Here is a 114,102-nt window from a genome sequence, read left to right as displayed (position 1 = left end):
CAGGCCATAGCCTTCCCAGCCATCCAACGACGGGTCGGAGAAGGTGGCCTCGATGATGTCCAGCGATAGTTCCAGCCGGTCGGCTTCCTCGGCATCGACGGTGTAGCCGATGCCGTACGACTTGGCCAACTGCGCAAGTTCCAGCACGCCCGGCACCAGCTCTGCCATCACGCGGGCGCGCTTGGCATGCTCGTAACGCGGATACAGCGCCGACAACTTGATCGAGATGCTGGGCGCGGCAAAGACATCGGTACCGACGAAGCTGCCGCTGCGGCCGATCGCATGAATCGCATCCCGATACGCCTGCAGATAGCGCTGCGCATCCTTCATGGTGAGCGCGCCTTCGCCAAGCATGTCGAACGAATAACGGTAGTCGGCGTTGTCGCCCTTGCGCGAACGCGACAGCGCCTCGCCGATGGTGCGGCCCATGACGAACTGATGGCCCATGATCTTCATGGCCTGGCGCACGGCCAGGCGAATGACCGGCTCGCCGACGCGGCCGATCAGGCGCTTGAAGGCGCCCGGCACATCGGCGCGGGTGAGGTCATTGAGCTGCACCAACCGACCGGTCAGCATCAGGCCCCAGGTGGAAGCGTTGACCAGCACCGAATCGCTGCCGCCCATATGCTTCTTCCAATCCGCATCGCCAAGCTTGTCGCGGATCAGCTTGTCGGCAGTGTCCTGGTCGGGAATGCGCAGCAGCGCCTCGGCCACGCACATCAGCAGCACGCCCTCTTCGCTGCCCAGGTCGTATTGGCGCATGAAGGCTTCGATGGCGCCCTGGTCCTGCGCACGCGCCCGCACATGGGTAACCAGATCGGCAGCGATCGCCTGCACCTTGGCTTGCTCAGCGGCAGGCAGGCGTGCCTGGTCGAGCAATTCACGCACGTGCTCGGTTTCGTCCTTGAGCCAGGCCGCGGTGATGGCGGCACGCAATGCGCCAGGTGCGGCGGGCAGTTCGGGCCCCAGCAGCGGGCGCGCAACTGAGGTGGAGGCAAGCGGGTCGAGCTGAGCGTTCATGCGAAAGGTGCCTTGGATTCCGTGCTCATTCTAGTGAGCCAAACGGCTTGCGCACTTGTGTGGAAGCGGCGGCTTTCCCGCCGTTTTGTGCATGCCGCCGGCGCAGGTGCGCGGCGCGGGATGTCTGCACGACGATCGTCGTGCGACTTGGAAGTGATTGATTTATGCGCACTTTTAGCTGCACTGCAGCAAATTTTTGATCGCCGGAAATGCTTGCCGCATGCGTCGGCGCGGGTCTACCATCGGGCTATTCCCGCAGTGCGCTGCGTGCTGTTTATGATCGAAGTGCTGCCGTTGATGTCCGAAGGGGTTGGGACGCAGCTGCGGTTGCGGCCTCCGCGGGCCCTGTCGGCCAGGCAATTCGTGCAGCTGTTCGCAGTGTTGGCGGGAACGATGTGGTTATTTGCAGGCCTGGGGTGGTGGACCGGCAATGCGTTCGCGCCGGTTTTTGCCCTGGTGCACAGTGGTGTGGTGGCGCTGGCGCTACGGCAATTGTGGCGAAGTGGCGAGCGCGAAGAAGCGATCCGGGTGGGGGAGGCCGTTGTCGAGGTGTTTCCGTCCGGGCATGCGCCACCAGCGTTTCAGGCACATCCGCATTGGGTGCGGCTTTGTATAGAACGCGATGACAGGGTGTTGCTGGTCAGCAGCGGCAAGCAGATCGAGATCGGAAGTTTTCTCGGGCCGGCCGAACGTGTGGAACTGGCAACGACGCTCAAACGCTTGCTCGCGGCCGCCAATGGCCGTCACCGATGACGTAAGGGTCTAGGCAATGACGCAACGCAGCAGCTGGAAGTCGATCAACACCTGCACACAAGTAGGCCTGGCGATGGCGGCGCTGCTGAGCGCGCCCGTGGCCTGGGCGCAATCGGCCGATCCAAAGGAATGGCAGCTCAACATGGGGCGCGGGGTGACCCAGACCGCGCGCATGGCCTACGAGGCGCACATGGTGGCGCTGTGGGTGTGCGTGGTGATTGGCGCGCTGGTGTTCTCGGCGATGGGCTATGCGATGTTCAAGTTCCGCAAGTCCAAGGGCGCGGTGGCCGCGCAATTCAGTCACAACACCACCGCAGAAGCGCTGTGGACGGTGATCCCGGTCCTGGTGCTGATCGCGATGGCGTGGCCGGCGACGGCAAAACTGATCGCGATGTACGACACCCGAGAATCGGAAATGACGGTCAAGGTGACCGGCTATCAGTGGATGTGGAAATACGAATATCTGGGCCAGGGCGTGGAATTCACCAGTCGCCTGGCACGCGAATCCGATCGCATCCGCCAAAGCGGCGAGCGCCCCACCGCGGCCTCGCAGCCGCATTATCTGCTGGATGTCGACAACCGCCTGGTGTTGCCGGTCAATACCAAGATCCGCTTCGTGATTACTGCCGACGATGTGATCCATGCCTGGTGGGTGCCAGCGCTGGGATGGAAGCAAGACGCGATTCCCGGCATCGTCAACGAAGCCTGGACCAACATCGAGCAACCGGGCGTGTATCGCGGGCAGTGCGCCGAGTTGTGCGGCAAGGATCATGGCTTCATGCCGATCGTGGTGGAGGCGCTGCCCAAGGCTGACTTCCAGCGCTGGCTGGCGTCGCGTCGTCGTGCGTCGGGCACAGCGCCGGGAGCGGCGCCTGCGGTGCCAGCCGCCGCGCCGACGCCGGCCAGTGCACCGGCCGCTCCGGCAGGTGACGCCGCGCCTGCCGCAGTACCGGCCCAGGCCGCAACACCGACCGCCGCTCTCTAATCGCCCGCAACCGCTCGCTTCGCAGAGGTCGTTCCGTCATGGCGCACACCGCAGTCGATCACCACGGACACCACCAGCCCGGTTTCGTCGAGCGCTGGTTCTTTTCGACCAATCACAAGGACATCGGCACGCTGTACCTGCTGTTTTCCTTCGTCATGTTCATCATCGGCGCGGCGATGAGCGTGGTGATTCGCGCCGAATTGATGCAGCCCGGCTTGCAGTTCGTCAAACCGGAATTCTTCAACCAGATGACCACCGTGCATGCACTGGTGATGATCTTCGGCGGCGTGATGCCGGCCTTCGTCGGTTTGGCCAACTGGATGATCCCGTTGCAGATCGGTGCACCGGACATGGCATTGCCGCGCATGAACAACTGGTCGTTCTGGTTGTTGCCGGTCGCCTTTACCCTGCTGCTGCTGACGCTGTTCCTGCCGGGTGGCGCGCCAGCCGGTGGCTGGACGCTGTACCCCCCGCTGTCGCTGCAGGGCGGCTACAACGTGGCCTTCAGTGTGTTTGCGATCCACGTGGCCGGCGTCAGTTCGATCATGGGCGCGATCAACATCATTGCCACCGTTCTCAACATGCGCGCGCCGGGCATCGATCTGCTGAAGATGCCGATCTTCTGCTGGGCCTGGCTGATCACTGCGTTCCTGCTGATCGCGGTGATGCCGGTGCTGGCCGGCGCAGTGACGATGTTGCTGACCGACAAGTTCTTCGGCACCAGTTTCTTCAACGCGGCCGGCGGCGGCGACCCGGTGATGTACCAGCACATCTTCTGGTTCTTCGGGCACCCGGAGGTGTACATCATGATCTTGCCGGCGTTCGGCGTGGTCAGCGAAATCATCCCGACCTTCAGCCGCAAGCCGCTGTTCGGTTATCAGGCGATGGTGTACGCCATCGCAGCGATCGCGTTCCTGAGCTTTATCGTCTGGGCGCACCACATGTTCACCGTGGGCATGCCGCTCGGTGGCGAAATCTATTTCATGTTCGCCACCATGCTGATCTCCATCCCGACCGGGGTGAAGGTGTTCAACTGGGTCAGCACGATGTGGAAAGGCTCGCTGACCTTCGAATCGCCGATGTTGTGGGCCGTGGCGTTCGTGATCCTCTTCAGCATCGGTGGTTTTTCCGGCTTGATGCTGGCGATCGTGCCGGCGGATTTCCAGTATCACGACACCTACTTCGTGGTGGCCCATTTCCACTACGTGCTGGTGACCGGTGCGGTGTTCGCGCTGATTGCGGCGGTGTACTACTGGTGGCCCAAGTGGACCGGGCGGATGTACAACGAGACCTGGGCCAAGGTGCACTTCTGGTGGACGATGGTGTTCGTCAACCTGCTGTTCTTCCCGCAGCACTTCCTGGGCTTGGCCGGCATGCCGCGGCGCATTCCCGACTACAACGTGGTGTTCGCCGACTGGAATCTGGTCAGTTCGATCGGTGCGTTCGGCATGTTCGTCACGCCGTTCCTGATGGCTGCGATCCTGCTGTCCTCGTTGCGGAGTGGCGCGCGTGCACAGGCGCGCTCCTGGGAAGGTGCCAAGGGCCTGGAATGGACGGTGCCGTCACCTGCCCCGGCGCATACCTTCACCGTGCCGCCGGTGATCAAGCCTGGAGATCTTGCGCATGAAGACATCGGCCACTGAGTCCGCCTCGGAGCCGGCGGTGACGCGTCTGCTATCTGCTGCGGAACGGCAGGCGCAGCAGCGCCGTGCAGTACGCCGTACCGCAATCACGGTCGGCATCATCGCGTTGCTGATCTATGCAGGCTTCATCGCCTCGGGAGTCATCGGGCGGTGAGTGCACGCGCGCCCGCACATGCACCGACGGCCGGCTTGTTCAAGCTGCTGGGCGTGGTACTGGGCGTGTTCGTGCTGACGTTTTCCCTGGTGCCGCTCTACCGTATCGCCTGCGAGAAAGTGTTTGGCATCCGCATGGAGCGTGCGCCTGGCAGCACGCGCGCAAGCGCGGGCACGCCACCTGCCGCCGGCAAGCGCACGGTGCGCGTGGAATTCGACGGCGGGGTCAATTCCAAATTGCCGTGGACCTTCCATCCCGAACAGATGACGATGGATGTGGTGCCGGGCGAGCTCAACGAGGCGCTGTATTTCGCGCGCAACGATGGCGCGCGTGCGGTAGTGGGCAGTGCGGTGCCTTCGGTTGCACCTGCGCGTGCCTCTGGCTACTTCAACAAGACCGAGTGCTTCTGCTTTACCGCGCAGACCTTGCAGGCCGGCGAAACGCGCGACATGCCGCTGCGTTTCATCGTCGACCCCGCACTGCCGCCGGAAGTCACCACGATTACCCTGTCTTACACGTTCTATCGCAACGACGCGCTGACCTCGGAACTGCAGGGCGGCGGCATGTCTGCCGCGCCGCGCGCCGCACCCTGATCCTTCATCCACACGCACCACGACACGGAAGCAACGCCATGGCCGATCACAGTCCCAACGCCGATGCGTATTTCGTCCCGAGCCAGAGCAAATGGCCCTTTGTCGGGTCGATTGCGATGTTCGTGATGATGATTGGCGTGGCCAGCTGGCTTAACGACGCCGCATGGGGGCGCTGGACCTTCTTCGCCGGTGTGGCGATGCTGCTGGCGACGTTGTTCATGTGGTTTGGCGATGTCATCCGCGAATCCAATGCCGGGCATTACAACCGCCAGGTGGATGGCTCGTTCCGCATGGGGATGGTGTGGTTCATCTTCTCCGAGGTGATGTTCTTCTGCGCTTTCTTCGGTGCGCTGTTCTACACGCGTGTGCTGACGCTGCCCTGGCTGGGCGGGGAAGGCGACGGCGTGATGACCAACGAGCTGCTGTGGAATGGCTATTCCGCTGCCTGGCCGACCAATGGCCCGGGCACGATCGGTGGGCAGTTCCAGACCATCCCGGCCTGGGGCCTGCCGCTGGTCAATACGCTGATCCTGCTCAGCTCCGGCGTGACCTTGACCATCGCCCACCACGCACTCAAGGGCGGGCGCCGTGGCGCGCTCTTGTTATGGCTGGGGTTGACCGTGCTGCTGGGCTGCGTGTTCCTGTTCCTGCAGGCCGAGGAATACATCCACGCCTATACCGAGCTCAATCTCACGCTGGGCTCGGGCATCTACGGTTCGACCTTCTTCATGCTGACCGGCTTCCACGGCATGCACGTGCTGCTGGGCACGATCATGTTGGCAGTGATGTGGCTGCGCGCGGCGAAAGGGCACTTCAGCCGCGACAACCACTTCGCTTTCGAAGCGGCTGCGTGGTACTGGCACTTCGTCGACGTGGTGTGGCTGGCGCTGTTTTTGTTTGTGTATGTCCTCTGAGGGCGGGGATGCGGGATTAGTGATTCGGGATTCGCAAGAGCGATCCGCTTTTGCTCTTACGAATCCCGAATGCCGAATCCCCAATCCCGGCTCCTCAGCGACCGAGCCCATGCGGCTTGATCCAGCCGGTATAGATGCCGAGGATCACGATGGCGATCAACGCCACCGATAGGCCGATGCGCCAGGTCAGGGCGTTGACGGTGCGCTTGGTCTGGCCGCGGTCGGTCAGCAGGTAGTAGAGGCCGGCGCCCAGGTTCCATAGGATCACGATCAGGAAGGCGACAATCAGCAGCGTCTTGAGCGAATCGTTCACAACAGCCCCGGGTGCAGTCGGCGTGGTGATGGCATTGCACGCCTTTTTGCGTCGCTTGTCATGACGCGCAAGCACACGGCGGTGTTTGGCTGGTGTCTGGCGCTGCTGGTGAGCGCGGGTTTTGCGGCGCTTGGGCATTGGCAATTGCAGCGGATGCATAGCAAGCAAGCCTTGCTGGACCGTGCCGCACATGTGCGAGACACCACGCTGCCCTTGGCACAGGCGCTGGCGACGCCGAATGAGTTGGCATGGGTGCGTGGAAGCGTTCGCTTCCTGCCGCAACTGGTCTTGCTGGACAATCAGCTGCACGACGGGCGTGCCGGCGTGCGCGTGTATCAACTGGCAGCGCCAGAAGGCGTATCGACAGGCGTGCTGGTTGATCTGGGCTGGCTGCCATTGCCGGCTGATCGGCAGTTGCCCGGCATCGTTGCGCTGAAAGGCGTGCAGACGGTGCAGGGACTCTTGAGCGCACCGCCGTCGGCGGGATTGGCGATCGGGCCGGCGCTGGCGCCGGGGGCTGCGGCGCAGACCTGGCTGGCCACCCGACTGGATCTGCAGGCCCTACGCAGCACGCTTGGCAGGCGCGACATTTCGTCGCAGGTCTTGCGCCTGGACCCTGCACTGCCGGTTGGCTACACACGCGATCTGGACATGCTGCCAAACACGCTGCCACCCGCGCGGCACTTGGGTTATGCGGTGCAATGGTTCGGGCTGGCCGCCGCGGTCCTGGCGGCCGCAACGCTGCTGACATGGCGTGCGCGCCGCCGCCGCCGCAGGCACTGACGCCTGCGGCATGAGAAAATCGCAGGCATGACCTCCTCCACATCGGCCACGCCGCATTCGGTCAAACGCGGCCGCAGGATGCTGATTGCCCTGGCAGTGCTGTTCTTCGGCTCGATGTTGCTGGCCGGCGTGCTGCGCTTCTCCGGATGGCAGCCGGCTTCCATGCGCAACAACGGCGAACTGCTGAAGCCGCCCGCAGATCTGCGGGCGCTGGTGCCGGTACGTGCGAACGGGCAGCCCTATGCGTGGGCGCCGAGCGAGCGCATCTGGCGCATTGCAGTGGCGCCGCCGGCCGATTGCACGCAGCAGTGCGTGGCGTTGGCCGCAGCGCTGGACAAGGTGTGGCAACTGCTCGGGCATCGTGCCGACAAGGTGGAGGTGCTGTGGATCGGTACGCCGCCGGCCGGGCTGCGGCCGATGCCCGAATTGCGCGTGCTACGCGACGATGCCCCCTTGCGCCAGGCATTGCCGCGCGGCACCGATGCGGCCGGCGTGCCGGTATATGTGATCGACCCTAATGGCTTTGTGATCCTGCGTTACGCCCCCGGTTTCGACCCGGCTGGCTTGCGGTCGGATCTGGTCAAGCTGCTGAAACTGATGTGAGCCCGTTTCGATGAACCTGTTTGCGCCACCGGCGTTGTTCTGTCACTTCCATCGCATGGCCTGGCTGGCCGCGCTGTTCACTGCGAGCACGATTTTGTTCGGGTCGTTCGTCCGCTTGTCCGATGCCGGCATGAGCTGCCCGGACTGGCCGACCTGCTACGGCCGCGTGACCTGGCCGCAGACCAGCGACGAAGCCAACACGCACGTGGCCAGCAAGATCCGCCCGCTGGAATCGCACAAGGCCTGGCGCGAACAGGTCCACCGCTTCCTGGCCGGTGCGTTGGGCGTGGAAGTGCTGGTCTTGTCGTTGCTGGCGGTGCGTCGCCGTCGCATGGGCATTGCCCAGGTGGTGTCGGCCGCGCTGCTGGTGGCGTTGTCGATTCCGCTCTACATGTCCGGCTGGCATGCCGTGGCCTTCGGTGTGGCGATCGCCGGCGAGGCCATCCTGCTGCTGGCGGCATTGCGCTGGAGCAATATCGATCTGGCGCGTGCAGCGGTGCTGACGCTGGCGGTGGTGATCTTCCAGGCGTTGCTGGGCATGTGGACGGTGACGTTGCTGCTCAAGCCGATCGTGGTGATGGGGCACCTGCTGGGCGGCATGCTGATGTTCTCGCTGCTGGTGTGGATGGCCTGGCGTGCGACGCATCTGCCGATCACCCTGGCCGACGCCTCGCGCTTGAAGTGGCTGCTGCGCCTGGGCGTGGCAGTGCTGGGTCTGCAGATCGCGCTCGGTGGCTGGGTCAGCGCCAACTACGCCGCGCTGGCGTGTGGCGGCGGCAGCTGGTCGGCCGACAATTTTCCGCGTTGCGTCAGCCAGTGGTGGCCGCCACACGATTTCCGTGAAGGTTTCACGCTGTGGCGCGGCATCGGGGTGGATTACGAAGGCGGTGTGCTGGATGGCGCGGCGCGTATCGCCATCCAGATGGCGCACCGGCTGTGGGCGATTGCGACCGCGTTGTACTTATGGTGGCTGGCCTGGCGCTTGTCGCGGTCGCCGGGGATGCGGGTGTGGGCTGCGGCGCTTGCGCTGCTGGTCGCCGTGCAGGTGACGCTGGGCATGCTCAACGTGAAGCTGGCGCTGCCGCTGGAGGTCTCGGTCATGCATAACGGCGGGGCGGTGGCGTTGTTGTTCGTGCTGGTCTCGCTGCTGGCGCGGCTGCGCGCGCCGGAGTGAGCATGGCCGTCAGCGCACGCGATTATTGGGATCTGACCAAACCCAAGGTGGTGGCACTGATCGTGTTCACCGCGTTGGTGGGCATGTTCCTGGCCATTCCCGACATGCCGACCTGGGTGCAGGTACGCACCGGCGCACTGGGCTTCCTGGGCATCTGGCTGGCGGCTTCAGCGGCGGCAGCGATCAACCAATTGCTCGACGCCAAGATCGACGCACAGATGGCGCGTACCTCATGGCGCCCGCTGGTGGTGGGCAAGGTGCGGCCCTGGCAGGTGCTGGTGTTCGCCGGCGTGCTGATCGTGATCTCCATGACCATTCTGGTGGTGTGGGTGAATGTCATCACCGCCGTGCTGACCTTTGCCTCGCTGATCGGGTATGCGGTGATCTACACCGTCTACCTGAAGCGCGCGACCTCCCAGAACATCGTGATCGGCGGCCTGGCCGGCGCCACGCCGCCGATGCTGGGCTGGGCCGCTGTGACCGGGCTGCCGACCAGCGCCGACTGGATCAATGCCTCGCTGCTGGTGCTGATCATCTTCATCTGGACACCGCCGCATTTCTGGGCGTTGGCAATCTTTCGTCGCGCCGATTACGCCAAGGCGGCCATCCCGATGTTGCCGGTGACCCATGGGGTGCCGCATACGCGCAAGCAGATTCTGGTCTACACCGTGTTGCTGGCGATCGTGACCTTGGCGCCAGTGGCGGTGGGCATGAGCGGGGTGTTCTATCTGGGCGGTGCGGTCGTGCTCAATACGGTGTTCCTCTGGTACGCGTGGCGCATGCTGAACCCGCCGGACGAACTGTTCTCGATGAAGATGTTCGGGTACTCCATCGTGTACCTGATGGCGTTGTTCGCCTTCCTGATGGTCGACCATCTGCTGCTGCCGTGGGTGCGCTAGTCGCTGCGATAGGACGAGCGGCACCGCGGTAGGTCTGCCGCCACGGACTGCGTGGCAACCAGCGTATGGATAAATCACGTCTATAGCGCGCCTGCGGCGCGTGGCGAAAGATCGCCGGATGAGGCGCCGCGTGCGGCGCGTCGAGGTCACCAGGGGCGTCCACCTCAGCAGGCGCCGCCGCGGTTTGCCGCTTGCAAGCTTCTGATCATCACGCGTTGCCAGCACACGGCAGCGCTGTGACGACTCAACTCAGCCAACTGGCGCACTCGCTGGTAGTTTTGCTGTCGCAGCTGGACTGCATTTTCTGTTGCAGACGTGCCAGCACTGCGCTGCCTTCGCGGCGGTGCTGCTTGCTCCAGGTCTTCAGTGCGGTGCCGAGGGTGGTGAAGCGCTGACGGGTACGTTGCCGGTAACCATCCGGTTGACCGGCCAACTCGCCGATCACCTGGGCGGCCGCGCTCTCGATGCCGGCAGTGTCGTCCGGGCTGAGCCGGATCAGCCCATCCACGTACATCACGCCCCACTGCACGCGTGTGGCGGGGCCTTGCGCGCTGTCGTAGGCCCGTTTGAGCCACAACAGGGCGGTCTTCTTGTCGCCGCGTTGTTCGGCAAGATCCGCCAGCTCAGGCATGTAGTAGTACGGCGTCTTGCTGCGCGACAACTCGGCCAGCAGCAATTGCTCTGCCGCGCTGCGATCGCCGACCTCGCTCAGCAACGCGGCGGCCGTGCTGATGGTGGATTGGCGCTCCTCGTCGGTCTTGGCGGTGTCGGTGGCCCACTGCACGCGTTGGTGCACGACCTCCACCACGTCTTTCGGTAGCGGCGGTTGCGGGCCTTCGGCTTGGGTTTCGGTGGGCTGGCCTTGTGCCAGGCGTGCCAGCTGGATGCGCGCATACGCGGTGCCAAGCCGGTCGGAAATCGGCAATGAAGGATCGGCGTAGACCTTGTCCAAGGCCTGATTCAGTGCGTTGGAGAGCGTGCTGCGCACGCCGGCTTCATTGCTGGCGGCGGTGACCAGGCGCGCCGGCACATAGTTCAGCGTGCCGAGATTGGCGCGCACTTCTGCCGGGTCGGCCAACACCGTTTCCAGCAGTGTGCGATTGGCGCTGCTGGCAGCCGGTGGGTGTTTGGCGGCACTGATGGCGGCCAGGGCGAAGCTGCGCTGCAGTGCCGGCTGTGGCGCCGATGCCGAGAGCCGGGTGAGCACGTCGGCGGCGTCATCGGGTTTGACCAGCCGGTCGTCGGTGCCCCAGGCGTAGTTGCCAAGTACGGCCCAGTCGTCCGCGCTGAGCTGTTGTGGCGTGTGCAGCGCCTTGTCGAGCAATTGCTGGGCGGTGCTGGTGCTCTTGGCCGCAACCCGCAACACCTCGGCCAGGCGTGCGTTATCGGCATTGCCGGCCAGCCGGGTGATTTCGCTGCGATCCGGGCGCAGCACGATGATGGTGGGGTAGCCCTTGACCCCGAAGCGCTCGCCCCAGGCCTGCGCGCCCTCCGAATCGCCGTCCAGGTGCACGGCTACGAACTGCTGGGTGCGCGCGATGAAGGCCGGATCCTTGAACAGCGTGGCCTTGAGGCGATTGCAGGGCGGGCACCAGGCCGCGCCCCAATACAACAGGATCGGCTTGCCGCTGTCCCTGGCTTCGGCAAAAGCGTCTTCCACATCGCCCTCGCGCCAGGCGATGCCGGCAGCGGCTGCCGGCGTGGACGCTGTCTTGGGCTGTGCGGGCGCCGCAGGCGGTGCTGGCTTGTTGCAGGCGGTCAGCGCAGCCAGCACTGCCAGCAGCGCGATCAAAGATGGAGAAGGGCGTCGCAGCGACAGCGTCATGGCAAATCACCGTGGGGCGGCAGAAGGTCGATCACGCACTCTAGCGACCGTTGGCGGGCCAGGGCCGGAGTGCGTCATAACCGTTGTACATCTGCTTACAACCCGGATTTGCGGCGATGCGAATTGCTGTTACGCAATGCGCAGCGGGCAGGCGCTGGCGCGGCGCATCGTCAATGGCGCTCGGCTGCGCCTTGCGGCTGGTTAGAGGCACCGCGCGCATAACGTGCGGCCACAACGGCGCAGACGATCAGCTGCAGCTGGTGATACAGCATGATCGGCAACACGATCGCGCCCAGCCCGCCGCCGGCAAACATCACCTTGGCCATCGGCACGCCGGTGGCCAAACTCTTTTTCGAGCCGCAGAAGACGATGGCGATTTCATCGGCGCGGCTGAAGTGCAGGCGCCGCGCGATGCAGGTGATCGAAAGCATCGCCATGGCCAGCAACAACGCTGCAGCACCGAGTACCGCCAGCAGCGCAGGCAGCGGCGTCTTCTGCCACAGCCCTTCGTTCACCGATGCGCTGAAGGCGGTATAGACCACCAGCAGAATGGTGCCTTGATCGGTGTAACGCAGCACGGCGCGATGGCGTTCGACCCAGCCGCCGATCCACGGGCGCATGAAATGGCCGGCCAGAAACGGCACCAGCAATTGCAGCAGGATCTTGCCGATCGCCTCGGCCGGATGCGCCATCGCGCCTTGGCTGCCGACCAGTGCGCCCATCAGCAACGGGGTGAAAAACACGCCCAGCAGGCTGGAAAGCGAAGCCGCGCAGACCGCGGCCGGCACATTGCCGCGCGCCATCGATGTGAACGCGATCGAGGACTGCACCGTGGACGGCAGCGCGCACAGGAACAGCACGCCGACATACAGCTCCGGCGTCAGTACCAGATGCGCCAGTGGTTTGAACAACAGCCCAAGTAACGGGAACAGTACGAAGGTGCAGCCCAGAATCACCAGATGCAGGCGCCAGTGCAACGCGCCGGCCTTGACCGCTTCGCGCGACAGCCGCGCGCCGTGCAGGAAGAACAGCGCCGCGATCGCCACGTCGGTGACATCGTCCATGACTGCAGCGGCCGTACCCGAGACCGGGAGAAACGAGGCCAGTGCGACCGTGCACAGCAGCGCGAGGGTGAAGGGGTCAATGCGCAACCGCGCCAGCAGCTTCTTCATCGAGATCCAACGGTAGCGCGCGATCTTGCGCCTGGTATGGACCATTCTACGATGCGTGCAGGCCTTGCCTGTGGCATCGACGCCAGCGTTCGCGCCTGAAACGGCCCGGCGGTGCGCGATTGCCTTGCGCTGCGTCCAGCCGCACAGCGCTGCATCACAACGCTGCGAGCGCCTTGAGCAGTTCGCGCATTTCGTATTTGTCGGTGTCGTCCAGCCCTTGCGCGCGCTGTTTGGCCTGCAGCTCTTCCACGCGCTGACGCAGCAACTGCTTGTCGAGTTGCGCGACGACGTCATGCAGCTCAAGCGTCCAACTGTGTTCGTCGCCGGGAAGTTCCTGCGCCGCCAGCTTCTGCAAGGCAGCGAGTTCCTCGCGCTCGGCGAAGTGCTCCAGCAGCGCGCCCGTGCTGATTTCCGGGCGTTGCCGGACCAGGTCCAGCAATTCCATCAACAAGTCGATCCCGGGCAGGCGCAGCCCGGAAAAATCATGCACGCCTTCCAGGCTCATCGCCAATGACGGCCGTTGCAGCAGGATGGCGATGGACGCACGCACCAGGCTGCGTTTCTGCGTGGGCGCGCCCATGCGGGCAGGCGGCCGCGGCCTGGGTGCGGGCTGCTGCGCAGACGAACTGGCGCCAACCCCGGTCAGGCGCGCCAGTTCCTGTTTCATCAGATCGCCGAACGCGCCTTCGGGGATTTGCGCCAACAGCGGGCGCGCACGTTCGGCCAGGCGCGCCTTGCCGTCCAGCGTGTGCAGGTTGATCTCGCGCGACATCTCGTCGAAGAAGAACTGCGACAGCGGCGTGGCCTGTTTCAGGCGCTGATCGAAGGCCTGCGCGCCTTCCTTGCGCACGATGGTGTCCGGGTCCTCGCCATCGGGCAGGAACAGGAAAAACGCCTGGCGGCCATCCTTCATGCGCGGCAGCACCGATTCGAGCGCGCGCCAGCCGGCCTTGCGCCCGGCGTTGTCGCCATCGAAACAGAAATACACATCCGGCGCGTTGCGGAACAGCAGCTCGGCATGTTCGGGCGTGGTGGCGGTGCCCAGCGTGGCCACCGCCTGGGTCACACCGAACTGGAACAGCGAGACCACGTCCATGTAGCCCTCCACCACGATCAGCCGCTCGATCTTCTGATTGGCCTGCCGCACCTGCCACAGACCATACAGCTCGCGGCCCTTGTGGAACAGCGCGGTTTCCGGCGAATTGAGGTACTTCGGCCCCGGGTCGCGGCCGTCGGCCGGCGCGCCCATGGTGCGTCCGCCGAAGGCGATCACGCGGCCGCGGCGGTCGAAGATCGGGAACATCACCCGGTCGCGGAACTTGTCGTACACATGGCCGCGATCGTTCTTGGAAAACAGCCCGACGCGCTCGAGCACGCTCATGCGCCGCGCATCGGTGCCCAGGGTGTCCTTCAATGCGCTGTAGCCGTCGGGCGCATAGCCGATCTGGAAACGCGCGCGGTTGTCGGCATCCACGCCGCGCCCGTCCAGATAGTCGCGGGCGCGTTCGCTGCCCTCGAGCTGGCGCTGGAAGAACTTGGTGGCCGCTTCCAATGCCGAGTACAGCTCGCGGCTGTCGTCCTGCTGCTGCGGCGTGCGCTGCTGGGTCTCGCGCGGGATTTCCATGCCGGCGCGCTTGGCCAGCTCGTCGACCGCATCGAGAAATTCGAGGCGGTCGTAATTCATCAGGAAACTGATTGCGGTGCCGTGCGCGCCACAGCCGAAGCAGTGATAGAACTGCTTGGTCGGCGACACCGTGAACGAGGCCGAACGCTCGTCATGGAACGGGCAGCGCGCCGAATATTCCTTGCCCTGACGCTTGAGCGGCACGCGACCGCCCACCACCTCGACAATATCGGTGCGTGCAAGCAGTTCGTCGATAAACGCGTCGGGGATGCGGGCCATCCCGCTAGGATATCTCAGCGGCCTGCCAGCACTTCGTCGCCCCCGCCGAAGAGGCCGGCGAGGCAGGCACTGCAGCAGTCCTCAGCCGCGTGGCAGCGCCTGCGACTCCGCTGCTGAAGATGCAGGCGCTGCATCGGCAGGCGGCACGATCACCGGCGGATGCTCCGGGTCCACGCCCGCCTCGCGCAGCTTGCGATGCGAGCGCACCCGCTCGTCGATCACCGCGGTGATCAAGGCGCCGACGAAGAACACCACCGAGGCGTAGTACATCCACACCAGCAGGATGACCAATGTCCCCATCGAACCATAGGCGCTACCCGGCGCTGCGGTGGCGATGTACACGCCGATGGCGTAGCGGCCCAGCGCGAACAAGACCGCGGTGATGACCCCGCCCAGGAACGCCTGGCGCCAGTCGACGGTGCGATCGGGCAGGTAGCGATACAGGAACGCGAACGCCAGCGAGTACAGGGCCAGCGTGGTCACGTAACCGACTGCCGGCAGGACCGAGGGCAGGCGCGCAAAGACCACCTGCAGCGCGGTGGTGGCAATCATCGACACGATCAGCAAGAAGCCCAGCGCCAGGATCACCCCGAACGAGAACACCCGCTTCTGCAGCCAGGCCATCAAGCCGTCCAGGCGTTGCTTGTCGGTGCGGAAGATCAAATTCAAGGCGTTCTGCAGCTGCGCGAACACCGCCGTGGCGCCGATGAACAGCAATAGCGTGCTCCATACGCCGGCCAGTGAGCCAACGCCAGGTTGATCGGTGGCATTGCGAATGACGGTCTGCGCGACTTCGGCCGCGCTGCCGCCGGCCAATTGCCCGATTTGCTGCACCAATGCTTCTTGCGCTGGCGGATAGAGCGAGGCAGTCAGCCACAACAGCAGCACCAGCAACGGGGCCAGCGACAGCAGCGCGTAGAACGACAACGACGCCGCCTGCGTCATCACGTCGATCTCGATGAAGCGGTTCAGCAGCGCCATCGGAACGCTGCGCTGCAGACGGCTCAGATGCTTGTGCAGATAGGCGGAGGAAAGCGTCGTCACCGGCGGGAGGATCCTTGGCGCATACCGTTGGCGCGGAGGCGACGTCAGGGCAAAGTCGGTATGCGGAAAGACCTTGCCCATGCCTGCGCTGGCGTCCACGTTCTAGCAGGGCCGGATCGAAGGACGGGTGAAAGCGCGCACGTGTTATGGGCGAAGCAGCAGGCGGTGCACCTGGTACGCGCAGTCTGTTGCGCGTCGTGAGCAACGCGCGCGGTGTGTCTGTCAGCTCATTCGATGTGCGCCAGTTGCCGATGTACCTGTAGGGCCGCGTGATTGGAACTGCCGGAGTCCACGCGACGACAGGGACGCAAACTGTGCAGAACGCTTCGGCCGCATGCATGGCCATGCGCGTTTGAACGAGGGCGCGCGCCCTGCCTGATGCGTTGCGTGTCGTAGATGTGCAACGGCCTTGGCGCTCCAGTGGCGTCCTGCAACATCACTGCGTGTCAAGAGGTCCGCCTTCCACTGGAAACGCCGCTCGGTGATGCGGCAGGCAGTGCCGCACTCGTCGCAGTGCCCTGTCCGTGGCACAGGGCGCTGCGGCGATCAATCAGCCTGCCAGCTGCTGCTTGACCAACGTCGAGACCAGGCCCATATCGGCCTGACCGGCCAGCTTGGGCTTGAGCGCGCCCATCAGCTTGCCGATATCGGCCGGGCTGCTTGCCCCGGTCTCGGAGATCGCGGCCCGGATGGCAGCCACGATCTCGGCTTCGCCCATCTTGGCCGGCAGATAGCGCTCGATCACCACGATCTCCTCGCGCTCGATCTGCGCCAGGTCATCGCGCGCGGCGGCTTCGAACTGAGTGACCGAGTCCTTGCGCTGCTTGACCATCTTGTCGAGCACGGCGATCACGGCGGCATCGTCCATCTCGATGCGCTCGTCCACTTCCTTCTGCTTGATGGCGGCGTTGATCAGCCGGATCACGCCCAGGCTGTGCTTGTCGCCGGACTTCATGGCGGCCTTCATGTCATCGGTGAGCTGCTGCTTCATGGACATGCGGTAACTCCTGAGTGTAGGTATCGAGTGGTGGCCAAGGCGCCCAATCGGGCTGGGTACCTCGGCCGAACGGGGGGGCAGGGCGTGCGTGGAGAGATGCCTCGCCGCGCGTCGCGCGGATTGCCTGACGTCTCCCGCGCAATACCGCGTGGCGGACCAATACAAAAAGCCGGCGACGCTTGCGCGTGCCGGCTCTTGGGTTCGCTCCCGATAGGTCGCGCCTTCTGCGCAGACCCATCGGCAAGGAACCGCGTTCGATCAGTACAAGCGCTGACGCTTGGTGACGTCGCGCGAGGAACGACGCAGCTGACGCTTCACGGCAGCGGCAGCCTTACGCTTACGCTCCTGGGTCGGCTTTTCATAGAACTCGCGCTTGCGGGTTTCGGCCAGCACGCCGGCCTTTTCGCAGGTGCGCTTGAAACGGCGGAGCGCAAATTCGAAGGGCTCGTTCTCGCGGACTTTAACGCTGGGCATGTGTTCTCCAGAAGTGGGATTTCCGTCCGGGAGCCCCGGGCGGGTGCGAGCGGACTCGCGTGACGGAATTTCCGGGTTGCCCCGGCGAGCCGCGCATTATAACGACTTGCCGCCGACCTGCAAGCCCCTGGCAGAATTTGCCGCCGCGACGCGAATAAAGCATGCGCCCGGGCCATATGCGGCCGGCACGGCAGGGCGGTGCAGCATCTTGCCATCGGCCGGTCTGCGCAGCGCAAAAGCTGCGAAAATAGCGGCATCTCCCCATGCCGAGCTGCCGTGAAAGTTCTTGGGATCGAATCATCGTGCGATGAGACCGGCGTAGCGGTCTACGACACCGAATTGTCCGGCGTGCCGGCGCTGCGCGCGCATGCGGTCTACAGCCAGATCGCGCTGCATGCCGAATACGGCGGCGTGGTACCGGAGCTTGCCAGCCGCGACCACGTGCGCAAGTTGCTGCCGCTGATCCGCCAGACCCTGGGCGAGGCCGGGCTGCGCATCGACGAACTGGATGGTGTGGCCTACACCGCCGGGCCGGGGCTGGTCGGGGCATTGTTGGTCGGTGCCGGCGTGGCGCGCTCGCTGGCCTGGGCATTGGATGTGCCGGCGATCGGCGTGCACCATATGGAAGGCCACTTGCTGGCGCCATTGATGGAAGACGACCCGCCGCAGCCGCCGTTCGTGGCCTTGCTGGTGTCCGGCGGGCATACCCAATTGGTGTCGGTGAAGGCGCTGGGCAGCTACCAAGTGCTGGGCGAGACGCTGGACGATGCGGCCGGCGAAGCCTTCGACAAGACCGCCAAGATGATGGGCCTGCCGTACCCGGGCGGCCCGCAGCTGGCCGCCTTGGCCGAAACCGGCACGCCGGGGCGCTATAAGTTCGCGCGGCCGATGACCGACCGGCCCGGCCTGGATTTCAGTTTCAGTGGGCTCAAGACCCAGGTGCTGCTGGCCTGGCGGTCCAGCGACCAGTCCGACACCACCCGGGCGGACATCGCGCGCGGCTTCGAAGACGCGGTGGTGGACACCCTGGCCATCAAGTGCCTGCGCGCGCTGGACGCGGCCGGCTGCGACACCTTGGTCGTGGCCGGCGGCGTGGGCGCAAACAAGCGCCTGCGCGCGCGTCTGCAAGAGGCTGCCCAGCGCCGCGGCGGCCGGGTCTGTTTCCCGCGCCCGGCCTTGTGCACCGACAACGGCGCGATGATCGCCTTCGCCGGCGCGCTGCGACTGCAGGCCGGTGAGCATGCGGATGCGGCGGTGCATGTGACACCGCGGTGGGATATGGCGGGCTTGCCGCCACTGGCGGCGGCGCGGGATTCGGGAGTGGGGATTGGGGATTCGTAGCCCGGTTTCTTGTGTGCTCTGCTCTTGTTTGCCTGTTTGCCTGTTTGCCTGTTTGCCTGCTCTTGCCAATCCCGACTCCCCAATCCCAAATCCCGGCTCCCATGGATAAAGTGTTTATTGAAGGTCTCGACATCGATGCGCTGATCGGCATCTACGATTGGGAGCGCCGCATTCGCCAGACCTTGCGGTTCGATCTGGAGATGGGATTCGACAACCGCATTCCGGCGGCCAGCGACGACATTGCCGATACGCTGAACTACAAGGCGGTGAGCAAGCGCTTGATCGAGTTCGTGCAAGCCTCGGACTTCGGGCTGGTGGAGACGCTGGCCGAGCGCTGCGCGGCGCTCGTGCTGGACGAATTCGGCGTGCACTGGCTGCGGTTGAAGCTGAGCAAGCCGGGGGCGGTGCGCGGCGCGCAGGCGGTGGGCGTGATCATCGAGCGGGAACGCGCCGCCTGATTGTCGCGAACCGCTCGCCTGGCTGGCTTATCGCTGCATGCGTGGATCCCGGAGTATCGACGGTTGCGGTGGACCAGGCGCTGCGCCGCTGCCGCTCCGGCGGGCAACATGCCGTGCAACCGGCCTCTACAAATCCCGAATCTCGAATCCCGGCCTTTAAAACTTGCCTCCCCGCAGGCGCGTCAGGCTAGAATTGACGGCCATGTAAACGTTTTCTCAAGGATCTCATGGCTGCTGATCGCATCGAAACCCTGATTGCCCGGATGACCGTCGAAGAGAAGGTCGGACAGTTGGGTGTGTTCGCCGACATGGTGCGGCCGTTCGCGCCGGACGTGAATCCCGAGGCCAATGTGCTCAATGCCGACGAGGTGTTGCAGCAGGTGCGCTTGGGTCGGGTCGGCTCGCTGTTCAATGGCGTGGGCGCCGCGCTGGGCGTGCAGATCCAGAAAGTCGCCGTGGAAGAGAGCCGTCTGGGCATCCCGGTGATCCTGGCCGCCGACGTGATCCACGGCATGCGCACGGTGTTCCCGATTCCGCTGGGCGAGGCGGCCAGTTTCGAGCCGGCGTTGGCCGAGCGCACCGCGCGCGCCACCGCGATCGAGGCCACCGCTGCCGGCCTGCACTGGACCTACGCGCCGGCCGTGGACATCGCGCGCGACCAGCGCTGGGGCCGTGGTGCCGAGGGTGCCGGCGAAGACGTGATGCTGGGCGCGGCCTTTGCCGCTGCCCGTGTGCGCGGGTTCCAGGGCAGCGACCTGACCGCTCACGATTGCCTGCTGGCCACGCCCAAGCATTTCGCCGCCTATGGCGCAGTGGCGGCAGGCATGGAATACAACACCGTCGACATTGCGCCGCAGACCTTGCGCGATGTGCACTTGCCGCCGTTCAAGGCCGCCTTCGATGCCGGCGCGTTGACCGTGATGTCGTCCTTCAACGACATCAACGGCGTGCCGGCCAGCGCCAACCACGAGTTGCTGACGCAGATCCTGCGCGGCGAATGGCAGTTCCCCGGCGTGGTGATTTCCGATTACACCGCCGACATGGAATTGATCGCGCACGGCTATGCCGCCGATGAGCGCGACGCGACCAAGAAGGCCTTCCTGGCCGGGTTGGACCTGAGCATGCAAAGCGGCTTTTATGCCGCGCATCTGCCGTCGCTGGTGGAAAGCGGCGAGGTGCCGATGGCCACGTTGGATGCCAGCGTGCGGCGCATCCTGCAGCTCAAAGAAGCGATCGGGCTGTTCGACAATCCGTATCGCTCGCTGGACCCGGCGCGCGAAGCCGACACCACGCATCTGCCGGCGCACGATGCGTTGTCGCGCGATGCCGCGCGGCGCTCGATCGTGCTGTTGAAAAACGAAGGCGGCGTGTTGCCGCTGAAGAAGAGCGGCCAGCGCATCGCGTTGATCGGCCCGTTCGTGCAGGACCGCGAAAACATCGAGGGCTGCTGGACCCTGTTCGGCGACAAGGAACGCTACGTGACCCTGGAGCAGGGCGTGCGTGCGGTGGTCGGCACCGAGGATCTGAGCGTGGTGGCGGGCTGCGGACTGGAAGAGGCGCTGCCGGGTGGCATTTCCGCTGCGATCGATGCGGCGCAGGCGGCCGATGTGGTGGTGCTGGCGTTGGGCGAGCCGCAGCGTTTCAGTGGCGAGGCGCAATCGCGCACCGAGATCACCTTGCCGCCGGCGCAACAGGCACTGGCTGAAGCGATTGCAGCGACCGGCACCCCGATGGTGGTGTTGTTGCGCAATGGCCGCGCGCTGGCCTTGAGTGGTGCGGTGCGCGATGCCGACGCGATTGCCGTGACCTGGTACCTGGGCACGCAGACCGGGACCGGTGTGGCCGATGTGTTGTTCGGCGACTACAACCCGTCGGCGCGTCTGCCGATCAGCTTCCCGCAGGTGACCGGGCAGCAGCCGTACTTCTATAACCATTTGCGCACCGGGCGCCCGGAATTGCCGACCCTGTCCGAGTACAAAGCGCGTTGGCGCGAGATGCCCAACGAGCCGTTGTATCCGTTCGGGCATGGCTTGAGCTACACCACGTTTGCGTATGCGCAGCCGCAGTTGAGCGCGGCGCAACTCGGCTGGGATGAGGCGCTGACCATCACCACGCGCGTCAGCAACACCGGCAAGGTCGCAGGCGAGGAAGTGGTGCAGTTGTATGTGCACGATCGCGTGGCCAGTCGCGTGCGCCCGGTGCGCGAACTCAAGGGGTTTCGCAAGGTATTGCTGCAGCCCGGCGAGAGCCAGGACGTGGTGTTCACGCTGGAGCGCGATGCGCTGGCCTTCACCAACCACAAGTGCGTCTTCGGTGCGGAGCCGGGTCTGTTCGATATATGGGTGTGCGCGTCGGCCAAGAGCGGCGAGGCAGTGACCTTCGAACTGCTGGAACGCTGATAGAAGCGCGCTTGGCACACTCGGCGCGGCGATCGTGCGAACGGGCGGCCACTGTTACAGCGCGAAGCGCCCGCTGACGTCGTGGTCAAATGCGATGACGACTGTCCAATGTCGCCATCGCGCTTGCCGGTGCAGCGCGTCAGATGCACCGGCGCATGCCGCGGAATCGATCAAGCGTCGCTTTCGACCGCGGCCTTGCTCTTGGGCGTGAGTTTCAGCAGACGCCCGGTACTGCCACTGGCTTCGTCTTCCAGTAGCCAGAGCGCGCCGTCGGGACCTTGCTCCACTTCGCGGATGCGTGCGCCCATGTCGTAACGGGCCACTTCGCGCGGCTGGTCGCCCAGCGACACCTGCACCAGCGCCATCGACGACAGCCCACCGATAAAGCCATTCCCGCGCCATGCCGGGAACTGCTTGCCGCTATAGATCACAAAACCTGCTGGCGAGATCACCGGCGTCCAGCTGATCTTGGGTGCGGCGAACTCCGGACGCGTGTTGTGGTCGGGGATCGGCGTGCCGTCATAGTTGTCGCCGTTGGAGACGATCGGGTAGCCGTAGTTGGCGCCACGCTGGATCAGGTTCAACTCATCACCGCCGAGCGGACCCATTTCGTGTTCCCACAGGCGGCCCTTGCTGTCGAAGGCCAGGCCAAGAATATTGCGATGGCCCAACGACCACACCTGCGCAGCAACGCCGCCTTGCGCAACGAACGGGTTGTCGGCCGGCACGCTGCCGTCGTCGTTGAGCCGGATCAGTTTGCCGAGGTTGGCTTTCATGTCCTGGGCAGGAGTGAACTTCTGCCGTTCGCTGGAGCTGATCCACAGCTTGCCATCGGGCCCGAACGCGAGCCGATGCCCGAAGTGGCCATTGCCGGTGACCTTGGGATCCTGGCGCCAGATCACCTTCAGGTCCGAGAGCGTGCCGCCGCCGGTTGCATCCAGCGTGAGCTTGGCGCGCGCCACCGCAGCGCCGCGCGTGTCGCCTTCGCCCGGCTCGGCATAACTCAGGTAGACCAGCCCGTTCTTGGCGAAGCGCGGATGCGCCAGCACATCGCCGAAACCGCCTTGACCACCGTAGGCAACCGCCGGCACGCCGGTGACGGCGCTCTTGCGTTTGGTCTTAGTGTCCAGGCGCATCAAGGCGCCGCGCTTTTCGCTGACCAGCAAGCTGCCATCGGGCAGGAAGGTCATTGCCCAGGGTTCGTCGAAATCGGCGACCGTGGTGGCCTGAAATGGCCACTGTGCTTTGGGAATGGAGGCCGCGGGGGCGGCTGCGGGCGCGGCAACTGCAGTGCCGGCAGTGAACAGGGTGGCCGAGCAGGCCAGGGCAAGCAGACGACGGACAGACATGGGGTCCTCCTGGGGATGGGCGCGGCACGCTGCAGCCCTCCCGCAACGTGTCCCGCGTCGGGTTTTCAAGTACCTTACACGACGTCGCCGGGGGCGCCCTTGTTGCAGATCACTGTCTGCAGGACGCCCGCGTCTCACAACGTCGTATTTCGTGCATCGTTCCACCATAGAAAGGGAGTTTCCATGGCCACGCAAAAAACCTCGCCTGCTTTTATCGCCGCATCCTGGGCCGCATTATTGCTGGGCGGTGCGGCGTATCTGGTGGGTTTGTGGAATGCCCAGATGTTGCTCAACGAGAAGGGCTACTACTTCACGCTATTGTTGTTCGGTTTGTTCGCCTCTGTCTCGTTGCAGAAAAGCGTACGTGACCGCGCAGATGGAATTCCGGTGACCGGCTTGTACTATGCCATCTGCTGGTTTTCGCTGATTGTTGCGTTGGTGCTGCTGACCATCGGCTTGATCAATGCCACGCTGTTGCTGAGCGAGAAAGGATTTTACGCAATGGCCTATGCGCTGAGCCTGTTTGGTGCAGTTGCGGTACAGAAGAATACCCGCGATGCGATGGAGATCAGTGACGCATCGCGTAGTGCGCGCAGCGTGCCGCCGGCACTGGACTGATACGCGAAAGATCGTGTGATGCAACAACGCCACCTCGACGGTGGCGTTGTCGTTTTAGCGCTTATGCGTGTCGTCGCCAGTGACGAAATCGGCCGCGTTTTCCCAGGCGCGCTTGACTGCATGCCGCGCCTTGCTCCAACTCAGCGACGAGGTGCCGCGCCTGGCCTCCCAATCGCGATGCAACTCGGCTTCGACCTGGTCGTAAGCGCGCGCGTTGTCGCGGATACGCGCTTCATAACCTGCGAGATAAGCGCCTTCGTAGTCTTCGTAGCGATCGCCTTCGGTGTAATACGGCTCTTCGGTGAAGCGTTCGCGCCAATACGTCGATACGTTCTGGCTGCGGTCCTCGTCCGGCGCTCGGCCCGGAATCTGATACGGCACGTTCATGCGCGTCTCCGTGGTGTATGTGCGGATTACCCTAGGTCGCTTGCCGTTAATTTCATTGCCATGGCAGGTGAGGAGTACATCAACGCAGCAGGTTCGACACGGCGCCGTAGCCCAGGCTTCTCAACGCGTGATCGCGGCAGCGTTGCGCTGGAGGGAGGACGGTCTTGGATGGCGCTTCAGGTGGTCGCCGAGGCCGCTTCATACGGCAATGGGGTTGCACCGGCAGCCACCATGGCGGCCTCTGCCTCCTGCAGCGCCGGCTGCTCTGCATCGATAATCACTAGCACGCGCCCGGCCTGGATTTGCTCTTCGAACTGACGGCGTACCGGATCGGGCACCGTGGCGCCGATCAACGCCGATGACCAGCTACCGACCAGCGCGCCAGCCAGTGCCATGACGCCCGCGCCGGCCAAGGTCAGCCCAATCGGGGGGACTGCGATGGCGACCAGGCCAGCCACCAGGCCAGCCGCACCACCGGTGGCGGCGCCGCGTGCGGCAGCGGGAAGGAAGTCGGTTTTGACGTCCTTGCGTTCGTCTGGGACGTCCCGCAGTTCGATATCGGAGCGGGCGATCAACGACAGCGCATCGTTGTCGATGCCGGCACTGCGCGCGGCCTGCAGCACGCGCTGAGCGCCGTCGAGATCGGCGGTGCTGTAGACATGGCGAAGTTTCATCGCAAGCTCCCATGCAGGTAGAAGCTCAGCGTTGGGTTCATGCGGTTAGGCTTGCGTGAGCGCTGTGCGAGCATGCCGCGAAATCGCAGGTCGCCCGGGGAGCATCTCACTATCCGATGCACGGCAACATGCAGAAAATATGGTGTGGTGCGGGCATGCCGCGTCAAAAACTGCTCAACAGCAGTTGGTTGTGCCCTCAGCCGCCTTCAAGCCGCTTGCGCGGAAACAGATAAAACACCCAACCGACCAGAAGCGCCACGCCTGCTGCGGCCAGATTCTGCCAACTGGCGCTGGCCAGCAGGCCCAGCGACAGCACCAAGGCGGCGATGGGGATGGCCGGTCCGCCGGGCAGGCGCAACGTCTCGGTGCGTTGCCGGTACCTGCGCGCCAGCACGATCACTGCTGCGGCGGTGCCGATGTAGGCGAACAGGCGGGTGACCATCGACAATAACGCCAGCTGCGTAAACGATCCCGACAACGCCAATGCGAGCGACAACGCGCCCTGCGTGAGCACCGCCGCGGCGGGCGTATGGAAGCGCGGATGCACGCGTGCCAGAAACGCAGGGCCATAGCCATCGCGTGCAAGCGCAAACAGAAAGCGCGGGCCGAGCATCACGGTGTTGCTGGTGGTGCCGAGGATGGAAATGGTGGCGCCCACGGTGAGGATCAGTGCCAACGCTTCGCCACCGAATCGGCTTGCGGCATCTGCCAGCGGCGTCGGCGAGGCCGCAAGGTTGGGCAGGGTGCCCTGCGCCACCACCTGCACCGCGGCGTAGATCAGGGTGACGGTGACGATCATGGTGATCAACGCAAATGGCACATCGCGCCGCGGGTTGCGGTATTCGCCAGCGGCTGCGGGAATGTTTTCGAAACCTGCGTAGGCGAACAGCAGCAGCAAGGCCGCTTCACCGAGATTGCCCAGGTCGCGCAGATCGGGCGCGGTGCCGGCAAACGCCCATGACCAATCGACATAGAACAGGCCGATCGCCACGAACAGCAACAACGGCACCAGCTTGCCGATCACCAGCGCGATGCCGGTGCGCGCGGCCGATTTCACGCCGATCACGTTGATCGCGGTGAGCAGGCCCAGCGAGCCGACGACGACCAGCAAGCGCGCCCAGGGATCGGTGGCGGCGGTGGGCCAGAACCGCGCCACTGCGTCGGCCAGGCCATTGCTCAAGGCAGCCGCCGAACTGATGCGCGTGAGCCAGATCATCCAGCCAATCTGAAAACCGACGAACGGGCCGAATGCTTCGCGCGTGTAGAGATAGCTGCCGCCCGGCGTATCGAAGTAGCTGCCCGCTTGCGCGTAGCACAGCACCAGCAAGGCGACTGCAAGGCCGGCCAGCATCACGGCCCACAGGCTCATCGGCCCGAGCAGCGCGGCGGTTGCGGCAGGCAGCAGGTAGATGCCGCTGCCGATGACATCGTTGATCGACAGGCCGACGATCTGCCACCGGCTGACGACACGGACCAAACCTGCCGCGTCCGGCGCGGGCTGCGGTGTGCTCATGGCGCGTCCCCGGTCAGTGCAGGCAAGTGCCATGCAGTGTGCAGGCGCGCGTAACGAACAGCGGATGATCGTCCGGCTTCAGCCAGGCGAGCAAGCGTTGCATGTCGGCCGCTGCCATCGCGGTGCAGCCGGCGGTGAACTGGCCTGGTGTACGCCACAAGTGCGCGAAGATGCAGCTGCCGCGTCCGGGAACGGCCCTGGGGTTGTGCGCGATGACGAAGCCCTCGCTGTAACGCGCATCGCCTGCGTGGCGCAGATCCAGACGCATCGGCTCGGTCGAGCCGGCAACGGCCGCCTCGCCCACCTGCGCGGCATCGACGATGCGGTTGTACAGCGGTGAGCTGGGCACATCCATGCAGTAATGGGTAGCGCTCATCGCCTGGTATGGCATAGCGCTGTCGATCTTCGACGCATAGCCGAACGCCGGGCCGATGGCGAAGACGCCGGCAGGGCTGCGACCATCGCCTTCGCGCTTTTGCGGGCCCTGCATCTGCACAGGATGCAGGCCCTCGCCCCAGGCACTGCCCTGCCGCCCAAGCGCAACGGCGAAGCTATGGGCAGCCGGTTGCCATTCGCCATCCACACGGGTGAAGGTGCGCAGACGCGCCTGGGTGCTGTCCCAGTCCGCGGTGGTCACCACGATCAACGTGCGTGCATGGTTCAACGCATCGATCGGGCTGGCCGCGATGGCAAGACTGCAACAGCTTGTCAGCGCCAGCAGCACAAGGGATCTAAACACGGTGGCAAGGCGCATGCAGGCTCCGGGCAATGGTCGAGCGGGATGAGTCCAAAGGCGAGACACGGTTGTCTGGAAACGGCGCGCTACGGTGGTGCGTGACCGACGCCGCGTTGTCGCTACTGTACTCAGCAATGCTGTTGCGTGGTGCATGTGCGTGTCGCGCATCAGACAGGCGCGTCCGTTGCCCGGAATCGGCGAGTAACGCTGGTCATACCCACGTTGTAGCGCGGTCTGCTTCCATTTGGGGGCTGTTCGCCGCACCGCGTCGGCCGCTCTCACGCCGGCAACAGTTCCAGCCCATGAATGCGGCGGATGCCCAGTCCCGGCGAATCGTCGATGTGGATCTGCGCCTCGTCGAATCGCACGCCACCCTCGGTGGGGTCGAACTGCCCAAGCGCAGGTGCATCCAGATCGGCCAGGGTGATGCTGTCGGCCTTGGCCACCGCCAGATGCACCGCGGCGGACACGCTGATGCTGGATTCGATCATGCAGCCGATCATGCATGGCAATCCATACAACCCGGCGATGTCGGCGATGCGGATGGCATTGGACAGCCCGCCGGTCTTCATCAGTTTGATGTTGATGATGTCGGCGGCGCGACGCTGAATCAGCGCGATCACCTGCGTAGGCGAGAAGACGCTCTCGTCGGCCATCACCGGCGTGTCGATGCGTGCGGTGACGAAGGCGAGCCCGTCGAGGTCGGCGGCCTTGACCGGCTGCTCCAGCAGCTCCAGCGCGATGCCGCCATCTTCCAGCGTACGCATGGTGCGCACCGCTTGTTTGGGCGTCCAGCCTTGATTGGCATCCAGCCGCAGCGATGCGCGCCCAGCGACTGCCGCATGAATTGCCGTGACGCGTTCGACATCCGACTCGATGTCCTTGCCGACCTTGATCTTCAGTGCGCGATAGCCGTGCGCGAGCGCCGCTTGCGCCTGCGCCACCATGGTGGGGATGGTATCGGCGCTGATGGTGATGTCGGTCGTGACGCGCGGCGTGCCGCCACCGAGCAACTGGTACAGCGGCGCACCAAAACCCTGCGCCCACAGATCGTACAGTGCGATCTCCACGGCGGCCTTGGCGCTGGTGTTGCGTTCGAGCGCGTGTTGAACGAGCCCGCATAGCCGGTTGAGATCGGCCACGTCCTGCCCAATCAGCTTGGGGCCGATGCAGTGTTGGATCGCGGCAATGATGCTGCCATGGGTATCGCCAGTGATGGGCGCGGTGGCGGGTGCGGCGCCGTACCCGATGTGGCCGCTGTCGGTCTGCAACAGCACCACCACGTCCTCGATTGCCTGCACCGTGCGCACGGCTGTCTTGAACGGTGTTTTCAGGGGTACGCGCACCATGCCAAGCCGGAAGCCGGTGATCTTCATAAGGGGCCCGTTGGAAAAACGCGTTGAATGCGGGTGATGTGGTCGATGAATGCAGTGCCATCGCTGGCGAGCAAGGGCAGCAATGGGGTGACCGACACACCATTCAAACGCGCGCGCTGCACGCTGCCGTCGGCCGCGTGGTAACTGGCCCCGGCCACATCATGGATCACCCATGGCGCACCGCCTGCATGGCCGATCACCAGCATCACATGGCCTGGAATGTAGACCAGATCGCCAACCTGCAGCTGTGCGAGCTGTTGCAGGCGTTGCGCCAACGGTGCGCCAGCGTCGAACGTGACACTGTGCAACACCGTGCTGCGCGCCTGGTCGCCGGTATTGCGAGGCAGCGCGAGGCCGAGGCTGCGATAGACATCCAGCACCAAGCCGCTGCAATCGCGCGCATCGTAATCGTTGCCCCAGCCATAGCGTTCGCCAAGGAATTTGAAGGCCTGCCGGAGCAGTGCGGCGTCGGTGGCGGGCAAGGCGCCGATGCGCACATCGGCGCCGCGCGGCATCAATGCAGGCACCAGCTGCAGACGCCCATCGGCACTGCGCACCGGCAATTGCACCACGTGGGCCGCTAGCGGCAACTGTCCGTTGACTGGCTGCTGCGGCGGCCAGTCGCCGAGCAAGGGCAGGCTGGTGCCCATATCCAGTGCGCGTGCAGAAACGGCTGGGTTTTCGGGCGTGTAGGCGGTCTGCGCGCGGGCTGCGGTAACGATCAGGCGCGGGCCGCGTTGTGCGTAATTCAGCACCTCGGTGCGGCTGCCCTCGGCAATCTGCGTGCTTGCGATCCACGCAGCGTAATTGGCGGCGACCACGAACTTCCACGCGCCATCGGCACTGCCGTGCAGGACCGCCACCGGCGTGCCGGGATACAGCGCCGATTCCTGGAAGCGGTCGATATCGCGGTCGTCAGCACTGGTAAACACACGCTGGGCAGTGGGAAAGGTCCGCAACGCGCCACGTGTGACGACCAGCGCAAAGCGCAGTGGCACCTGTGCGGGTATCGCATCCAATGCCAAGGCCGTGCGCAATGCCGCCAAGCGTGCGGTATCCAGACGCCGCCCGTCTGCGTCGTACAGCGGACGCGTCGGTATTGCCGATAACGCGTCGATACGCGCTCTCACATCAGTTGCGGGCAGCGTCTGGGGAAGTTGCGCGATGTCATGCATCGATGCATCGTCGCGCAGCAGGCGTGTATTGAAGTCGGCGATCTGCGCGGGGTCGATCCGCGGCATCTGCGCGTTGCGGCTGCGCCGGATCCAGTACTCTGCGGTGAGCTGTGCATCGCTGACGACAAAGGGCGGTGCTTGCGCGGCCGGCGTGGCAGCAGGCGCTGGTGCGGCGCCGCTGGGAAGGGCAAGCGCGATCAGCAGCAACATCAGCAGGTGGCGCGACAATGGCATGCAGGGCTCGGGAGGAAGGCAGCCGCTGGCGCGCTGCGAGGCAAGGCAAGGCCGATAGTGGCATGCGGCGCAGAGCGTATCCACATGTCCGAGCTGCGTGACGACTCTCGCCGGCAGTGGACGTTTGGGGGCGCGTTGGTGCGGAGCGTGCAGGAAGCCCGTGACCCTCTTTGCCGCAGCCGTAGATACGCGAGTGGCCGCTACTGCCGTCTTCGCAACGGCGATGCTTGCCAAGCTGGGAGACACCACCTGCGACTAACGATGGCAGCGCGCAAGGCCACCGCGCTGCCGACGGTCCCATCGGCAGACGGCCGCGCAAGCACGACTCGGCCGATAATGGTGCTGCGCAGGTCGTCCGGCCTTCCCAGGAGCAATCCGTGCTGCCCAGCTTTTCTCTCTCGTCATCGGCCTGGCTGCGGACCGCCGTTTGCCTGGCCGCGCTGTCGCTGGGCGCCTGTGCCCACGCCCCGCAGCGCAATCCGCTGGCGCAGTGGGTGCCATCGCCCAATTACGACACGCGGCGACCGATCCTGATCGTGTTGCACTTCACCGACCAGCATTCAGTCCAGCAAAGCCTGAGTACGCTGCGCGGCCGCAACAGTGGCGGGCGCGTCAGTGCGCACTACCTGATCGGCGAAGACGGGCAGCGCTACCAATTGGTCAGCGATGGGCAGCGCGCCTGGCACGGCGGGGCCGGTCGCTGGGGCACCATCACCGACATCAATTCGGCCTCGATCGGCATCGAACTGGACAACGACGGCAGCGAGCCGTTCGCACCGGCGCAGATCGACAGCCTGCTGGTGTTGCTGGACGACCTGTGTCAGCGTCTGCGTATTCCACGCACGCAGATCGTCGGCCACGAAGACGTGGCCCCGACGCGCAAGAACGACCCCGGGCCGTTGTTCCCCTGGAGGCGCCTGGCCGACGCCGGTTTCGGCCGCTGGCCCGCGGCCGACGCGCCCGCAGCCCCGGAAGGTTTCGACCCATGGCAGGCGCTTGCCCTGATCGGCTATAGCATCGACGATCCGGCCGCCACACTGCAGGCGTTTCACCACCACTACCGCGGCAACAGCGCCACCACCCTGGATGCCGAAGATCTACGCATCCTGTCTGCGATGACCAACCACGCGAGACTTTCTGGCTCGCGACCGGCGCTTGAGCCAACTGAAGGCGACGACCACTAGGCGCACAGGCATCGAGCCGTGCTACCGCTGGCGGCGAACGAGCGCAGCATGACCTGCCGCGCAAACGCGGCATCTTGCAAGGGAACGGAAATGACCGACAACCTGCTGTTTCGAAATGGGCGCTGCTGGCGGCAGTGTGTTGTTCAAGGCGCTTTGCTGATGAGCGGCGTGGCGCCATGTGCGCTAGTCGCCGGCCAGGTGCATGTGTCCTCGGCAAGGACCGCGGCAGAGGCCGGCCTTGTGGACGTGCACGCCCTTGCGCCGGACATCGCATTGGACATGCGGTATGCGAGCAGCAACAACTTCACCGGCCGGGTGGTACCGGGCTATGACGCGCCGCGGTGTTACCTGTTGCGCCCGGCTGCCGACGCATTGGCACGGGTAGCGCAGACGCTCAAGGCCGAGGGCTATCGGCTACAGGTGTTCGATTGCTATCGGCCGGTGCGGTCGGTGAAGGCATTCGTTACCTGGGCTGCGGATCTGCAGGATCAGGCGACCAAGCCGCAGTACTACCCGCGGGTGGACAAGCGCGCATTGCTGGGCGATTACATTGCGCCCACCTCCGGGCATAGCCGTGGCGCGACGCTGGATCTGGGCTTGCTGGAGTGCCGGCCGGGCGGGTGCCGTGCAGTGGACATGGGCACAGGATTCGATTTCTTCGATGCGTGGGCGCACACCGAGGCGCCCGACATCAGCTCAGCACAACGCGCGCACCGCCAGCGCCTGCTGCAGGCGATGGCGGCCGAAGGATTTACCAACTATCCGATGGAATGGTGGCATTTCACGTTTCGTCCCGAACCCACGCCAGAGACGGCCTACGATGTTCCGGTGGACTGACAGCGGTCAGGCAACACGCTCTTCGTCGCTGATCGATCCGGTGCTGCTCGCGATCGGTTGGCCGCTTGCGAGACGCGTGGATGCGACACGCAAGCAGCCAGCATGGATGCAGGGCATCGTGTCGAAGTCGGCCGCGCTCTTGCCTCGCACAGACAGTGCTGGCATCGGTCGCCTCGCCGGCAACGGCGCAAGCACCAACACCAACACGAGCACAGCGCCAGTCGTACACTCCAATGTCCGCCAGCAGCACCGGCCGGCGTCGCCGCCACGTCCGGTCACTTGCCTCGACAGATCCAAGGAACCGCCATGTCCGACCCGGAACGCTTCGTCGATATCGCCTGCCCTTACTGCGGGGAGTGGATCACGCTGGCGCTGGATCTGACAGGCGGCGACCAGCATTACATCGAAGATTGCCAGGTCTGCTGCAAGCCGATTGCGGTGAGCGTGCGCTGGGACGAAGAAGGCGAAGCGCAGGTGCGTGCGCGTGGTCAGGACGACGCCTGAGCCATTGCGCGGGCCGCATCTGGCCCGCCTGTGGTTGCGATGCGCGACAGTAGCGCGCCCGACAGCGTCCAGATGCCGGCAATCGCCTGCATCTGCAGGTCGCCACGGCTGCGCCATCGCCCCTGGCAGTCTCCAGGTCGTTCAGGGCGCCTGCATTGCGAGGCGCGCCGATCCAGGCACTGCAGCCGCTAGACTGGTGCGCCTGCTGCCTGGATCGTCACAATGAATTTGCCCCTGCATTTCGGCCTGCTCGGTTCACTGGAGGCCGGGCTGATTGCGCTCATCCTGGGCGTGGTGGTCTTTGCGGTGGTGGAGCGGGGCGGGCGGCGGGTGCAGTTCAACCATGGGCACACGCTGGGCATTGCGTGTCTGCTGGCCGTGGCCATCGGTGCCGGATACGACATCTGGCATCTCGTCTATGCCAGCATCGTGCGACTGGAATCGCCGCTGTATGCGCGCCTGGCGCTGGCCAAGATCCACGACCCCAACGAACTGGGCTCGCGCGTGGTGCTGGAAGTGGCCGGCGCGCTCGCTGGCGTGGTGCTTGGTTGGAAGCTATTCAGTTCCGGGAGCTGGGAAAACGACCCGCCAAGTGCCTGAGCGTGGGGCATAAAGTGCGGGGCGGGTCGCAAATTTTCATGCATTGAATGAGGTGCTTCGGTTTGACTCACTCATGCCTAACAGGCGGTTAGCCGCAAACATTCGGGCTGTGGTTAAAAGACTGTTTTGCGCGAAATTGCGCCGGGTTGGGCGTTCATTTGCGATGGGTAGGGTGGTGCCATGTGCGGCGACACCGCGCATTCCCAAGCACAAGGAGACCACCCCAATGAAGAATCGCAACCGCACCTCGCTGCTCGCCGCTACCGTCGCTCTTGCTGCCGCCCTGGCGCTGCCGGCGATGGCGCAAAGCACCTCTCAAGACGCAGCGGCGCAGTCGGGCAGTTCGGCCACCGCGGCACAGTCGAGCGGTGCAAGCTCCGGTGGCGGCCAGACCTGGGCCAGCGTGGACACCGATAGCGATGGCGCCATCAGCAAGCAGGAAGCGCAGGTCAACGCCGGCCTTGCGCAGATCTTCGATCAGGCCGACGGCAACACCGATGGCAAGCTGACCCCGGATGAGTACAAGGCGTTCGTTGCCAAGCAGCAGGGGGGAGGTGCCACCGGCTCGCAGGGCAACTAAGCGACGCTCAAGGCACCTATGAGGTTTTGAGAAAGTGATGCATGCAGAGCGCTGGCATACAGCCCCGTCGGCGCGCTGCGACAGGCAGTAACCAGCACCAGCAACAGCAATAGCAAAAAACAGTACCAGCAACAGGATGGACACGCGGGAGCGATCTGCCAGGGTCGCTCCCGTTTTGTTGACGTCTGCCGCGTTAGGGTGAGCCGTTCCACGTCGGGCGCTCATCCATCATGTCGCATTTACGTCTTGCACTTCTGCTCGGGTTGGCGAACCCCGTATCTGCGCTCGCCGCGCCGCCGGAGCTGCCACCCGCCACCCCGACAACGTCGGTGCCGGCAACCGCTGGCAGCACTACACCGGCGATGTCGCCGTTGCCGATCGATCCGCCGGCTCCGGCCACCACGCCCTTGCTGCCGACGGCACCCAGGCCCGCCAGGTCCACGAGCGGTGCCGAGGCGTCCGCCACCGCCGGCAGCCTGGCACCGCGCAGTTTCCGTAGCCTGGATACAGACGCCGACGGATCGCTGGTGCTGGCCGAGGCAAGCGCCGACCCGGTGTTGCGCGAAAACTTCTCCAGCTTGGACAGCAACGGCGACGGGCGCCTATCGCGCGAGGAATTCGCCAGCTATCAGCCTGGCCCGGGCGATGCCGCAGGCGATTGAGCACGGCGCAATACCGATGCGCTGCTAAACTTGCCCGATGAGCTCACTTGCACAGCGCGACGGCCAGGCGATCCAACTGGTCGGCTTCGATGGCGACGATACCCTCTGGAAAAGCGAGGACTATTACCGCATTGCCGAAGCGGATTTCGAAGCGATCCTGGCCGGGTACCTGGATCTGGGCGACAGTCGCATGCAGCAGCATCTGCTGGCAGTGGAGCGGCGCAACCTCAAGGTCTTCGGGTATGGCGCCAAGGGCATGACGCTGTCGATGATCGAAACCGCGATCGAACTGACCCAGGCGCGCATCGCCGCGCACGATATCCAGCGCATCGTCGAGATCGGCCGTGCCACGCTGCAGCATCCGGTGGAAGTGATTGCCGGCGTACGCGAGGCAGTCGGTGCGATTGCCGCCGATTATCAGGTGGTGCTGATCACCAAGGGCGACCTGTTTCACCAGGAGCAGAAGATCGAGCAATCTGGCCTGGGCGATCTGTTCCCGCGCGTGGAAGTGGTGTCCGAAAAGGACCCCCGGACCTATGCGCGTGTGCTCGGCGAATTCGGTTTGCCGGCGCAGCAGTTTGCAATGATCGGCAATTCGCTGCGTTCGGATGTGGAGCCGGTGCTGGCCATCGGCGGTTGGGGCATCTACACCCCATACGCGGTGACCTGGGCGCACGAACAGGAGCATGGTGTGGCTGCCGACGAACCGCGCATGCGCGAAGTGCCCGACGCCGCCGGCTGGCCGGCAGCGGTGCAGGCGCTGGATGCGTTGGCGCGGCGGCAGGGCTAGAGCGTGTTATGTACGTTGAGGTGAGTGCTCCCCGGAGGATTGGCCGTCAGCGGCACGGAGTGCGCGTCGCGGAGCTTGCCTTGGCGCCAGCCAAGCCGGCGCCGCGCAGCACCCGCTCCGCATCGCTGGCGGCCAAGGCATCTCATCCCAACGTGCATAACACGCTCTAAGCTGGGCCGGGTCGCCGCTGCCTGGCGACACTGATCTGGCCCGATGCGTCACATGCGGGTGCTGTATGGCGCCCAACGACAGGATGTTCACGGCCCTGCCTGCGTGCGCGGCCGAGCTTTGAGGAAGTGCCGATGACCATGTTGTCCATGACCCAGCGCGCCAGCCTGGCCTTGTTGCTCTTGTTGCTGATCGGTGCCGCGCCACTGGCTGCCGCCGAGCTGGAAGAAGAAATCATCCATCCGAGCGAAGTCATCTTTCGCAACGGGCAGCCTTACTACGACGATGGCGGCCGCTACGTCCGCCTGCAGACCCGTCAGGTGGGTGGTGAGCCAGTGTATTTCCGCACCGTGCGCTTCGATCGCGAGCAGGGCTACGTGGATGCGCGGGGCGAGAGTGTCGCCAGGTTGCAGGCTCTACCGAGCGAGCGCGATCGTAGCGCCGGGTTTGTCGGCGCCGGGTACGATGACCGTGACGTGGGCGATGGCGGATATCGGGGTGTTGGCGGCCCACTCCGCCTTGGTGCCTCGCGCAATCGCCCCTACGGCCAGATTTACTATGGCAATGGCCTGTATGGTCCGGATCCATACAGCAGTCCGCACAACCGCGACGCGCGCCAGCGTTACATCGGTCCCGGCTACATCGGCTCCTGCGATCTGAGCGGTTGCCGCGAGGTCCACCAGTTCGGGTTTTACGACCTGCGTTAGGAGTCAGGGGATGGCTCGCGCCATCCACCGGGCGTATCGTGCGGCATCGCCGGGCAGCTCGCAGTATCCGATCTTTCCGCCAAACCTTCGATTGCGTGCACGTCGATGACCATCGCAAGGGCTGGTTGCCACCAGAGCGCACTGGGACGCTGCGACCGACGCGCTCATCTATGCCCGATAGCGTAACTGGGGGGCTCCGGTGCACTTCCTCGCCAGGCGTGGGTCGTTGAAAAGCGGATGTGCCTGGCGCCCGGCAGTGGCGCTTGATCCGGCGTCCGCCTGACAGCACCGCACGCATGCGGCATCATCGCTGCATGCCCGTATCCCGCTCATCCATGTTGCGCTCTGTGCCATTGCTGGTGGCATTGCTGTGGCCGGCGCTGGGCGCCGCGCAGGCCTTGCCGGCCTCGGCGACCGCAGCTGCTACGGAAGAACCGACGCCAGCGGCGACCCCAGGCACCGGCGATGCCTGGGTGGATCAGCACCTGGCCGATATGGGCAGTTATGCGCAGCGCTATCCGGCCAGCTTCATCGACGAGGTGGCGCGCTATACCGGCACGCCGCGCGCGTACGTGCAGGCGCTGCTGCAAGTGCACGGCTGGCATGCCGGGGATATCTATTTCGCGTGCTTCTGGGCGCAGACCGTACAGCTGTCGTGCCGCGACACGGTACGCGCCTATAGCCGCGACCATCGCGATGGCTGGGAGGGCGTGGTCGCGCGGCTGTCGGTGGCACCGGACAACCTGCACATGCGCGCGCTAAGGCACGCCATCGTCGCCAGCTACGACCGCTGGGAACGTCCGATCACCCTGGATGCATTGCTGCGCCGGCAGCTCGGCGATCATGCGCAGCGCCTGGAAGCGGCGCGCCAGGCGAGCGAAGCGGCCGAAGCGGCGGCGCAGGCCGGGCTCTGACGCGGTCGTTGTGTCGTCGCGTCATGCACTTCCCGGCATGGCGCGGCTGTCTGCGCACTAATCGCGTCGCCCTGCAATGCTGCCGTGCCGCTGGTCGACGCAGGGCGTGGTCGGCGAGAATGCGGTACCGCTGGCGTTCGGCCGGCACCTGCCCAAGACCAGCCCATGCGCGATACCGCCTTTGTCTCTCCCGATCAGATCCGCAGCTGGTTCGCCCAGGCGATGTCGGACATGTATCGCACCGAGGTGCCGTTGTATGGCGATCTGATGTCGCTGGTGGCGCAGGTCAACGCACAGACGCTGCAGGCCAATCCGGCGCTGGCGCAGCGGCTGCAGCGCAACGACGAGCGCGCGCGGCTGGATCTGGAACGGCACGGCGCCATCCGTGTCGGCACGGCGGCCGAACTGGCCACCTTGCGCCGGTTGTTCGCAGTGATGGGCATGCAGCCGGTGGGCTATTACGACCTGTCGGTGGCCGGCGTGCCGGTGCATTCCACCGCGTTCCGCCCGATCGATGAGGCGGCGCTGTCGGCAAATCCGTTTCGCGTGTTCACCTCGCTGCTGCGGCTGGAACTGATCGAAGACGCCGCCCTGCGCGAACAGGCGCAGCAGATCCTGCAGCAGCGACAGATCTTTACCGCCGGCGCCTTGCAGTTGATCGAGCGCTACGAACAGCAGGGCGGGCTGGATGCCGACCAGGCACGGCAGTTCGTGGCCGAAGCGCTGGAAACCTTCCGCTGGCATGGCGATGCCACGGTGTCGTTGCCGACCTATCGCGCGCTGAGCCAGGCGCATAAGTTGATTGCCGATGTGGTGAGCTTCCACGGCCCGCACATCAATCACCTCACGCCACGCACGTTGGACATCGATGCGGCGCAGGAACAGATGCAACGCGCCGGCATCGATGCCAAGGCGGTGATCGAGGGGCCGCCGCGTCGGCGCGTGCCGATCCTGTTGCGGCAGACCAGTTTCAAGGCGCTGGAAGAGCCGGTGCGTTTTGTCGGCGATGACGGGCAAGCGGAACACGGCACCCATACCGCACGCTTTGGCGAGATCGAGCAGCGCGGCCTTGCCCTCACGCCAAAGGGGCGCGCGTTGTACGACGCGCTGCTGGCGCAGGCGCGCGATGCCGATGGCGCCGGCAGCACCGGCACCGATTACGCCACCCGGCTGCAGACTGCCTTCGTGGCCTTCCCCGACGACGAGGCGTTGCTGCGGCAGGAAGGGCTGGGGTATTTCCGCTATGCGCTCACCGACGCCGGCCGCGCCGACCCCGCGCAGGTGGCCGCCATGCCGGCAGAAACGGCAATTGCGCTTGGGCTGGTCAGCGCCGACCCGATCATCTATGAAGACTTCCTGCCGGTGAGTGCGGCCGGCATTTTCCAGTCAAATCTGGGCGGTGCAGAACAGCGCGCCTACGCCGCGCACTCGAGCAAGCGCAGCTTCGAACAGGCATTGGGCGCGCAGGTGCATGACGAATTCGCGCTGTACGCGCAGCTGGAGCGCGACTCCTTGCAGGGCTTGCTGGTGTAGCGCGCGCTGCGCGCCGTATTGCACTGCGCTGTGACGGCCTCACTGGCACTCAGCCTGGCATACGGCTGCTATGGAAGACCTGCCACACGTGGCGTCCGGGCCGCAAACCCATGTTGATCCATGAAGCCATCATGCTTCGCGGCGCTGTGCACCTGCCTACCGGCCACACGCGTTTTGCTCACCAACGCATCCACCTCGGCGCGCCCACCGCCGACGCAGTAATGGTTTCTGCGGCATTGGCCATGTCGCAGATGCCTTGATGGCTGAAGCCCCGAAAGAACGGTTTGACCGGCACCATCGCGAAGATGTGCTCGCCCAGGATCAGGCAGGTGGCGTTCGCATCGGTGTAGGCGGGATTGAAGGTAAAGCCCATGACGGTGAAGAAGGCAACCGAGCGCGGTAGCAACTCGACCGGCAGGTTGACCAAAACGTGCGTGGTCATGCGGCGGTGCCCTGCGGCGTGGCGCGTTGGTCAGGCGCTCCGGTCACGGCCGTTGACCAGCCATTGGATGCCGAAGCGGTCGGTGCACATGCCGAAGCCTTCTGCCCAGAAGGTCTGGCCGAACGGCATCTGCACCTGACCGCCCTCGGCCAATGCCGTATACGCGCGTTCGGCCTCAAGATTATCGTCGAAACCGAGCCCGACCGACACCGGTCTGGCGCCCTCCAACTGCTGGCCCGGCGGCATGTCCGAGCCCATCAGCAAGGGGCCATTCGGCCCAGCGAGGGTCACGTGCATCACCAGGTCGGTTGCCGCAGCGTCGATCGACATGTCAGATCCCGCTTGCGGGGGCATCTGTGCGTACGTCGTCAACATCAGTTCGCCGCCCAGCACCTGTTGGTAGTGCGCGAATGCTGCGCGGCAGGTGCCTTCGAAATACAGGTAGGGTGTGACTTGCACCGGGCAGTCCTCTGGAAGCACGTGAGCGATACAGCGCGGATTGCTGCGTGCGGTCCTGTCGAGACGAAGCCGATGCAGTCGGCCATCAGGTCCGGGCGCAGTGCGGGGTCGATGCGTCATGCCCGAGTGGGCAGGCACCGTAACCAGCGCAGCCTACCGTCCAGCGCGAACAGGTGCATTAGTCGCGATCGCTTGGGGCCGCCGGCAACCAGCCGGAGCACCTGGCGGTTGCCGATACGCCCATGCGAGGGCAAAGCCACGCATGGGCTTGCTTGCAAAGGCGCCGCAGGATCAGACCACGTACCGCTGTACGCACGAACACGTCCGCATTGTCGGCCCTGAATGCACCGAGAGCAGCCGAAACAATGGCGATCAGTTGTCAGGCGCGGGTGGCACACCGCAATGGCGTGTACGCGCCGGCACATGCCGATTCCGATCACCGGCCGCGCCCACCGAGTGCTGAGCGCGATCTTTGCCAGCTGCTCCAACAGGCCGCACTGCCCGGCAATGCGGCCGATGCTTGCGAAACCTCAGTGCGCTTGGGCGGCCGGGCGACGCGCCGCTGCGCGTTCTGCACGGCGCGCGCGCGCGCGGGCGCGACGCGCCTTCCAGCGCTCGCTCAGGCACGAGAAGATCACGTATAGCGCCGGGGTGCTGAGCAGGGTCAGGCTCTGCGAGAACACCAGCCCGCCGATCATCGCGATACCCAGCGGGCGACGCAGCTCCGAGCCCTCGCCCAGGCCCACCGCCAGCGGCACGGCGGACAGGATCGCCACCATCGTGGTCATCATGATCGGGCGGAAGCGCACGATCGAAGCCTCGCGTGCGGCTGCGCGCGCATCCATGCCATGCACGCGCTGCGCCACCAGCGCGAAATCGATCATCATGATGGCGTTTTTCTTGACGATGCCGATCAGCAGCACCAGCGCGATCATCGAGATCACCGACAGTTCGGTGTTGGTGATGAACAACGCCAGCAGCGCGCCCACGCCGGCGGCCGGCAAGGTGGACAGGATGGTCACCGGATGCATCAGGCTCTCGTAGAGCATGCCCAGCACGATGTAGACGGTGAGCACCGCGGCCAGCAGCAGGATGCCCATCGAATTGGGACTGAGCTGCACGTTGAAGCTGTCGTCGCCACTGAGGCGGATGCCGTCGGGCATGCGCAGGCCCTCCACGGTGGATTTGATGATCAGATCCGCCTCGCCCGTGCTGACGCCCGGCGCCAGGTTGTAGCTCAGATCCATCGTGGTGTACTGGTTTTCGTGGATGATCTGCGGCGGCGCCAGGCCCGGTACCTGGGTGGCGACCGCGGTGATCGGCACCATCTGGCCGGCACGGTTGGGCACGAAGATCTGATCCAGCGCCTTGGGGGTGGCGGTCTGCGACGGCAATGCATTGACCACCACGCTGTACTGATTGAGATCGGAATAGATGGTGGAAATGGAGCGCTGGCCGAACGCGCCATACAGCGCCCCATCGATGGCGCCCACCGAGATGCCCAGGCGCGCCGCCTTGGCGCGGTCGATCACGATGTTCTGGCGCAGGCCGGCGGTATCCACGTCGGTACCGACATCGCGCAGGTGCGGGTTCTTTTTCAGCGCAGCCTGCAGTTTGGGAAGCCATTCCTGCAGCTGCGCCAGATCGTTGCCCTGCAGCGACACGCGGTATTGCGCGCCCTGGCTGGTGCCGCCGCCGCCGTCGCTGGGCAGGTCCTGGATCGCCCGCAGGCGCAGATCCAGGTCCGGATAACGGTCGGCCTTGGCGCTCAGGCGCGCGACCACTTCGGCGGTGGTGTCGCGACGGCCCTCATCGCGCTTCTTGAGCTCGATATTGAACGATGCGCTGGAGCCCTGACGGCCGGAGCCCAGGCGTGCGCCGACGGTTTTCACCGCCGGGTCGGCCATCAGCATGTCGGTGATGCGGCGCTGGCGGCTGACCATGTCGGCGAACGACACCGTGGCGCTGGAATTGGCGCGGCCCCAGATCAGGCCGGTGTCCTGCGCGGGGAACGAGCCCTTCTTGACCGCACTGCCCAGGAAGAGGGTGGCGGCGATCAGCAACAACGGCGTCAACGACAGCAGGAGGGCGTGGCGCAGCGAGAAATCCAGCGCCACCGTGTACACGCGCAGCATGCGTTCATGCATGCGGTCCAGCCAGGCGCCGAAACGGCCGGGTTTTTCAGGCTCGGCGTGCGGCGACAGGAAACGGCTGCACAGCGCCGGCGTCAAGGTCAGCGACACCAGCATCGACACCACGATCGCCGCCACCAACGTCACGGTGAACTCGCGGAAAAACGCACCGATCATGCCGCTGGCGAACAGCATCGGGATGAACACCGCCACCAGCGAGGCGGTGATGGAGACGATGGTGAACCCGATCTCGCGCGCACCGGCCAACGCCGCGTCCAGGCGCGACATGCCTTCGTCCAGATGGCGCATGACGTTTTCGATCACCACGATCGCATCGTCGACCACGAAGCCAATCGCAATGACCAACGCCAGCAGGCTGAGGTTGTTCAAGGTGAAGCCGAGCACGTACATCACCAGCGCCGAGCCGGCCAGCGACAGCGGCACGGTGACAGCGGCGATCAGGGTGGGCGCCAGCCGGCGCAGGAACAGCGCCATGGTCAGGATCACCATCGCCAGGCTGATCATCAGCGTGGCCTGCACCTCGTGCAGCGAGGCGCGAATGGTGGGTGTGCGGTCGAAGTAGGGCGTGAGCGTGGTGCCGGGCTGCAGATAGCTACGCAGTTCGGGAATCTGCGCCTTCACCTGGTCGACGGTTTCGACGATGTTGGCGCCGGCGCGGGTGAAGGCGTACATCACCACCGCCGGTTTGCCGTCGAACCAGGCGGCTTGATAGGCATCCTGCTGGCCGTCGTAAACGGTGGCCACATCGCCCAGGCGCACGATGCGCCCGTTGGACTGGGTGGAGATCGCCAACTGCGCAAAATCGGCGGCTTTGGACACCGAATCGTTGGAGATGATGGCCATGGTGGTGTTGCCGTCGGACAGGAATCCGGTCGGCGAAGTCACATTGGCCGCGCGCACCGCATTGCGCAGATCGTCCGGTGTCAGGCCCAGTGCATTGAGTGCGCGCAGGTCCACGTCCACGCGTACTGCCGGGGTGGATGCCCCGGCAATGTCCACCGAGCTGATGCCGGTGATCTGGCGCAGCCGCTGCGCCAGCAGCGAATCGGCCACGTTGTAGAGCTCATCGGCCGATTGCGTCTCCGAGGTCAACGCGATGGCAATCACCGGGTCGTCGTTCGGGTTGGCCTTGGAGTACATCGGCGTTCCGAGCCCGGAGGGCAGGTCCGATTGCGATGCGTTGATCGCGGTCTGGATGTCCTGCGCGGCCGAATCGATGTTGCGGCTGCTCTGGAACACCAGTACGACCAGGCTGCTGCTCTCCGAGCTGGACGAGCGCATGCGGTCGATCCCGGGCAACTGGCCCAGGTGACGTTCCAGCGGCGCGGTGACGGTGGAGGCCATGGTGCTGGCGTCGGCACCGGATTGGGTGGCGTGCACGAAGATGATCGGAATCTGGATGTTCGGCAGCGCCGCCACACCCAGCCGCAGGTAGCACATCAATCCGATCACGAACAAACCGATCGCCAGCAGCGAGGTGCCGATCGGGCGCTTGATGAAGGGCGCGGAGATGTTCATGGGTGTGGTGCCGGGAATCGGGAATCGGGATTCGGGAATTGGTAAAGGCAACAGCCAGCGCGGCCTCCACGCGTGCGTGTGGGCAGGCGATGCCGTGGGCAGGCAGAGCGATCAGCGAAGACGTCAGCAGTCGTCATGCCGATCGCTCCGAGGTGGATGCCGGGGTTGCGCCGTCATGGCGCGCTGCGCGGCGCGCACGCCATGCGCGCAGGCGCTCGCCGGCGCGTTCCATGTACAGATAGATCACCGGGGTGGTGTACAGCGTGACCAGCTGCGACAGCAGCAGGCCGCCGACGATCGCAATGCCCAGCGGGCGGCGCAGTTCCGAGCCGATGCCGGTGCCCAGCGCCAGCGGCAACGCGCCCAGCATGGCCGCGGCGGTGGTCATCATGATCGGGCGGAAGCGCAGCAGGCAGGCGCGCCGGATCGCATCGTGCGCGCTTGCCCCTTCGCGGCGTGCGTCGATGGCGAAGTCGATCATCATGATGGCGTTCTTCTTGACGATGCCGATCAGCAGCACGATGCCAACGATGCCGTCCACCGACAGGCTCAGCCCGCACAGCATCAGCGCCAGCAACGCACCGACACCGGCCGGCGGCAGCGTGGAGATGATGGTCAACGGGTGGATATAGCTCTCGTACAACACGCCCAGCACGATGTAGATCACCACGATCGAGGCCAGCAGCAGCCACACGATATCGGTCTGGCTGCCAGTGAATTCGGCAGCTTTTCCGACGAACTGCGCATGCACCTGGGTCGGCATCTTGAGTTCTTCGCGTGCCTTCTCGATCGCCGCCACCGCCTGCGACAACGAATGCCCCGGCGCCAGGTTGAACGAGATGGTGACGGCCGGCAGCTGTTGCTGGTGGCTCACCACCAACGGTGTGTTGGTGACCTTGGCTTCGGCCAGCGCGGCCAGCGGAATGATGCTGCCGGCACCGACCACGATGCCGGTGTTCTGCGCGCCCACGCCGGTGGCGGTGGACGAGTTGGATGAGGTGACCTGGCCGAAGCTGGTGGCGTTGGTGCCGGTGAGCGCGCCGCTTCCGTTGCTGGCCACGGCCAGCTGGTTCATCAGGGCGGTGCTGGTGCGGAATTCCGGCGCTACTTCCAGCACGACGCGGTACTGATTGAGCTCGGTGAAGATGGTGGAGATCTGGCGCTGGCCGAAGGAGTCGTACAGCGTGTCGTCGATGGTCTGCATCGGCACGCCGAGCATGCTGGCCTTGTCGCGGTCGATGCTCAGTTCCAGTGCACGCCCCTGGTTGGCCAGGTTGTTGTCCACATCCGCCAGCTCGGGCAGTTTGCGCATCGATTCGGTCATGCGCCCGGCCCAGGTGGCCAGCTCGCTGCTGTCCACGTCCGAGATCGAATACTGGTATTCGGTGGCGGCCACGCGCGTGTCCAGGGTGACGTCCTGCACCGGCTTGAGGAACAAGGCCACGCCCGGAATGCCGGCCACCGCCTTCTGCAGGCGCGGCAGTACTTCGTCCAGGCCCTCGCGCTCGCCGCGCGTCTTCAGCACGATCGACAGCTGGCCCTGGTTGAGCGTGGGGTTCATGGTGCCGGCGCCGATGAAGGCGGCCACGCCGGTCACCGCCGGGTCCTTGCGCAACGCGGCGGCCACCGCCTGGGTGCGTTGCTCCATCTGCGGAAACGCCACATTCTGGTCGGCCTGCACCACACCGGTGATCAGGCCGGTGTCCTGCTCGGGCAGCAAGCCCTTGGGAATGGCCACATACAGCACCACCGTCAACGCCACCGCACCGATCGCCACGGCCAGGGTCAGCGGCTGGTGGGCAAGCACCCAGTCCAGGCTGCGCTCATAGGCGCCCACGGTCCGCGTCCACAGGTTGGTCTTGCCGGCGGCGGTTGCGCGCTCGTGCGCGTCTTCGCCTTCGGGCAATGCATCGGGCTTGAGCAGGTAGGCGCACATCATCGGCGTCAACGTCAGCGACACCAGCATCGAGATGACCACCGCAATCGACAGCACCCACGCAAACTCGTGGAATAGCCGCCCAGTGACGCCCGGCATCAGCAGCAGCGGCAGGAACACCGCCACCAGCGACACGGTCAGCGACAACACGGTGAAGCCGATCTGTTTGGCGCCGATCTCGGCCGCTTCCGGCCCGCTCTTGCCCTGCTCGATGTAGCGCACGATGTTCTCGATCATCACGATCGCATCGTCGACCACGAACCCGGTGGCCACCACCAGCGCCATCAAGGAGAGGTTATCCAGCGACATGCCGGCGAAGGCCATCACCCCGAAGGTGCCGGCCAGCGACAGCGGCACCGCCACCGAGGGGATGATGGTCGCCCACAGCCGGCGCAGGAACACGAAGATCACTGCCACCACCAGCGCGATGGTCAGCACCAGGGTGAACTTCACCTCGTGCACCGAGGCGCGAATGGTTTCGGTGCGGTCGGAGAACACCTCCAGATGCACATCGGCCGGCAACACCGAGCGTAGCTGCGGCAGGATGTTGCGGATCTGCTCCACCGTCTGCACTATGTTGGCGCCGGGCTGGCGGCGGATCTCCAGCAGCACCGCCTGCTTGCCGTCGGCCCAGGCGGCCAGCTGGTCGTTCTCCACCCCATCGACCACGTTGGCCACGTCCGCCAGCCGCACCGGGCGGCCGTCCTTGTAGCTGATGATGGTCTCGCGGTACTGCGCCGCGTCGGTGAGCTGGTCGTTGGTGCCGATGCTGTAGGACTGGGTCTTGCCGTTGAGCGAGCCCTTGGGCGCACTGACGTTGGTCTGGGTCAGCGCGCTGCGCAGCGACTCCATGGTCAGGCCCATGTTCGATAGCTGCGCCGGGTTGACCTGGATGCGCACCGCAGGGCGCACGTTGCCGGCGATCGACACCAGGCCCACGCCCGGCACCTGCGACAGGCGCTGGGCCAGGATCGCATCGGCATAGCGGTTGACCTCGCGCAGCGGCAGCGAATCGGAGGTGAGCTTGAGCGTGAGAATCGCCGCATCGGCCGGATTGACCCGGTTATAGACCGGCTGGTACGGCAGCGAAGAGGGCAGGGTGGCCTGGCGGATCGCCGCCTGCACATCCTGCGAGGCGATATCGATATCGCGCTCCATCGAGAACTGCAGAATGATGGTGGACAGGCCCGCCGACGAATCGGAGGTCATCATCTGCAGGCCGGAGATCTGCCCGAACTGGCGCTCCAGCGGCGTGGTGACCAGCGAGGCCATGGTGGTCGCATTGGCGCCGGGATACTGGGTGGTGACGACCAGGCTGGGCGCGTCGATTTCCGGCAATGCCGAGACCGGCAATTGACGGTAGCCCAGGATGCCCAGCAGCAGGACGCCGGCCATCAACAACGAAGTGGCGATCGGGCGGCGGATGAAGATGGTCGAAAAGCCCACGGGGGGTGTCCTTGCTGAAGACGTCAGGCGAAGCCGGCGCATGCAGCGCCGGCGCACATCGGCGACGGAAGTTCCGTCGCCGGTGGTCGAGAGTTAGCGCGGACCGCCGCCACGACGGCCGCCGGGGCCACCACCACGGCTCTGTTTGTCCTTGGCGGCCTTGAGTTCGGCCTCGGTCGGTTCCGGCGGCGTCTCGCCCGGCTTGAGCGCGCTGACCTTGCTGCCCGGTTTCAGGCGGAACTGGCCTTCGGTCACCACACGCTCGCCGGGCTTGAGGCCCTTGGTGATCTGCACATGGCTGTCGTCCACTTCCACGCCCTGTACCACGGTGCGCATCTGTGCGGTGTTGTCGCTGCCCACCACGTATACGTAATCGCCGTCAGGGCCGCGCTGCACCGACTGGGACGGCACCACGGTGCCGCCGGCGATGGTGCGCAGCTGCAGGCGCACATTGACGAACTGGCCCGGCCATAGCGCGTTGTCGGTGTTGTTGAAGATCGCGCGTGCGCCGAAGGTGCCGCTGTCGGCGGAGATGCGGTTGTCGATCACATCCAGCTTGCCGTCGCTGCTGATCACATGCGCATCGCCGCGATCCAGTGCCGCTACGGCCAGCGGCGCCGCCGTTTGACCGGTACGCACTGCCTGCAACTCACGCTCGGGCAGGTTGAAAGACACGTAGATCGGGCGGATCTGGGTCAGGGTGACGATCGTGGAGCTGCTGGTGACGATGTTGCCCACGTCCACGCCACGGATGCCGGCGATGCCGTCGATCGGCGCAGTGACGCGGGTGAACTGCAATTGCACCTGCGCCGAGCGCATCTGCGCGTCGTTGGCCGCAACCGCGGCCTCGTACTGGGCAACCTGGTTGCGTTGGGTGTCCAGATCCGTGCGCGAGACGTATTGCTTGTAGGCCGGGTCGTTGGAACGCTGGTAATTCACCCGCGAGGTCGCCAACAGCGCCTGGTTCTGGCGTTTGGCGGCCAGTGCCTGGTCGTAGCTGGCCTGCAGCGTGCGTGGATCGATCTGCGCCAGCAGATCGCCCTTCTTCACTTCCTGGCCTTCCTTGAAATTCAGGCTCATCAACTGGCCGCCCACCTGCGGGCTGACCGTGACCGTATTGAGCGCGGTGACCGTACCCAGCGCGCTGGCATAGACCGGAACGTCCTGCGTGGTGGCCGCCACCACCGTCACCGGTACCGGGCCGCTGTTGTCCGGGTCATTGCCGTCCGGCGCGCCTGCGCGCTTGCCGTGATTGCCCCCACCCATCATCCGCACTGCGACGAACACCACGACGAGCACCGCGACAACCAGCAGTGTGATCTTCCAAAAACGCGACATGCGACAACTCCTGAGGGGCGGGCCGGACGCGTGGATGCGACCGTGGGGCGGCTGTGCAAAGCATATCGTTGCGCTCTCCCAATTGAGCGTTACTGAAGTAACGGCTCGGCCGGCGAAACGACCGCAACGGTCACACTTGCACTGCAGCGGCAACGCGCCACGGCTACCGCGGTTGACCGCCGGGCTGAATCGGGCCCCACTACAGCCCATCCGGCACGCGCCTGCACTACATTAGGCAACCATCTTTCGAGGATTGCCGATGCGCCCCTCCCGCTTGCTGACCAGCGCGCTGCTCGCCCTGCCCATGCTCGCCACCGCGCAGACTGCGCAGCGGCCCGACGTTCAGGCCGCTGCCGCCCCGCTGCAGGCCAAGGTGGTGCAATGGCGCCGCGACTTCCACCAGCACCCGGAGTTGTCCAACCGCGAGGAGCGCACTGCCGCCACCGTGGCCGCGCAGCTGCGCAAGCTGGGCCTCAAGCCGCGCACCGGCATTGCCCATCACGGCGTGGTGGCCATCATCAAGGGCGCCAAGCCGGGGCCGAAGATCGCACTGCGTGCGGACATGGACGCGCTGCCGGTGACAGAGCAGACCGGGCTGCCGTTCGCCTCCAAGGCCACCGCCGAATACCGCGGCGAGCAGGTCGGGGTGATGCATGCCTGCGGCCACGATGCGCACACCGCCATCCTGCTCGGCGTCGCCGAAGCGCTGGTGGGCATGCGCGAGCAGTTGCCCGGCGAAGTGATGCTGATCTTCCAGCCCTCCGAAGAAGGCGCCCCAGGCAACGAAGAGGGCGGCGCCTCGCTGATGCTCAAGGAAGGCCTGTTTGCCGACTTCAAGCCGCAGGCGGTGTTCGGCCTGCATGTGTTCTCCAGCGTGCAGGCCGGCAAGATCGCGGTGCGCAGCGGCCCGCTGATGGCGGCCTCGGACCGCTTCGCGATCAAGATGATCGGCCGCCAGACCCATGGCTCGGCGCCGTGGAACGGCATCGACCCGATCGTGGCCAGCGCCGACATGATCGGCGCCGCGCAAACGGTGATCAGCCGCCGCGCCAACCTGTCCAAGCAGCCGGCGGTGCTCAGCTTCGGCGCGATCAAGGGCGGCATCCGCTACAACATCATCCCCGACGATGTGGAAATGGTCGGCACCATCCGCACCTTCGACGAGGGCATGCGCCAGCAGATCTTTGCCGATCTCAAGAACGTGGCCGAACACACCGCCGCCGCGCATGGGGCCAAGGTCCAGGCGCAGGTGCCGGATCAGCCGGGCAATCCTGCCACTGTCAACGACCCCGCACTGACGGCCAGGATGCTGCCCAGCCTGCAGGCCGTGGTGGGTGCCGACAATGTGTACGAACCGCCGTTGCACATGGGCGCGGAAGATTTCTCGTTCTACGCCCAGCAGGTGCCGTCGATGTTCTTCTTCGTCGGCTCCACCGCCAAGGGTATCGACCCGGCCACCGCACCCAGCAACCATTCGCCGCAGTTCCTGCTGGACGAGTCGTCGCTGGATGTGGGCTTGCGCGCGCTGTTGCAGGTGTCGCTGGATTATCTGCAGCAGGGGTGAATGGGGAATGGGGAATCGGGAATCGTCCGTGGCTGGGCGATTCTCGCTTTCGCTGGTTGGGCCGGTGGCTTGATTCTGGAGCGGCGATCTTCCGGTTTTCGATTCGCTCTCTTTCACGCGTCGCCATACACCTCACGGCCAGCCCGTGCGGCCTAAAATGGCGACATGAATACCCCAGAAGATTCCACCCTCGGTCGTGAGGTCGCCTATCCGAGCGGCTACGACCCGTCGTTGCTGTTTCCGATTCCGCGTGCGGCCGGGCGCGAGGCGATCGGGCTGACTGGTGAGTTGCCGTTTATCGGTCGCGATCGCTGGCATGCCTACGAACTCAGCTGGCTCGATGCACAAGGCAAGCCCTGCGTGGCCACGGCCACCTTGCATGTGCCCTGCGATTCGCCGTCGCTGATCGAATCCAAGTCGCTCAAGCTGTATCTCAACTCGCTCAACGCCACCCGCTTCAACAGCGCCGAAGCGGTGCGCACGCGCATTGCGACCGACCTGTCCACGCGCGCCGGTGCCGATGTGGCGGTGGAGTTCGGCCTGCCGCCGATCGATGCGGTCGGCGAGGGCGACTCGATCGACGCACTGGATGTCAGCATCGACGAGTACGGCCCGCCCAACGCGGCCTATCTCTGCGCGCATGCGCAGCCAGTGGTGGAAGAGGTGCTGACCTCGGCCTTGCTCAAATCCAATTGCCCGGTGACTGGCCAGCCGGACTGGGCCAGCGTCACCTTGCGTTACCGCGGCGCACCGATCGATCGCGAGGGATTGCTGCGTTATCTGGTGAGTTTCCGCGACCACGCCGAGTTTCATGAGCAATGCGTCGAGCGCATCTTCAACGACGTGCTGACACAGTGCGCGCCGCAGTGGCTGGTGGTGGAAGCGCGCTACACACGTCGTGGCGGCCTGGACATCAATCCGCTGCGCAGCTCGGCCAGTGTCCCGACGCCGCTGTCGATCTTCCGCGACCTGCGTCAGTAGGTCGCGCTCATGCAGGATCGCGCGGGCTTCACGGCGGCGCGATCCATGCTTAACAGCGCCTCGCGCACCCTGCTGACACCGCGATGCACAGGGATTGCAGCAATGAGTGTCGACAAGAAGGCAGATTTCTCCAACGTCACCTCATCGGTCGACAGCACCGCCGAGGTGACCCCTGCGCCCGATTTTTCCAACGTGCGCACCAGTGTGCAAAGCACCGCGCAGCTCGTTGAAGAATCGGTGACCGTCCAGACCGGCGACAGCCTCTCCAGTATTGCCAAGCGCCATCTGGGCGACGGCAACCTGTGGCCACGTATTTTCGAAGCCAACCGCGAAACGCTGCAGGACCCGGACAAGATCTTTCCCGGTCAGGTGCTGCGCCTGCCTGCAAAATCGTAACGGCAGGTCGGCTTCCAGTCGCTGGCGGCAACGTCATTCAACAAACCCAGAAACCAATCGAACACTGCGACTGCAGGTGTTCTGGCTACCGGAGAATCGATTTATGCGTACTACCTCTGTTTCGAGCAGCTTAGCCCTGGCCTTGGCCGGCGTCCTGGCAGTGTCTGGCTGTAGCAAGAAGGCCGACGACGACAGCGTTTCCAAAGACCCCACTTCCGGTGCCGCGACCGAAGCGATGCCCGGCCCGGCCGCCACCCCGCCGGCGAGCGATCAGGCAGCCCAGGGCAGCGCAACCGGTTCGGCCAGCACCGATGGCGGTGCTGCGCCGAGTAGCGCGGTGACGGTGTCCAACGTGGCCGTAGGCACCCAGGCCGCAGCCGACAAGACGGTGACTCCGGCGACCAGTGTCGGCAGCAAAGACACCATCATCGTCTCGGTCAAGACGGACGGCAGCGCGAGCAACGTGGCCGTGTCGGCGAAGCTGACCTATCAGGATGGCCAGGTGGCTGGCGAACAGAGCGCGACGTTGAACACCACCGGTGCCGAAACCACCAACCTGAGCTTCAGCAAGCCCGATGGCTGGCCGGCCGGCACCTACACCGCGCAGGTCATGGTGGACGGCAAGCCCGCAGGTAATCCGCAGACCATCACGGTCAAGTAAGGCTGGGCGACATTGGCGATGTACGGCATTGGCCGTGCGTCGCCGCTGCTCCCGTCAGCTGGTGGCTCGATATTGCACTAAGCCATGCAAGCAGGGCGCGACCGATCAAGTCGCGCCTTTTTGTTGCATCGCATTTGTTACAGCTGCATCCATGTCGATTGCCTTGGCGACGGGACGAAGCATCCGCCTGTGGTCGCTTTACCCGGGCGCGGCTCAGACGCGACAATGCCATGCTGATCCATCGCCGCGTCCAATGCGCTGGCTGACCGGTGTGCCATCAACGACCCCGTCGCGCGCACCACTGCCATCGTCCGTGAATGCCGGCGCTCCTCCCGACCACAAGAGCCATCGCACCTCATGTCGAAGACACCGAAGATCCTGTACACGCTCACCGACGAAGCACCCTACCTGGCCACGCAGTCGCTGCTGCCGATCATCGATGCCTACACCGATACCGCCGGCATCGTGGTCCAAACGCGCGATATCTCGCTGGCCGGGCGCATTCTGGCGCTGTTTCCCGAGCATTTGAGCGACACGCAGAAGATCGCCGACGACCTGGCCGAACTGGGTGAGCTGGCCACCACGCCGGAGGCCAACATCATCAAGCTGCCCAACATCAGCGCCTCGGTGCCGCAGCTCAAGGCCGCGATCAAGGAGCTGCAAGGCCAGGGCTATGCACTGCCGGCGTATCCGGACGAGCCCAAGGATGCTGCGGAAAAAGACATCAAGGCGCGCTACGACAAGGTCAAGGGTAGCGCGGTGAATCCGGTGCTGCGCGAGGGCAATTCCGATCGTCGCGCACCGCTGTCGGTGAAGAACTATGCGCGTAAGCACCCGCACCGCATGGGCAAGTGGAGCAGCGATTCCAAGTCGCACGTGTCGCACATGGAGTCCGGCGATTTCTTCGGTAGCGAGCAGTCCACCACCCTGGCCGACGCCGGCACGCTGAAGATCGAATTCGTCGGTGCCGATGGCAGCAGCACCGTGCTGAAAGACAAGGTGGCGGTCAAAGCCGGCGAAATCGTCGACGCTGCGGTGTTGAGCAAGCGCGCGCTGGCCAGCTTCATCGATGCGCAGATTGCCGATGCCAAGGCCCGCGACGTGCTGTTCTCGGTGCATTTGAAAGCCACCATGATGAAGGTCTCCGATCCGGTGCTATTCGGTGTGGTGGTCGGCGAGTTCTACAAGGACACGCTGAGCAAGCATGCCGATGCGCTCAAGTCGGTCGGCTTCGATCCCAACAACGGCATCGGCGATTTGTACGCGCGCATCGGCAGCCTGCCGGAAGAGCAGCAGGCGCAGATCACCGCCGATATCCAGGCCGAATACGCACAACGCCCCGGCCTGGCGATGGTCAATTCGGACAAGGGCATCACCAACCTGCATGTGCCCAGCGACGTGATCGTCGATGCCTCGATGCCGGCGATGATTCGCGACTCCGGCCAGATGTGGAACGCGCAAGGCAAGTTGCAGGACACCAAGGCGGTGATTCCGGATCGTTGCTACGCGGGCGTGTATCAGGCGGTGATCGACGACTGCAAGGCGCACGGCGCGTTCGATCCGTCCACCATGGGCTCGGTGCCCAACGTGGGGTTGATGGCGCAGAAGGCCGAGGAATATGGCTCGCACGACAAGACCTTCCAGATGTCCGGCGCCGGCACCGTCAAGGTCACCGATGGCAACGGCAAGACGGTGTTCGAGCACGCAGTGGAAGCCGGCGATCTGTGGCGCATGTGCCAGGTCAAGGACGCGCCGATCCAGGACTGGGTGAAGCTGGCCGTGGAGCGCGCCCGCCTGAGCGATACGCCGGCCGTGTTCTGGCTGGACAAGGCGCGCGCGCACGATGCGCAGGTGATCGCCAAGGTCGAGCAGTATCTGAAGGATCACGACACCAACGGCCTGGATATCCGCATCCTGCCGCCAGTGGAAGCGACCACGTTCTCGCTGGAGCGCATCCGCAAGGGTCAGGACACCATCTCGGTCACCGGCAATGTGCTGCGCGACTACCTCACCGACCTGTTCCCGATCATGGAGCTGGGCACCAGTGCCAAGATGCTGTCCATCGTGCCGCTGATGGCCGGCGGCGGCCTGTTCGAAACCGGTGCCGGTGGTTCGGCGCCCAAGCATGTGCAGCAGTTCGTCGAAGAGAACTGCCTGCGCTGGGATTCGCTGGGTGAATTCCTGGCCCTGGCCGCCTCGCTCGAGCACCTGGGCAACCGTTACGACAACCCGTCGGCCACCGTGCTGGCCAAGGCGCTGGATGTCGCCAACGGTCAGTTCCTGGACAACAACAAGTCGCCCGCGCGCAAGGTCGGCGAGCTCGACAACCGCGGCAGCCACTTCTATCTGGCGATGTACTGGGCACAGGCCCTGGCCGCGCAGACCGAAGACACGGCTTTGCAGGCCAAGTTCGCGCCGCTGGCCAAGGCCCTGACCGAGAACGAAGCCACGATCGTGGCCGAGCTCAACGGCGCGCAGGGCAAGCCGGTGGAAATTGGCGGTTACTACCATCCCGACCTGGCCAAGGTCAGCGAGGCGATGCGCCCCAGCAAGACCTTCAACGACATCCTGGCCACGCTCAAGGCCTGAGTCGCCGCGCCGCCTGCTGTCTCTGCACATGTCGTCTGCAAGGCCCGTCTCGCAAGAGACGGGCCTTGTCGTTTCAGCGAAACGGCGATAATGCCGTCACGCCACGCAGCAGGCGTCGGCTGAGCCGCGCCATGCGTCGCTCGCGCCGGGTAGGCCGATCAGTCATCGTCTGCACGTTTGGCTGTGGCGGCACGGCAGATCCAAGCGATTCCATTGAGGTGTGCCGTTGCATCGCCTCCACTGCCGTGTCCGGTTCCGCCAGACGCTGGGCCAGCGCCACATCGGCAATGTGGCCGTGCTGAAACAACAGTTCGCTAAAGATGCGCATGACCCACCTCCACTTGAGTGGAATCCACAGTAGGCGCAGGCTAGGGGACGTAAAAGCGAGGCTTTTACAAGTGAGTATTGAATTCCATTCAAGGGTTGGCCATGTCGCGTCCGCCGCTTCACGCATTGCAAGGCTTCGTCAGCGCGGTACGCCTGGGCAACCTGTCGCGCGCTGCTGGCGCGATGCATCTGACCGTCAGCGCACTTAGTCATCAGATGCGCGCGCTCGAACAACGGCTGGGATATCCGCTGCTGCAACGGCATGCGCGCGGCGTCACCGCCACGCCGCAGGGCCAGCAACTGCTCGACCGCATCGCATCGCATCTGGACGCCATCGCCGAGGCGTTCGAGCCCTTCGGTGCGCGTCGCGAAGACACCCTGACGCTGAGTCTCACGCCGTCGATGGCATCGGCCTGGCTGGTGCCGCGCCTGGGCGAATTTCTGGCAATTCATCCCACCATCGAAATCAACCTGCTGTCGAGCGAGCGACTGGTGGATTTCGAACGCCAGCAGCAAGTGGATGCCGCCATGCGTATCGGCGCCGGGCAATGGCCTGGCGTCATCGCCGAGCCCTTGTTCGACGAATGGCTGGTGCCCATGGCTAGCCCGGCCCTGATCGCCCGCATGGGCGGCGTGGAGGCGCCACCATTGCATCAGTGGCCATTGCTGGGCGACCCGGATGACGCCTGGTCGCGCTGGTTTGCGGCGTTCGGCGGCGATGTGCCGCGACGCTATGTCGCCGTGCTCGACGAATCGGAGGCACACCATCGTGCCGCCCTGGATGGCGTCGGCGTTGCACTGGGGCGCGTGACGCGTGCGCGTCTGTTGCTGGCGTCCGGCCAGCTGGTGGCGTTGTCCACGCAACGGCTCAAGACCAGTTGGTCGCATTACCTGGTGTATCCGCCGCGTTCCAGCACCCATGGCGGGTTTCTCGCGTTTCGCACCTGGCTACAGGGCCAGGCGCGCGAACACGCCGCGCATGCGCAGCAGGCGACCGCCACGCCATTGGCCGCGCGCCGCCGCAAACGCTCCGGGACACTGCCGCCATGAACCATCCATCGTTGCCTCCACAATCCGAGCGCCGCGCGCTGGCGATCGCCCAGGCCGTGTACGAAGCGTTCGAGGACTATCACGCGCGCTTTTCCGAAATCACCGCGCGCGCCAAACAGCGGTTCGAAACACGCGACTGGAGCGGCGCGCGCGAAGACGCAGTGGCGCGCATCGCGCTTTACGACCACTACATCGCCGAATGCATGTTGCGTCTGCGCGCAGTACTGCTGGGTCAGGCGCACGACCGCGCGCTATGGATGCGTGCGCGCGATCATTACGCTGCGTTGCTGAGCGGGTTGATCGATCAGGAGCTGTACAAGACGTTCTACAATACCCTGACCCGGCGCTACTTCGGTACCCACGGCGTCGATGCCGACATCGAATTCATCGCCCTGGATATCGAACCGACCGACGCCATCACCGTGCCGGTTGCGCGCCACACCTACGCCGTCTCGCCCGGCCGCTTGACCGACATGCTGGTGCGGGTGCTGGGCGACTACGCGTTCGCCGTGCCGTATGCGCACCGCACCCGTTGCGCGGCTGCCATTGCGGTGCGTCTGCTGGACGACCTTGCGCATTGGGGCGAACATCCGGTGCGCAGCGTGGAATTGCTGGAGACGGTGTTCTATCGCGAGCGGCGTGCGTATCTGGTCGGACGCGTGTTCGGCGAACATCGCTTTTCGCCATGCGTGATCGCGCTGATCAACGCCGCCGCCGGCCTGCGCGCCGAAGCGGTGCTGACCCGGCGCAGCGATGTCGCGCAATTGTTCAGCAACTCGCGCAGCTATTTTCAAGCCGACCTGTCCACTGTCGGCGATGCGGTGGTGTTCCTGCGCAGCCTGCTCACCCATAAGCCGGTCGATGAGCTATACACAATGCTGGGTCGCGCCAAGCAGGGCAAGACCGAGCGTTACCGCACGTTTTTCAGCCATTTTCAGGCACATCCGTCCGAACAGCTGGTGCACGCCGATGGCACCCCCGGCATGGTCATGGTGGTCTTTACGCTGCCCAGTTATCCGCTGGTCTTCAAACTCATTCGCGACCGCTTTGCGTATCCCAAAACCATGAGCCGCGCGCAGGTGGAGGGTAAGTACGAATTGGTCTTCCAGCTCGACCGCATCGGCCGCCTGCTCGACGCACAGCCGTATCGCTTCCTGCGTTTCCCCAAGGCGCGTTTTTCGCCGACGCTGCTGCAAGAGCTGCAGACCAGCTGCGCGATGAGCCTGAGCGAAGACGGCGACGATGTCCTGATCGCACTGTGCTATGTGCAGCGCCGGTTGCGCCCGTTGAATTTGTACCTGCGCGAACAATTGCCCGAAGCCGCGCATGCAGCAGCGCTGGACTACGGCCAGGCCATCAAGGACATGGCGCGCAACAACATCTTTCCCGGCGACATGTTGCTGAAGAATTTCGGCATTACCCGCCATCAGCGCGCGGTGTTCTACGACTATGACGAGCTGTGCCTGATCACCGAATGCAACTTCCGCGATTGGCCGACGCCCACCACCTACGAAGAACAGATGGCCGCAGAACCCTGGTTCCATGTCGGCCCGCGCGACGTCTTTCCCGAGCGCTTCGCCTTGTTCATGGGCCTGCCCTCCTCGCAGCTGGAAGCGGTCAAGCACCAGCACCCGGAACTGTTCGACCCACGCTGGTGGCGCGACCTGCAGAGCCGGCTTCGCGAAGACGATTATCCCGACACCCCGCCATATGCGGAGTCGCGCAGGCTCGCCTGACGGGTCCTTCGGCATCGTCCAGTCCGCCGAATGTCCACCGAAATGGGCATCGTCGATGCTCGTTGTCGCTGTACGTACGGCAGCGTGCCCACAAAAAAGCCCCGCAATGCGGGGCTTTTTTGTCTCGATAAACCGACTGAACTCAGCGCTTCATCGAACTGAAGAACTCGTCGTTGGACTTGGTGGTCTTCATCTTGTCCAACAGGAATTCCATTGCTGCGATTTCGTCCATCGGGTGCAGCAGCTTGCGCAGGATCCAGATCTTCTGCAGCAACTCCGGTTCGATCAGCAGATCTTCGCGACGCGTGCCCGAACGGTTGATGTCGATCGCCGGGTACACGCGCTTTTCGGTGATGCGACGGTTCAGATGCACTTCGCTGTTGCCGGTGCCCTTGAACTCTTCGTAGATCACCTCGTCCATCTTGCTGCCGGTTTCCACCAGCGCCGTGGCGATGATGGTCAGCGAGCCGCCTTCTTCCACGTTACGCGCCGCGCCGAAGAAGCGCTTCGGGCGGTGCAACGCATTGGCGTCCACACCGCCGGTGAGCACCTTGCCGGAGCTGGGCACCACGTTGTTGTAGGCGCGCGCCAGGCGGGTGATGGAGTCCAGCAGGATCACCACGTCCTTCTTGTGCTCGACCAGGCGCTTGGCCCGCTCGATCACCATCTCGGCGACCTGCACGTGACGCGCAGCCGGCTCGTCGAACGTGGAGGAGATGACTTCGCCGCGCACGGTGCGCTGCATTTCGGTCACTTCTTCCGGGCGCTCGTCGATGAGCAGCACGATCATGTGCACTTCGGGGTGATTGGTGGTGATGGCCGTGGCCACCTGCTGCATCATCATCGTCTTACCGGCCTTGGGCGGGGAGACGATCAGCGCACGCTGACCCTTGCCCTGCGGTGCCATCAGATCCAGGATGCGGCCGGTGATGTCCTCGGTGGAGCCATCGCCACGCTCCAGACGGAAGCGGCGGCGCGGGAACAGCGGGGTCAGGTTCTCGAACAGGACCTTGTTCTTGCTCGCTTCCAGCGGCTCGCCATTGATGGTGTCGACGATCGACAGCGCGAAATAGCGTTCGCCGTCCTTCGGGAAGCGGATGCGGCCGGAGAGGTGGTCGCCGGTACGCAGGTTGAAGCGGCGGATTTGGCTGGGCGAAATATAGGTATCGTCCGGGCCGGCCAGGTAGCTGGCTTCTGCCGCACGCAGGAAACCGAAGCCGTCGGGCAGGATTTCCAGCACGCCGTCGGCGGCAACGCCTTCACCATGACGGGTCAGCACCTTCAGAAGGGCGAAGATCACGTCCTGCTTGCGCGCACGCGCCACGCCTTCCTGGATATTGAGCTGGTCGGCGATATCCAGCAGCTTCTGCGCCGGCATGCGCTTGAGGTCGCTCAGCGAATACACCGGAAAACCTTCCGGTACGGCCGGATGCGGACGCGCGACGAACGGCTCGTTGTTGCCGTCGGACGAGGGCATGCCGCTGTCGTTGCCGAAGCGGTCGCGCGGGCCGCGGTCGCGGCGGTTGCGGAACCGGTCGCGGCGATTGCCCTGCTGGTTCTGGCCTTGCTGGTTTTGTCCCTGACCCTGACCGCCCTGGCCTTGCTGATTCTGGCCGGCGTTCTGGTTCTGGTTCTGGCCCTGTGCCTGGGCCTGACCCTGCTGCTGACCTTGACCCTGGTTCTGCTGTTGCTGCGCCTGATTGAAGCGCTGCTGCTGCGACTGGCCGCCCTCGCGGGGCTCGCCGTGGGTGTCGCTGCCGTGGCTGGCGCTGGGCGCCTGACCGGCCTGGGCGCCATCGCTGGACGTCTGCGCCGGTGCCGGATCGGCAGCGCGCGACGGTGCCTGCGGGGCACGGGGTGCTTCGGGTGCGGGACTGGCGGGCAAGGGCAGGTTGGGCTGCTGTGCGCCAGCCTCTTCAGTGGCGGCGGCGGTCTTGCTCACGCGCGGCTTGCGCACGCGCTTCTCGACGGGAGCGTCGACGCTGCTCCCGGTATCGGAGGAAGGATGATCGGACAAGTGCGTGATTCCTCGCTAAGGTGCGAGCGCCCAACTAGGGGGCGAACTGGTGGTAGATGGGAGTCTAGAAGAGGTTCTAGAGGGGTGCGGCGGCGCACGAACGTGTGCCGGACCGACTGACACTATCACCGCCGCGCGTTACCGCGCAAGCGTCTTGCCGGGCACGATTTAACTGCCGGCGCATCATCGGGCGCCCATTGCTGGACGCCCGCTTGCTCAGGCGGCCGCGCCACCCAGGGTCTTGTCGATCATCTGGGTCAGCTGGCCCTTGCCGACGGCACCGATCTGGGTCGCCTGCACCTGCCCGTCCTTGAACAGCAACAGCATCGGGATCGAGCGCACGTGGTACTTGATGGCCAGCGCACGGTTCTGGTCCACATTGACCTTGGCAACCTTGAGGCGGCCCTGATAGGTGTCGGCCAGATCGTCCAGCACCGGGGCGATCATCTTGCACGGGCCGCACCACTCGGCCCAGAAATCCACCAGAACCGGTTCGCCCGATTGCAGTACAGCTGTGTCGAAGTCGGCATCGCCGACATGTTGAACCTTATCGCTCACCTTGGGTCTCCTGGAAACCAAAACGGCCCACCCGAACGGGCAGGCCGCTACATTGCGCTAAACTGGGGCATTGCGCGACTGAATCAAGTGTCAGTCCTGAAGCCGCGCTGTCCGCCACAACAGTCACAGTTTGCGACGCTGTCGGCATCGATGCAAGCCGCGCCCGGGCTGCCCAGGGCGCCTCACGAAGACGGAATAATGAGCGACAAACCGCTGACCGATGTGACCTTTTCCTCGTTCGACCTGCATCCGGCCTTGATCGCCGGGCTGGAGAGCGCCGGGTTTACCCGCTGTACCCCGATCCAGGCGCTGACCTTGCCGGTCGCGCTGCCGGGCGGCGATGTCGCCGGCCAGGCCCAGACCGGTACCGGCAAGACCTTGGCGTTTCTGGTCGCGGTGATGAATCGGCTGCTGATCCGCCCGGCCCTGGCCGACCGCAAGCCGGAAGACCCGCGCGCGCTGATCCTGGCGCCGACCCGCGAGCTGGCGATCCAGATTCACAAGGACGCAGTGAAGTTCGGCGCCGACCTTGGCCTGCGCTTTGCGCTGGTCTATGGCGGGGTGGATTACGACAAGCAGCGCGAGCTGTTGCAGCAGGGCGTGGACGTGATCATCGCCACCCCGGGCCGTCTGATCGACTACGTCAAACAGCACAAGGTGGTCTCGCTGCACGCCTGCGAGATCTGCGTGCTGGACGAAGCCGACCGCATGTTCGACCTGGGCTTCATCAAGGACATCCGCTTCCTGCTGCGGCGCATGCCCGAGCGCGGTACCCGGCAGACGTTGTTGTTCTCGGCCACGCTCAGCCACCGCGTGCTGGAGCTGGCCTACGAGCACATGAACGAGCCGGAGAAGCTCGTCGTCGAAACCGAAAGCATCACCGCCGCGCGGGTGCGCCAGCGCATCTATTTTCCGTCCGACGAAGAGAAGCAGACGCTACTGTTGGGCTTGCTGTCGCGCAGCGAAGGCGCGCGCACCATGGTGTTCGTCAACACCAAGGCCTTCGTGGAGCGCGTGGCGAGCACCCTGGAGCGGCATGGCTACCGGGTCGGCGTGCTGTCGGGCGATGTGCCGCAGAAGAAGCGCGAGTCGCTGCTCAACCGCTTCCAGAAAGGCCAGCTCGAAATCCTGGTCGCCACCGACGTGGCCGCGCGCGGTCTGCATATCGACGGCGTCAAATACGTCTACAACTACGACCTGCCATTCGACGCCGAAGACTACGTCCATCGCATCGGCCGCACCGCGCGTCTGGGCGAGGAAGGCGATGCGATCAGCTTCGCCTGCGAACGCTATGCGATGAGCCTGCCGGACATCGAGGCCTACATCGAGCAGAAGATTCCGGTCGAGCCGGTGACGTCCGAACTGCTGACGCCGCTGCCGCGCGCGCCACGCGTGCCGGTGGTAGGCGAAGAGGCCGACGAGGACGCTGGTGACAGCGTGGGCACGATCTTCCGCGAGGCGCGCGAGCAGCGTGCCGCCGAAGAACAGCGTCGCGGTGGTGGGCGCGGTGGCCCGGGCGGGTCGCGCAGCGGCAGTGGCGGTGGTCGCCGCGATGGCGCCGGTGCCGATGGCAAGCCGCGTCCGCGTCGCAAGCCACGGGTAGAAGGCCAAGCGCCTGCAGCTGCGGCGTCGACCGAACATCCGGTGGCTGCAGCAGCGGCACAGGCGCCTTCCGCGGGCGTGGCCGATGCCGAGCGCGCACCACGCAAGCGTCGGCGTCGTCGTAACGGTCGTCCGGTCGAGGGTGCCGAGCCGGCAGTGGCATCCACGCCGGTTCCCGCACCTGCCGCACCGCGCAAGCCCACCCAGGTGGTTGCCAAGCCGGTGCGTGCCGCCGCCAAGCCGTCGGGCAGCCCGTCGCTGCTCAGCCGGATCGGCCGCCGACTGCGTTCGCTGGTCTCCGGCAACTGACCGTTTGCGGCACTGATCGCATCGCCGCGCATCGGCGATGCGACGCAAGCACTGGCGCTCCGGCATAATCGCTGAATGACCGTTCTGCGTTTCGACAACGTCAGCAAGCACTACGCCGGTGGCCACCAGGCGCTGACCGATGTCAGCTTCGAAGTGGCCGATGGCGAGATGCTGTTCGTGACCGGCCACTCCGGCGCCGGCAAAAGTACCTTGCTCAAACTGATCCACCTCAGCGAACGCCCGAGTCAGGGCGCGGTGCTGCTGGGCGAACGTAACCTGCTCAAGGTGCGTGGCCGGCAGATTCCGCTGCATCGGCGTCAGGTGGGCGCGGTCTATCAGGACCACCGTCTGCTCAACGACCGCAGCATCGCCGAGAACGTGGCCTTGCCGCTGATCTTGCGCGGCACCCGGCGTGCCGAGATCGGCAAACGCGTGCGCTCGGCATTGGAGCGCATCGGTCTGGCCCATCGCGAGAAAGCCCTGCCGTCGCAATTGTCTGCCGGCGAGCAGCAACGCGTTGGCATCGCGCGCGCCATCGTCGGCGAACCGCGGCTGCTGGTGGCCGATGAGCCCACCGGCAATCTCGACCCCGCCCTGGCCGCGGAAATCATGCAGTTGTTCGCCGAACTCCCGGCCCGTGGCACCAGCGTGCTGGTGGTCAGCCACGACCTGGCGCTGCTCAAGCAGATGCGCAAGCGCGTGCTGATCCTGGATCACGGCCGCCTGGTCGACGACATCTCGCCGCAGGACCTGGCCGAATGAGCAAGCCCGCCAATACCGAAACTGTCGCGCCGTCGCGGTTCGGCGTGTGGATCGACCATCACCTGCACAGCATCGCCTTCAGCCTGGGCCGTGCGATGCGCAAGCCGTGGGCCACCTTGTTGACCATCGTGGTGATGGCCCTGGCGCTGGCCCTGCCGTTGGGGCTGTCGATCGCGCTGGACAACGTCAAGCTGCTGGCCGGCAGCGTGCAGCAGTCGCGCGAGATCAATCTGTTCCTGAAGGTCGACGTGGCTGCCGATGCGGCGCAGGCGCTGGCCGGCGAGCTGCGTGCACGCCCGGATGTGGCCAAGGTCACGCTGCGCACGCCCGAACAGGGTTTGGCCGAACTGCGCGAGAGCGCCAAGCTCGATGAAGCGGCCGATGCGCTGGGCGACAATCCGCTGCCCACCTTGTTGATCGTCACTCCCGCCGACGCGACCGACGACGCGCAGCTGGCCGGTGCGCTACAGGCGCTGCCGCAAACCGATCAGGTGCAGCACGACGCGCTGTGGCGCAAGCGCCTGGATGGCTGGTTGCACTTCGGCGAGCGCCTGGTCCAGGTGTTGTCTGCCCTGCTCGGGATCGGTGCGGTGCTGGTGGTCGGCAACACCGTGCGGCTGGACATCCAGTCGCGGCGCGAAGAAATCGGCGTGCTGCAGTTGCTCGGCGCCAGCGATGGCTTCATCCGTCGCCCGTTCTTGTATCTGGGCGCGTGGTACGGGCTCGGCGCCGGTGCTGTCGCGCTCGCTCTGATCGCCGCCTCCGGCCTGGCATTGCGTGCGCCGTTGGCGACATTGGCCGACAGTTACGGCAGTTCTTTTACCCTGCACGGGCTGGATCTGTTGCATTCTGCGCTGGTGCTGGTCGGCACCTTAGTCCTGGGTTGGTTGGGTGCCTGGCTGGTGACCGGCCATTTCCTTCGCCAGACCCGACCTACCGAGACCTGAGGCCTGCCATGCATCCACCAGATCTCAAACACCTGATCAGCGACGCACCGCGCGTGATGGTGGTCGATGGCTCCAAGTTGGTGCGCAAGCTGATTGCCGACGTGCTCAAGCGCGACCTGCCCAATGTGCAGGTGATCGGCTGTTCCAACATTGCCGAAGCGCGTCAGGCGCTGGAAGCCGGCGCGGTGGATCTGGTCACCACCTCGCTGTCGCTGCCCGATGGCGACGGCCTGACCCTGGCGCGCAGCGTGCGCGAAACCGCCGGGCAGGCCTATGTGCCGGTGATCGTGGTCTCCGGCGATGCGCAGCAGCATCTGGTGGAGCGCCGTTTCACCGAGTACGTCACCGATTATTTCGACAAGGCGCTGGGCCATGAAGCCCTGGCGACTTTCATCCGTGGGTACGTGCAGCCCGAGCCGGTGGTGGGCGCGACCGTGCTCTACATCGAAGACAGCCGCGTGGTGGCCGAGGCGACCAAGCGCATGCTCGAACGCCAGAGCCTGAAAGTGGTGCACGTGCTCACCGCCGAAGATGCCTTTGCGCTGCTCACCGCCGAATCGCTGGGCCGCACCGAGCGCCGCATCGACGTGGTGCTGACCGACGTGACGCTGAAGGGCGAGCTCAACGGCCGCGACGTGGTCGAGCGTATCCGCATCGATTTCGCCTACGGCAAGCGCCGCCTGCCGGTGCTGGTGATGACCGGTGACACCAACCCGCGCAATCAGTCCGAATTGCTGCGCGCCGGTGCCAACGATCTGGTGCAAAAACCGATCGAAGAGCGCCTGCTGGTGACCAAGGTGTTGTTCCAGCTGCGCCTGGCACGCCTGGAGGATCAGGCTGTCACGCTATGACTGAAGGGGAAGCACGCATCCAGCTGGAACCGTCGTGGAAGGCAAGAGTGGGCGACTGGCTGCTGCGCCCGCAGATGCAGGAGCTGTCGGCATTCCTGCGCCAGCGCAAGGCGGCCGGGGCGCGGGTGTTTCCGCCCGGCTCGCAGATCTTCGCCGCCTTCGACGCGACACCGTTCGAGCAGGTCAAGGTGGTGATCCTGGGCCAGGACCCGTATCACGGCGAAGGTCAGGCGCATGGGCTGTGCTTCTCGGTACTGCCCGGCGTGCCGGTGCCCCCGTCGCTGCTCAATATCTATAAAGAGATCCAGGACGACCTGGGGATCGCGCGACCGGATCACGGCTACCTGATGCCCTGGGCGCGCCAGGGCGTGCTGCTGCTCAATGCGGTGCTGACGGTGGAGCAGGGACGCGCCGGGGCCCACCAGAACAAGGGGTGGGAAGGCTTCACCGATCATGTGGTGGAAACCCTCAACCGCGAGCGCGAAGGGCTGGTGTTCCTGCTGTGGGGCAGCTATGCGCAGTCAAAGGGCAAGGTCATCGACCAGGCGCGCCACCGGGTCTTGAAGGCGCCGCATCCTTCGCCGCTGTCGGCGCACCGCGGCTTCCTGGGCTGCCAGCATTTCTCAAAGACCAACGACCATTTGCGGCGGCGTGGTCTGAGCCCGATCGATTGGTCGCTGCCACCACTCAGCGCGCTGGACCTCACCTCCGCCGGCGCCTGAACGACGCTCCCGACATCCTGTTGCGCAACCAGTTTGTCACGGTTTGCATAGGGGCTTGGTGGTACGGTAAGCCTCGTGTTTGGGGAGCCGGGCTGTAGAACACCGGTGATGCCAAAAGCCCGAACGTCCTATAAATGGAATGCTGGGAACTCTTTCTGTACCCGGCAGTCCAATAGTTCGACTGCTAAGATGGTGCCTATGAACCAGACTACTTCGACTGCCCTCGTGGCAAACAATCTCCCGATTCCCAGTGCGCTCGGTTCGCTGGACGCCTACATCGGTGCCGTGCACCAGATCCCGGTGCTGTCGGTCGATGAGGAGCAGGATCTGGCCCGTCGCTTCCGCGACGAGCTGGATCTGGACGCGGCGCGCGAACTGGTCCATTCCCACCTGCGTTTCGTGGTGCACGTGGCCCGCGGCTACAACGGCTACGGCCTGCCGCTGGGCGACCTGATCCAGGAAGGCAATATCGGCCTGATGAAGGCGGTCAAGCGTTTCGACCCGGACATGGGTGTGCGCCTGGTCAGCTTTGCGGTGCACTGGATCCGTGCCGAGATGCACGAGTTCATCCTGAAGAACTGGCGCATCGTCAAGGTCGCCACGACCAAGGCGCAGCGCAAGCTGTTCTTCAACCTGCGCAAGTCCAAGACCCGTCTGGGCTGGCTCAATGCGTCGGAAGTGACTGCAGTTGCCAAGGACTTGAACGTCTCCGAGCGTGAAGTGATGGAGATGGAGTCGCGCCTGTCCGGTCGCGATATCGGTTTCGACGCGTCGTCGGACGAAGACGACGATCACGGCCCGCCGTCGCCGGTGAGCTACCTGGTCGCCAATGAAGAAGATCCTTCGCAGGCATACGAGCGTCACGACAGCGAAGACAACCAGCTGCAGCTGCTGCGCGAAGGCATGGCTGGCCTGGACGCGCGCTCGCGCGACATCGTCAAGCGCCGTTGGCTGGATTCCGATTCCAAGGTGACGCTGCAGGAACTGGCAGACGAATACGGCGTGTCGGCCGAGCGTATCCGCCAGATCGAAGCGAATGCGCTGAAGAAGATGAAGGCGCTGTTCGTCGCCTGATCCTGTCGGTCTGCGCGAGTGGTTGCACGGACGGCCCGGTTTTCCGGGCCGTTTGCATGTGTGGTGCTGGCGATGTCTTGATTGCTCAGGCGCGTGGTCGGTGCCCCGATTCCGTCGCGCACGTGGGCATGCATGCCTGGCCGGACGCGGCAACCGCATCGCGTTGCGCTGACACAGATCGCCAGCGAGCTGTGATGGCAGCGCGTGCGATGCGTAACATGAATCTGCCGCTGTTCGTAGCGGTGGCCGTGCGCAGTGAGCGGTCGTCGGATCGGGCATGCGCGGCGTGCTCGCATTCGCAGCCATGCTCTCCGGTCAATGCGGGCCCGGGCCGTGCCTGCCTGGCGGCCACTCAGTGTGTGGCTGGCGGTGTTTGATCGCCACGTACGGCGACCGCTTGGCTATTCCGGCAGGCGTGCGACAGGAAGATGCCAACCGTAGCGGATCGCCATGAAGCGCAGGCCGAAACACACGCCGGCGCCGGTCGCCAGCGACCAGGCCTGCGGCACATCCAGGACGTGCCCGAGCGCGACCAATCCGCCACCGGCAAGCGCAGCGACCGCATACAGTTCGGCCTGCAGCACCACCGGCGTGCGCGCCACCAGCAGATCGCGCGCGATGCCGCCGCCGATGCCGCTGAGCATGCCCAGCAATGTCGCGCTCAACGGGCTGAGGTGATAGTCCAGCGCCTTGCTGGTGCCGTAGACCGCAAACAGCGCCAGTCCGGCCGCATCGAAGATCTGCACCGGATTGCGCAGGCGCTCCACCGCTGCATGCCAATAGAATCCGGCCACGCCGGCCAGGCAGGCCACCAGCAGATACTGCGGCTGCACCAGCGCGGCCGGCGGGGTGGCGCCGATCAGCACATCGCGCACGATGCCGCCGGACACCGCTGCCACACAGGAGAGCACCAGCACGCCGAACAGGTCCAGACGGTTGCGCACCGCCACGGTCGCGCCGCTCAGAGCGAATACGAAGGTGCCGAGCAGATCCAGCAGAAACAGCACAGTTGCCACGATCGGGTCGTCGAATCAGGCCGTACAGCATCGCGCACGGCCTGCGCCGCTGTCATCCGTCCTTGCTGCTGGGCGGAGGATCGTCGGTGGCGCCGCCGAAGATGATGCGCGCGGCGCGCTGGTAGCTCCAGTACGCCATCGCCCAGTTCACCAGCACCACGAACCGGTTGCGGAAGCCGATCAAAAAGTACACGTGCGCAGCCAGCCAGAACCACCAGGCGACGACGCCGGACAGCTTGAGCTTGCCCACATGCACGATGGCGGCCATGCGGCCGATCGTGGCCAGGTTGCCGTAGTCCTGGTAGCGGAACGCCGGCGCGGTCTGGCCGCGATGCCGCGCCCGGATCGCCTTGGCGATGTGCTTGCCCATCTGCTTGGCGGCCGGTGCCACGCCCGGCACCGGGCGGCCGTCCTGCTGCACCGAGGCCAGATCACCGCCGACGAAGATGTCCGGGTGGCCCGGCACGCTGAGGTTGGCTTCGACCAGCACGCGGCCGGCGCGATCCAGCGGCACGCCCAGCGTACGCGCCAGCGGCGAGGCGGCCACGCCGGCGGCCCACACCACGGTGCGCGCCGGTACGAAGGTGTCGCCGAGCTGGTAGCCCAATGCATCGATCTGCGTGACCGGTGTTCCGGTGTGCACCTCCACGCCCAGACGCTCCAACTGCTTGCGCGCCTTGGCGGTGAGATCTTCCGGAAACGAGGGCAGCACGCGCGGACCGGCTTCGACCAGCCGCACGCGCGCCTGCCGCGGGTCGATGTGGCGGAACTCGTTCTTGAGTGTGTGGCGGGCGATTTCGGCCAGAGTGCCGGCCAGTTCGACGCCGGTGGGCCCGCCGCCGACCACTGCAAAGCTCAGCCAGGCGGCGCGTGCGGCAGGGTCGGATTCGGCTTCTGCGCGTTCGAAGGCCAGCAGCAGCTTGCGCCGCAGCACCAGCGCGTCGTACAGCGTTTTCAGGCCAGGGGCGTGTTCGGCCCATTGGTCGTTGCCGAAATAGGCATGGGTGGCGCCGGTGGCCAGCAGCAGCATGTCGTAGCCGAGCGTGCTGCCATCGGCCAACACCACCTCGCGGCGGCCTGGTGCGATATCGGTGACATCGCCGAGCAGTACTTCGACGTTGCGTTGCTCGCGCAGGATGTGCCGCAGCGGCGCGGCGATGTCCGGTGCCGACAGGCCGGCGGTGGCCACCTGATACAGCAGGGGCTGGAACAGGTGGTGGTTCTGACGGTCGACCAGGGTGATGCGGATGCCGGGGTCGTCGAGCGCGCGGGTCGCCCATAAGCCGGCGAATCCGCCGCCAACCACAACCAGATGCAGCGGAGCTTGGGAGGGGAGAGAGGTCATCGTAAGGTCCGATGGAGTGCGACGCGGGCGTATCAGGATGCCGCATCGGCAATGAACATGCCGCGTGAGCGTGGCCCGCCTGCGGCATCATGTCGCATCTCCCGCTTCCGGCCACCCCATGTCGTCGCTCCCGCCGCCGTTGCCGCCGTTGTCGTCTGTGCCGCCCGCTGCACCGTCGCCGGCAGCTGTCGTCAAGAAGCCGCTCAGCAGTGTGGCGATCGGGCTGATTGGCGTGGCGACGTGTGTGGTGCTGTTCGGGATGCTGGTGCTCGGCGCGCTCATCTGGCTGATGTCGATCGGTTGGTCGCTGTTTGCCGATCAGGCGCGCACTGCGCTGCAGGCCGATGCCGTGGTGCAGGAACATATCGGGCACATCCGCGACATGCGGGTGGACCTGTATCGCACCAGTCTGGCCCCTGGTAGCGACGAGTTCGTGTTCGATGTGGAAGGCGATCGCGGCACCGGGCGCGTGCACGCCACCTGGGTCAGCGACGGGGCCGAACGCGAGATCCTGAGTACGGGCGTGCTCACGCTGCGCGATGGCACCGAGTACACATTGCCGGCCGAGACCGACGTGGAGGAGAGTGAGATGGACACCGACACCGACACCGACACCGACTTCAAGACCGAATCTGCCGAGTCCCTGGAGCAATGAGCATGATCGACAATCCTGACAAACGCATCGCGCTGCTGATCGATGCGGACAATGCGCCAGCCGGCAAGATCGACGTGGTGCTGGCCGAAGTGGCGCGCTACGGCGTGGCCAATGTGCGTCGCGCCTACGGCAACTGGAAGAGTCCGCACCTGAAAGGCTGGGAGGCGGCGTTGCACGACTACGCGATCCGGCCGATCCAGCAATTTGCCTACAGTTCCGGCAAGAACGCCTCGGACATGGCAATGGTGATCGATGCGATGGACCTGTTGTACGCACGCAACCTGGATGGATTTGCGATCGTCTCCAGCGATGCCGATTTCACGCCACTGGTGATGCGCCTGCTCACCGACGGCATGAAGGTCTATGGCTTCGGCGAAAAGAAGACACCGGCGCCGTTCGTCAATGCGTGCTCCAAGTTCACCTATGTCGAGGCGCTCGGGCAACAAGCTGCAGCCGCCAGCGAAACGGCTGCCGATCGCAAGGACGCCACCGCATTACGTCGCGATACGCGTCTGGTCCAAATGCTGCGTAATGCGATCGTCAGCGCCTGCGAAGACGATGGCTGGGCGTTGCTGAGTGCAGTCGGCAAGCAGGTGGCCAACCAGGCCTCGTTCGATCCACGCAACTATGGCTATCGCAAGCTCAGCGATCTGGTGCGCGCGATCGGCTTGTTCGAGATCAGGCAGGACGAACAGGCGTTGTGGGTGCGCGACGCGCCCAAGAGTGACCGCGGCAAACCGGCGCAACCGGCGGCTGCCAAGCGCCCGGCACGTGCGCCGGCCAAACCTGCAGCAGGGGGCCGAGCATGACGCAGGACGCAAACGTGCCCACCGCAGCGATGCCCGCCATGACAATCTGGGGACGGCGCAACTCCAGCAACGTGCGCAAGGTGTTGTGGTGCGCCGAAGAAGCCGGGGTGGCCTATGCCTCGATCGAAGTGGGCGGTGCGTTTGGCGGCAACGACACGCCGGCCTATCGCGCATTGAATCCGAACGGCGTGGTGCCGACCTTGCAGGATGGCGCGCTGGTGTTGTGGGAGTCCAATGCGATCGTGCGCTATCTGGCCGCGCACTATGCGCCGGCGTTGTATCCATATTCGCCGGCCGAGCGCGCGCTCGGCGACCGCTGGATGGACTGGACCACCTCCACGTTCGCCGGGGTATTTCGCGACCTGTTCTGGGGCGTTGTGCGCACGCCGGAGGCCGAGCGCGATCACGCACGCATCGCTGCGGCGTTGACCCAGTCGGGCGAGTTGCTCGCACGTGCCGATGCGGCATTGGCGCAGCAGCCGTACCTGTCCGGCGAACAGTTCGCGATGGGCGATATACCACTGGGCAGCTTCATCTACGCGTGGTTCGAAATGCCGATCGAGCGCCCCGAATTGCCGCATCTGCAGGCGTGGTACCAGCGCCTGCGCGCGCGGCCTGCGTACCAGCGTGGAGTGATGACCGCCTTGACCTGAGGTTGCCACCACCGCGCAGGCCAGCGTGGTGCATCGCAGGCATCGCATCCGCCGGCAGGCAGCTCGCATTGTCGTAGGAGCGCACCTGGGCGCGAGGGCTTTGCCGGTGACGCCTCTCGCGCCCAGGTGCGCTCCTACGACGCGTGGATGGTCTGGCTGCGCTAGTACAGATCGATCGGGTCCACATCCAGCGACCAGCGCACGCGGCGGGCTTGCGGTAGCGCATAGATCGCCGGCAGTTGGGTGTCGAGCAGGCGATGCAAGGCCGAGCGTTGGTGCGCCGACAACAGCAGCTGCGTGCGCTGGAAGCCGGCGCGGCGCGGCATCGGTGCCGGCATCGGGCCGTAGCATTCCACTGCGGCAAACGGCGGTGATTGCGTGCCGGGGTCGGCGCTGGTCAAATCGCGCACCGCCAGCAGGAACTGATTGGCCGCTGCCACATCCTTGGCTTCGGCACGGAACAAGGCCAGATGCGCGAAGGGAGGGAATCCGGCCGCTTCGCGCTGTTGCAGTTCGGCGTCGGCGAAGGCGTGGTAGCCGCCATTGACCAGGGTCTGCAGCAACGGGTGTTCGGGGTGGTGGGTCTGCAACCAGACTTCGCCCGGCCGGTCGGCACGCCCGGCGCGTCCGGCCACCTGGATCAACTGCTGGGCCAGTTTTTCGGCGGCGCGGAAGTCGGCCGAGAACAGGCCTTCGTCGATGCCGACCACCACTACCATGGTCAGCCGCGGCAGGTCGTGGCCCTTGGCCAGAATCTGCGTGCCCACCAGGATGCCGGCGTCGGTGCCGAGCCGGGCGAGCTGGGTTTCCAGTGCATCGCGGCGCTGGGTAGTGCTGCGGTCGATGCGCACCACCGGGACGTCCGGAAACGCCTCGGTCAGGCGTTCTTCCAGCCGTTCGGTGCCGATGCCCTGCGGTTGCAGCGCCAGGCTGGCGCAGGCCGGGCAGGCCAGCGGTGCGGGTTGGCGTGCGCCGCAGTGGTGGCACTGCAGGCGGCGGCCGCCGGCATGCACGGTCATCGGGGTCTGGTGCAGCGGCGTGCTGCAGCGCTGGCAGGCTGCGGTCCAGCCGCAGTCGTGGCAGAGCAGCACCGGCGCATAGCCGCGGCGGTTCTTGAATACCAGGACTTGTTCGCCACGCGCCAGGGTGGTGCCGATACCGGCCAGCACCTCGGGCGACAGGCCGTCCTTGAGCGGGCGCTTGCGCACGTCGAGCACGCGCACGCGTGGCGGACGCGCTTCGCCGGCGCGCCGCGACAGGCGCAGATGCCGGTAGCGGCCGGAATAGGCGTTGTGCAGGCTTTCCAGCGATGGGGTGGCGCTGCCCAGGATCACCGGTACATCCAGCGCCTTGCCACGTACCAGGGCGAAATCGCGCGCGTGATAGCGGATGCCGTCCTGCTGCTTGTAGCTGCCGTCGTGTTCCTCGTCGATCACGATCAGGCCGGCGTTGGGCAGCGGGGTGAACACCGCCGAGCGGGTGCCGACGATCAGCTGTGCCTCGCCGCGCCAGGCCGCCGCCCACACCCGCGCGCGTTCGCCATCGGACAGACCCGAGTGCAGCGCGTGCACCGGCACGCCCAGACGGGTACGGAAGCGACCCAGGGTCTGCGGGGTCAACCCGATCTCCGGCACCAGCACCAGCGCCTGCTTGCCGGCGGCCAGGCAAGCGGCGATCGCCTGCAGGTAGACCTCGGTCTTGCCGCTGCCGGTGACGCCGTCGAGCAGATAGGTGGCAAAGCCACTGTGCGCGCGGATCGCGGCGGCGGCGGCCTGTTGTTCGTCGTTGAGCGGGGGGCCGCTGCCGGGGCGGGGGGGGATGGCGTCGGCCGGCACTGCCACGCGTTCGGCATAGGCGCGCTTGGCTAGGCTGCGCGCGGCCTCGCGCCACTGCGGCAGCAGCCGGTCCAACTGCTCTTCGCCCACTGCGCCGGTCAGCAGCAAGGCCGCCAGCAGGGCGGGTCGGCTGCCCGCGCGCAGGCTGGCGGCACCGCTGCGGCCTGCTTCGGTCAGCTGCCAGGCCCAGGCGTGGGTGTCGGCCAGTGGCTCTCCGCGCCGCAGCGGGCCGGGCAGGGCGCTGGCCTGGGCCTCGCCGAGCGGGGCGTGGGTGTAGCGGGCCAGCCAGTGCAGCGAGCGCGCCAGTTCATCGACCAGCAGCGGGACCTGGTCGCACCACGCCAGTGCCGGGCGCAAGCCGTCGGCCGCGGGCAGTTGCCCGATCTCCACCACAACCCCGACCAGCTCGCGCGGCCCGAACGGCACTCGCACCCGGCAGCCGACGCGCGCCGGGTCGGTCAGCGGCGCATCGGCCGGAGGCAGATAGTCGAACAACTGGGGCAGCGGCACCGGCAAGGCGACGCGCAGGGTGGCGACGGTCGAAGACATCCAACCAGTCTACCCACCCTGTCCAGAGGCTGGCGGCCGAGCCGAATCGGCCCAGATCCACGCCGGGGCAGCGGCCGCGTTTCTGTGACGGAAGTGATAAATACGACGTAAACCTATGTGAGGGTTAAGGAAACAGGTTTATCCACACCGGCTGTGGATAAACCTGTGAATTAGTGTCGTGCTCCACGCTGTGACGATGGATTCACTAGCCTCTGCAACCTCTTGGACATTTTTTAGCCAACGTTCATAAGTCAATAAATTTCAATCACTTAGGCGTGAAACACGATTGCAACAAAGAAAAAACAACAGTTGACAGACGCCTGCGTATCGGCATGTCTGCCGCTGTGCACAACCCGCATCGGCGGCGGGCGCGGCCGATGTGAAGGCGGAGCGGGGCCGAGCCGATCTGTCAAGCCATCGGCGGGGGGGCAATCGCGTCGGTATCATGCCGGCCGATGCTGGAGTTCCCATGACCGTAGTCCCCGACGCCCCCGTGACCCCCGCCGCGCTATCTGCCTTCTTGCGTGGTGTGGAACGCCGGGGGCTGGTGCTCGCGCAATTGCAATGCGGCGATGTGGCCGCCGCCGAGCGCGCCCTTGCAGCGGCCTTGCGCGCCTTCAGCAGCCAGGCGGCAGGTCGGCCGATGGCAGGCTGGCCGATGCGCTTCTGGAGCCTGCTGGCCACCGCGCCACCGCTGCGGCGCGAGCCGATGCCGGGCACGTGGCTGCCCCCATTCACCGCCTTGGGCCGGATGCAGACTGCCGACCGCCTGGCGCTGCTGCTGCGGATCGTGGCCGGGCTGGAAGAAGGCGTGGCCAGCGAGGTGCAAGGCGTCGAAACGGCCGACTACCGGCAGTTGCTGGCGCGTGCCTGCCCGCGCGACGCCGCCGGCAACCCGGATGCCCAGGCCTGGCGGGCCCTGGCCGAGGCGGCGCAAGTGGAACTGCGCGACCTGAGCCCGGCCCAGTTGACCCGGCTGGGCCAGCTCCGTGATTCGGCCCTGGCCGGCATGCCGCTGCAGGCTGCCGCGCCGGCCGAGCCGGCACCGGCGCCGCGTCGCCCAGCCGCCGCGCGCGCGCGGACCCGGCGGCAATGGCAGTGGCCGCAGCTGGATCGCCGCCATGCAGGCATGGCGCTGGGGGTGCTGGCGGTGGCACTGCTGCTGGCGCTGCTGGGCTGGTGGTGGACCCACCGCCGGCCCGCGCTTCCTCCCGAGCCTGTCTCGCAGGCGCCTGCCGGCGTGCTGCACGTGACCGACGCGGCACCGGTACTGGTGGAAGAACTCCCGGCGGCCGATCTGCCGGATGCCGTGGCCGCCCCGGGCCTGGATCCACGCGACCAAGCGATGCTGGCCGACCCGGATCTGGAGCTGGCCCGCGCTGCGGACTTCTATGCCTGGTATGCCGCCGGCCATCCGGTGCCGGTTGATGAATCCGGTGCGCATGCCACCGCGGCCGAGCAGCCTTCCGCCCCTCTGGAGACGGTCGATGATGAAAGCAACTAAGTGGTGCGGCCTGCTGCTCTGCGCGATTGCCGCCGTCGCCGGCGCGCAGCGCTTGCCGACGCCGCTGGAAGAATCCGCCGCTGCGCCGGCCGCGTCCACGTCCGCTGCCGCAGTGCCGGGTACATCGCCCAGCGCCGCGCAGCAGGTCGCGCGCTGGGCGGCGATGACGCCTGCGCAGCAAGCCGAGCTGCGCGCCCGCTACGCTGCCTGGAAGGGTCTGACTGCTACCGACCGGGTGGTGTTGCGCCAGGCACGCGAGCGGCTGCAAGCCTTGCCCGAGGATCAGCAACGCGCGTTGCGCACCCAGTTCGGCGCGATGGATCGCCTGCATCGCGACGGTTGGCGCCTGGGCTCGCAGGTAGGGGCGTTCTATGCCCAGTTGCAGCCGTTGATCGGCTACGTGCCATCTGCCCAGCGCGAGGCCATGCTGGCCGCGCTGCGCAGCCTGGACGCCGGCCAGCTGGAGCAACTGGCGGTGCTGGCGCAGCGCACCCCGCCCCAGGAACGCGACGGCTTGCGCGAGGCCTTCCTGGCCGAAGCGCCGGCCACCCGCAGCACCTGGTTGAAGCGCCAACTGGCGCGTTGATCGCTCGCGCCACCGGTTCGTCGCCGTCAGGGCGCGCAATGCTTTTTAGTGTTGCGCCGGTCACATCGGTTCAAGCGGGAGCCTGTTTCCACACTGCCGCTCCAGACGCCCCACCTCCAAGCCCGGCATCGCTGCGTCGCGCTGCAATGCGGACGTTTCGCGCAACTGTCTGCGTAGATTCGTTGCGTCAAAGGCGCGCCAGACTCGCCACCATCAATAGCGCCGCGGCCACCGTCACCAACACCAGATACACCCCGCTCAGGCCGATGTACTTGAGCACGGTGACCGGCCAGGACTGGGCATACACGCGCCGCTGCATCCACAGCAGATATACCGGCATCCAGACCGTCAGCCCGAACTGCGCAAGTCCGATACTCCAGGTGATCGGGCTGGCGACGTGCGTCAGCGCATCGCTGAGCAGCGACAACAGCAGCTGCGTCAGCAGGTTCAGGCATAGGAAGGCGTGGCTGTACAGCGCCACCACCAGATGCTCCAGATACACCTGCCCGCTGCGCACGTAGAACACCCGCAACAGCAGCGCAAACAGCGGCACCAGCACCAGCAATGCAGACGGTACCGCTGCGAAGAACGCGTTGTAGAGCAGTTGCGGATCGTTGCGCAGCCGCGGCAGGTTGTCGCGGATATGGCGAAGTTGGGTATTGATCCAGCGGTTGGCGAACTGCGGTAGCGCCGCATAGTGCAGTGGGTTGCTCACCGGGCCCCACGGCTTGCCCGTCACCGAAAAGAACGTGCTGTCGCTGTCTGCCTCTGCGGCGGGCACGGCGCTGGTCGGACGCGCGTCGGCCTGCAACTGCGTCAGACGGCGTTGCGCTTGCGCGTTGGCACGCGCGATGCCGGCGTCCATGCTGTCGCGTGCGATGCCGGTCGGCACCGCTGCGCGTGTCTGCGTCAGCGTGTCGACCAATTGCCTGCGTACCGCTTCCACCTGCGCCGGCGTGCGTGCATGTGCGAAATCCTTGGGAACCGTGGTCTGGCTGGTGCCGGGCGCCGGTGCGATATCGCTGTCTGCGTCGGACGCATGCACGGCGATGCGCGCAATAAAGAACGTCAGCAGGCTCAGTACCAGGAACAGCCGCATCGGCGCCACATAACGTACGCGTTGGCCGCCCAGGAAGCGCTGCGCCACGCGTCCGGGCACCAGCAGGTCGCGCAGGGTGCGGAAAATGCGCCCATCCAGATGCCAGAACGATTCGAAGACTTCTTCCACTGCATGGGCGACACTGCGCACCGGGTTGTGCGCGCTTTGCCCGCAGGCGTGGCAGTAAGCCCCATGCAAGGCAGTCGCACAATTTTCGCAGTCCGTGGGATGGTGCGCGTTCGAATGCGGTGACATGAGCCAGGTCCGGTTGGCGAGTCGGGGGAAGGCGCGTTGCGGTCGACCTGATCCCGAAAGACCGGCGTTTGGCGCACGCGTGCAACGGTATCCCGCGCCGGCCCGGTTGCAGCAGCCTTCGCGTTTTTGCCCGCGCGCGCAGCCGCGCAGCGGGCTCTACCCAGCTGCGCGGCAAGGCCGCAGTCGGAAAGTAGGCGTAAGATAGCCGGCCCGCGCGACCCGGTGCCAGCGCCTCCCGGCACGGCCGTAGTCCGCGCAGCGATCGGTTGTCATGTCTGTTTCTTCTGCACCCCCGTCCGCGACGCCAGGCTTCGCCTCGGAAGTGTGCACCACCGGCCTGCTTGCGTTGCCGCTGGTGCTCGGCCACGTTTCCACCGGCCTGATCGGTTTTGTCGACAACGTCATCGCCGGCCACCACGGCACCGCCACGCTGGCTGCAGTCACCATCGGCACCTCGCTGCTGTGGCTGCCGATGCTGGTGCCGATCGGCACCTTGATCTCGTTGACTGCATCGGTCTCGCAATTGCTCGGCGCCGGCCGCGAGCGCGAGATCGGGCCGCTGTTCCGGCAGGCGCTGTGGCTGTCGCTGGGGCTGAGTGCGCTGATGTTCGTGTTCCTGAGCGTGGTGCCGCCGTTGCTGCCTACCTTCGGGATTGCGCCGGATATCGTGCCCGGTGCCACCGCGTTCCTGCACGCGGTGCGCTGGGGGGTGCCCGCACTGACGTTCTACTTCTGCATGCGCTACCTCAGCGAGGGCATGCACTGGACGCTGCCGACCATGCTGCTGGGCTTTGGCGGCTTGCTGGTCCTGGCACCGGTGGGCTATGCGCTGACTTATGGCAAGTTCGGCTTCGCCGAGCACGGTGCCGAAGGGCTGGGCATGGCCTCGGCCATCACCATGTGGGTGCAGGCGAGCGTGTTCGCGCTGTATCTGTGGCGCGCGCGACGGTTTGCGCATCTGCAATTGTTCACTCACCTGGAAGGACCGCGCTGGCGCGCCATCGGCGAGTTGCTACGCACCGGCTTGCCGATCGGCATCACCGTGTTGATGGAAGGCGGGTTGTTCATCGTCACTGCGCTGTTGATCGGCCGGCTGGGCTCCACCGAAGCGGCCGCGCACCAGATTGCGATCAACGTCGCGCAGCTGTGTTTCATGATCCCGATGGGCGTGGCCGAGGCCACCACCGTGCGCGTGGGCCACGCAGTGGGCCGCGGCGAGCCGCAGGCGATGCGGCGCGCAGCCTGGGCCGGCTATGCCATCGTGCTGGGCACGCAAGCGCTATCGGCCAGCGCGCTGCTGCTGGGCCACGATGCCATCGTCGGCGTCTATACCGACGACGTGGCCGTGGCCGCGCTGGCCTCGGTGCTGCTGCTGTTTGCCGCCACGTTCCAGTTTCCCGACGGCATCCAGGTGCTGTCGGCCGGCGCGCTGCGCGGGCTCAAGGACACCCGCGTGCCGATGTTCTTGGCGATGTTTTCGTACTGGGGCGTGGGCATGCCGATCGGCGCCGGGCTCGGCCTGGGGCTGGGCTGGGGACCGAAGGGCATGTGGGTAGGCCTGATCCTGGGCCTGACGGTGGCGTCGATCCTGATGGGGCTGCGCTTTCGCCAGACCAGCCGGCGGCTGACCGCCACCGTGACACCCTGACTTCCAGCGCATCCCGCGCGCGCTGCGCAGCCGGTATGCTGGGCACCATCGATCTGTATGCAGCGTCTTTCGACGGAGCTTTCCATGAATCACCCCGTGCGTCGCAATCCCATCGCCAGCTTCTTCGTCGGCCTGTGGGATGTGATGAATTTCACCCGGCGCCTGATTTTCAACCTGGTGTTCTTCGGTTTCCTGTTTTTGCTGCTGCTGGTGTTCATGGTGGCGCTCGCGCGTGGCGATGGCACCAAGCCGCTGGCCGAGCGCACCACCCTGGTGATCAACCCGGAAGGCGCGCTGGTCGAACAATTCAGTGCCGACCCGGTCAGCCGGTCGCTGGCCAAGGCGGTCGGCGACAAGAGCGCCGAAGAAGTGCAACTGCGCGACCTGGTGCGCGTGATCGAAGCGGCCGGCAAGGACCGCAAGATCGAGCGCGTGCTGTTGAACCTGGACAAGTTGCAACCGTCCGGATTCGCTTCCCAGCGCGAAGTGGCCGCCGCACTGCAGAAGTTGCGCGCCTCCGGCAAGCAGATCGTGGCCTTCAGCGAGAGCATGAGCCAGGGCCAGTACCTGCTCGCCGCACAGGCCAACGAGGTGTATCTGGATCCGATGGGCAGCGTGTTGCTGGAAGGTCTTGGCCGCTATCGCCAGTACTTCCGCGAAGGCCTGCAGGACAAGCTCGGCGTGGACGTGCATCTGTTCCGCGTTGGCGAGTACAAGTCTGCAGCCGAGCCGTATATCCTGGACGCGGCCTCGGCCGATGCCAAGGAAGCGGATCTGTTCTGGATGAACGATGTGTGGCGGCGCTACCTGGCCGACGTGGGCACCGCACGCAAGCTGAGCCCGGCGCAACTGGCTGCCGGTATCGACACGCTGCCCGAAGGCGTGGCCGCCGCCGGTGGCGACCTGGCCAAGTTCGCGCTGCAACAGAAGCTGGTGGACGGGCTCAAGACGCGCGAAGAAGTCGATGCGCTGCTGGTCCAGCGCGGCGTCGCCGACAGCGATGCCGACAGTGGTTTCCGCAATATCGGGTTCAACGATTATCTGAGCCAGCTGCAGGCGCAGCGTTCGCCCATGGACAGTCGCCCGCAGGTGGCGGTGGTCGTGGCGGCAGGCGAGATCAGCGGTGGCGAACAGCCGGCCGGGCGCATCGGTGGCGAGTCCACGGCGGCGCTGCTGCGCCAGGCGCGCGACGACGATGACGTGAAGGCGGTGGTGCTGCGCGTGGATTCGCCCGGTGGCGAAGTCTTCGCCTCCGAGCAGATCCGCCGCGAAGTGGTTGCGCTCAAGCAGGCCGGCAAGCCGGTGGTGGTGTCGATGGGCGATCTGGCCGCTTCCGGCGGTTACTGGATCAGCATGAATGCCGATCGCATCTACGCCGACCCGTCGACCATCAGCGGCTCCATCGGCATCTTCGGCATGGTGCCGAATCTGACCCGTGCGCTGGACAAGATCGGCGTGCACACCGACGGCGTGGCCACCACGCGGTTCGCCGGTGCGTTCGACATCACCCGTCCGCTGGATCCGGCTGCCGGCCAGGTCATCCAGGCGGTGATCAACAAGGGCTACGCCGACTTCACCGGCAAGGTGGCGCAGGCGCGTCACCAGTCGGTGGACGCGATCGACAAGGTTGCGCGTGGCCGTGTATGGAGCGGTGCGCAGGCCAAGGAGCGTGGATTGGTGGATGCGTTCGGCGGCATGTCCGAAGCGGTGGCCGATGCGGCCGACCGCGCCAAGCTGAGCCGAGGCAAGTTCCGCGTGCGCTATGTGGAAAAGCCGGCCACGCCGTTCTCGCAGTTCATGAGCGGGTTTGCCGGCAGCCGCATGGGTGCCTGGATGCTGAGCGACTCGGGCATGGCGCGCGCGCTGCTGGCCCGCTCGTTGCCGGAAGTGGACAGCCAACTGCGCTTTGTCGAAAGTGCCGTGCACGACAGCAAGGCAGGCGGCACGCCGGTCAAGTCGCTGGCCTACTGCTTCTGCGGGTTCTGAGGCGTTGCGCTCGGTGAGCGAGTGAGGCATCGACACGCCGGCCATGTGCCGGCGTTGTTGTGTCTGCAGTCGGGAGATGCGGCGTTTTGAACGCACGAACGAAGCAGATGGCAGGACGCATGATTCAATCGTCTAGCGTTCAAGCTACCAGCTACCAGCCAATCAGCAACTAGCTATGACGCATATTGCGGTGAACGCCTGTGCAGGTTTGGCCGCCGTTCGCACAGGTATTTGCACATTGTTGCGCGGTCCACGTGCGCTTCTGCACCCACGTGCTGCTTGGTGCACCAACTCGTCCTGTGGCGGCAGCCCGCCACACGAACGCAGGCGCTTCAGGGCGCGATTTCAACCGGTCGCCGAGGTTCCGCTACTGCGTGGCGGCATCGATCGCCTTGCGCTGATCGTCGGCCGCCTGGTCGGTTGCGGCCTGCACCGCGTGCGCCTTGTTCAACGGTTGCTGGATGTGGTCGCGCAAGGCGGTGGCTTGCGGGTCGGGCTTCTGATCGGTGGGCGCGGGCTGCGGCCGCTGACAGGCGCCCAGCGACAACGCCAGACCAAACGCAAGCATCCAATGCATCTTCATCGTCGTGACCTCGCCTGGGGTGGCGTTATCCTAGAGCGTGTTATGTACGTTGAGGTGAGTGCGAAGCGCCACAGGACGCTTCCCGGCGGGTTGGCCGCCAGCGGCACGCAATGGGCGCCGCGCGGCTTGCCTTGGCACCGCCAAGCCGGCGCCGCGCAGCACCCGCTCCGCACCGCTGGCGGCCAACGCATCTCACCTCAACGTGCATAACACGCTCTAACGCCCGGGCCACGCATGCGCGTCAACTGCGTTGCAGCGGCCGTTTCCTGCGCTTTTGAAGAGGATCACCCACGTGACAACGCACCGTTGGCGGCTGGATGGACAGACCGCCCTCATCACCGGCGCCAGTGCCGGCATTGGCCTGGCCATCGCGCGCGAACTGCTCGGCTTCGGTGCCGACCTGCTGATGGTGGCACGCGATGCCGATGCCCTGGCGCAGGCGCGCGACGAGCTTGCCGACGAATTTCCCGAGCGCGAGCTGCATGGGCTGGCCGCCGATGTCTCCGACGATGAAGAGCGCCGCGCCATCCTGGATTGGGTGGAAGACCATGCCGATGGCCTGCATCTGCTGATCAACAACGCCGGCGGCAACATTACCCGCGCCGCGATCGATTACACCGAAGACCAGTGGCGCGGCATCTTCGAAACCAACGTGTTTTCCGCGTTTGAATTGTCGCGTTATGCGCATCCGTTGCTGACGCGACATGCTGCATCGGCAATCGTCAACGTCGGCAGCGTCTCGGGCATCACCCATGTACGTAGCGGCGCGCCGTACGGCATGACCAAGGCGGCGTTGCAGCAGATGACGCGCAACCTGGCGGTGGAGTGGGCCGAAGACGGCATCCGCGTCAATGCGGTGGCGCCGTGGTATATCCGCACCCGCCGCACCTCCGGGCCGTTGTCCGATCCGGATTACTACGAGCAGGTGATCGAACGCACCCCGATGCGCCGCATTGGCGAACCGGAAGAAGTGGCTGCCGCGGTGGGTTTTTTGTGCCTGCCGGCTGCCAGCTACATCACCGGCGAATGCATCGCGGTGGACGGCGGCTTCTTGCGCTACGGGTTCTAGCGCAGGCAACAAACACCCACCTGGTTTCGATTGGATGCGCATGGACGCAGAGCCGGCATGTTCATGCATACGCCGGTTCTGCACGCGTTTTCTTTCAGCAAATGGCGATTGCTCGCCCGCCGCAAAGACCTGTTGGCTCAATGACGCGACAGGCGTGTTCAGGGCGTGGCGGCCGGATTGGCGCAACGGCTCTCGTCGAGAACCCGGCGCATCTGCTCATAGCGTTGCCTGCGTTCGGCCGACTGCGCTTCATCGGAGAAGCGCCAGGTGGATTCGGCCTGCTCGGCGCGTTTGCGCCAGGCCTCGCACAGACTCTGGTCCGGCACCGGCGCGCAGCGGTCGGTGACCACCTCGCAGGCGCTGCCGCCACCAGTGGCCGGCCCGCCAGCCAGGTTGGTGGTCTGCATCGGCAGGCAGCGCGTGGCCGGCTCGCGGTCTTCGGTGAAGTAACGCCCGTTGTCGTGTGCGGTGCACTCGAACAGTGGCGGTGGTGGCAGTGTCGATGTCGAGGTGACTGTCGGTGCTGGCGGTGCGGCGGACGCAGCGGGCGCCGAGGCAGCCGCCTGCGCGGTAGCCCGTGGTTGCGCCGCTGGCATCGCATGTGGAGGCGATGGATTGGTCGCGCCGCCTGGCGCGAATGGCACTGCCGCCGGTGTGGTCATCAGCTTCTTCTGTTGTTGCATGCCCTTCGGGCACGGCATGTTCTGCACCGTCAGTGCGCCAGCCGGATCGGTACAGCGGTGGATGGCCACTTCCTGCGCGCCGGCCAGCGAACCGAGCGTCATCATGCCGAGCGTCATTGCGCCCAACAGCGGCCAGCGCCTCATGCGCCGCCACAGTCGCGTTGCTGGCGCGCCTCGATACCGCGCTGTTCGCGGCTGAGATCTTCGCGCTCGCTCTGCAGCGCGCTGTTGTAGCGGCGGATCAGCTCCCAACGGCGGTCGGCCAGCCGCGCGCACACTTCCTGTGCGGGCAGGGCGTGGCATGCGTCGCGGATCTGCACGTTGCCGTAAGGCACGACGACCGTGCCGCCGTATCCGCCACCGTTGTAACCGCCCTGATAGCCGCCCTGGTAGCTCTCTATGCCGAAGTTTGCGTTGCCGCGAATGCTCCCTCGTCCGGAGCCGCCCTGTACCGAAATCGCCGGACGCGGGTTCACCGAGATCGGGGGGCGCTGGATACCGCCACCGCCGCCGACCGGGGGGGCAATGGTATTGCCCACATAGGCGGGGCCCCAGGTCGGCACCCAGCGCGGATTGCCTTCCGGGCTGTCGCTGGTGTAGCGGTTGCCGTCTTCGGTGGTGCACTCGTACATCGGCTGTGGCGGTTGTACGGTGACGATACGGACTTCATGCGTGGGCGCTGCGGCGACCGGTGCCGGCTCTACGCGGGCCGGACGCGGTGGTGGGTCTTGCGGCCGTTGCAGATCCAGCACCTGCTGGCGACCGTTGCTGCAGGGCGCATCCTGCAGGGCGACGGTGCCGGTGCTGCTCACGCAGCGGTAGACCCGCACATTCGGGTCGGGTTTGCTCGCGGCGGTGGCGGCCGACGCAGGCAGCGACGCGGCGAGCAGCAGAACGGTCAGGACGGTCAGGACGGTGCGCATGGCCGCAGTGTGCGCGTCTGTGCGGCGGCCGCAAAGGGGGGCGGCTGAATGGTGTGCAGGGTCGAGGCGACGACGCGCCAGATGGCTGCGGCCTGCTGCCGAAGGGGCGGGCAGACGCCAGGTAGGCCGCCAAGGGCGACCGCCCGGAACATCCGGCATGGGACAAATGAACCGATGGACCGGCCGCGCTCGCCTGATGGCTGCGCGGTCGTTTCTCGGCCGCACTCAGTCGCGCAGGATCTGCCCGCTGCGTGCGTCGCGGATCTGGGTCGGCTGCGCCAGGGCGCCGGTCTCGCCATCTACCACGCCGTCGATCGTCGCCAGCAACGCCGGATCCAGGGCGGCGCGGCTGCGCGCTGGCGGCTCGCCGGCCAGGTTGGCGCTGGTGGACACCAGCGGCGCCCCCCAGGCCCCACACAGGGCCGCCACCACTGGATGCGCGCTGATGCGTACCGCCAGCCCGTCATGCTCACCGGTGACCCAGCGCGGCGCCCGGTCGGTGATCGGCAGGATCCAGGTGTGCGGGCCGGGCCAGCTGGTGAGCACGTCCTGCCGGCGTGCCGGCTCCAGTGCCTCGATGTCGACCCAGTCGCGCAGCACGTCCACGCTCGACGCCACCACGATCACGCCCTTCTCCACCGGGCGCCGCTTGATCTCCAGCAGCCGCATCACGGCCGCTTGCTGGCGTGGGTCGCATCCCAGTCCCCACACCGCTTCGGTCGGGTAGGCGATCACGCCGCCCTGCGTCAGTGCGGCGACGGCGCGTCCCAGGTCGACTGTGTCGGTCATGCTGCGCCTCTCAGCCTGCGGCCTTGCTCACGGTTTTCTTGACCACGCGCTTGGCGGCCTTCTTGGTGGCCGTCTTCTTGGCCGGGGCCTTCTTGACAGCGGTCTTGCTGGCCGCGGTCTTGGTCGCGGTCTTCTTGACGGCAGGCTTCTTCGGTGCCGAATCCTTGACCGTATTCTTCTTCAGGGTGGCCTTCTTGGCGCCAAAGCCCTTGCGTACCGGCTTGCCGGTGTCGGCGAGCAGCTGCTGCACTTCTTCGAACGTCAACGACGCCGGCTCACGGTCCTTGGGGATCTTGCCATTGAGCTTGCCGTCGCTGATGTATGGGCCGAAGCGTCCGTTGAGCACCTGGATGTCGCTGCCGTCGAATTCCTTGATCACCCGGTTGCGTGCGATCTCTTCCTTCTCTTCGATCAGGAAGACCGCGCGCGCCAGGTCGATGGTATAGGGGTCGTCTTCCTTCTTCAGCGAGGCATAGGTGCTGCCGCGGCGCGCGAACGGGCCGAAACGGCCGATGCCCACGCTGACATCCTGGTCCTTGTCCTGGCCCAGCGCGCGCGGCATCTTGAACAGCTCCAGCGCATCTTCGATGGAGATCGAATAGATGCTCTGGCCCGGACGCAGCGACGCGAAGGTGGGCTTGTCCTCGTCTTCGACCGTGCCGATCTGCACCATCGGGCCGAAGCGACCGATGCGTGCGCTTACTTCCTTGCCGCTGACCGGGTCGGTGCCGAGCACGCGCACGCTGCCGGCATCGGTCTTGTCCAGCGAGTCCTTCTTATCTTCGACCAATTCCTTGAACGGGCCCCAGAACTTCTCCATCAACGGGATCCACTCGGCTTCGCCGCGCGAGACCGCGTCCAGATCGTCTTCCAGATTGGCGGTGAAGTCGTAATCGACATAGCGGGTGAAATGCCCGGACAGGAACTTGGACACCGCACGGCCCACGTCGGTGGGACGGAAGCTGCGACCTTCCATCTCGACGTATTTGCGGAACTGCAGGGTCTGGATGATCGAGGCGTAGGTGGAGGGACGGCCGATGCCGTATTCCTCCAGCGCCTTGACCAGCGCCGCTTCGGTGTAGCGCGGCGGCGGCTGGGTGAAATGCTGGTCGGTGACGATGCGGTCCAGCGGAACGTTGTCGCCGGCCTTCATCAGCGGCAGCTTGCGGCCTTCGTCTTCGTCCTCGCTGCTCTTGGTGTCCTTGCCTTCTTCGTACACGGCCAGGAAGCCCGGGACCACCACGGTGGTGCCGCTGGCGCGGAACACGTGCTCGCTGCCGGCCGACAGATCCACGCTGACGGTATTGAGCGTGGCCGGAATCATCTGGCAGGCCACTGCGCGGCGCCAGATCAGCTCGTACAGGCGGCGCTCGTCCTCGGACAGGAAACGCGCCACCTGCGCCGGGGTGCGCAGCGCGGAGGTCGGGCGCACCGCTTCGTGGGCTTCCTGCGCGTTCTTGGATTTGGTGGTGTAGGCGTTGGGCTGGTCGGGTAGCGAAGCGGTGCCGAAGTCCCGCGCGATCACATCGCGGATTTCCGCCAGCGCGTCCTGCGACAGGTTCACCGAGTCGGTACGCATGTAGCTGATCAGACCGACCGAGCCTTCGTCGCCGAGTGCCACGCCTTCGTACAACTTCTGCGCCACCTGCATGGTCTTGCGGGTGGTGAAGCCGAGCTTGCGCGAGGCCTCCTGCTGCAGCGTGGAGGTCGTGAACGGCGGGGCAGGGCGGCGCTTGCGCTCCTTGCTGGCCACGTCGGTGACATGCAGCACGCCTTGCGCGGCCTGCTGGATGCGCAGGCGCGCCGCCTCGGCGGTGTCGCCGTCGGTCACGGTGAACTGCTCGAACTTCTGCCCATCCAGCTTGATCAGTCGCGCGCTGAACGCCTGCGAGGGATGCCGGCAATGCGCATCGATGGACCAGTATTCGCGCGGGATGAAGGCTTCGATCTCTTCTTCGCGCTCGACGATCATGCGCAGCGCCGGCGATTGCACGCGGCCAGCGGACAGGCCGCGCTGCACCTTGCGCCACAGCACCGGCGACAGGTTGAAGCCGACCAGGTAATCGAGCGCGCGGCGCGCCTGCTGCGCATCCACCAGGTCGCCGGCGATCATGCGTGGCTTGGCCATCGCCTCCTTGATCGCACGCGGGGTGATTTCGGTGAACACCACCCGCTGCATCGGCTTGTCCTTGAGCAGGCCGCGCTCCTTCAGAATCTCGGCGATGTGCCAGCTGATCGCCTCGCCCTCGCGGTCCGGGTCGGTCGCCAGAAAGATGTCGTCGGCACCCTTGGCGGCACGCGCGATGGCTTCGACGTGCTTTTCGTTCTTCTCGATCAGGTCGTAACGCATCGCAAAGCCGTTGTCCGTATCGACCGCGCCTTCCTTGGGGACCAGGTCGCGCACGTGCCCATACGAGGCCAGAACGGTGAAGTCCTTGCCGAGGTATTTATTGATCGTCTTGGCCTTGGCGGGCGATTCGACGATGAGCAGGTGCTTGGGCATGGTGGCAACTTCTTGGGGCGGAGCCCGGGGGGCGGGTAGCGTGGCCTAATTGGCCGGTCGAGGGAAGCGGATCGACCGTTTCCCACGCGTTAACGCCCGGGAAGGACTCCCGGGCGTTCAGTTCTCTTATTAGAAAGATCACGGCGGGCGTCGCCGTGTCAAGCGGCCAGCGCCGTGAACTGCTAGCGTTGGCTCATTCCGATCGCCGCCAGCATGAAGGCCACGACCACCACCGAGAGCACCAGGATCAGCCCGTAAATGGCCAGAACCACGATGGACACGGTATCCAGGCCTCTGGATTGCCGCTCCGGATGCTCGGTGAACGCCCAACGGTCCACGACCAGGGTGTCGCAGACCTTGTCGTGCGGGGCCTGCTTGCGCTCGGTCATGCCGGCCATGAAGGCCGCCACGATCACCCCGATGCCCAGGGTCAGCACGCTGATCAGCATGTAGGCCAGATAGCGCAGCACATTGCGCCAGAATCCGACCCGGCCGCCGTTGCTGTCGGCACGCACCAGCTTGATGCCGCAGGCCAGCTTGCCCAGGCTGGCCTGATGCCGGCTGGACTGCATCCAGGCGAAATACAGCGTCGGGATGGCCAGGCCGATGCCATAGGACATCACCACGATGGCGATGCCGAGCGCACTGCCGTCGTCCAGCGCCGAACCCGAATCGCCGCGCGTGGTGACGAGCGCCACCACGAACACCAGCGGAATCACGATCAGGTACACCGCAAAGGTGGTGATCAGGCTATCGAGAATGCTGGCGGCCACGCGCCGCCAAAGACCGGCGTAGACCACTGGCGCATCCTGCAGCGCCAGGCCTGCGGCGGGGGCAGCGGGGGCCGGGGCATCCCAGGCCCCTGGAGGTGGCGTGGCTGCCGTTGCCGTGGGGAATCCCGGTGGCGACGTCGTGTCCGAGGTCGTGGTCGGGATTGGATCTGACGCCAGAGGCGTGGTGGACCATGCCGACGGGTCCGATAACGGGGATGGATCGCGCGGCGGATGTAGTGGGGAGTCGATTGCCGGGTGGTGACCGGCATCGTCAGTCGCGCCGGCATCACCGGTGCCGGTGCTGGCACTCGCACCGGCAATGCCGCCGCCGGCAACTGCCGGCTGCCAGCGCGATGTCTCAGCGGCGTGGTCGTCGATCGGCAGGGGCGCCGAAGCCGAGGCTGTGGCCGGCGGGTTGTCGCCGGGATACGCTGCCGACAGTGGTGCATGGCGTGTCGCATCCGCCGGCATCGGCCCGCTGGCGTCCGGTGCCGCGGCCGGCGCTGCGCCGCCGAAGCCTAGCTCGCCCTCGACCTCGTGCAGTGCCACCCACTGCGCCAGACCTTCGCGCCAGACCAGGCTGGAACGGTCGACGATGCCCTGCGTCAGGCGCGCACGAAGCGTGTCCGTGTCCACCGGCCCCTGGCGCTGCCGCTGTGCGTCGGCGTAGTACCACTGCGTCATGTTGTCCCCTTAGCGTGTCGCGATCGGCATGCAGCAGGCGGTCAGCCGCGGCAATCCGGTGGAAGTTGGGTGTCGTCGATTTCGGAACTGCACCGCCAGCTGCCGGCATCCGCATCCAGCTCCAGCCACACGGCCTTGCCGTCGATTCTGGCCGACTTGGGCGCATGGAGCACGGCTTAGATGCCGCATTCGCTGCCCTCGAAACGGCCGATGCGCACGCTGCTCAGCCGCTCGCTCGCGTACTGCTCGGGTGGCTTGAACCCGGCGTCTTCATTGACCGGGCAGCGGCCTTCACTGGCCAGAAATTCGGTGATCTGTGGCTTCAATGCCGCCAACTCGCCGACCGCCTCGGCGGCCTTGGCGCGGCTCAGGTAATCGTTATAGGCCGGGAATGCGATCGCAGCGAGGATGCCGACGACGCCTACCATCACGAAGACACCGACTACCGCACCGAGCAATGCAACCAGCGGCCAGCCGGGGCGATTGCTGCGCGGCTGCGCTGGCGCGACGGACGGATGGGCTGGCATGGTGTACGCCGCGGCAGGCGGCAATGGCGGTGGAACCGCGCCCGCCCGCACATCAGTGGAAACAGGCGGGCCCAGGGTGTCGGCGCACGCCGACAGCGGCACCCAATGGTCCAGGCCTTCGCGCCAGACCAGCGTATCCAGGGCGATCACGCGATCGCGATACAGGCCCAGCAAGGCATCGTCGGCCACCGGGCCATGCCGATGGTGGTGGCCATCGGCGTAATACCAACTGCGCATCCCCGTTCCCCTGCACGCACATCCGTGGCGGCTTCAACGCTCAGTGTACGGGTTCAGGCTCGTCCAGGAACATCTGGGTTTCCATCCAGGCATAGGCCGCTTCCGCCCCGGGCTGGTTGAACAACACCATCAGTACCACCCACTTGAGGTCGTCCAGATCCAGTTCGTCCTGATCCAGCGCCATGGCGCGGTCCAGCACCAACTCGCGCTGGTCGGCGTCGAGGATGCGGTGTTGCTCCAGGAACAGCAGAAATCCGCGGCAGTCGACATCGAGCTTGTCCAGCTCCGGCCCGTGATAGATACGCACCGGCCCATCGACGTGCGGGCGCGCGACGCTGGGCCGCTGCTCGGAAAGCGCGTCCAGCCAATCGAAGGCCTTGCTGATTTCTGCGGGACTGAAACCGGCCTGGATCAGGCCATTTTGAAGCGAGTCACGGTCACGGACCAGGTCCGCGTCTTCGCTGAAGTAATGTTCAAACAGGTACAGCAGTACATCGAGAATGCTCTCTTTCATTGCCCTCGGCCTGCGTCGCGCGACGCTGTGGAGGTGAAGAAACTAAGGATTGCGGGTATAGCGACCGTGCTCGGTGACCACGTCTCCCTCCAGTTCCATGATGAGCAGCATGGAGGACAGCGTGGCGGCCGTCAATCCGGTGCGCTGCACCAATGAATCCATAGGGGTTGGGTCGTGGCCCAACGCTTGCCACAAGCGCTGGTAGTCGGGATCGGAGCGGGCAGGACCGGGGCCAGCGCTGGTCGTCGCCTTCCCGGGCAACTCAGTGGGGGCGGCCAGGCGCTCGCGCAAGGCGCTGGCCAATTGGCCAGACAGCTGGCCCAGTCCCTCGATGACCTGTGCGGGCTCCTGCGCCAGCGTGGCGCCCTGCCGGATCAGGTGATGGCAGCCGCGCGCGAGCGGATTGTGCAGCGAGCCGGGTAGGGCGAATACCTCACGGCCTGCTTCGGCCGCCAGCCGGGCGGTAATCAGTGCGCCCGAACGCATCGCCGCTTCGACCACCAGCGTCCCCAGCGCCAGCCCGGCAATGATCCGGTTGCGGGCCGGAAAGTGCGCCGCGACCGGGGCAGTGCCCGGCAGATATTCGCTGACCACTGCGCCGCGTTCGGTGATGCGATCGCGCAAGCCTAGGTGCCGCTCGGGATAGGCGACGTCGACGCCAGTGCCGACGACGGCCACGGTGATGCCGTCGTGCTGGGCCAGTGCAGCCTCGTGTGCGATCGCATCCACGCCGGCGGCCATGCCGCTGACGATGCCCAACCCGGCGCAGGCCAGGCTGGAGGCGAATGCGCGGGTATGATCGCGGCCGCCGGCAGTGGCCGAGCGGCTGCCGACCACCGCCACGCCTGGGTGCCAGAGGATGTTGGGGTCGCCGTCCACGAACAAGGCCATCGGCGGATTGGCGATATGCCGCAGCAGGGCCGGGTAATCCGGATCGCGCCAGCCGATCAGGTGGTGGCCGGGCTGTTCGCACCAGCGTAGCGCGGCCTCCAGCGCATGTAGATCGGGGTTCTGCAGCAGCGCAGCTTGCACCTCGTCGCATCCAGCTGCGCGCCACGCTCCCGGCCCGGCTGCCAGCATTTCGGACGCTGATCCGTACGAGGTCAGCAATTTTCGGCGGGGCGGGCTGCGGCCGCCTGCCAGCAGCAGGACCAGGAGTGCGCGCAGGTCGGGAGCGGTTTGGGCCATACATCCAGGCTAGGCCGCAAACGACGACGGCGCCCTCGGGCGCCGTCGCGTTGGTGCATCGGATCTTTCGCTTATTGCGCGTCAGGATGCTTGACGAAATAGCCCAGGCCGGTCGGCTTGACGCTTTCCATCACCAGCGCATAGCTGACCTTGTCGAAGGTGCGGAACACCATGGCATGCGAGGCGTACTCGTCGGGCAGGCCGACGGTGGAGCCGGACGGGCCGCTGAAATCGTCGTCGGTCCGCGAGAAGCGCGAGTGCTTGACGCGGTCGCTGACCGTGCGGCCCTTGCGCCAAATCGAGAACACCGTGCCGTTGTTGATGCCTTCGCGGGCGCCGCCGGAGATCGCGATCACATCGCGCGTGCCGCCAACGGTGAAGGCGTCGGAGATGGCCAGCACGCGCAGTTCGGTTTGCAGCGCCTGTTCCGAGGGCGGATGCGGGATGAACTGCAGATCGTACGGCTGCGCTTCGACCGCCACGATGCGATCGCCGGCGCGCACTTCGCGGCCGCTGTCCTGCAGCAGCAGGGTCGCCGCCTTGGAGTTGCCGCCCGCCGCGCTGCGGGTGATGGTGCCGACGTTGACCTGCGCCATCTCGTAGCCGAGGAACTCGCGGCGCGTGCTCGGCGCGATGAAGTTCTTCCAGATGTTGCCCGAGCCGGCGGTGATGTTACCGGCCATGTCCAGGTCTTCGTTGTGCTTGGGCAGGCTGAACTTCACGGTCGGGCGGACCACAGCAAAGCGCTGGCCCGGCTGGGCATTTTCCAGACCGACCACGTAGGCGACCTGGCCGGTGGTGGCACGCGTGCGACCGGCTTCCAGACCCACGACATACGGCAACTGGTCGAAGTCGTCGACCACGCGCAGGTTCTTCAGGAACGGCTCGACGTCGGCCAGCGGAATGGCGTTGATCGGCGCTTCCTGGCGCGGGCCGGGCTGGATCGTGCCTTTGCCGACCCGGTCCAGATAGGCCAGGCTGATCACGTCGCCCGGATAGATCAGGTGCGGATTCTGAATCTGCGGATTGGCTTGCCAGATTTCCGGCCACAGCCACGGTTTTTGCAGGAAACGCCCAGCGATGTCCCACAAGGTATCGCCCTTGCGGACCACATAGGTGTCTGGATGCTCGCCCACCGCTTGCGCGGCAGCGTAGGTCGCGACGGTCAGCATCGCCGCAGCGACGACCGTACGAAGTCGGTTCAACATAGGTGCCTTCTTGCCTGATTCCCCAACAGGTCTGCGCACTATAGTCTAGAAACCGGGGCGCCACGCAAGCATTGCGCTAGAATGACAGCGTCTTGCCGGCGCCGCGCCGGTGTTTCCAGACGGGTAACCCCATGGCTTTGCTCCCAATTCTTGAGTTTCCGGACCCGCGGCTGCGCACCAAGGCCGTGCCGGTCGATGCTGCCGAGGTCACCAGCCAGGCGTTCCAGACGCTGCTGGACGACATGTTCCAGACCATGTACGAGGCGCCCGGCATTGGCCTGGCTGCCAGTCAGGTGGACGTGCACAAGCGATTCATGGTGATCGACATCAGCGAGGAGAAAAACCTGCCGCAGGTGTTCGTCAACCCCGAGATCGTGAGCAAGCAGGGCGAGCAGTTGTATCAGGAAGGCTGCCTGTCGGTGCCCGGCATCTATGCCGATGTCAGCCGCGCCGATGCGATCACCGTGCGCTATCTGGACCGTCAGGGCCAGGCGCAGGAACTGCAGGCCGACGGTCTGCTGGCCGTGTGCATCCAGCACGAGATGGACCATCTGGACGGCAAGCTGTTCGTGGATTATCTCTCGCCGCTCAAGCGCGAAATGGTGCGCAAGAAGCTGGCCAAGCAGCGCAAGCATGTGGCTTGAGGGCCGGGATTGGGGATTCGGGATTGGCAGAAGCGGGTTTTTGCAGCGCTTTGAATCTGCTGGTGTCGCATCCTCGAATGCGAAGTCTGCTGCGATCTGGCTCATGGGCTTTGCCCGCGCATCGCGATACCGGCCAGTCTGCAGATGGATGGTCTTAAAGAGCGGGATTCGGGATTGGATAAGGCATTGCCATAGCAGGCATCGAATTGCCGGCCGCGATTCCCGCCTTGCGCTCGATGGTGACGGGCAACGCCGGTTCTGGCGCCAAGTTTCCAAATCCCCCACACATCTGCTCCTACCTCTCAGCTCCACGCCATTCTCGCCCCGGCCACCACACCTGGCGATGCGAATCCCACTCCCGAATCCCGAATCCCAGCCTTATGAGAATCATCTTCGCCGGTACGCCGGATTTTGCCGTCCCGTCGCTACGCGCCGCCGCGCAGCGGCATGAGGTGGTGGCGGTGTACACGCAGCCCGATCGCCCCGCCGGGCGTGGTCGCGGGTTGACGCCCTCGCCGGTCAAGCTGGAGGCGATCGCGCGCGGCATTCCGGTCTTCCAGCCGCAGACGCTGCGATCGCCCGAAGCATTGGCGACGTTGCGTGCGCTCGATGCGGACCTGATGGTGGTGGTGGCTTACGGGTTGATCCTGCCAAAGGCAGTGCTGGCCGCGCCGACGCACGGCTGCTGGAACGTGCATGCCTCGTTGCTGCCGCGCTGGCGTGGTGCCGCGCCGATCCAGCGTGCGATCGAGGCCGGCGACACCGAGACCGGGGTGTGTCTGATGCAGATGGAAGCCGGGTTGGACACCGGCCCGGTGCTGCTGTCGCAGCGCATCGAAATTGACGAGCAGGAAACCGGCGGGCAGTTGCACGACCGGCTGGCCGCGCTGGGCGCGCAGGTGCTGTCCGATGGCCTGGGCCTGTTGCGCGCCGGCATCCGTCCGGTGGCCCAGCCGCAGCCGGCCGACGGGGTGACCTATGCGCACAAGCTGGACAAGGCGCAGGCGCGGCTGGATTGGGCACAGCCGGCGCAGGAACTGGCGCGACGCGTGCGGGCGTTCAACCCGTGGCCGGTGGCCGAGGCGATCCTGGCGGGCGAGCGCGTGCGCCTGCATGGCGCGGTGGCGCTTGAACTGGCCCATCAACAGCCGCCGGGCACCCTGCTGGCGGCCAGCAAGCAGGGCATCGATATCGCCTGCGGTGAGGGTGCGCTGCGGGTGCGCGTGCTCCAGCGCGAGGGCGGCAAGGCGATTACCGCCGCCGATTACCTCAACGCGCGGCGCGACCTGCCGGCGCTGGGCTGATGTTGGCCGACACCGCAACCGCCGGCGTCGCCTCGCGCCTGGCCGCCGCACGCGTACTGACGGCGGTGTTCGATCAAGGCCGGTCGTTGAAGGCCGAACTTGCCTTGACCTTGCCCGGCATCGGCGATCCGCGCGATCGCGCGCTGGTGGAGGCGATCTGCTTTGCGGTCATTCGCCGGCGCCCGGCGTATGAGCTCGCGTTGCGGCAATGGCTGGAACGTGCGTTGCCGCCCCGCGATGCCGAACTCAAGGCGCTGCTGATGGTCGGTTTCGCGCAACTCGACGTGCTGCAACTGCCTGCGCACGCCGCGTTGTCGGCCACCGTGGATGCGTGTCGCGCACTGGGCCGGCCCCGTCAGGCCGGCATGGTCAACGCGATTTTGCGGCGCGCCCAGCGCGAAGGATTTCCCGCGGTGGCCGACGATGCCGGTTGGCCGTCGTGGCTGCGCAAGCAGCTGCGCGCGGACTGGGGCGATCGTGCCGAAGCCATTTTCACCGCAAGTGCGCAAATGGCGCCGATGTGGCTGCGCGTGCAGCGTTCGCGCACCGACCCTGCGACATATGTCGCACGACTGGCCGAACTGGATATCGTCGCGCATACCGATGCTGTATTGCCGGATGCGGTGCGCCTGCACAACGCCGTGCCGGTGAGCCAGTTGCCGGGCTTCGCCGAAGGCGATGTTTCGGTGCAGGACGGCTCTGCGCAGCAGGTGGCCGATGCGTTGACCCTGGCGCGGTCGGCACGCGTGCTCGATGCCTGCGCCGCGCCCGGTGGCAAGGCGGCGCATCTGCTGGAGCGCCATCCCGGATTGCAGCTCGTGGCGCTGGATGTGGATGCGCGCCGCCTGGAGCGCGTGCAGCAGACCTTGCAGCGCACGGTCCCCGATGCGCAGGTTGCATTGCAGGCGGCCGACGCCGCCGATACGGAGGCGTGGTGGGACGGCCAGCCGTTCGATGCGGTACTGCTGGACGCGCCATGTTCGGCCACCGGCGTGGTGCGTCGTCAACCGGATGTGCTGCTGCACCGGCGCGCCGACGATATCGATGCGCTGTGTGCGCTGCAGGCGCGGCTACTGGATGCGACCTGGCGCACGCTGCGTCCAGGCGGACAATTGCTGTACACCACCTGCTCGCTGTTGGCGCGCGAGAACCAGGCGCAGGTCGAGGCATTCCTGCAGCGCACGCCCGACGCACGCGCGCAGCCTTTGGGTGCGCAGTTCGGGCATGCCGCCGGCGCCGGACGTCAGCGGTTTCCAGGCGAGGCGCACTGCGACGGATTTTTCTACGCGCTTTTGCTAAAAGCCTCCTGATAGCGCGCGAAGTCCAGCGCTCCACCCTCTGCGACCGACTGCCGCCCGACATGTTCAAGAATCGCGCTTCCACCGATGTCTGGTTGCTGGCCATGACCGCCGTGCTGGTGATTGGTGCGGGCCTGGGTTTACGTGACCCGTGGCCGGCGGACGAGCCGCGCTTTGCGCTGGTGACCAAGCAGATGGTGTTGAGCGGCGACTGGTTGTTCCCGCATCGCGGCAACGAGCTGTATTCGGACAAGCCACCGATGCTGATGTGGCTGCAGGCGGTGTTCTACACGCTGCTGGGCAATTGGCGGGTGGCGTTCCTGCTGCCGTCGTTGCTGGCCGCGCTGGGCACATTGGCCTGCGTCTACGATCTGGGTCGGCGGCTGTGGACCCGCCGTGTCGGCGTGTATGCAGCCTGGATGCTGCTGTTTACGCTGCACTTCACCTTTCAGGCCAAGAAGGCGCAGATCGACCCGCTGGTGGTGTTCTGGATCACCCTGGCCAATTACGGCCTGCTGCGGCATCTGCTGATGGGCCCGGCCTGGCGCTGGTGGACGCTGGGCTGGTTCGCCGCCGGGTTGGGCGTGATCACCAAGGGCGTTGGCATCATCGCGCTGCTGATGCTGATCCCGGCCGGAATTGCAGCGGCGCGTGGCTGGCCGGGCGTACGCGTGCATGTGCGCGACCGGCGCTTCTGGCTGGGGCCGCTGTTCTTCTTCATGGCGATCGCGCTGTGGTTCGTCCCGATGATGGTGACCGCACTGACCGCTGGCCAGTCCGAATACCGCGTGTATCTCAACGACATCCTGCTGCGCCAGACCGCCAAGCGCTACGCCAGCTCCTGGGATCATGCGCAGCCGGTCTGGTACCACCTGCAAAGCATGGCCACGATGTGGCTGCCGACCATCCTGCTGCTGCCGTGGGCGATTCCGGCGTGGCGGCGTCGGCTGAAACGGCGCGATCCGCGCTATCTGCTGCCGTTGGCCTGGTGGCTGCTGGTGCTGGTGTTCTTCACCATTCCCAGCGGCAAGCGCGATGTGTACATCCTGCCGGCGCTGCCGATGTTCTGCCTGGCGCTGGCGCCGCTGGCGCCCGGCCTGCTGCGCCGGGCTGGCGTGCAGCGGCTGCTGTTCGGGTTCGGGCTGCTGCTGGCAGTGGTGTTTTGTGCAGGCGGCGCGGCGATGCTGATTGGCCACCCGGGCTTCGAGCAGAAGATCATGGACAGGCGCGGGGTCGGCAGCGAAGCCACCGACCCGCTGGGCTGGCTGTTGCTGGCGGTGGGTACCTGGGGCATCGCCAGCCTGCTGCTGATGCGCGTGCGCCGCTCCGCGTTGGCGGTGGTCTCGCTGCTTGGCGCGTGGTGGGTGGCGTTCGGGCTGGTGTGCTACCCGATCTTCAACGATTCCAGTTCGGCCGGTGCGGTGATGCGCGAGGCCGGGCGCCGCATTGGCCCGGATGCGCAACTCGGGCTGGTGGCGTGGAAGGAGCAGAACCTGCTGATGGCCGACCGGCCTGCGCAGACCTTCGGCTTCAAGGTGCCGTGGGAGACCCAGTTGCAGCGCGGCGTGGCCTGGCAGGCAGAACAACCCGGCCAGCGCTGGCTGATGGCTCAGGAGACCGCATTGCTGGCCTGCGTGGATCGCAGCCGCAGCCAGTTGGTGGGCGTGGCCAACCGCCGGCGCTGGTGGTTGGTGCCGGCCGATGCGGTGCGCGGCCCCTGCGTGGCCAGCTCCAGCGAGCGTGCGGTGGAAGCAAAGGAGCAGGGCAACCTGGATACCGAATGAGCCAGCCGACCCCACCGGCACGCGCACGTGCCAGGTGCCATTGGCGTGGCGTCAATGCAGCGGCCGGTAGCTGTCTAGCAGGGATTCATGCGTCGCATCGTTAGCTTGGCCGGCGCTGCCCAAGCCCGGCCACTGCGTCGCCTTCCCTTTCCCACCGATTTTTAGATGAATTCCTTGCGTCCCCAACCCGCGTCGCTGTCGCCCTCTGTCCCGACCACCTCGCGGGCAGGCGTGCGCATTGCCGAGCTGGGCGCGTTCGCATTGACTGCGCTGGTGGTGAGCATGCCGAGCGGGTTGCTGCCGTTCGGCCTGTGCCTGCTGCTGGGTTCGCTGATGGGCTGGCGCAGCCTGCGTGACGGCATTGCCGCGCGCGAATGGTCGTTGCGCGTGGTGGGATGGCTGACGGTGGCGGTGATCGCGATGTCGCTGCTGTCGATCGCGTTGTTCGAGCACGGGCTACGCGATGTGGGCAATCGCTCGCGCTTCCTGGTGCTGCCTTGGGCAGCACTGTGGGCCTATGCGTTGCAGCCGCGCCAACTGTGGTTGTGGCGCGGTGCCTTGGTCGGCGTATTTGCGGCCATGCTGATCGCGCTGCTGCAGGTGATGAACGGCGCCGACCGCGCCGAAGGCTTCACCAACGCCATTGCGTTTGCCGACATCGTGCTGATGTTGCTGGTGGTGGCGGTGTTCTGCCGCCCGCCCGGCAGCGTGCGCTGGCTGGTGGGCGCGGCGATCGCCACCGTGGTGGTGATCGTGCTCAGCGGCAGCCGCGGGGTGTGGCTGGCGATGCTGGCCACGGTGGGCGTGCTGATCTGGGGTGCGCCCTGGCACAGCACGCGCGTGCGCTTGCTGACCTTCGTCGGCGGCGCGGTGCTGGCGGTGGGTGTCGCGCTCAGCGTGCCGGCGCTGACCGATCAGATGCGCCTGGGCGAATTGCAGCGCGACCTGCAGCGTTACGAAGTGGGCGACACCGATTCGTCGGCCGGTGCCCGTATCGAACGCCTGCATGTGGCTTGGGACACGGTAACGGCGCACCCGCTGACCGGTGTGGGCGTTGGTCGTTTCGACGATGCGATGCACGACCTGCCGGCCTGTGCCGCCGATCCGGCGTTGTTCCGTTGCCAGCTGGGGCATGCGCACAACGATCTGGCCGAGTGGAGTGCCACCCAGGGCGTGCCCGGCCTGTTGCTGCTGCTTGCCGTCTACGGCGTGCCGCTGTGGATGTTCGTGCGATTGCATCGGCGCAGCGGGCAGCAGCAGTTCCGCGGCCCGGCGGCGGCCGGGGTGATGCTCGTGATCAGTTATGCCTTGTGCGGCCTGACCCAATCGATGTTTGCGCACCAGGTGGCGGCGAGCTTCTATACAGCCATGGTCGGCGTGTTGGTGGGTCTTTCCGCGCGGCAGGCGCAACAGGCGCAGTCGGACGTGGCGAGCACTCGATAGCGGCGGATGACCCGCCGGCTGCAGGTGGCGCATGCACCAGCGGCGCGCTTTCGTTGGCTGATCACTGGCCTGTGCAAAAACAGAAGGGGTGCAGCCGTTGCTGGAGTCGGGTGCGTTGGCTTGCACATGCCGACGTCTACGCACCGTTGGCGGCATTCGCAGCAGCTTGACTGCAGCTCTCAAGGTTTTTATCTGTTCACTGGCTGCGCCGATCCGGCGCGCGCGGCGGGTCCTGCACCGGCTGATTGTTTTGCAGCAGCCACAACATGATGGTCTTCTGGCGGACGTAGTTGGCGCGCACATAGGCGTAGATCAGCCCATGCCAGCCATCGCGAAAGCCGCCGCGCAACAGGTAGCCGCGCCAGAAGCGCCAGGCCGGCGCCAGCACCAGCTTGCTCCAGGTGGCGCGTTTGCCGCGTGCGTGTTCGTGCTCGGCCATCATCTGCGCGTAGCGCTGGGTCTTGGTCAGTTGCTGCATCAGCGAGCGGTACGGGTAATGGATCAGATCGCCCGCCAATGTCTCCACGGGGCCATCCACGCTGGCCGCCTCGTGGATCTCGCGCTTGCCGCGCCAGCCGCCGCGGCGGCGATCGAACAGGCGCAGCACCCGGTCCGGATACGCATTGCCGTGACGCAGGAAGCGACCGAAGTAGTCGGACAGGCGTGCGAAGCGGTAGCCGGCCGCGGTGGCGAAACCGGCATCGCGCGCAGCGATGATCGAGGTGCGCAGGGCATCGCTGACGCGTTCGTCGGCGTCCAGGCACAACACCCAGTCGTGGCTGGCTTGTGCCACGCAGAACGCCTTCTGGCTGCGGTAGCCATCGAAGGCTCGGTGCAGCACGCGCGCACCGTATTCGCTGGCGATGGCGGTGGTGGCATCGGTGGAGCCGGAGTCCACCACCACGATCTCGTCGCAGAACGCCAGCGAGGCTAAACAGTCGCGTAGGCGATCGGCCTCGTTGAACGCGATAATGCAGGCGCAAATGCGAGGCCGTTCGTCGGGTGCGGTCGAAGAGGACATGTGATGGCCGATTACCTGCTGTTCGCAACGGAGCGTTACGCGTTGCCTATTCTGGCGCCATTGGCGCAGGCGATACAGGCCTGCGGGCACGCGGTGTCGGCCTGGTTCGAAGGCGGCGCGCGCGGGTTGGCGCTGCCGGGCGTGCGCGAGGTCGGCCTGCGCGAGGCCTTGGCGCTGCGTCCGCGGGCGGTATTCAGTGCCGCCAATTGGGTGCCACCGTTTGTGTCCGGCGCGAAAGTGCAGCTGTTTCACGGTTTCAATGTGCAAAAGCGCGAGGACAATCGCGGCCATTTCCGGGTGCGTGGTCTGTTCGATCTGTACTGCACGCAAGGCCCCGCCACCACGGCGCCGTTTCGCGCGCTGGCGCAGCGCGAGGGCCATTTTGCCGTGGTGGAAACCGGCTGGCCCAAGCTCGACCCGGTCTTTCGCGACGATGGCGGCCTTAGCGCGGCCTTGCGTGCGCCGGCCGCCGGCCGCCCGGTGATCCTGTTCGGTTCCACCTTCACCGAGCGGCTGAGCGCAGCGCCCGCACTCTACGACGAGATCGCCGCCGACATCGCGCGCGGCGCGCATTACTGGCTGCTGACCTTGCACCCGAAGTGCGCGCAGGAATTGTTCGACCGCTATCGCGCACTGGCAGGCGCCAACGCTCGCTTCGTCGAGCCCGAAGAGGTCATGGCCGCGCAACGTGCGGCCGACGTGCTGGTTTCCGATACCTCATCGATCGTGTCCGAATTCGTGGTGCAGCACAAACCGGTGGTGACCTTTCGCAACCGTGTGCCGCAGCCGCACATGCTCGACTTCCAGCAGGCAGAGCAATTGCCGCAGCAGCTGGCGCGCGCGCTGGCGCCGGATGCGGCATTGCGTAGCGCGCTTGCCAGTTACGCCGATGCGATTCACCCGTATCGCGACGGGCATTCTTCCGAGCGGGTGCTTGCCGCCACCGAAGACTTCATCGCCGGCAAGCTCGGCGGACTGCGCCGCAAACCGCTGGGTGCAGTGTGGCGCGGGTTGCAGATCCGTCGCGAGTTGGGCTACTGGGGGCCGGCGCAGCATTGATTGCTGCCGGTCGATCGCTGACGAAATAGCGCTGTCAACGGCTACGTCCACCCCCATCCCGAATCCCCAATCCCGATTCCCGATTCCCGATTACCAGCGCAGCTTGCGCCGTGCCAACGCGGCACCGAGTTGCGCCTGCAGCGCCTGCGCCTGTGCAAACGGCACAAACCGCAGCCGCAATGCCGGGCCGGTGGCGCTGGCACCGGCCGTATCCAGCCACAGTGTGGCGGTGCCGGAGAGCCGATCCAGCGGCGAGCGTTGCAGTTGCAGCGCCTGCAGCTTGTCCAGCTCGGCCAGCCGCCACCAGCGCTTCCACCAGCCGCCGCGTACCGCAACGTAACGCGCATCCACCGCGTAGGCCATGCGCTGCACCTGGCGCTGCGCCTTGAACGCGCTCCACGGCAGCCACACCAGCAACCACAAGGCCTGGCTGCCGAACTGCCACGCCAGGCCCGCCGTCAGCGGCAGCAGCATCAGCGCGGCGGGCAGACTCAATCGCCACCAGCAATGCGTGGCGATCGTCCGCCACTGCGTCGGCGGCCAGGCGATGCCGGGCAGCAGGCGTTGCAGCAAGACGTCGCACTGTTGCGGGTCGGCAATGGGCGCGAGTTCTTTCAATGCGCCGCCGTGGGTGTCGCCAGTGCCGGCCACTGCGGTGTCCACCCGCAACTGGCGACGACCGAACAGGCGATGCAGCAGGCCCTCGTATAACGTCCACGACTGGATCCGCCGCAACGCCACGCTGCTGCGGATCCGCGTCAGCAGCCCACGCTCCACGGTGAGGCGGCGCTCGGATTCGCTCAGATGGAAGCTGTGGTATTGGGTCACCGCCAGGGCGACCGACAGCGCGCGCATGGCCATCAACAGGGCAAGCGTGGCCAGGGTCACCAGCGTTGCCGTGACCGCGACGCCGGGATGGATCTGGCTGACGTAGCGATAGGCCAGCTCGCCGTTATGCTCGACGAAGTTGGACACCGTACGGCGCGGAATCATCTGGTAGATCACGCCAAAGCCGGCCGCCACCACCACCATGCCGCGATTGGAGATCAGGCCCAGGCGGATGACCTCGGCCATCGGCAGGCGCAGCAAGCTGCCGCTGTCTTCCTCGATCTGCGGCGCCGGCACGCCTGCGTCGCTTGCACGGCGCCGTATCAGATCTTCCAGCGCCAGCGCCTGATCCAGCCGCAACACGCGCATTTCCGCTTCCGGCTTGTGTCCACCGGCCGATTCCAGCCGCACCTCGGCCACGCCGGCCAGACGGTGCAGCAGCGATTGATGCACCACCACATTATGGATGCGCGCAAACGGAATATCGCGCCGGCTGCGTTCCAGCAGGCCACTGCGAATGGCCACGCTATCGCTGCCGATGCGGTAGCGGTAGGTGAAGTAGCGCAGCACCGAAATCGCCACCAGCACCGCAATCACCACGCCGGTGGCGATCTGGTCGGCAACATCGCGATTGCCGTCGCGGCTGCCGAACAGGATCAATGCGGCCAGCGGAATCAGGAACTGACGGATCTGCTGCAGCAACACGAACACCCACGACAATGGATGCAGGCGCTGCTCGTCGTTGCCGTGATGTGCAACGGCACTCATAGCGCGTCGTCGTCGTGGTCGAGCTGGCGGGCCAGGCGATCGCGCAGGCGCTCGGCATCGTCCTGATCCAGCCCCGACAGCGCCACCGCATTGAGCCGGCTGCCGGCGGTGTGCACCACCAGCGTGGTCAGGCGGGTGGCGCGTTCGATCGGCCCGCGACGCAGGTCCACATGCTGCACGCGCGAAATCGGAACGCGCGTATCGCTTTGCCACAGATGACCGCGTTGTAGCGCCAGGCCATGCTGATCGAGTTTCCATTGCGTCAGCCGGTGCCGTTTGACCGCCAACCAGGCGCCCAGCAGGGCAATGACCGCGGTCACGCCCAGCACCGCCGGCCAGTAACGCCAGGCGTGCAGCCAGACAACCGTGACACTGGCTGCGATCAGGCCCGCACATCCGCCGCCGAGCGCGCCATTGATCGCCGCCACATACGCACCGCGACGCGGCAGCGACTGCCACTGGCTGTGCGCCACGGCTGGGGCTTCTGCCGGAGCGGGCTGGACCAAGACGTCGGGGTGCGGCGGTGGAGCGTCGTGCACGATGCTGGCCTGCAGAAGCGGTGCGCAAGCATAGCCGGCTGCCCAGTGCAGGCGCACCCGGCGCCGGGCGCGTTATTGCGCGGCCAGGATCAACGCATCCACATCCAGCGCGTGGCCGGCGCGTGCGGCCTTGGTGCGCAGGTATTGCTCGTTTTCGGCAGTGATGTCGCCGGTGATCGCGATGCGGTCTTCGACCACGATGCCGGCCGCGCGCAGGCGCTCGGCCTTGGCCGGGTTGTTGGTCAACAACCGGATCCGGCCGATGCCCAGCCCGCGCAGCATCGCCACCGCACTGCCGTAGCGCCGCTCGTCCGGACCAAAGCCCAATTGCGCGTCGGCGTCGATGGTGTCCAGGCCCGCATGCTGATAGCCGTAGGCGCGCATCTTGGCGGCGATGCCGGTGCCGCGACCTTCCTGGTCCAGATACAGCAGGACGCCGCCACCGAGCTCCTTCAACTTGGCCAGGCCGTGCCGCAGCTGGTCGCCGCAATCGCATTTGAGCGAGCCGAACAGGTCGCCGGTGAGGCAAGACGAATGCACGCGTACCGCGACGGCAGTGCTCAGGTCCGGCTGGCCGACCACGATCGCCACCTGATCGCGCTGCGCCACACCGCCGCGAAACACCACGAATTCGCTCATGCCCAGGCCGCGCAGCGGCACCGGGGTGCGGGTCACCAGCTCGTAGCCGGCAGCCGCGGAGGTGGCACAGCCGCGGCTCAAATCGTCCAGCGCCAGCGACTGGCAGCCGGCGAACGCGGCATGGTCGTGCACATCGCGCAGCTCCACCGCCAGCAACGCCGGCAGCAGCAGGCCAAGCCGCGCGATCTCCACGCCGCCGGCATCCAGCGCATCGCCGGCCGTCCACTGCGCAGGCACCGGGGTGTCGCGCAGGTAGGCCAGCGCGGCGAGCTGGTCGTAGTTGTGATCGATCAAGCCCACGCGCGCACCCTGCGGCGCGCTTAGCCCCAACACCTGGGCGCGGGTGGGCGTCACGAAGAGATAGTGGCGGCCCCGCGCGGCGCGGGCGAATGCCGCATACGACTGCGCCGTGCTGCTATCCAGCGCCAGCACCGCACGCGCCTGCCCATTCGCCGCCGTCAGCAAGACCGGGCGCCCGGCACGCAGTTCGGACGCGGCGCGCTCACAGCGAATCGCCGCCGGATCGCCGAAGGCCTGTGTGCTGGGAGAGGGGAGGGGGCTACTCATGCACGACTCCAGATGGGGATTGCCACGGCCGCTTCAAGACGGACGCCGCCGCGATCATTGCGTGATCGTCCCTGTCCATTGTCGCGCGCTTGGCAACAGGCAGTCGCCACAACCGGGTAGAACGCTGCATCCAGCCGCTGCCGATTGAGTGGGCAGGCCCGCGCCGCTTGGTTGCCCCGCGGCCCGCGTTGTTCAGGGTCCGGCAATGCTTTCTAATCGGGCGACCTCCATGTTCGTTGGGCACCATGCACATTGTCGATTGCAGCCAAGCGCGCCATGCCAGCGCCATTCTGGACATCTTCAACGAAGCCATCGCCAATTCCACTGCGCTGTACGACTACCGTCCCCGGCCACCGGAAAGCATGGTCGGCTGGTTCGCCACCAAGCAGACGGGCGGCTTTCCGGTGATCGGCGTGGAGCACGACGACGGCACCCTGATGGGCTTTGCCAGCTATGGCACGTTTCGCGCCTGGCCCGCCTTCAAGTACAGCGTCGAGCATTCGATCTACGTGCATCGCGACCATCGCGGCAAAGGGCTGGGGCGCCTGCTGCTGCAGGCCCTGATCGCAGCAGCGCAAGCGCGTGGCGTGCACGTGCTGGTGGGCGGCATCGATGCCAGCAACCAGGCCAGCATCGCCCTGCACGAACAGTTCGGTTTCACCCATGCCGGCACCGTGCGCGAGGCCGGGTTCAAGTTCGGGCGCTGGCTGGACCTGGCGTTCTATCAACGCATCCTGGACACACCTGCCGATCCGCACGACGACTGAGCGGTTACCAAAGCTGCGCACTCGCCAAGCGGGCGCGGCCGATGCCCGGAATCGGCATGTATCACTCGTCCACAGCGGTCCCGAGCGCGCCGTCCGCACCCACCTGACGACTGCCCGCTACGTGTTGCTAGCCCCTCCAAGTGCGTTGACCTGGCAGTGATGCGCTGAGCAATTAAGTGAGATGTGGCGCTGCATTCAATGCGGATGCCGCTCGGTCGCATACGGGTTGGCCTCGCCGCTGCCCGGCGGGCGCAGGGTGTAGCGCTTGTAGGTCCACTGATATTGCGCCGGGTCGCGCCGGGCAATCTGTTCGATGCCGGCGTTGAGCGCGCTGGCTGCACGCACCGGGTCCGCATCGGCCACCGCGGGGTCGGCCGGTTGCACATGCAGTGCGAACTGCAGGTCGTCGCCGGCGCGCTCGCACCAGCCGTACAGCACGATCGCCCCGGTCCGCTCGGCCAGCCGGTTGACCAAGGTCATGGTCAAGGCCGGAATGCCGAAGAACGGCGCGAACACGCCATCGCCCATCTTCGGTTGCTGGTCGGGCAGGATGCCGACCGCGCCGCCGTCCTTGAGCACCTTGAACAACTGCCGCACCGCCGGGCCTTCGGCGCGCACCTGGCGCACGTTGTCGCCGCCACGTGCCAGCTGCAGGAAGCCGTCCACCGCCTCGGACTCCGGCGGGCGGTAGACAATCGCGATCGGCCCGCGCTCGGACAGCCACTGGTTGAGCAGTTCCCAGTTGCCGAAATGCGGCGCCGCCACGATGACCCCGCGCCTGGAGGCGAGCGCGGCGTCGTAGAGTTCCTGGCCGTTGCGCTGCAGGCGTGCCAGGTTCTCCGCCGGCGGGCGGGTCCAGGTGCGCAGCACTTCCAGCGTCTGCCGCGCGGTCGATCGCAGGATCTGCGCATGCAAGCGTGCGCGCTGCTCGGCGCTCAGTTCCGGATACGCCAGTTCCAGATTGCGGCGCGCCACGCGTGATTCGCGTGCATTGAGCTTGCACCAGCTCCAGGCCAGCGTGTCGGCCACGCGCTTGAGCAATGGCCACGGCAAGCGGCCCACGGCGGCGGCGGTGGCGTACAACAGGCGAGCGCGAACATCAGGTGTCATCCGCGCAATTCTAAACAGCGCAGACCGCGAAGGCCCGCGCGTGACAGTGCCGGCAGCGCTGGGCATGCTGCGCGGCACAGTTTGATGCCCGAGAATGCCCATGCTTGCACTGATCCAGCGCGTCACCCGCGCCAGCGTCACGGTCGATGACCAGATCGTCGGGCAGATCGGCCCCGGGCTGCTGGCGCTGATCGGCGTGGAGCCCGGCGACAGCGACGCGCAGATCCGGCGCCTGGCCGAGCGGCTGCTGAGCTACCGGGTATTCGGCGACGACGCTGGCAAGATGAACCGCTCACTCACCGACACCGGCGGCGGCCTGCTGCTGGTCAGCCAGTTCACCCTGGCGGCGGACACCAGTTCCGGCAACCGCCCAGGCTTCAGCACCGCCGCGCCGCCACTGGAGGCTGAACCGGCGTTCAATCGATTGGTGGCGATCTGCCGCGAAAAACATCGCGGTGGGGTGGAAACCGGGCGTTTCGGTGCCCATATGGTTGTCGACCTGGTCAACGATGGCCCGGTGACCTTCCTTCTCAGGCCCTAGATACAACACGTCCACCAGCGGTCCCGTCTTGAATCCGGCAGACCGGGCTTCACGCTGGTATAATGCTAGGTTCTCTTTCCAATCTCAAAGCCGGTGGCGCGAGCACTCATGGCCAACGAACGTCCTGCCCAGCAATCCGACATCAAGCTACTGATCAGCAAGGGCCTGGAACAGGGCTATCTGACCTACGCCGAAGTCAATGACCATCTGCCCGACGACCTCGTCGACCCGGAGCAGATCGAAGACATCATCAGCATGATCAACGGCATGGGCATCGATGTCCATGAAGTTGCACCCGATGCCGAAACACTGTTGCTCAACGACGGCAACACCGGCAACCGCGAGGTTGACGACACCGCAGCCGAAGAAGCTGCCGCCGCGCTGACCGCGCTCGACACCGAAGGTGGCCGCACCACCGACCCGGTGCGCATGTACATGCGCGAAATGGGCACGGTCGAGCTGCTGACCCGCGAAGGCGAAATCGCCATCGCCAAGCGCATCGAAGAAGGCCTGAGCCAGGTCCAGGCCGCGTTGGGCGTGTTCCCGCTGTCGACCGAAATGCTGCTGGCCGACTACGAAGCGCACAAGGAGGGCAAGAAGCGTCTGGCCGAGATCGTGGTCGGCTTCAACGACCTGATCGAAGAAGCCGATGCCGCCGCTGCTGCGCTCGCCGCGGCCGGCCCGGTCGCCGTGTCCGACGATGAAGCAGTCGACGAAGACGACGACGAAGACGGCGATGACGACGCCGCCGAAGAAGAGGCCGGCCCGACCGGTCCGGACCCGGTGGAAGTAGCCACGCGCATGGAGAACCTGGCCAACGAATACGCCAAGTTCAAGAAGGTCTATGCCAAGAACGGCGCCGAGCACAAGCTGGTGGTCAAGGCGCGCGAAGACATGGCCGCCATCTTCACCACGCTCAAGCTGCCGCTGCCGTTGACCGACGCGCTGGTCACCCAGCTGCGTGGCGTGGTCAATGGCATCAAGGACCACGAGCGCAAGGTGCTGCACCTGGCCACCACCGTGGCCCGCATGCCGCGCAAGGATTTCATCCGCTCCTGGGAAGGCAACCAGACCAACCTGGAATGGGTGGAGGACGCACTCAAGCGCAAGCAGAAGTGGTCATCGGCGCTGCGCGACGTCAAGGATCAGATCATCTCCGAGCAGCAGGGCTCGATCGAGATGGAAAAGGCCAATTACCTGACCCTGGGCGAGATCAAGGAAATCAGCCGTGCGATGGCCTATGGCGAAGCCAAGGCGCGCAAGGCCAAGAAGGAAATGGTCGAAGCCAACCTGCGTCTGGTGATCTCCATCGCCAAGAAGTACACCAATCGCGGCCTACAGTTCCTCGACCTGATCCAGGAAGGCAACATCGGCCTGATGAAGGCCGTGGACAAGTTCGAATACCGTCGCGGTTACAAGTTCTCGACGTATGCCACGTGGTGGATCCGTCAGGCCATCACCCGTTCGATCGCCGATCAGGCCCGCACCATCCGTATTCCGGTGCACATGATCGAAACGATCAACAAGTTGAACCGTATTTCCCGCCAGATGCTCCAGCAGTTCGGCCGCGAGGCCACGCCGGAGGAGCTGGCCAAGGAAATGGACATGCCCGAGGACAAGATCCGCAAGGTGATGAAAATCGCCAAGGAGCCGATCTCGATGGAAACCCCGATCGGCGACGACGAGGATTCGCATCTGGGCGACTTCATCGAGGACACCAATGTGGAGTCCCCGATCGACAACACCACCAACATCAATCTCTCCGAGACGGTGCGTGACGTGTTGGCCGGCCTCACCCCGCGCGAGGCGAAGGTACTGCGCATGCGCTTCGGTATCGACATGAACACCGATCACACGCTGGAAGAGGTCGGTAAGCAGTTCGACGTCACCCGCGAGCGGATTCGTCAGATAGAGGCCAAGGCATTGCGCAAGCTGCGTCACCCGAGCCGTTCGGAACAGCTGCGCTCGTTTTTGGATATCGACTGATGCCGCGGTCGTAACCGTGCAGTGATCACACAGCAGCCCCGCTCATGCGGGGCTGTTGCGTTATGGCCCGGGCAGTTGGCTATGCTTGGTGCGTGGGCTGCGATCGCTCGCATGCCAGGCACGTCAGCGGTGCAGCGCCCCGACGTTTCACGCACCGCCGACGAAGCTACACGGCCACGCAACATTAAACCGATGTTTCTGCAAACCTCACGTGGCGTTCTGACCGCGACTTCTAAGTTGACGGACGAATGGAGACGAGATTGCTTTATGAGCAGGCAAAGCCGCTTTGAAACCACCACGTACCGCGAACACGAGATCCGCGTGCGCGCCGAGCAGGCTTCCCCTGATGCCAAGTGGACGCTCTGGGTGGATGTGTATGCGCTCGGCGGCAAGCGCCAGCCGCGTATCGGCTGCAATGGGCTGGCCTATGCGACGTATCAGGAGGCCATCGCGCACGGGTTTCGTGCGGGCCGGCAGTTGATCGATGGGCAGTTCGAGACGGCTGATGCCTGAGGGGCGGGGATTGGGGATTCGGGATTGGTAGGGTTTGCTGGTTGCTTCGAGATATCGTTTCCCAACGCCACCCCGCGCGTTATCGCGATCATCGTGCCCGCCGCCACGTCGTGTTGATTGCCATGCTTGCGCAACGGCTCGCCACCGGTCACCCACACATGCGCTGCGATGGGCTGCCAACCAACCAGCTTCGGCATCACCAAGCTCCACACCGGGCTGCAACCTGCTGGGGTGCACCGCACCGGTCCGTCGAAGGCGTCTGTAAGGCGGCGGCGGGACGTAACTCTGAATCTGATGCCCAAAGCCCAGCCGCCGCTGGGCTTTTTCGTGGTGGGCAGCCGATACATGATCGCGCGGCTGTGGGCGCTGGATCGCCGCCGGCAGAAGGCGCATGGCAGACACGGTGACGCACAGACAGGTAAACTTTCGCGTCCGCTGCACGGCCCGACATGCCCGCCATCTCGCCGCCAGACACTCGGGCCTATAGCTCAACGGTTAGAGCAGAGGACTCATAATCCACTGATCGAGGCCGGATCGGCGAGGCAGAATTGAGTGGGACGGTTACCCTTCCGTCCCATCAAAAAAGCAAAAAGGGCCTATAGCTCAATTGGTTAGAGCAGCGGACTCATAATCCGTCGGTTGCAGGTTCAAGTCCTGCTGGGCCCACCATCTTTGCTTGCGCTGGCGCGTCGGTACAGTTTCGGTACAGTGGCGGTACACGAGCCCTGTTCTGGAGCAACCGAATGGCGACCATCGTCAAGACACCCTCAGGCACGTGGAAAGCGCTCATCCGCAAGACGGGATGGCCGGCCACAGCCAAGACCTTCCGCACCAAACGCGACGCCGAGGATTGGGCGCGGCGCACCGAAGACGAAATGGTGCGCGGCGTCTATATCCAACGTGCGCCGTCCGAGCGCATGACCATCGAGGACGCGCTCAAGCGCTATCTTTCCGAGGTCTCCCCAACCAAGCGCCCGGCATCGGCCGATAGCGACGCGAGACACGCGAAGCCGTTGATGCAGAACCTGGGCAAGTATTCGTTGGCCGCGCTGACACCGGAGCTGATCGCCAAGTACCGCGACGACCGGCTCGCTGGTCTGGATCGCAAGGACGCCAAGGGCAAGCCTGCCCCCAAGCCCCGTTCGCCCAACACGGTACGTCTCGATCTCGCATTGCTCGGCCACCTGTTCAACGTGGCGATCAAGGAATGGGGGATCGGCCTGACCTACAACCCCGTGCAAAGCATTCGCCGTCCAGCGCCCAGCCCTGGGCGGGATCGACGGCTCACGCGAGAAGAAGAAACCCGCCTGATGGTGGCGGTCGATGCTCACTCGAACCCAATGCTCGGCTGGATCGTGCGCATCGCGCTCGAAACAGGAATGCGTTCTTCGGAGATCACAGGCTTGCGCCGGAACCAGGTCGATCTTGACCGGCGCGTGGTGCGTCTCCAGGAAACGAAAAACACGATGTCGCGTACCGTTCCTCTGACAGTCGAGGCAACCCGGCTGTTTCGTAAGGCGCTGAACAACCCGGTGCGCCCCATTGATACCGACCTGATCTTTTTCGGTGAGCCCGGACGTGACAACAAGCGCCGGGCTTACCAGTTCAATCCGATCTGGACGCGCATCAAGAAAGATGCCAGCGTGCCGGACTTCCGCTTTCACGATCTGCGCCACGAAGCCGTCAGCCGCTTTGTGGAAGCAGGCTTGTCCGACCAGGAAGTCGCGGCCATCAGCGGCCACAAGTCGATGCAGATGCTCAAGCGCTATACCCACCTGCGCGCGGAGGATTTGGTGGGCAAGCTCGATCAGGTGGTGAAAAAGACAGGAAATCCATGAATTATTTCAATGAATTTTTCTATTTTCATAGCCTGCGCAATTATTTGATTTGAATGGATATTTTTCCATCCGCGAAATTCTCGACGCCAAGATGCCATATTTTGGTAATCGAGGATGGTGCATTTTGGTATGGCGAGATAGCTAATTTTGGCCTTTTAAATCAATGACTTAAATTTGACCAATAGCCATACCAGTCCAAAAATACGCCCATCTACTCATTATTTCGGTGGATGTATTGATGACAACGGAAGAATATCTACTTCAACGGTATGGCCCACTCATGAGTCTTGGCGACGTAGCGGGATTGCTCGGTCGCTCACCAGACGGTATTCGGGTCGCGCTGTACTCGAACACGGACGTCGCCCGCAAGCTCAAGCCCACGATGCTGCGGGTTGGCCGGCGCGTCTACTTCCGTACTCTCCAAGTCAAGGACGCGCTCGCACTCGATGGCAGTGCGCAAGGAGCGCTGGCGCGATGAGCATCAAAGCGATGAACTGGGCGTGGGAGCAGCGGCTACCACCCAATTCAAAGCTGATCCTGATGGCCTTGGCTGATTCAGCCGATGAGGTTGGGAAGTGCTGGCCGCGCGTGCGGCTCATCGCTGAAAAGTGCTGCGCTTCTGAGCGAACGGTGCAACGCGTTTTGAAAGATCTGGAAGAGCGCGGCTTCCTGCATATCGAGCGCAGATTTCGAGGCGATGGAGGGCAATCCTCGAATGCCTACTACCTGTGCCTCGAATCTCCCCCCGTCAATTTGTCACCCCCGTATCCCACCCCCTCCGACAGATTGGCACCGGGGGGCGACGCGGCCGTCACTCCCCCGGTGACACGGCAGACATCCCTGGGCGACAGAACTGTGTCACCCCATGAACCACCAAACAGAATCATCAAAGAATCGTCACTACAACTACCGGCGAAAGTTATCCACACGCCGCCCCCTTCGCCCGTGCCGGGCGAGGCGGAGAAAGGCGCCTGCGGCGCATTGGTGTGGCCTTCGCGCCTGAATGAGCGGGAGCGTGGTGCCATCGCCCCTATGGTGAGTGGCCTCGATGTCAACGATGCACAGATGCTCCTGGATGAACTCGCCGGGGTGATGGCAACGCAGAGCATCAAGACCAGCCCGGAACGCTGGTTTCGCGCAGTTTTGGATCGCTTTCATAGAGGACGTTTCGTACCGTCAGCCGGCCTTGCCGCGAAGGAAAAAAGATTGCGCATTCAGAGCGCACCAGCCGAGACACCAGTTCAGACAGCTTCGCCCGAGGTCATCCGTCACCACCTGGAACGCATCCAGACCATGCTGGGCAGAAAGGGGGCTACCGTCACATGACTTCTCGGCCGCAGAGCCGCCGCCCGGTTGCGACCTTGCGCTATCGAGAACTGGATGCTTACTGCGACAGCTTGGAGCGAACGGGGCTCGTGCGCGTGATCCTGAAAGCGAATCGGCGGCATGGATATGCCTTGAGCGTGGAAAACGCCGGAGACGTCCGGCGCGTTGTTGATGGTCACGGACGTCAACTCTGGTTCAGAACCGTGGATCAAGCCTTGGAGGAGCTTGCTAATATTTCGTACTTGAGCGAAGAATTCAGTATTGATCGAACCGATTGGTAAATCGACCGGGTTGTCCCCGGTCACCCCGTATCCCCCAAGGGGGACGCTTGTTTGCCCCAAGAGCGCTTCGGCGTACCGGGCTGCTGGTCTGAAAAGAAGGGCCTGATGATCGGGGAAAGCATTAAGATGCCGATCTGACCCGCCGAAAGTGGCGTGACCGTGGGAACCGGAAAAGACGGCCCTGACGACGCGGAAAGACCGTTGTGATTAGCCCGAAGCCCGTGCAACACGGGCAGGGTGCCGCCCCAAGTAATGCGGGGCTGACTGCCGGGAACAGTAGCTCGAAAGAGCCGGCGGACAGGTCGGAAAGACGGCCAGCGTCCCCTCCTTCTCATCGAAAAGGAGTGGCAAACATGCAATCTCTCAAAACCCTGGCGGTAGTCACCGTCGCTTGCGCAGTCTTCCTGAGCAATTCCACATACGCGCAGATTCCGGTCACTGATGGCGCTTCCATTGCGCAGCAGGTCGCCGCCCAGGTCGAAACCATCGCCAAGTGGAAGATGCAGTACGACCAGATGACCAGCCAAATCAACCAGATGAAGCAGCAATATGAATCGCTGACTGGTTCGCGTGGCTTGGGCAACATCCTGAACAATCCGGCGCTGCGCGACTACCTGCCGAGCGACTGGCAGGGCGTCTATGACGCCGTGAAGTCGGGCGGGTATTCCGGCCTGAGCGGCCGGGCGCAATCGATCTACGAAGCAAACAAGGCATTCGACGCCTGCATGGTTTTCAAGCTCGTAGATCAACGCACCGCGTGCGAAGCCCAGGCCGTCAAGGGTGCCCAGGACAAGGCTTTTGCCCTGGACGCCTACGACAAGGCCAAGTCGCGGCTGACCCAAATCGACCAGCTCATGGCGAAGATCAACGACACGCCCGATCCGAAGGCCATCGCCGAGCTGCAAGGCCGAATCGCCGCCGAACAGGCGATGATCCAGAACGAGCAAACGAAGCTCCAGATGTATCAGATGGTCGCGGCGGCCGAAGATCGCTTGCAGGAACAGCGGCAACGCGAACTGAACGCCAAGGCAGGCGCACGGCGCGGCTGGATTCAGCCCCAAGTCACGAATTGAGGGGCGCGCGACCATGATTTCCTATTTTCATGCTCCCCTGGTGGCGCTCTGCTTCTTCATCCTGCTGGCAATGTGGCGCTTCTGGTCGTGCATTGACCGCATGGGCTTCATGCGCGAGGTCAGTCGGCGCGCGCCCTCGATGCTGCACGATGATCTTGTCGCCGGCATCCTGGCTTTCATGCCCTTCCTGCTCGCCCTGGTCGATTGGGCAGGCATCACGCTACCGCGCCAGGACGGCCCCATTTCGCCTTATGCGTCGGTGTTCCTCTCTTTGGGCTGCCTGCTTGGGTGCATGTTCATGCTGCGCCAGTCCGGCGAACGCTTCGCGGGCCATTGGGCCGGCACGCGGGAAAGCGCCCTGCGCACGGTCGCAGCGCTGCGCATCATCGACGCGGCCGAGTTGGCCCACGCCCTGGACGTGGCGCAGCAACACGAAGCCCGCCACGGCTCCGGCCGTGTCATCGACGCGGAAACGCGCGAGGTGCGGAAATGAATCTGCTCGACTACATCCGCACCCTCGCCACGGGTGATTACATCGACATGGCCCACTTAGTTGTTCTGCTTCTCGGTGCGTGGAGCATCGCAGAAGGCGCTTTGAATGTGGCTGCTGACACCATCGAGCGCATGCAGGGGGTGAGGAAATGAAAAGGCTCGCCCTCTCCCTGGTCGTCGCAGCCGTCCTGGCCGGCTGCGGCGAGAACACGCCCGTTCAAACCGTCGATTGGTACAAGGCCCATGACACGGAACGAAAGGACATGATCGCCAAGTGCAAGAGCAACCCCGGCGAACTGGCGGCCTCGCCCAACTGCATCAACGCGCAGCAGGCGCAGAACGAAAAAGACCTGTCGCGGCGTGGCTACTTGAAGCTGCCGCCGGTCGATTTCAACAAGAAGGGGGAATGACATGGACCCGATGATTTTTCAGTTCATAGGCCAGTACCTCGACGCGGCGCTGAATCCGTTCATCACCGGAACCGTGGGTGAGGTCATTTCGACCTTCACCCTGTTTTTCATCGGCGGGGCCACCATTCACCTGACGCTGATGGGCTACGCCATCGGTTGGGGCTATGTCGAACTGCCCTTCTCCACGTTCATGAAAACGTGCGCCAAGTACCTGTTCATCGGTGCCCTGGCGCTGAACGCTGCAACCTACTCGGATTGGGTCGTCGGTAGTATCCAGTCGCTGGAAACCGGCTTTACATCGGCCTTTGCCGGGACAGGTGCCGGGGCAAGTCCCGCGTCGGTCTATTCGGTCGTGGATGCGGCGCTTGGCAAGGGGTGGGGCATCGCTGCCGACCTTTGGGAAAAGGCCGGCAATCGCGGCATAACCGAGATGGGCACGATGTTCGGGGAATACATCAATGCCGCCATCATCGCAGTTGCAACGGGCCTGATCGGCGTGCCGGCCGGCGGCATGATCGTGGTGGCGAAAGCTGCCCTGACAATCATGCTCGGCATCGGCCCGGTGTTCGTGGCCCTGTTGCTCTGGCCCGCCACGTCGAAGTTCTTCGATAGCTGGTTCGGGCAGGTGATGACCTACATCCTGCGCATCGCCCTGGTGGCGGCCGTCATGGGGTTGGCCTTCAAGGGCTTTGACGCGGTGATAAACAGCGTCGATCTGGACAGCGACCAAAACACGCTATTCACGTCCCTGGTGCTGATTACCTTCACGTTGTCACCAGCACTTTTAATCTGACCCACCGCAGCAACTTCAAATTGACCCGCCT

At 65.4% G+C, this 114,102-nt stretch carries 103 protein-coding genes, 1 tRNA gene, 1 other RNA gene and 4 pseudogenes (1 of these 109 only partly in view); 67 read left to right on the top strand and 42 right to left on the bottom strand.

Going from position 1 to position 114,102, the window contains the following annotated elements:
• On the bottom strand, positions 1-1,020 hold the start of the coding sequence (gene putA / locus J7360_RS00535) for a bifunctional proline dehydrogenase/L-glutamate gamma-semialdehyde dehydrogenase PutA (RefSeq protein WP_057658682.1). 2,181 nt of this gene lie to the left of the window's left edge; 1,020 of the gene's 3,201 nt are visible here — the first part of the coding sequence; it begins with the start codon at positions 1,018-1,020; its stop codon lies off the left edge, out of view.
• Between the two features lie 276 nt (positions 1,021-1,296).
• Here putA and J7360_RS00530 point away from each other — a divergent pair, with 276 nt between their 5' ends.
• From J7360_RS00530 to J7360_RS00505, 6 genes are read left to right on the top strand one after another with little or no spacing between them, the layout of a single operon-like run.
• Positions 1,297-1,773 (top strand): DUF2244 domain-containing protein, encoded by a 477-nt coding sequence (locus J7360_RS00530; RefSeq protein ID WP_017157717.1) that lies wholly within the window; start codon positions 1,297-1,299, stop codon positions 1,771-1,773.
• A 16-nt stretch (positions 1,774-1,789) separates the two neighbouring features.
• Positions 1,790-2,758, top strand: a complete 969-nt coding sequence (gene coxB, locus J7360_RS00525; RefSeq protein WP_057658680.1) for a cytochrome c oxidase subunit II — start codon at positions 1,790-1,792, stop codon at positions 2,756-2,758.
• A gap of 38 nt (positions 2,759-2,796) precedes the next feature.
• Entirely contained in the window at positions 2,797-4,401 is a 1,605-nt protein-coding gene (gene ctaD, locus J7360_RS00520) for a cytochrome c oxidase subunit I (protein ID WP_005911527.1), read from the top strand.
• Positions 4,382-4,555, top strand: a complete 174-nt coding sequence (locus J7360_RS00515) for a hypothetical protein (RefSeq protein ID WP_003484652.1) — start codon at positions 4,382-4,384, stop codon at positions 4,553-4,555. Before ctaD ends, J7360_RS00515 begins: the two co-directional genes overlap by 20 nt.
• Positions 4,552-5,148: a cytochrome c oxidase assembly protein gene (locus J7360_RS00510; RefSeq protein ID WP_057658676.1), complete on the top strand. Its 597-nt coding sequence runs from the start codon at positions 4,552-4,554 to the stop codon at positions 5,146-5,148. The genes J7360_RS00515 and J7360_RS00510 overlap by 4 nt, the downstream gene beginning before the upstream one ends.
• A 38-nt stretch (positions 5,149-5,186) precedes the next feature.
• Positions 5,187-6,062 (top strand): cytochrome c oxidase subunit 3, encoded by an 876-nt coding sequence (locus J7360_RS00505; RefSeq protein ID WP_022560174.1) that lies wholly within the window; start codon positions 5,187-5,189, stop codon positions 6,060-6,062.
• A gap of 94 nt (positions 6,063-6,156) precedes the next feature.
• On the opposite strand, the gene J7360_RS00500 is transcribed toward J7360_RS00505, so the two are convergent.
• The gene (locus J7360_RS00500) at positions 6,157-6,375 is read right to left on the bottom strand and encodes a twin transmembrane helix small protein (RefSeq protein ID WP_003484642.1); all 219 of its coding nucleotides are present in this window, start codon (positions 6,373-6,375) and stop codon (positions 6,157-6,159) included.
• Positions 6,376-6,435: 60 nt separating this feature from the next.
• Here J7360_RS00500 and J7360_RS00495 point away from each other — a divergent pair, with 60 nt between their 5' ends.
• The 4 genes from J7360_RS00495 to cyoE are packed head-to-tail and all read left to right on the top strand — an operon-like array spanning position 6,436 to position 9,834.
• Positions 6,436-7,158: an SURF1 family protein gene (locus J7360_RS00495; protein ID WP_057658674.1), complete on the top strand. Its 723-nt coding sequence runs from the start codon at positions 6,436-6,438 to the stop codon at positions 7,156-7,158.
• Positions 7,159-7,185: 27 nt separating this feature from the next.
• Positions 7,186-7,761 carry a hypothetical protein gene (locus tag J7360_RS00490; RefSeq protein ID WP_209033034.1) on the top strand — a complete coding sequence of 192 codons (576 nt, stop codon included), beginning with the start codon at positions 7,186-7,188 and terminating at the stop codon, positions 7,759-7,761.
• 10 nt (positions 7,762-7,771) lie between these two features.
• On the top strand, positions 7,772-8,935 hold the full coding sequence (locus tag J7360_RS00485; RefSeq protein WP_057658672.1) for a COX15/CtaA family protein: 1,164 nt from the start codon (positions 7,772-7,774) through the stop codon (positions 8,933-8,935).
• A 2-nt stretch (positions 8,936-8,937) separates the two neighbouring features.
• Positions 8,938-9,834, top strand: a complete 897-nt coding sequence (cyoE, locus tag J7360_RS00480; protein WP_057658670.1) for a heme o synthase — start codon at positions 8,938-8,940, stop codon at positions 9,832-9,834.
• A 244-nt stretch (positions 9,835-10,078) separates the two neighbouring features.
• On the opposite strand, the gene J7360_RS00475 is transcribed toward cyoE, so the two are convergent.
• From J7360_RS00475 to rpsU, 6 genes are all read right to left on the bottom strand, one after another.
• The gene (locus J7360_RS00475) at positions 10,079-11,659 is read right to left on the bottom strand and encodes a thioredoxin family protein (protein WP_007973573.1); all 1,581 of its coding nucleotides are present in this window, start codon (positions 11,657-11,659) and stop codon (positions 10,079-10,081) included.
• A gap of 170 nt (positions 11,660-11,829) precedes the next feature.
• Positions 11,830-12,876, bottom strand: a complete 1,047-nt coding sequence (locus J7360_RS00470) for a bile acid:sodium symporter family protein (RefSeq protein WP_033481321.1) — start codon at positions 12,874-12,876, stop codon at positions 11,830-11,832.
• Positions 12,877-12,985: 109 nt separating this feature from the next.
• Positions 12,986-14,734, bottom strand: coding sequence for a DNA primase (gene dnaG / locus J7360_RS00465; protein ID WP_057658668.1), 1,749 nt, complete (start codon positions 14,732-14,734; stop codon positions 12,986-12,988).
• Between the two features lie 81 nt (positions 14,735-14,815).
• The gene (locus tag J7360_RS00460; protein WP_022560170.1) at positions 14,816-15,859 is read right to left on the bottom strand and encodes a YihY/virulence factor BrkB family protein; all 1,044 of its coding nucleotides are present in this window, start codon (positions 15,857-15,859) and stop codon (positions 14,816-14,818) included.
• A gap of 469 nt (positions 15,860-16,328) precedes the next feature.
• The gene (locus J7360_RS00455) at positions 16,329-16,775 is read right to left on the bottom strand and encodes a GatB/YqeY domain-containing protein (RefSeq protein WP_005911504.1); all 447 of its coding nucleotides are present in this window, start codon (positions 16,773-16,775) and stop codon (positions 16,329-16,331) included.
• Positions 16,776-17,033: 258 nt separating this feature from the next.
• A complete protein-coding gene (gene rpsU / locus J7360_RS00450) occupies positions 17,034-17,249 on the bottom strand; it encodes a 30S ribosomal protein S21 (protein WP_002808376.1) in 216 nt (71 codons plus the stop codon).
• Between the two features lie 276 nt (positions 17,250-17,525).
• Between rpsU and tsaD the strand changes: the two genes are divergently transcribed.
• The 3 genes from tsaD to J7360_RS00435 all read left to right on the top strand — a co-directional run bounded on the left by tsaD (position 17,526) and on the right by J7360_RS00435 (position 21,447).
• A complete protein-coding gene (gene tsaD / locus J7360_RS00445) occupies positions 17,526-18,590 on the top strand; it encodes a tRNA (adenosine(37)-N6)-threonylcarbamoyltransferase complex transferase subunit TsaD (protein ID WP_057658666.1) in 1,065 nt (354 codons plus the stop codon).
• A gap of 101 nt (positions 18,591-18,691) precedes the next feature.
• Positions 18,692-19,048 carry a dihydroneopterin aldolase gene (folB, locus tag J7360_RS00440; protein WP_003484603.1) on the top strand — a complete coding sequence of 119 codons (357 nt, stop codon included), beginning with the start codon at positions 18,692-18,694 and terminating at the stop codon, positions 19,046-19,048.
• Between the two features lie 227 nt (positions 19,049-19,275).
• A complete protein-coding gene (locus J7360_RS00435) occupies positions 19,276-21,447 on the top strand; it encodes a glycoside hydrolase family 3 N-terminal domain-containing protein (protein ID WP_057658664.1) in 2,172 nt (723 codons plus the stop codon).
• A gap of 170 nt (positions 21,448-21,617) precedes the next feature.
• Here the strand turns inward: J7360_RS00435 and J7360_RS00430 are convergent, their stop codons facing one another.
• Entirely contained in the window at positions 21,618-22,796 is a 1,179-nt protein-coding gene (locus tag J7360_RS00430) for a PQQ-dependent sugar dehydrogenase (protein ID WP_007966555.1), read from the bottom strand.
• 183 nt (positions 22,797-22,979) lie between these two features.
• Between J7360_RS00430 and yiaA the strand changes: the two genes are divergently transcribed.
• Positions 22,980-23,414 (top strand): inner membrane protein YiaA, encoded by a 435-nt coding sequence (yiaA, locus tag J7360_RS00425; RefSeq protein WP_057658662.1) that lies wholly within the window; start codon positions 22,980-22,982, stop codon positions 23,412-23,414.
• A 54-nt stretch (positions 23,415-23,468) separates the two neighbouring features.
• Here yiaA and J7360_RS00420 read toward each other — a convergent pair whose 3' ends face one another.
• The 6 genes and pseudogenes from J7360_RS00420 to J7360_RS00395 all read right to left on the bottom strand — a co-directional run bounded on the left by J7360_RS00420 (position 23,469) and on the right by J7360_RS00395 (position 29,509).
• The gene (locus J7360_RS00420; RefSeq protein WP_057658660.1) at positions 23,469-23,801 is read right to left on the bottom strand and encodes a hypothetical protein; all 333 of its coding nucleotides are present in this window, start codon (positions 23,799-23,801) and stop codon (positions 23,469-23,471) included.
• Between the two features lie 176 nt (positions 23,802-23,977).
• Positions 23,978-24,475 (bottom strand): hypothetical protein, encoded by a 498-nt coding sequence (locus tag J7360_RS00415; protein ID WP_022560168.1) that lies wholly within the window; start codon positions 24,473-24,475, stop codon positions 23,978-23,980.
• Positions 24,476-24,671: 196 nt separating this feature from the next.
• Positions 24,672-25,988 (bottom strand): amino acid permease, encoded by a 1,317-nt coding sequence (locus tag J7360_RS00410; RefSeq protein WP_209033032.1) that lies wholly within the window; start codon positions 25,986-25,988, stop codon positions 24,672-24,674.
• Positions 25,985-26,742: pseudogene (locus J7360_RS00405) on the bottom strand (L,D-transpeptidase family protein). The gene J7360_RS00410 and the pseudogene J7360_RS00405 overlap by 4 nt, the downstream one beginning before the upstream one ends.
• A 260-nt stretch (positions 26,743-27,002) precedes the next feature.
• Positions 27,003-28,100, bottom strand: coding sequence for a dipeptide epimerase (locus J7360_RS00400; protein WP_057658654.1), 1,098 nt, complete (start codon positions 28,098-28,100; stop codon positions 27,003-27,005).
• Positions 28,097-29,509: an SH3 domain-containing protein gene (locus J7360_RS00395; RefSeq protein WP_209033028.1), complete on the bottom strand. Its 1,413-nt coding sequence runs from the start codon at positions 29,507-29,509 to the stop codon at positions 28,097-28,099. The genes J7360_RS00400 and J7360_RS00395 overlap by 4 nt, the downstream gene beginning before the upstream one ends.
• 377 nt (positions 29,510-29,886) lie before the next feature.
• On the opposite strand from J7360_RS00395, the gene J7360_RS21230 reads away from it, so the two are divergent.
• The 10 genes from J7360_RS21230 (at position 29,887) to J7360_RS00350 (ending at position 37,988) form a co-directional block, all read left to right on the top strand.
• The gene (locus tag J7360_RS21230; RefSeq protein WP_057658649.1) at positions 29,887-30,693 is read left to right on the top strand and encodes an N-acetylmuramoyl-L-alanine amidase; all 807 of its coding nucleotides are present in this window, start codon (positions 29,887-29,889) and stop codon (positions 30,691-30,693) included.
• Between the two features lie 90 nt (positions 30,694-30,783).
• Positions 30,784-31,530: a M15 family metallopeptidase gene (locus tag J7360_RS21225; RefSeq protein WP_244667730.1), complete on the top strand. Its 747-nt coding sequence runs from the start codon at positions 30,784-30,786 to the stop codon at positions 31,528-31,530.
• A gap of 306 nt (positions 31,531-31,836) precedes the next feature.
• Entirely contained in the window at positions 31,837-32,034 is a 198-nt protein-coding gene (locus tag J7360_RS00385) for a CPXCG motif-containing cysteine-rich protein (protein WP_022560162.1), read from the top strand.
• Between the two features lie 222 nt (positions 32,035-32,256).
• Entirely contained in the window at positions 32,257-32,634 is a 378-nt protein-coding gene (locus J7360_RS00380) for a hypothetical protein (protein ID WP_057658647.1), read from the top strand.
• A 226-nt stretch (positions 32,635-32,860) separates the two neighbouring features.
• Positions 32,861-33,214, top strand: a complete 354-nt coding sequence (locus J7360_RS00375) for a hypothetical protein (RefSeq protein WP_057658646.1) — start codon at positions 32,861-32,863, stop codon at positions 33,212-33,214.
• Positions 33,215-33,477: 263 nt separating this feature from the next.
• A complete protein-coding gene (locus J7360_RS00370) occupies positions 33,478-33,876 on the top strand; it encodes an EF-hand domain-containing protein (RefSeq protein WP_209033038.1) in 399 nt (132 codons plus the stop codon).
• 37 nt (positions 33,877-33,913) lie between these two features.
• Positions 33,914-34,666, top strand: coding sequence for an HAD family hydrolase (locus J7360_RS00365; RefSeq protein ID WP_057658642.1), 753 nt, complete (start codon positions 33,914-33,916; stop codon positions 34,664-34,666).
• 302 nt (positions 34,667-34,968) lie between these two features.
• Positions 34,969-35,541, top strand: coding sequence for a hypothetical protein (locus tag J7360_RS00360; protein ID WP_209033026.1), 573 nt, complete (start codon positions 34,969-34,971; stop codon positions 35,539-35,541).
• Positions 35,542-35,837: 296 nt separating this feature from the next.
• The gene (locus tag J7360_RS00355; RefSeq protein WP_057658688.1) at positions 35,838-36,455 is read left to right on the top strand and encodes a hypothetical protein; all 618 of its coding nucleotides are present in this window, start codon (positions 35,838-35,840) and stop codon (positions 36,453-36,455) included.
• A 165-nt stretch (positions 36,456-36,620) separates the two neighbouring features.
• Entirely contained in the window at positions 36,621-37,988 is a 1,368-nt protein-coding gene (locus J7360_RS00350) for a VOC family protein (protein WP_057658640.1), read from the top strand.
• Between the two features lie 178 nt (positions 37,989-38,166).
• Here the strand turns inward: J7360_RS00350 and J7360_RS21220 are convergent, their stop codons facing one another.
• The 5 genes from J7360_RS21220 to J7360_RS00325 form a co-directional block, all read right to left on the bottom strand.
• The gene (locus J7360_RS21220) at positions 38,167-38,430 is read right to left on the bottom strand and encodes a hypothetical protein (protein WP_223670069.1); all 264 of its coding nucleotides are present in this window, start codon (positions 38,428-38,430) and stop codon (positions 38,167-38,169) included.
• A 30-nt stretch (positions 38,431-38,460) separates the two neighbouring features.
• Positions 38,461-38,889 carry a VOC family protein gene (locus J7360_RS00340; protein WP_081027436.1) on the bottom strand — a complete coding sequence of 143 codons (429 nt, stop codon included), beginning with the start codon at positions 38,887-38,889 and terminating at the stop codon, positions 38,461-38,463.
• Between the two features lie 530 nt (positions 38,890-39,419).
• Positions 39,420-42,560 carry an efflux RND transporter permease subunit gene (locus J7360_RS00335; protein ID WP_057658638.1) on the bottom strand — a complete coding sequence of 1,047 codons (3,141 nt, stop codon included), beginning with the start codon at positions 42,558-42,560 and terminating at the stop codon, positions 39,420-39,422.
• A 133-nt stretch (positions 42,561-42,693) separates the two neighbouring features.
• Positions 42,694-45,942, bottom strand: a complete 3,249-nt coding sequence (locus tag J7360_RS00330) for an efflux RND transporter permease subunit (protein WP_057658636.1) — start codon at positions 45,940-45,942, stop codon at positions 42,694-42,696.
• 93 nt (positions 45,943-46,035) lie between these two features.
• Entirely contained in the window at positions 46,036-47,280 is a 1,245-nt protein-coding gene (locus J7360_RS00325; RefSeq protein ID WP_057658633.1) for an efflux RND transporter periplasmic adaptor subunit, read from the bottom strand.
• 259 nt (positions 47,281-47,539) lie between these two features.
• On the opposite strand from J7360_RS00325, the gene J7360_RS00320 reads away from it, so the two are divergent.
• The 5 genes from J7360_RS00320 (at position 47,540) to J7360_RS00300 (ending at position 53,471) form a co-directional block, all read left to right on the top strand.
• On the top strand, positions 47,540-48,844 hold the full coding sequence (locus tag J7360_RS00320; RefSeq protein ID WP_209033023.1) for a M20 family metallopeptidase: 1,305 nt from the start codon (positions 47,540-47,542) through the stop codon (positions 48,842-48,844).
• 165 nt (positions 48,845-49,009) lie between these two features.
• A complete protein-coding gene (queF, locus tag J7360_RS00315; RefSeq protein ID WP_057658629.1) occupies positions 49,010-49,825 on the top strand; it encodes an NADPH-dependent 7-cyano-7-deazaguanine reductase QueF in 816 nt (271 codons plus the stop codon).
• 102 nt (positions 49,826-49,927) lie between these two features.
• Positions 49,928-50,221, top strand: coding sequence for a LysM peptidoglycan-binding domain-containing protein (locus J7360_RS00310; protein ID WP_042805478.1), 294 nt, complete (start codon positions 49,928-49,930; stop codon positions 50,219-50,221).
• 103 nt (positions 50,222-50,324) lie between these two features.
• Entirely contained in the window at positions 50,325-50,882 is a 558-nt protein-coding gene (locus tag J7360_RS00305; protein WP_057658619.1) for a hypothetical protein, read from the top strand.
• Positions 50,883-51,239: 357 nt separating this feature from the next.
• On the top strand, positions 51,240-53,471 hold the full coding sequence (locus J7360_RS00300; RefSeq protein ID WP_099828338.1) for an NADP-dependent isocitrate dehydrogenase: 2,232 nt from the start codon (positions 51,240-51,242) through the stop codon (positions 53,469-53,471).
• 73 nt (positions 53,472-53,544) lie between these two features.
• Here the strand turns inward: J7360_RS00300 and J7360_RS00295 are convergent, their stop codons facing one another.
• Positions 53,545-53,799: a hypothetical protein gene (locus tag J7360_RS00295; RefSeq protein ID WP_022560147.1), complete on the bottom strand. Its 255-nt coding sequence runs from the start codon at positions 53,797-53,799 to the stop codon at positions 53,545-53,547.
• A gap of 101 nt (positions 53,800-53,900) precedes the next feature.
• Here J7360_RS00295 and J7360_RS00290 point away from each other — a divergent pair, with 101 nt between their 5' ends.
• Entirely contained in the window at positions 53,901-54,848 is a 948-nt protein-coding gene (locus J7360_RS00290) for a LysR substrate-binding domain-containing protein (RefSeq protein WP_209033021.1), read from the top strand.
• Complete coding sequence (aceK, locus tag J7360_RS00285; protein ID WP_057658615.1) at positions 54,845-56,584, top strand: bifunctional isocitrate dehydrogenase kinase/phosphatase; 1,740 nt, start codon at positions 54,845-54,847, stop codon at positions 56,582-56,584. Before J7360_RS00290 ends, aceK begins: the two co-directional genes overlap by 4 nt.
• Positions 56,585-56,726: 142 nt before the next feature.
• On the opposite strand, the gene rho is transcribed toward aceK, so the two are convergent.
• Both rho and trxA read right to left on the bottom strand, forming a co-directional pair.
• Positions 56,727-58,601 carry a transcription termination factor Rho gene (rho, locus tag J7360_RS00280; protein ID WP_209033019.1) on the bottom strand — a complete coding sequence of 625 codons (1,875 nt, stop codon included), beginning with the start codon at positions 58,599-58,601 and terminating at the stop codon, positions 56,727-56,729.
• Positions 58,602-58,817: 216 nt separating this feature from the next.
• Positions 58,818-59,159, bottom strand: coding sequence for a thioredoxin TrxA (trxA, locus tag J7360_RS00275; RefSeq protein WP_005923050.1), 342 nt, complete (start codon positions 59,157-59,159; stop codon positions 58,818-58,820).
• Between the two features lie 198 nt (positions 59,160-59,357).
• Here trxA and rhlB point away from each other — a divergent pair, with 198 nt between their 5' ends.
• From rhlB to rpoH, 6 genes are all read left to right on the top strand, one after another.
• Positions 59,358-61,070, top strand: a complete 1,713-nt coding sequence (gene rhlB / locus J7360_RS00270) for an ATP-dependent RNA helicase RhlB (RefSeq protein WP_209033017.1) — start codon at positions 59,358-59,360, stop codon at positions 61,068-61,070.
• 75 nt (positions 61,071-61,145) lie between these two features.
• Positions 61,146-61,832, top strand: coding sequence for a cell division ATP-binding protein FtsE (gene ftsE / locus J7360_RS00265; protein ID WP_003484499.1), 687 nt, complete (start codon positions 61,146-61,148; stop codon positions 61,830-61,832).
• The gene (ftsX, locus tag J7360_RS00260) at positions 61,829-62,779 is read left to right on the top strand and encodes a permease-like cell division protein FtsX (protein ID WP_007966623.1); all 951 of its coding nucleotides are present in this window, start codon (positions 61,829-61,831) and stop codon (positions 62,777-62,779) included. The genes ftsE and ftsX overlap by 4 nt, the downstream gene beginning before the upstream one ends.
• Before the next feature lie 8 nt (positions 62,780-62,787).
• Positions 62,788-63,630 carry a response regulator gene (locus J7360_RS00255; protein WP_005927293.1) on the top strand — a complete coding sequence of 281 codons (843 nt, stop codon included), beginning with the start codon at positions 62,788-62,790 and terminating at the stop codon, positions 63,628-63,630.
• Positions 63,627-64,352: a uracil-DNA glycosylase gene (gene ung, locus J7360_RS00250; RefSeq protein ID WP_007966625.1), complete on the top strand. Its 726-nt coding sequence runs from the start codon at positions 63,627-63,629 to the stop codon at positions 64,350-64,352. Before J7360_RS00255 ends, ung begins: the two co-directional genes overlap by 4 nt.
• A 198-nt stretch (positions 64,353-64,550) precedes the next feature.
• Complete coding sequence (gene rpoH / locus J7360_RS00245; RefSeq protein ID WP_005911428.1) at positions 64,551-65,426, top strand: RNA polymerase sigma factor RpoH; 876 nt, start codon at positions 64,551-64,553, stop codon at positions 65,424-65,426.
• A 401-nt stretch (positions 65,427-65,827) separates the two neighbouring features.
• On the opposite strand, the gene J7360_RS00240 is transcribed toward rpoH, so the two are convergent.
• Together J7360_RS00240 and J7360_RS00235 are read right to left on the bottom strand one after the other, a co-directional pair.
• The gene (locus J7360_RS00240; RefSeq protein WP_057658609.1) at positions 65,828-66,442 is read right to left on the bottom strand and encodes a trimeric intracellular cation channel family protein; all 615 of its coding nucleotides are present in this window, start codon (positions 66,440-66,442) and stop codon (positions 65,828-65,830) included.
• Positions 66,443-66,494: 52 nt separating this feature from the next.
• Entirely contained in the window at positions 66,495-67,787 is a 1,293-nt protein-coding gene (locus J7360_RS00235; protein ID WP_007966631.1) for an NAD(P)/FAD-dependent oxidoreductase, read from the bottom strand.
• Positions 67,788-67,905: 118 nt separating this feature from the next.
• Here J7360_RS00235 and J7360_RS00230 point away from each other — a divergent pair, with 118 nt between their 5' ends.
• The 3 genes from J7360_RS00230 to J7360_RS00220 are packed head-to-tail and all read left to right on the top strand — an operon-like array spanning position 67,906 to position 69,904.
• Positions 67,906-68,442, top strand: a complete 537-nt coding sequence (locus tag J7360_RS00230; RefSeq protein ID WP_209033015.1) for a hypothetical protein — start codon at positions 67,906-67,908, stop codon at positions 68,440-68,442.
• The gene (locus J7360_RS00225) at positions 68,439-69,251 is read left to right on the top strand and encodes an NYN domain-containing protein (protein ID WP_007966633.1); all 813 of its coding nucleotides are present in this window, start codon (positions 68,439-68,441) and stop codon (positions 69,249-69,251) included. Before J7360_RS00230 ends, J7360_RS00225 begins: the two co-directional genes overlap by 4 nt.
• A 29-nt stretch (positions 69,252-69,280) precedes the next feature.
• Positions 69,281-69,904, top strand: coding sequence for a glutathione S-transferase (locus J7360_RS00220; protein WP_272491599.1), 624 nt, complete (start codon positions 69,281-69,283; stop codon positions 69,902-69,904).
• Positions 69,905-70,065: 161 nt separating this feature from the next.
• On the opposite strand, the gene J7360_RS00215 is transcribed toward J7360_RS00220, so the two are convergent.
• Complete coding sequence (locus tag J7360_RS00215) at positions 70,066-72,288, bottom strand: primosomal protein N' (RefSeq protein WP_057658601.1); 2,223 nt, start codon at positions 72,286-72,288, stop codon at positions 70,066-70,068.
• 469 nt (positions 72,289-72,757) lie between these two features.
• Between J7360_RS00215 and J7360_RS00210 the strand changes: the two genes are divergently transcribed.
• Both J7360_RS00210 and J7360_RS00205 read left to right on the top strand, forming a co-directional pair.
• Positions 72,758-73,792, top strand: a complete 1,035-nt coding sequence (locus J7360_RS00210; protein WP_022560134.1) for a hypothetical protein — start codon at positions 72,758-72,760, stop codon at positions 73,790-73,792.
• Positions 73,776-74,378: a DUF3106 domain-containing protein gene (locus J7360_RS00205; RefSeq protein WP_033481335.1), complete on the top strand. Its 603-nt coding sequence runs from the start codon at positions 73,776-73,778 to the stop codon at positions 74,376-74,378. The genes J7360_RS00210 and J7360_RS00205 overlap by 17 nt, the downstream gene beginning before the upstream one ends.
• A gap of 187 nt (positions 74,379-74,565) precedes the next feature.
• Here the strand turns inward: J7360_RS00205 and J7360_RS00200 are convergent, their stop codons facing one another.
• Positions 74,566-75,732, bottom strand: coding sequence for a DUF3667 domain-containing protein (locus J7360_RS00200; protein ID WP_209033013.1), 1,167 nt, complete (start codon positions 75,730-75,732; stop codon positions 74,566-74,568).
• 271 nt (positions 75,733-76,003) lie between these two features.
• Here J7360_RS00200 and J7360_RS00195 point away from each other — a divergent pair, with 271 nt between their 5' ends.
• Both J7360_RS00195 and sppA read left to right on the top strand, forming a co-directional pair.
• Positions 76,004-77,380 carry an MATE family efflux transporter gene (locus tag J7360_RS00195; protein ID WP_057658598.1) on the top strand — a complete coding sequence of 459 codons (1,377 nt, stop codon included), beginning with the start codon at positions 76,004-76,006 and terminating at the stop codon, positions 77,378-77,380.
• 84 nt (positions 77,381-77,464) lie between these two features.
• Entirely contained in the window at positions 77,465-79,366 is a 1,902-nt protein-coding gene (gene sppA, locus J7360_RS00190) for a signal peptide peptidase SppA (RefSeq protein ID WP_007969564.1), read from the top strand.
• 367 nt (positions 79,367-79,733) lie between these two features.
• Here the strand turns inward: sppA and J7360_RS00185 are convergent, their stop codons facing one another.
• Entirely contained in the window at positions 79,734-79,949 is a 216-nt protein-coding gene (locus tag J7360_RS00185; protein ID WP_042805117.1) for a hypothetical protein, read from the bottom strand.
• 292 nt (positions 79,950-80,241) lie between these two features.
• On the opposite strand from J7360_RS00185, the gene J7360_RS00180 reads away from it, so the two are divergent.
• The gene (locus tag J7360_RS00180; protein WP_007964202.1) at positions 80,242-81,018 is read left to right on the top strand and encodes an SDR family oxidoreductase; all 777 of its coding nucleotides are present in this window, start codon (positions 80,242-80,244) and stop codon (positions 81,016-81,018) included.
• Positions 81,019-81,176: 158 nt separating this feature from the next.
• Here J7360_RS00180 and J7360_RS00175 read toward each other — a convergent pair whose 3' ends face one another.
• From J7360_RS00175 to J7360_RS00135, 9 genes and pseudogenes are all read right to left on the bottom strand, one after another.
• On the bottom strand, positions 81,177-81,818 hold the full coding sequence (locus tag J7360_RS00175) for a DUF4124 domain-containing protein (protein ID WP_209033036.1): 642 nt from the start codon (positions 81,816-81,818) through the stop codon (positions 81,177-81,179).
• Between the two features lie 23 nt (positions 81,819-81,841).
• On the bottom strand, positions 81,842-82,624 hold the full coding sequence (locus tag J7360_RS00170) for a DUF4124 domain-containing protein (RefSeq protein ID WP_209033011.1): 783 nt from the start codon (positions 82,622-82,624) through the stop codon (positions 81,842-81,844).
• A 225-nt stretch (positions 82,625-82,849) separates the two neighbouring features.
• Positions 82,850-83,413 carry a Sua5/YciO/YrdC/YwlC family protein gene (locus J7360_RS00165; protein WP_057658592.1) on the bottom strand — a complete coding sequence of 188 codons (564 nt, stop codon included), beginning with the start codon at positions 83,411-83,413 and terminating at the stop codon, positions 82,850-82,852.
• Positions 83,414-83,423: 10 nt separating this feature from the next.
• A complete protein-coding gene (locus J7360_RS00160; RefSeq protein ID WP_057658590.1) occupies positions 83,424-85,916 on the bottom strand; it encodes a DNA topoisomerase I in 2,493 nt (830 codons plus the stop codon).
• Between the two features lie 182 nt (positions 85,917-86,098).
• The gene (locus tag J7360_RS00155) at positions 86,099-87,373 is read right to left on the bottom strand and encodes an RDD family protein (RefSeq protein ID WP_057658588.1); all 1,275 of its coding nucleotides are present in this window, start codon (positions 87,371-87,373) and stop codon (positions 86,099-86,101) included.
• 41 nt (positions 87,374-87,414) lie between these two features.
• Positions 87,415-88,137 (bottom strand): annotated as a pseudogene (locus J7360_RS00150) (pilin).
• 40 nt (positions 88,138-88,177) lie between these two features.
• On the bottom strand, positions 88,178-88,651 hold the full coding sequence (locus J7360_RS00145) for a DUF494 family protein (protein ID WP_003484452.1): 474 nt from the start codon (positions 88,649-88,651) through the stop codon (positions 88,178-88,180).
• A gap of 42 nt (positions 88,652-88,693) precedes the next feature.
• The gene (gene dprA / locus J7360_RS00140; protein WP_057658580.1) at positions 88,694-89,839 is read right to left on the bottom strand and encodes a DNA-processing protein DprA; all 1,146 of its coding nucleotides are present in this window, start codon (positions 89,837-89,839) and stop codon (positions 88,694-88,696) included.
• A gap of 71 nt (positions 89,840-89,910) precedes the next feature.
• Positions 89,911-91,047, bottom strand: coding sequence for a LysM peptidoglycan-binding domain-containing protein (locus tag J7360_RS00135; RefSeq protein ID WP_057658578.1), 1,137 nt, complete (start codon positions 91,045-91,047; stop codon positions 89,911-89,913).
• A gap of 131 nt (positions 91,048-91,178) precedes the next feature.
• Between J7360_RS00135 and def the strand changes: the two genes are divergently transcribed.
• The 5 genes from def to J7360_RS00110 all read left to right on the top strand — a co-directional run bounded on the left by def (position 91,179) and on the right by J7360_RS00110 (position 97,520).
• The gene (gene def / locus J7360_RS00130) at positions 91,179-91,691 is read left to right on the top strand and encodes a peptide deformylase (protein ID WP_039568662.1); all 513 of its coding nucleotides are present in this window, start codon (positions 91,179-91,181) and stop codon (positions 91,689-91,691) included.
• 380 nt (positions 91,692-92,071) lie between these two features.
• Complete coding sequence (gene fmt / locus J7360_RS00125) at positions 92,072-92,995, top strand: methionyl-tRNA formyltransferase (protein WP_057658576.1); 924 nt, start codon at positions 92,072-92,074, stop codon at positions 92,993-92,995.
• Positions 92,995-94,305, top strand: a complete 1,311-nt coding sequence (rsmB, locus tag J7360_RS00120; RefSeq protein WP_209033009.1) for a 16S rRNA (cytosine(967)-C(5))-methyltransferase RsmB — start codon at positions 92,995-92,997, stop codon at positions 94,303-94,305. The genes fmt and rsmB overlap by 1 nt, the downstream gene beginning before the upstream one ends.
• A 50-nt stretch (positions 94,306-94,355) precedes the next feature.
• Entirely contained in the window at positions 94,356-96,077 is a 1,722-nt protein-coding gene (locus J7360_RS00115; protein ID WP_057658572.1) for a glycosyltransferase family 39 protein, read from the top strand.
• A gap of 165 nt (positions 96,078-96,242) precedes the next feature.
• Positions 96,243-97,520 (top strand): O-antigen ligase, encoded by a 1,278-nt coding sequence (locus tag J7360_RS00110; RefSeq protein ID WP_057658570.1) that lies wholly within the window; start codon positions 96,243-96,245, stop codon positions 97,518-97,520.
• Positions 97,521-97,716: 196 nt separating this feature from the next.
• Here the strand turns inward: J7360_RS00110 and J7360_RS00105 are convergent, their stop codons facing one another.
• Positions 97,717-98,541, bottom strand: a complete 825-nt coding sequence (locus J7360_RS00105) for a glycosyltransferase family 2 protein (protein ID WP_007972908.1) — start codon at positions 98,539-98,541, stop codon at positions 97,717-97,719.
• Here J7360_RS00105 and J7360_RS00100 point away from each other — a divergent pair, their 5' ends adjacent.
• On the top strand, positions 98,542-99,600 hold the full coding sequence (locus J7360_RS00100) for a CDP-glycerol glycerophosphotransferase family protein (protein WP_080720841.1): 1,059 nt from the start codon (positions 98,542-98,544) through the stop codon (positions 99,598-99,600).
• A 90-nt stretch (positions 99,601-99,690) separates the two neighbouring features.
• Here the strand turns inward: J7360_RS00100 and J7360_RS00095 are convergent, their stop codons facing one another.
• From J7360_RS00095 to ribA, 3 genes are all read right to left on the bottom strand, one after another.
• On the bottom strand, positions 99,691-101,196 hold the full coding sequence (locus tag J7360_RS00095; protein ID WP_022560119.1) for a PH domain-containing protein: 1,506 nt from the start codon (positions 101,194-101,196) through the stop codon (positions 99,691-99,693).
• On the bottom strand, positions 101,193-101,669 hold the full coding sequence (locus J7360_RS00090) for a PH domain-containing protein (protein ID WP_057658684.1): 477 nt from the start codon (positions 101,667-101,669) through the stop codon (positions 101,193-101,195). The genes J7360_RS00095 and J7360_RS00090 overlap by 4 nt, the downstream gene beginning before the upstream one ends.
• 138 nt (positions 101,670-101,807) lie before the next feature.
• Positions 101,808-102,941, bottom strand: coding sequence for a GTP cyclohydrolase II RibA (ribA, locus tag J7360_RS00085; protein ID WP_057658568.1), 1,134 nt, complete (start codon positions 102,939-102,941; stop codon positions 101,808-101,810).
• Positions 102,942-103,186: 245 nt separating this feature from the next.
• On the opposite strand from ribA, the gene J7360_RS00080 reads away from it, so the two are divergent.
• Positions 103,187-103,708, top strand: coding sequence for a GNAT family N-acetyltransferase (locus J7360_RS00080; RefSeq protein WP_003484403.1), 522 nt, complete (start codon positions 103,187-103,189; stop codon positions 103,706-103,708).
• 56 nt (positions 103,709-103,764) lie between these two features.
• Positions 103,765-103,841: non-coding RNA, sX9 sRNA (locus J7360_RS00075), on the top strand.
• A 62-nt stretch (positions 103,842-103,903) separates the two neighbouring features.
• Here the strand turns inward: J7360_RS00075 and J7360_RS00070 are convergent.
• A complete protein-coding gene (locus J7360_RS00070) occupies positions 103,904-104,920 on the bottom strand; it encodes a lauroyl acyltransferase (RefSeq protein WP_176215002.1) in 1,017 nt (338 codons plus the stop codon).
• Between J7360_RS00070 and dtd the strand changes: the two genes are divergently transcribed.
• The 14 genes and pseudogenes from dtd to J7360_RS21615 all read left to right on the top strand — a co-directional run.
• Positions 104,919-105,359: a D-aminoacyl-tRNA deacylase gene (gene dtd, locus J7360_RS00065; protein WP_057658564.1), complete on the top strand. Its 441-nt coding sequence runs from the start codon at positions 104,919-104,921 to the stop codon at positions 105,357-105,359. The two genes, J7360_RS00070 and dtd, sit on opposite strands and share 2 nt — an antisense overlap.
• 108 nt (positions 105,360-105,467) lie before the next feature.
• A complete protein-coding gene (gene rpoD, locus J7360_RS00060) occupies positions 105,468-107,345 on the top strand; it encodes an RNA polymerase sigma factor RpoD (protein WP_007972894.1) in 1,878 nt (625 codons plus the stop codon).
• Between the two features lie 192 nt (positions 107,346-107,537).
• Positions 107,538-107,858 carry a hypothetical protein gene (locus J7360_RS00055; RefSeq protein WP_007964253.1) on the top strand — a complete coding sequence of 107 codons (321 nt, stop codon included), beginning with the start codon at positions 107,538-107,540 and terminating at the stop codon, positions 107,856-107,858.
• A gap of 592 nt (positions 107,859-108,450) precedes the next feature.
• Positions 108,451-108,527 (top strand) — tRNA-Ile (locus J7360_RS00050).
• Positions 108,528-108,601: 74 nt separating this feature from the next.
• The gene (locus tag J7360_RS00045) at positions 108,602-109,696 is read left to right on the top strand and encodes a site-specific integrase (RefSeq protein ID WP_209033006.1); all 1,095 of its coding nucleotides are present in this window, start codon (positions 108,602-108,604) and stop codon (positions 109,694-109,696) included.
• A 238-nt stretch (positions 109,697-109,934) separates the two neighbouring features.
• Positions 109,935-110,174, top strand: coding sequence for a Plasmid-related protein (locus tag J7360_RS00040; protein ID WP_015040072.1), 240 nt, complete (start codon positions 109,935-109,937; stop codon positions 110,172-110,174).
• The gene (locus J7360_RS00035; protein WP_209033005.1) at positions 110,171-111,022 is read left to right on the top strand and encodes a helix-turn-helix domain-containing protein; all 852 of its coding nucleotides are present in this window, start codon (positions 110,171-110,173) and stop codon (positions 111,020-111,022) included. The genes J7360_RS00040 and J7360_RS00035 overlap by 4 nt, the downstream gene beginning before the upstream one ends.
• A complete protein-coding gene (locus J7360_RS00030; RefSeq protein WP_209033003.1) occupies positions 111,019-111,303 on the top strand; it encodes a hypothetical protein in 285 nt (94 codons plus the stop codon). Before J7360_RS00035 ends, J7360_RS00030 begins: the two co-directional genes overlap by 4 nt.
• A 353-nt stretch (positions 111,304-111,656) precedes the next feature.
• Positions 111,657-112,376 carry a P-type DNA transfer protein VirB5 gene (gene virB5, locus J7360_RS00025; RefSeq protein WP_209033001.1) on the top strand — a complete coding sequence of 240 codons (720 nt, stop codon included), beginning with the start codon at positions 111,657-111,659 and terminating at the stop codon, positions 112,374-112,376.
• A gap of 13 nt (positions 112,377-112,389) precedes the next feature.
• Positions 112,390-112,869, top strand: a complete 480-nt coding sequence (locus J7360_RS00020; RefSeq protein ID WP_209032999.1) for a hypothetical protein — start codon at positions 112,390-112,392, stop codon at positions 112,867-112,869.
• Entirely contained in the window at positions 112,866-113,021 is a 156-nt protein-coding gene (locus J7360_RS00015) for a hypothetical protein (protein ID WP_176215001.1), read from the top strand. Before J7360_RS00020 ends, J7360_RS00015 begins: the two co-directional genes overlap by 4 nt.
• Entirely contained in the window at positions 113,018-113,278 is a 261-nt protein-coding gene (locus J7360_RS00010) for an EexN family lipoprotein (protein WP_209032997.1), read from the top strand. Before J7360_RS00015 ends, J7360_RS00010 begins: the two co-directional genes overlap by 4 nt.
• 1 nt (position 113,279) lies before the next feature.
• Positions 113,280-113,996, top strand: a pseudogene (locus tag J7360_RS00005) (type IV secretion system protein); the annotation flags it as partial.
• A 38-nt stretch (positions 113,997-114,034) separates the two neighbouring features.
• A pseudogene (locus J7360_RS21615) lies at positions 114,035-114,102 on the top strand (transcriptional regulator); the annotation flags it as partial.

The organism is Xanthomonas sp. D-99 (assembly GCF_017746145.1).
GTDB lineage: Bacteria > Pseudomonadota > Gammaproteobacteria > Xanthomonadales > Xanthomonadaceae > Xanthomonas > Xanthomonas cissicola.
This window is presented reverse-complemented; position numbering and strand designations above follow the sequence as displayed.

Coding starts and splice junctions, on each gene's coding strand:
- J7360_RS00225 (WP_007966633.1), top strand. CDS start 68,439: ATGAGCATGATCGACAATCCTGACAAACGCATCGCGCTGCTGATCGAT.
- ftsX (WP_007966623.1), top strand. CDS start 61,829: ATGAGCAAGCCCGCCAATACCGAAACTGTCGCGCCGTCGCGGTTCGGC.
- J7360_RS21225 (WP_244667730.1), top strand. CDS start 30,784: ATGACCGACAACCTGCTGTTTCGAAATGGGCGCTGCTGGCGGCAGTGT.
- dprA (WP_057658580.1), bottom strand. CDS start 89,839: ATGGCCCAAACCGCTCCCGACCTGCGCGCACTCCTGGTCCTGCTGCTG.
- rsmB (WP_209033009.1), top strand. CDS start 92,995: ATGTTGGCCGACACCGCAACCGCCGGCGTCGCCTCGCGCCTGGCCGCC.
- J7360_RS00185 (WP_042805117.1), bottom strand. CDS start 79,949: ATGAAGATGCATTGGATGCTTGCGTTTGGTCTGGCGTTGTCGCTGGGC.
- rpsU (WP_002808376.1), bottom strand. CDS start 17,249: ATGCCCAGCGTTAAAGTCCGCGAGAACGAGCCCTTCGAATTTGCGCTC.
- J7360_RS00365 (WP_057658642.1), top strand. CDS start 33,914: ATGAGCTCACTTGCACAGCGCGACGGCCAGGCGATCCAACTGGTCGGC.
- aceK (WP_057658615.1), top strand. CDS start 54,845: ATGAACCATCCATCGTTGCCTCCACAATCCGAGCGCCGCGCGCTGGCG.
- ung (WP_007966625.1), top strand. CDS start 63,627: ATGACTGAAGGGGAAGCACGCATCCAGCTGGAACCGTCGTGGAAGGCA.
- J7360_RS00380 (WP_057658647.1), top strand. CDS start 32,257: ATGAATTTGCCCCTGCATTTCGGCCTGCTCGGTTCACTGGAGGCCGGG.
- def (WP_039568662.1), top strand. CDS start 91,179: ATGGCTTTGCTCCCAATTCTTGAGTTTCCGGACCCGCGGCTGCGCACC.
- J7360_RS00105 (WP_007972908.1), bottom strand. CDS start 98,541: ATGTCCTCTTCGACCGCACCCGACGAACGGCCTCGCATTTGCGCCTGC.
- queF (WP_057658629.1), top strand. CDS start 49,010: ATGAATACCCCAGAAGATTCCACCCTCGGTCGTGAGGTCGCCTATCCG.
- J7360_RS00210 (WP_022560134.1), top strand. CDS start 72,758: ATGACCGTAGTCCCCGACGCCCCCGTGACCCCCGCCGCGCTATCTGCC.
- J7360_RS00195 (WP_057658598.1), top strand. CDS start 76,004: ATGTCTGTTTCTTCTGCACCCCCGTCCGCGACGCCAGGCTTCGCCTCG.
- dnaG (WP_057658668.1), bottom strand. CDS start 14,734: ATGGCCCGCATCCCCGACGCGTTTATCGACGAACTGCTTGCACGCACC.
- dtd (WP_057658564.1), top strand. CDS start 104,919: ATGCTTGCACTGATCCAGCGCGTCACCCGCGCCAGCGTCACGGTCGAT.
- J7360_RS00145 (WP_003484452.1), bottom strand. CDS start 88,651: ATGAAAGAGAGCATTCTCGATGTACTGCTGTACCTGTTTGAACATTAC.
- J7360_RS00115 (WP_057658572.1), top strand. CDS start 94,356: ATGTTCAAGAATCGCGCTTCCACCGATGTCTGGTTGCTGGCCATGACC.
- J7360_RS00160 (WP_057658590.1), bottom strand. CDS start 85,916: ATGCCCAAGCACCTGCTCATCGTCGAATCGCCCGCCAAGGCCAAGACG.
- J7360_RS00155 (WP_057658588.1), bottom strand. CDS start 87,373: ATGACGCAGTGGTACTACGCCGACGCACAGCGGCAGCGCCAGGGGCCG.
- ftsE (WP_003484499.1), top strand. CDS start 61,146: ATGACCGTTCTGCGTTTCGACAACGTCAGCAAGCACTACGCCGGTGGC.
- J7360_RS00485 (WP_057658672.1), top strand. CDS start 7,772: ATGAACCTGTTTGCGCCACCGGCGTTGTTCTGTCACTTCCATCGCATG.
- J7360_RS00325 (WP_057658633.1), bottom strand. CDS start 47,280: ATGTCGCGTTTTTGGAAGATCACACTGCTGGTTGTCGCGGTGCTCGTC.
- J7360_RS00350 (WP_057658640.1), top strand. CDS start 36,621: ATGCGCGATACCGCCTTTGTCTCTCCCGATCAGATCCGCAGCTGGTTC.
- J7360_RS00375 (WP_057658646.1), top strand. CDS start 32,861: ATGAAGAATCGCAACCGCACCTCGCTGCTCGCCGCTACCGTCGCTCTT.
- J7360_RS00220 (WP_272491599.1), top strand. CDS start 69,281: ATGCCCGCCATGACAATCTGGGGACGGCGCAACTCCAGCAACGTGCGC.
- J7360_RS00470 (WP_033481321.1), bottom strand. CDS start 12,876: ATGGTCCATACCAGGCGCAAGATCGCGCGCTACCGTTGGATCTCGATG.
- J7360_RS00110 (WP_057658570.1), top strand. CDS start 96,243: ATGAATTCCTTGCGTCCCCAACCCGCGTCGCTGTCGCCCTCTGTCCCG.
- J7360_RS00295 (WP_022560147.1), bottom strand. CDS start 53,799: ATGCGCATCTTTAGCGAACTGTTGTTTCAGCACGGCCACATTGCCGAT.
- J7360_RS00320 (WP_209033023.1), top strand. CDS start 47,540: ATGCGCCCCTCCCGCTTGCTGACCAGCGCGCTGCTCGCCCTGCCCATG.
- J7360_RS00040 (WP_015040072.1), top strand. CDS start 109,935: ATGACAACGGAAGAATATCTACTTCAACGGTATGGCCCACTCATGAGT.
- ribA (WP_057658568.1), bottom strand. CDS start 102,941: ATGAGTAGCCCCCTCCCCTCTCCCAGCACACAGGCCTTCGGCGATCCG.
- J7360_RS00305 (WP_057658619.1), top strand. CDS start 50,325: ATGCGTACTACCTCTGTTTCGAGCAGCTTAGCCCTGGCCTTGGCCGGC.
- J7360_RS00235 (WP_007966631.1), bottom strand. CDS start 67,787: ATGACCTCTCTCCCCTCCCAAGCTCCGCTGCATCTGGTTGTGGTTGGC.
- J7360_RS00355 (WP_057658688.1), top strand. CDS start 35,838: ATGCGGCATCATCGCTGCATGCCCGTATCCCGCTCATCCATGTTGCGC.
- J7360_RS00420 (WP_057658660.1), bottom strand. CDS start 23,801: ATGAACGTGCCGTATCAGATTCCGGGCCGAGCGCCGGACGAGGACCGC.
- J7360_RS00045 (WP_209033006.1), top strand. CDS start 108,602: ATGGCGACCATCGTCAAGACACCCTCAGGCACGTGGAAAGCGCTCATC.
- fmt (WP_057658576.1), top strand. CDS start 92,072: ATGAGAATCATCTTCGCCGGTACGCCGGATTTTGCCGTCCCGTCGCTA.
- J7360_RS00400 (WP_057658654.1), bottom strand. CDS start 28,100: ATGAAGATCACCGGCTTCCGGCTTGGCATGGTGCGCGTACCCCTGAAA.
- J7360_RS00230 (WP_209033015.1), top strand. CDS start 67,906: ATGTCGTCGCTCCCGCCGCCGTTGCCGCCGTTGTCGTCTGTGCCGCCC.
- rpoD (WP_007972894.1), top strand. CDS start 105,468: ATGGCCAACGAACGTCCTGCCCAGCAATCCGACATCAAGCTACTGATC.
- J7360_RS00200 (WP_209033013.1), bottom strand. CDS start 75,732: ATGTCACCGCATTCGAACGCGCACCATCCCACGGACTGCGAAAATTGT.
- J7360_RS00490 (WP_209033034.1), top strand. CDS start 7,186: ATGACCTCCTCCACATCGGCCACGCCGCATTCGGTCAAACGCGGCCGC.
- J7360_RS00135 (WP_057658578.1), bottom strand. CDS start 91,047: ATGTTGAACCGACTTCGTACGGTCGTCGCTGCGGCGATGCTGACCGTC.
- J7360_RS00215 (WP_057658601.1), bottom strand. CDS start 72,288: ATGTCTTCGACCGTCGCCACCCTGCGCGTCGCCTTGCCGGTGCCGCTG.
- J7360_RS00415 (WP_022560168.1), bottom strand. CDS start 24,475: ATGAAACTTCGCCATGTCTACAGCACCGCCGATCTCGACGGCGCTCAG.
- J7360_RS00460 (WP_022560170.1), bottom strand. CDS start 15,859: ATGGGCAAGGTCTTTCCGCATACCGACTTTGCCCTGACGTCGCCTCCG.
- J7360_RS00055 (WP_007964253.1), top strand. CDS start 107,538: ATGTTTCTGCAAACCTCACGTGGCGTTCTGACCGCGACTTCTAAGTTG.
- J7360_RS00475 (WP_007973573.1), bottom strand. CDS start 11,659: ATGACGCTGTCGCTGCGACGCCCTTCTCCATCTTTGATCGCGCTGCTG.
- J7360_RS00385 (WP_022560162.1), top strand. CDS start 31,837: ATGTCCGACCCGGAACGCTTCGTCGATATCGCCTGCCCTTACTGCGGG.
- J7360_RS00360 (WP_209033026.1), top strand. CDS start 34,969: ATGACCATGTTGTCCATGACCCAGCGCGCCAGCCTGGCCTTGTTGCTC.
- J7360_RS00030 (WP_209033003.1), top strand. CDS start 111,019: ATGACTTCTCGGCCGCAGAGCCGCCGCCCGGTTGCGACCTTGCGCTAT.
- yiaA (WP_057658662.1), top strand. CDS start 22,980: ATGGCCACGCAAAAAACCTCGCCTGCTTTTATCGCCGCATCCTGGGCC.
- J7360_RS00080 (WP_003484403.1), top strand. CDS start 103,187: ATGCACATTGTCGATTGCAGCCAAGCGCGCCATGCCAGCGCCATTCTG.
- coxB (WP_057658680.1), top strand. CDS start 1,790: ATGACGCAACGCAGCAGCTGGAAGTCGATCAACACCTGCACACAAGTA.
- rpoH (WP_005911428.1), top strand. CDS start 64,551: ATGAACCAGACTACTTCGACTGCCCTCGTGGCAAACAATCTCCCGATT.
- J7360_RS00290 (WP_209033021.1), top strand. CDS start 53,901: ATGTCGCGTCCGCCGCTTCACGCATTGCAAGGCTTCGTCAGCGCGGTA.
- J7360_RS00175 (WP_209033036.1), bottom strand. CDS start 81,818: ATGACGCTCGGCATGATGACGCTCGGTTCGCTGGCCGGCGCGCAGGAA.
- J7360_RS00170 (WP_209033011.1), bottom strand. CDS start 82,624: ATGCGCACCGTCCTGACCGTCCTGACCGTTCTGCTGCTCGCCGCGTCG.
- J7360_RS00205 (WP_033481335.1), top strand. CDS start 73,776: ATGATGAAAGCAACTAAGTGGTGCGGCCTGCTGCTCTGCGCGATTGCC.
- ctaD (WP_005911527.1), top strand. CDS start 2,797: ATGGCGCACACCGCAGTCGATCACCACGGACACCACCAGCCCGGTTTC.
- J7360_RS00335 (WP_057658638.1), bottom strand. CDS start 42,560: ATGAACATCTCCGCGCCCTTCATCAAGCGCCCGATCGGCACCTCGCTG.
- J7360_RS00430 (WP_007966555.1), bottom strand. CDS start 22,796: ATGTCTGTCCGTCGTCTGCTTGCCCTGGCCTGCTCGGCCACCCTGTTC.
- J7360_RS00255 (WP_005927293.1), top strand. CDS start 62,788: ATGCATCCACCAGATCTCAAACACCTGATCAGCGACGCACCGCGCGTG.
- cyoE (WP_057658670.1), top strand. CDS start 8,938: ATGGCCGTCAGCGCACGCGATTATTGGGATCTGACCAAACCCAAGGTG.
- J7360_RS00495 (WP_057658674.1), top strand. CDS start 6,436: ATGACGCGCAAGCACACGGCGGTGTTTGGCTGGTGTCTGGCGCTGCTG.
- J7360_RS00435 (WP_057658664.1), top strand. CDS start 19,276: ATGGCTGCTGATCGCATCGAAACCCTGATTGCCCGGATGACCGTCGAA.
- J7360_RS00300 (WP_099828338.1), top strand. CDS start 51,240: ATGTCGAAGACACCGAAGATCCTGTACACGCTCACCGACGAAGCACCC.
- J7360_RS00515 (WP_003484652.1), top strand. CDS start 4,382: ATGAAGACATCGGCCACTGAGTCCGCCTCGGAGCCGGCGGTGACGCGT.
- virB5 (WP_209033001.1), top strand. CDS start 111,657: ATGCAATCTCTCAAAACCCTGGCGGTAGTCACCGTCGCTTGCGCAGTC.
- J7360_RS00010 (WP_209032997.1), top strand. CDS start 113,018: ATGAAAAGGCTCGCCCTCTCCCTGGTCGTCGCAGCCGTCCTGGCCGGC.
- J7360_RS00015 (WP_176215001.1), top strand. CDS start 112,866: ATGAATCTGCTCGACTACATCCGCACCCTCGCCACGGGTGATTACATC.
- J7360_RS21220 (WP_223670069.1), bottom strand. CDS start 38,430: ATGACCACGCACGTTTTGGTCAACCTGCCGGTCGAGTTGCTACCGCGC.
- J7360_RS00035 (WP_209033005.1), top strand. CDS start 110,171: ATGAGCATCAAAGCGATGAACTGGGCGTGGGAGCAGCGGCTACCACCC.
- J7360_RS00530 (WP_017157717.1), top strand. CDS start 1,297: ATGATCGAAGTGCTGCCGTTGATGTCCGAAGGGGTTGGGACGCAGCTG.
- sppA (WP_007969564.1), top strand. CDS start 77,465: ATGAATCACCCCGTGCGTCGCAATCCCATCGCCAGCTTCTTCGTCGGC.
- folB (WP_003484603.1), top strand. CDS start 18,692: ATGGATAAAGTGTTTATTGAAGGTCTCGACATCGATGCGCTGATCGGC.
- J7360_RS00505 (WP_022560174.1), top strand. CDS start 5,187: ATGGCCGATCACAGTCCCAACGCCGATGCGTATTTCGTCCCGAGCCAG.
- J7360_RS00165 (WP_057658592.1), bottom strand. CDS start 83,413: ATGACCGACACAGTCGACCTGGGACGCGCCGTCGCCGCACTGACGCAG.
- J7360_RS00410 (WP_209033032.1), bottom strand. CDS start 25,988: ATGAGCACACCGCAGCCCGCGCCGGACGCGGCAGGTTTGGTCCGTGTC.
- J7360_RS00395 (WP_209033028.1), bottom strand. CDS start 29,509: ATGCCATTGTCGCGCCACCTGCTGATGTTGCTGCTGATCGCGCTTGCC.
- J7360_RS00095 (WP_022560119.1), bottom strand. CDS start 101,196: ATGAGTGCCGTTGCACATCACGGCAACGACGAGCAGCGCCTGCATCCA.
- J7360_RS00455 (WP_005911504.1), bottom strand. CDS start 16,775: ATGTCCATGAAGCAGCAGCTCACCGATGACATGAAGGCCGCCATGAAG.
- J7360_RS00020 (WP_209032999.1), top strand. CDS start 112,390: ATGATTTCCTATTTTCATGCTCCCCTGGTGGCGCTCTGCTTCTTCATC.
- rhlB (WP_209033017.1), top strand. CDS start 59,358: ATGAGCGACAAACCGCTGACCGATGTGACCTTTTCCTCGTTCGACCTG.
- J7360_RS00070 (WP_176215002.1), bottom strand. CDS start 104,920: ATGGGCATTCTCGGGCATCAAACTGTGCCGCGCAGCATGCCCAGCGCT.
- J7360_RS00310 (WP_042805478.1), top strand. CDS start 49,928: ATGAGTGTCGACAAGAAGGCAGATTTCTCCAACGTCACCTCATCGGTC.